This is a genomic window from Ruegeria sp. O6 (genome assembly GCF_056535045.1).
In genome coordinates this window covers 509,481-624,823 of the sequence record NZ_JBQERM010000001.1, presented here as the reverse complement: position 1 = coordinate 624,823, position 115,343 = coordinate 509,481, and the positions used below count along the sequence as shown (strand labels likewise).

At 56.8% G+C, this 115,343-nt stretch carries 104 protein-coding genes, 1 tRNA gene and 1 pseudogene (2 of these 106 cut by a window edge); 41 read left to right on the top strand and 65 right to left on the bottom strand.

Features of this window, described 5'->3' with window-relative positions; genetic code table 11:
- From ACR0DY_RS03085 to ACR0DY_RS03065, 5 genes are all read right to left on the bottom strand, one after another.
- On the bottom strand, positions 1-2,794 hold the 5' portion of the coding sequence (locus ACR0DY_RS03085; RefSeq protein WP_267365565.1) for a formate dehydrogenase subunit alpha. 101 nt of this gene lie to the left of the window's left edge; 2,794 of the gene's 2,895 nt are visible here — the first part of the coding sequence; it begins with the start codon at positions 2,792-2,794; its stop codon lies beyond the left edge, outside the window.
- A gap of 105 nt (positions 2,795-2,899) precedes the next feature.
- Complete coding sequence (locus tag ACR0DY_RS03080) at positions 2,900-3,085, bottom strand: ubiquinol-cytochrome c reductase iron-sulfur subunit N-terminal domain-containing protein (protein WP_480476672.1); 186 nt, start codon at positions 3,083-3,085, stop codon at positions 2,900-2,902.
- A 57-nt stretch (positions 3,086-3,142) separates the two neighbouring features.
- Positions 3,143-3,754: a TorD/DmsD family molecular chaperone gene (locus ACR0DY_RS03075; protein ID WP_480476674.1), complete on the bottom strand. Its 612-nt coding sequence runs from the start codon at positions 3,752-3,754 to the stop codon at positions 3,143-3,145.
- A gap of 4 nt (positions 3,755-3,758) precedes the next feature.
- Positions 3,759-4,334 carry a DUF3306 domain-containing protein gene (locus ACR0DY_RS03070; RefSeq protein WP_480545649.1) on the bottom strand — a complete coding sequence of 192 codons (576 nt, stop codon included), beginning with the start codon at positions 4,332-4,334 and terminating at the stop codon, positions 3,759-3,761.
- Positions 4,331-4,885 carry a DUF3305 domain-containing protein gene (locus ACR0DY_RS03065; RefSeq protein WP_267365561.1) on the bottom strand — a complete coding sequence of 185 codons (555 nt, stop codon included), beginning with the start codon at positions 4,883-4,885 and terminating at the stop codon, positions 4,331-4,333. Before ACR0DY_RS03065 ends, ACR0DY_RS03070 begins: the two co-directional genes overlap by 4 nt.
- A 289-nt stretch (positions 4,886-5,174) precedes the next feature.
- Here ACR0DY_RS03065 and ACR0DY_RS03060 point away from each other — a divergent pair, with 289 nt between their 5' ends.
- A complete protein-coding gene (locus ACR0DY_RS03060; protein WP_480545648.1) occupies positions 5,175-7,127 on the top strand; it encodes a 4Fe-4S binding protein in 1,953 nt (650 codons plus the stop codon).
- On the opposite strand, the gene ACR0DY_RS03055 is transcribed toward ACR0DY_RS03060, so the two are convergent.
- Entirely contained in the window at positions 7,121-7,849 is a 729-nt protein-coding gene (locus tag ACR0DY_RS03055; RefSeq protein WP_480485895.1) for a hypothetical protein, read from the bottom strand. The two genes, ACR0DY_RS03060 and ACR0DY_RS03055, sit on opposite strands and share 7 nt — an antisense overlap.
- A 132-nt stretch (positions 7,850-7,981) precedes the next feature.
- Between ACR0DY_RS03055 and ACR0DY_RS03050 the strand changes: the two genes are divergently transcribed.
- The 3 genes from ACR0DY_RS03050 to ACR0DY_RS03040 are packed head-to-tail and all read left to right on the top strand — an operon-like array spanning position 7,982 to position 10,214.
- On the top strand, positions 7,982-9,043 hold the full coding sequence (locus ACR0DY_RS03050) for an Mrp/NBP35 family ATP-binding protein (protein WP_480897787.1): 1,062 nt from the start codon (positions 7,982-7,984) through the stop codon (positions 9,041-9,043).
- Positions 9,040-9,738, top strand: a complete 699-nt coding sequence (locus ACR0DY_RS03045; protein ID WP_480485891.1) for a biotin/lipoate--protein ligase family protein — start codon at positions 9,040-9,042, stop codon at positions 9,736-9,738. Before ACR0DY_RS03050 ends, ACR0DY_RS03045 begins: the two co-directional genes overlap by 4 nt.
- Positions 9,735-10,214 carry a DUF6505 family protein gene (locus tag ACR0DY_RS03040; protein ID WP_480897786.1) on the top strand — a complete coding sequence of 160 codons (480 nt, stop codon included), beginning with the start codon at positions 9,735-9,737 and terminating at the stop codon, positions 10,212-10,214. The genes ACR0DY_RS03045 and ACR0DY_RS03040 overlap by 4 nt, the downstream gene beginning before the upstream one ends.
- On the opposite strand, the gene ACR0DY_RS03035 is transcribed toward ACR0DY_RS03040, so the two are convergent.
- The 8 genes from ACR0DY_RS03035 to acs all read right to left on the bottom strand — a co-directional run bounded on the left by ACR0DY_RS03035 (position 10,211) and on the right by acs (position 19,615).
- On the bottom strand, positions 10,211-10,711 hold the full coding sequence (locus tag ACR0DY_RS03035; RefSeq protein WP_480537662.1) for a flavin reductase family protein: 501 nt from the start codon (positions 10,709-10,711) through the stop codon (positions 10,211-10,213). The two genes, ACR0DY_RS03040 and ACR0DY_RS03035, sit on opposite strands and share 4 nt — an antisense overlap.
- 90 nt (positions 10,712-10,801) lie before the next feature.
- Positions 10,802-12,214: a 3'-5' exonuclease gene (locus ACR0DY_RS03030; RefSeq protein WP_480537664.1), complete on the bottom strand. Its 1,413-nt coding sequence runs from the start codon at positions 12,212-12,214 to the stop codon at positions 10,802-10,804.
- Positions 12,215-12,216: 2 nt separating this feature from the next.
- Positions 12,217-12,735: a hypothetical protein gene (locus ACR0DY_RS03025; protein WP_480537666.1), complete on the bottom strand. Its 519-nt coding sequence runs from the start codon at positions 12,733-12,735 to the stop codon at positions 12,217-12,219.
- A gap of 27 nt (positions 12,736-12,762) precedes the next feature.
- Complete coding sequence (locus ACR0DY_RS03020) at positions 12,763-14,586, bottom strand: DUF294 nucleotidyltransferase-like domain-containing protein (protein ID WP_480481303.1); 1,824 nt, start codon at positions 14,584-14,586, stop codon at positions 12,763-12,765.
- 108 nt (positions 14,587-14,694) lie between these two features.
- Positions 14,695-16,479 carry a sodium:solute symporter family protein gene (locus ACR0DY_RS03015; RefSeq protein ID WP_480481301.1) on the bottom strand — a complete coding sequence of 595 codons (1,785 nt, stop codon included), beginning with the start codon at positions 16,477-16,479 and terminating at the stop codon, positions 14,695-14,697.
- A 15-nt stretch (positions 16,480-16,494) separates the two neighbouring features.
- The gene (locus ACR0DY_RS03010; protein WP_209504901.1) at positions 16,495-16,779 is read right to left on the bottom strand and encodes a DUF4212 domain-containing protein; all 285 of its coding nucleotides are present in this window, start codon (positions 16,777-16,779) and stop codon (positions 16,495-16,497) included.
- A 180-nt stretch (positions 16,780-16,959) separates the two neighbouring features.
- Positions 16,960-17,643, bottom strand: coding sequence for an adenylate kinase (locus ACR0DY_RS03005; protein WP_267364040.1), 684 nt, complete (start codon positions 17,641-17,643; stop codon positions 16,960-16,962).
- Positions 17,644-17,650: 7 nt separating this feature from the next.
- Positions 17,651-19,615 (bottom strand): acetate--CoA ligase, encoded by a 1,965-nt coding sequence (gene acs, locus ACR0DY_RS03000; RefSeq protein ID WP_480481299.1) that lies wholly within the window; start codon positions 19,613-19,615, stop codon positions 17,651-17,653.
- Between the two features lie 430 nt (positions 19,616-20,045).
- Between acs and ACR0DY_RS02995 the strand changes: the two genes are divergently transcribed.
- Genes ACR0DY_RS02995 through ACR0DY_RS02985 form a run of 3 tightly spaced genes read left to right on the top strand, consistent with a single transcriptional unit; the run spans position 20,046 to position 23,155 of the window.
- On the top strand, positions 20,046-21,062 hold the full coding sequence (locus ACR0DY_RS02995; protein WP_480481684.1) for a C4-dicarboxylate TRAP transporter substrate-binding protein: 1,017 nt from the start codon (positions 20,046-20,048) through the stop codon (positions 21,060-21,062).
- 56 nt (positions 21,063-21,118) lie between these two features.
- Positions 21,119-21,748 (top strand): TRAP transporter small permease, encoded by a 630-nt coding sequence (locus tag ACR0DY_RS02990; protein WP_480481297.1) that lies wholly within the window; start codon positions 21,119-21,121, stop codon positions 21,746-21,748.
- Positions 21,749-21,751: 3 nt separating this feature from the next.
- Positions 21,752-23,155, top strand: coding sequence for a TRAP transporter large permease (locus ACR0DY_RS02985; RefSeq protein ID WP_267364043.1), 1,404 nt, complete (start codon positions 21,752-21,754; stop codon positions 23,153-23,155).
- A gap of 139 nt (positions 23,156-23,294) precedes the next feature.
- Here ACR0DY_RS02985 and ACR0DY_RS02980 read toward each other — a convergent pair whose 3' ends face one another.
- Together ACR0DY_RS02980 and rocF are read right to left on the bottom strand one after the other, a co-directional pair.
- Positions 23,295-24,338, bottom strand: coding sequence for an ornithine cyclodeaminase (locus ACR0DY_RS02980; protein ID WP_480481295.1), 1,044 nt, complete (start codon positions 24,336-24,338; stop codon positions 23,295-23,297).
- Positions 24,338-25,258 carry an arginase gene (gene rocF, locus ACR0DY_RS02975; protein ID WP_480481293.1) on the bottom strand — a complete coding sequence of 307 codons (921 nt, stop codon included), beginning with the start codon at positions 25,256-25,258 and terminating at the stop codon, positions 24,338-24,340. Before rocF ends, ACR0DY_RS02980 begins: the two co-directional genes overlap by 1 nt.
- A gap of 87 nt (positions 25,259-25,345) precedes the next feature.
- On the opposite strand from rocF, the gene ACR0DY_RS02970 reads away from it, so the two are divergent.
- Together ACR0DY_RS02970 and mprF are read left to right on the top strand one after the other, a co-directional pair.
- Positions 25,346-25,774 (top strand): Lrp/AsnC family transcriptional regulator, encoded by a 429-nt coding sequence (locus ACR0DY_RS02970; RefSeq protein ID WP_209504154.1) that lies wholly within the window; start codon positions 25,346-25,348, stop codon positions 25,772-25,774.
- 113 nt (positions 25,775-25,887) lie between these two features.
- The gene (gene mprF, locus ACR0DY_RS02965) at positions 25,888-28,497 is read left to right on the top strand and encodes a bifunctional lysylphosphatidylglycerol flippase/synthetase MprF (RefSeq protein ID WP_480545645.1); all 2,610 of its coding nucleotides are present in this window, start codon (positions 25,888-25,890) and stop codon (positions 28,495-28,497) included.
- Positions 28,498-28,500: 3 nt separating this feature from the next.
- Here mprF and ACR0DY_RS02960 read toward each other — a convergent pair whose 3' ends face one another.
- From ACR0DY_RS02960 to ACR0DY_RS02935, 6 genes are all read right to left on the bottom strand, one after another.
- Positions 28,501-30,051 (bottom strand): efflux transporter outer membrane subunit, encoded by a 1,551-nt coding sequence (locus tag ACR0DY_RS02960; RefSeq protein ID WP_480545644.1) that lies wholly within the window; start codon positions 30,049-30,051, stop codon positions 28,501-28,503.
- Between the two features lie 11 nt (positions 30,052-30,062).
- Positions 30,063-31,208 (bottom strand): HlyD family secretion protein, encoded by a 1,146-nt coding sequence (locus ACR0DY_RS02955; protein ID WP_267366155.1) that lies wholly within the window; start codon positions 31,206-31,208, stop codon positions 30,063-30,065.
- A 21-nt stretch (positions 31,209-31,229) separates the two neighbouring features.
- Positions 31,230-31,592 (bottom strand): DUF3302 domain-containing protein, encoded by a 363-nt coding sequence (locus ACR0DY_RS02950; protein WP_267366156.1) that lies wholly within the window; start codon positions 31,590-31,592, stop codon positions 31,230-31,232.
- A 35-nt stretch (positions 31,593-31,627) separates the two neighbouring features.
- Positions 31,628-32,197 carry a disulfide bond formation protein B gene (locus ACR0DY_RS02945; protein ID WP_480545643.1) on the bottom strand — a complete coding sequence of 190 codons (570 nt, stop codon included), beginning with the start codon at positions 32,195-32,197 and terminating at the stop codon, positions 31,628-31,630.
- A gap of 10 nt (positions 32,198-32,207) precedes the next feature.
- The gene (locus tag ACR0DY_RS02940; RefSeq protein WP_209595994.1) at positions 32,208-32,363 is read right to left on the bottom strand and encodes a DUF5993 family protein; all 156 of its coding nucleotides are present in this window, start codon (positions 32,361-32,363) and stop codon (positions 32,208-32,210) included.
- Between the two features lie 107 nt (positions 32,364-32,470).
- The gene (locus tag ACR0DY_RS02935; RefSeq protein WP_480897783.1) at positions 32,471-33,232 is read right to left on the bottom strand and encodes a DeoR/GlpR family DNA-binding transcription regulator; all 762 of its coding nucleotides are present in this window, start codon (positions 33,230-33,232) and stop codon (positions 32,471-32,473) included.
- Between the two features lie 180 nt (positions 33,233-33,412).
- Between ACR0DY_RS02935 and glpD the strand changes: the two genes are divergently transcribed.
- Both glpD and ACR0DY_RS02925 read left to right on the top strand, forming a co-directional pair.
- A complete protein-coding gene (glpD, locus tag ACR0DY_RS02930) occupies positions 33,413-34,999 on the top strand; it encodes a glycerol-3-phosphate dehydrogenase (RefSeq protein WP_480537676.1) in 1,587 nt (528 codons plus the stop codon).
- Positions 35,000-35,194: 195 nt separating this feature from the next.
- Positions 35,195-35,740 (top strand): DUF2087 domain-containing protein, encoded by a 546-nt coding sequence (locus ACR0DY_RS02925; protein WP_480545640.1) that lies wholly within the window; start codon positions 35,195-35,197, stop codon positions 35,738-35,740.
- A gap of 42 nt (positions 35,741-35,782) precedes the next feature.
- Here ACR0DY_RS02925 and ACR0DY_RS02920 read toward each other — a convergent pair whose 3' ends face one another.
- The 11 genes from ACR0DY_RS02920 to ACR0DY_RS02870 all read right to left on the bottom strand — a co-directional run bounded on the left by ACR0DY_RS02920 (position 35,783) and on the right by ACR0DY_RS02870 (position 49,575).
- Positions 35,783-38,920: an efflux RND transporter permease subunit gene (locus tag ACR0DY_RS02920; protein WP_480545639.1), complete on the bottom strand. Its 3,138-nt coding sequence runs from the start codon at positions 38,918-38,920 to the stop codon at positions 35,783-35,785.
- A 3-nt stretch (positions 38,921-38,923) separates the two neighbouring features.
- Positions 38,924-40,081, bottom strand: coding sequence for an efflux RND transporter periplasmic adaptor subunit (locus ACR0DY_RS02915; protein WP_480481277.1), 1,158 nt, complete (start codon positions 40,079-40,081; stop codon positions 38,924-38,926).
- A 249-nt stretch (positions 40,082-40,330) separates the two neighbouring features.
- Positions 40,331-42,049, bottom strand: a complete 1,719-nt coding sequence (gene metG / locus ACR0DY_RS02910; RefSeq protein WP_480481275.1) for a methionine--tRNA ligase — start codon at positions 42,047-42,049, stop codon at positions 40,331-40,333.
- 206 nt (positions 42,050-42,255) lie between these two features.
- Entirely contained in the window at positions 42,256-43,476 is a 1,221-nt protein-coding gene (locus ACR0DY_RS02905) for an MFS transporter (protein WP_480481273.1), read from the bottom strand.
- 80 nt (positions 43,477-43,556) lie between these two features.
- Complete coding sequence (locus ACR0DY_RS02900; protein WP_480537682.1) at positions 43,557-44,153, bottom strand: YceI family protein; 597 nt, start codon at positions 44,151-44,153, stop codon at positions 43,557-43,559.
- Positions 44,150-45,364 (bottom strand): MFS transporter, encoded by a 1,215-nt coding sequence (locus ACR0DY_RS02895; protein ID WP_480481269.1) that lies wholly within the window; start codon positions 45,362-45,364, stop codon positions 44,150-44,152. Before ACR0DY_RS02895 ends, ACR0DY_RS02900 begins: the two co-directional genes overlap by 4 nt.
- A gap of 62 nt (positions 45,365-45,426) precedes the next feature.
- On the bottom strand, positions 45,427-46,047 hold the full coding sequence (locus ACR0DY_RS02890) for an ImuA family protein (RefSeq protein WP_480481267.1): 621 nt from the start codon (positions 46,045-46,047) through the stop codon (positions 45,427-45,429).
- Positions 46,048-46,095: 48 nt separating this feature from the next.
- The gene (locus ACR0DY_RS02885; protein WP_480481265.1) at positions 46,096-46,677 is read right to left on the bottom strand and encodes a retropepsin-like aspartic protease family protein; all 582 of its coding nucleotides are present in this window, start codon (positions 46,675-46,677) and stop codon (positions 46,096-46,098) included.
- Positions 46,678-46,718: 41 nt separating this feature from the next.
- Positions 46,719-47,339 carry a MarC family protein gene (locus tag ACR0DY_RS02880; RefSeq protein WP_480545638.1) on the bottom strand — a complete coding sequence of 207 codons (621 nt, stop codon included), beginning with the start codon at positions 47,337-47,339 and terminating at the stop codon, positions 46,719-46,721.
- Positions 47,336-47,728 carry an ACT domain-containing protein gene (locus tag ACR0DY_RS02875; protein ID WP_480545637.1) on the bottom strand — a complete coding sequence of 131 codons (393 nt, stop codon included), beginning with the start codon at positions 47,726-47,728 and terminating at the stop codon, positions 47,336-47,338. The genes ACR0DY_RS02880 and ACR0DY_RS02875 overlap by 4 nt, the downstream gene beginning before the upstream one ends.
- On the bottom strand, positions 47,725-49,575 hold the full coding sequence (locus ACR0DY_RS02870) for an ABC-F family ATP-binding cassette domain-containing protein (RefSeq protein WP_480545636.1): 1,851 nt from the start codon (positions 49,573-49,575) through the stop codon (positions 47,725-47,727). The genes ACR0DY_RS02875 and ACR0DY_RS02870 overlap by 4 nt, the downstream gene beginning before the upstream one ends.
- Before the next feature lie 107 nt (positions 49,576-49,682).
- On the opposite strand from ACR0DY_RS02870, the gene ACR0DY_RS02865 reads away from it, so the two are divergent.
- Both ACR0DY_RS02865 and ndk read left to right on the top strand, forming a co-directional pair.
- Positions 49,683-50,885: a multidrug effflux MFS transporter gene (locus ACR0DY_RS02865; protein WP_480545635.1), complete on the top strand. Its 1,203-nt coding sequence runs from the start codon at positions 49,683-49,685 to the stop codon at positions 50,883-50,885.
- 115 nt (positions 50,886-51,000) lie between these two features.
- Positions 51,001-51,423, top strand: coding sequence for a nucleoside-diphosphate kinase (gene ndk, locus ACR0DY_RS02860; RefSeq protein WP_480481255.1), 423 nt, complete (start codon positions 51,001-51,003; stop codon positions 51,421-51,423).
- A gap of 59 nt (positions 51,424-51,482) precedes the next feature.
- Here ndk and ACR0DY_RS02855 read toward each other — a convergent pair whose 3' ends face one another.
- Positions 51,483-51,830 carry a TfoX/Sxy family protein gene (locus tag ACR0DY_RS02855; protein WP_480481253.1) on the bottom strand — a complete coding sequence of 116 codons (348 nt, stop codon included), beginning with the start codon at positions 51,828-51,830 and terminating at the stop codon, positions 51,483-51,485.
- Positions 51,831-52,304: 474 nt separating this feature from the next.
- On the opposite strand from ACR0DY_RS02855, the gene ACR0DY_RS02850 reads away from it, so the two are divergent.
- From ACR0DY_RS02850 to ACR0DY_RS02840, 3 genes and pseudogenes are all read left to right on the top strand, one after another.
- Positions 52,305-53,564 (top strand): CHAD domain-containing protein, encoded by a 1,260-nt coding sequence (locus ACR0DY_RS02850; RefSeq protein WP_480481251.1) that lies wholly within the window; start codon positions 52,305-52,307, stop codon positions 53,562-53,564.
- A gap of 3 nt (positions 53,565-53,567) precedes the next feature.
- Positions 53,568-53,702, top strand: a pseudogene (locus ACR0DY_RS02845) (AAA family ATPase); the annotation flags it as partial.
- Between the two features lie 241 nt (positions 53,703-53,943).
- Entirely contained in the window at positions 53,944-54,411 is a 468-nt protein-coding gene (locus ACR0DY_RS02840; RefSeq protein ID WP_480481247.1) for a CYTH domain-containing protein, read from the top strand.
- Here ACR0DY_RS02840 and ACR0DY_RS02835 read toward each other — a convergent pair.
- The 9 genes from ACR0DY_RS02835 to ACR0DY_RS02795 form a co-directional block, all read right to left on the bottom strand.
- The gene (locus ACR0DY_RS02835) at positions 54,408-55,778 is read right to left on the bottom strand and encodes a sensor histidine kinase (protein WP_480481245.1); all 1,371 of its coding nucleotides are present in this window, start codon (positions 55,776-55,778) and stop codon (positions 54,408-54,410) included. The genes ACR0DY_RS02840 and ACR0DY_RS02835 overlap by 4 nt on opposite strands.
- A complete protein-coding gene (locus tag ACR0DY_RS02830) occupies positions 55,771-56,451 on the bottom strand; it encodes a response regulator transcription factor (RefSeq protein WP_480481243.1) in 681 nt (226 codons plus the stop codon). The genes ACR0DY_RS02835 and ACR0DY_RS02830 overlap by 8 nt, the downstream gene beginning before the upstream one ends.
- Positions 56,452-56,632: 181 nt before the next feature.
- The gene (locus ACR0DY_RS02825) at positions 56,633-58,069 is read right to left on the bottom strand and encodes a Do family serine endopeptidase (RefSeq protein ID WP_480897779.1); all 1,437 of its coding nucleotides are present in this window, start codon (positions 58,067-58,069) and stop codon (positions 56,633-56,635) included.
- 749 nt (positions 58,070-58,818) lie between these two features.
- Positions 58,819-59,418 carry a nucleotidyltransferase family protein gene (locus tag ACR0DY_RS02820; RefSeq protein ID WP_480485846.1) on the bottom strand — a complete coding sequence of 200 codons (600 nt, stop codon included), beginning with the start codon at positions 59,416-59,418 and terminating at the stop codon, positions 58,819-58,821.
- 31 nt (positions 59,419-59,449) lie between these two features.
- Positions 59,450-61,867 carry a GcvT family protein gene (locus ACR0DY_RS02815; RefSeq protein WP_480897778.1) on the bottom strand — a complete coding sequence of 806 codons (2,418 nt, stop codon included), beginning with the start codon at positions 61,865-61,867 and terminating at the stop codon, positions 59,450-59,452.
- A 96-nt stretch (positions 61,868-61,963) separates the two neighbouring features.
- On the bottom strand, positions 61,964-63,271 hold the full coding sequence (locus tag ACR0DY_RS02810) for an HlyC/CorC family transporter (protein WP_480481235.1): 1,308 nt from the start codon (positions 63,269-63,271) through the stop codon (positions 61,964-61,966).
- A 63-nt stretch (positions 63,272-63,334) separates the two neighbouring features.
- Positions 63,335-64,291: a site-specific tyrosine recombinase XerD gene (locus tag ACR0DY_RS02805; RefSeq protein WP_480545631.1), complete on the bottom strand. Its 957-nt coding sequence runs from the start codon at positions 64,289-64,291 to the stop codon at positions 63,335-63,337.
- Positions 64,292-64,293: 2 nt separating this feature from the next.
- On the bottom strand, positions 64,294-65,814 hold the full coding sequence (locus ACR0DY_RS02800) for a hypothetical protein (RefSeq protein ID WP_480481231.1): 1,521 nt from the start codon (positions 65,812-65,814) through the stop codon (positions 64,294-64,296).
- Positions 65,804-65,953 (bottom strand): hypothetical protein, encoded by a 150-nt coding sequence (locus ACR0DY_RS02795; protein ID WP_209504123.1) that lies wholly within the window; start codon positions 65,951-65,953, stop codon positions 65,804-65,806. Before ACR0DY_RS02795 ends, ACR0DY_RS02800 begins: the two co-directional genes overlap by 11 nt.
- Positions 65,954-66,032: 79 nt before the next feature.
- Here ACR0DY_RS02795 and ACR0DY_RS02790 point away from each other — a divergent pair, with 79 nt between their 5' ends.
- Both ACR0DY_RS02790 and aroB read left to right on the top strand, forming a co-directional pair.
- Positions 66,033-66,620: a shikimate kinase gene (locus tag ACR0DY_RS02790; protein ID WP_480545630.1), complete on the top strand. Its 588-nt coding sequence runs from the start codon at positions 66,033-66,035 to the stop codon at positions 66,618-66,620.
- Positions 66,620-67,732 (top strand): 3-dehydroquinate synthase, encoded by a 1,113-nt coding sequence (gene aroB, locus ACR0DY_RS02785; protein ID WP_480545629.1) that lies wholly within the window; start codon positions 66,620-66,622, stop codon positions 67,730-67,732. The genes ACR0DY_RS02790 and aroB overlap by 1 nt, the downstream gene beginning before the upstream one ends.
- Before the next feature lie 9 nt (positions 67,733-67,741).
- On the opposite strand, the gene ACR0DY_RS02780 is transcribed toward aroB, so the two are convergent.
- Positions 67,742-68,812 carry a site-2 protease family protein gene (locus ACR0DY_RS02780; RefSeq protein ID WP_480897775.1) on the bottom strand — a complete coding sequence of 357 codons (1,071 nt, stop codon included), beginning with the start codon at positions 68,810-68,812 and terminating at the stop codon, positions 67,742-67,744.
- 18 nt (positions 68,813-68,830) lie between these two features.
- Positions 68,831-69,319, bottom strand: a complete 489-nt coding sequence (gene ssb / locus ACR0DY_RS02775; RefSeq protein WP_209504119.1) for a single-stranded DNA-binding protein — start codon at positions 69,317-69,319, stop codon at positions 68,831-68,833.
- 201 nt (positions 69,320-69,520) lie between these two features.
- On the opposite strand from ssb, the gene ACR0DY_RS02770 reads away from it, so the two are divergent.
- The 3 genes from ACR0DY_RS02770 (at position 69,521) to ACR0DY_RS02760 (ending at position 72,275) form a co-directional block, all read left to right on the top strand.
- Positions 69,521-70,099 (top strand): lytic transglycosylase domain-containing protein, encoded by a 579-nt coding sequence (locus ACR0DY_RS02770; RefSeq protein ID WP_480481225.1) that lies wholly within the window; start codon positions 69,521-69,523, stop codon positions 70,097-70,099.
- Between the two features lie 96 nt (positions 70,100-70,195).
- On the top strand, positions 70,196-71,158 hold the full coding sequence (locus ACR0DY_RS02765) for a LuxR C-terminal-related transcriptional regulator (RefSeq protein ID WP_267363905.1): 963 nt from the start codon (positions 70,196-70,198) through the stop codon (positions 71,156-71,158).
- A 130-nt stretch (positions 71,159-71,288) separates the two neighbouring features.
- Complete coding sequence (locus tag ACR0DY_RS02760) at positions 71,289-72,275, top strand: MBL fold metallo-hydrolase (RefSeq protein ID WP_480481221.1); 987 nt, start codon at positions 71,289-71,291, stop codon at positions 72,273-72,275.
- A gap of 111 nt (positions 72,276-72,386) precedes the next feature.
- On the opposite strand, the gene ACR0DY_RS02755 is transcribed toward ACR0DY_RS02760, so the two are convergent.
- The 5 genes from ACR0DY_RS02755 to miaA form a co-directional block, all read right to left on the bottom strand.
- Complete coding sequence (locus ACR0DY_RS02755; protein ID WP_267363907.1) at positions 72,387-74,474, bottom strand: ABC transporter ATP-binding protein; 2,088 nt, start codon at positions 74,472-74,474, stop codon at positions 72,387-72,389.
- A 92-nt stretch (positions 74,475-74,566) separates the two neighbouring features.
- Positions 74,567-76,030, bottom strand: coding sequence for an ABC transporter permease (locus ACR0DY_RS02750; protein ID WP_480481219.1), 1,464 nt, complete (start codon positions 76,028-76,030; stop codon positions 74,567-74,569).
- A 13-nt stretch (positions 76,031-76,043) separates the two neighbouring features.
- Positions 76,044-77,090, bottom strand: coding sequence for an ABC transporter permease (locus tag ACR0DY_RS02745; RefSeq protein WP_209504113.1), 1,047 nt, complete (start codon positions 77,088-77,090; stop codon positions 76,044-76,046).
- 123 nt (positions 77,091-77,213) lie between these two features.
- Positions 77,214-78,884, bottom strand: coding sequence for an ABC transporter substrate-binding protein (locus tag ACR0DY_RS02740; protein ID WP_480481217.1), 1,671 nt, complete (start codon positions 78,882-78,884; stop codon positions 77,214-77,216).
- A 353-nt stretch (positions 78,885-79,237) separates the two neighbouring features.
- Entirely contained in the window at positions 79,238-80,131 is an 894-nt protein-coding gene (gene miaA / locus ACR0DY_RS02735) for a tRNA (adenosine(37)-N6)-dimethylallyltransferase MiaA (protein WP_480481215.1), read from the bottom strand.
- A gap of 97 nt (positions 80,132-80,228) precedes the next feature.
- On the opposite strand from miaA, the gene pyrH reads away from it, so the two are divergent.
- The 11 genes from pyrH (at position 80,229) to ACR0DY_RS02680 (ending at position 92,241) form a co-directional block, all read left to right on the top strand.
- Positions 80,229-80,981: a UMP kinase gene (gene pyrH, locus ACR0DY_RS02730; RefSeq protein ID WP_209504110.1), complete on the top strand. Its 753-nt coding sequence runs from the start codon at positions 80,229-80,231 to the stop codon at positions 80,979-80,981.
- A 262-nt stretch (positions 80,982-81,243) separates the two neighbouring features.
- Positions 81,244-82,470, top strand: coding sequence for an aminotransferase class V-fold PLP-dependent enzyme (locus ACR0DY_RS02725; protein ID WP_480481213.1), 1,227 nt, complete (start codon positions 81,244-81,246; stop codon positions 82,468-82,470).
- Positions 82,471-82,518: 48 nt separating this feature from the next.
- The gene (locus ACR0DY_RS02720) at positions 82,519-83,943 is read left to right on the top strand and encodes a cryptochrome/photolyase family protein (protein ID WP_480897773.1); all 1,425 of its coding nucleotides are present in this window, start codon (positions 82,519-82,521) and stop codon (positions 83,941-83,943) included.
- A 69-nt stretch (positions 83,944-84,012) separates the two neighbouring features.
- Positions 84,013-85,224, top strand: a complete 1,212-nt coding sequence (locus ACR0DY_RS02715) for a class I SAM-dependent methyltransferase (RefSeq protein ID WP_480897771.1) — start codon at positions 84,013-84,015, stop codon at positions 85,222-85,224.
- Between the two features lie 11 nt (positions 85,225-85,235).
- On the top strand, positions 85,236-85,676 hold the full coding sequence (locus tag ACR0DY_RS02710; protein WP_480485825.1) for a TrgA family protein: 441 nt from the start codon (positions 85,236-85,238) through the stop codon (positions 85,674-85,676).
- A 27-nt stretch (positions 85,677-85,703) separates the two neighbouring features.
- Positions 85,704-86,819: an NUDIX domain-containing protein gene (locus tag ACR0DY_RS02705; RefSeq protein WP_480485824.1), complete on the top strand. Its 1,116-nt coding sequence runs from the start codon at positions 85,704-85,706 to the stop codon at positions 86,817-86,819.
- 68 nt (positions 86,820-86,887) lie between these two features.
- A complete protein-coding gene (locus ACR0DY_RS02700) occupies positions 86,888-87,922 on the top strand; it encodes a cysteine synthase A (protein ID WP_480485822.1) in 1,035 nt (344 codons plus the stop codon).
- Positions 87,922-90,348, top strand: a complete 2,427-nt coding sequence (locus ACR0DY_RS02695; RefSeq protein ID WP_480481201.1) for a DUF3772 domain-containing protein — start codon at positions 87,922-87,924, stop codon at positions 90,346-90,348. The genes ACR0DY_RS02700 and ACR0DY_RS02695 overlap by 1 nt, the downstream gene beginning before the upstream one ends.
- A gap of 143 nt (positions 90,349-90,491) precedes the next feature.
- Positions 90,492-90,581: transfer RNA gene (locus tag ACR0DY_RS02690), tRNA-Ser, on the top strand.
- A 236-nt stretch (positions 90,582-90,817) separates the two neighbouring features.
- A complete protein-coding gene (locus ACR0DY_RS02685; protein ID WP_209596705.1) occupies positions 90,818-91,186 on the top strand; it encodes a group I truncated hemoglobin in 369 nt (122 codons plus the stop codon).
- Positions 91,183-92,241, top strand: coding sequence for an adenylate/guanylate cyclase domain-containing protein (locus tag ACR0DY_RS02680; protein WP_209504102.1), 1,059 nt, complete (start codon positions 91,183-91,185; stop codon positions 92,239-92,241). The genes ACR0DY_RS02685 and ACR0DY_RS02680 overlap by 4 nt, the downstream gene beginning before the upstream one ends.
- A gap of 6 nt (positions 92,242-92,247) precedes the next feature.
- On the opposite strand, the gene ACR0DY_RS02675 is transcribed toward ACR0DY_RS02680, so the two are convergent.
- The 9 genes from ACR0DY_RS02675 to guaA form a co-directional block, all read right to left on the bottom strand.
- Complete coding sequence (locus ACR0DY_RS02675) at positions 92,248-92,862, bottom strand: TetR/AcrR family transcriptional regulator (protein WP_209504101.1); 615 nt, start codon at positions 92,860-92,862, stop codon at positions 92,248-92,250.
- Positions 92,863-92,975: 113 nt separating this feature from the next.
- Entirely contained in the window at positions 92,976-93,845 is an 870-nt protein-coding gene (gene ppk2, locus ACR0DY_RS02670) for a polyphosphate kinase 2 (RefSeq protein WP_480545626.1), read from the bottom strand.
- A gap of 49 nt (positions 93,846-93,894) precedes the next feature.
- Positions 93,895-94,848 (bottom strand): alpha/beta fold hydrolase, encoded by a 954-nt coding sequence (locus tag ACR0DY_RS02665; protein ID WP_480472445.1) that lies wholly within the window; start codon positions 94,846-94,848, stop codon positions 93,895-93,897.
- A complete protein-coding gene (gene metA / locus ACR0DY_RS02660) occupies positions 94,838-95,755 on the bottom strand; it encodes a homoserine O-acetyltransferase MetA (RefSeq protein WP_480472447.1) in 918 nt (305 codons plus the stop codon). Before metA ends, ACR0DY_RS02665 begins: the two co-directional genes overlap by 11 nt.
- A 36-nt stretch (positions 95,756-95,791) precedes the next feature.
- Entirely contained in the window at positions 95,792-96,664 is an 873-nt protein-coding gene (locus tag ACR0DY_RS02655) for an ATPase (protein WP_480472449.1), read from the bottom strand.
- 46 nt (positions 96,665-96,710) lie between these two features.
- On the bottom strand, positions 96,711-97,607 hold the full coding sequence (locus tag ACR0DY_RS02650; protein WP_480545625.1) for a DMT family transporter: 897 nt from the start codon (positions 97,605-97,607) through the stop codon (positions 96,711-96,713).
- Between the two features lie 99 nt (positions 97,608-97,706).
- Positions 97,707-98,870 carry an OmpP1/FadL family transporter gene (locus ACR0DY_RS02645; protein ID WP_480481189.1) on the bottom strand — a complete coding sequence of 388 codons (1,164 nt, stop codon included), beginning with the start codon at positions 98,868-98,870 and terminating at the stop codon, positions 97,707-97,709.
- 123 nt (positions 98,871-98,993) lie between these two features.
- The gene (locus ACR0DY_RS02640; RefSeq protein WP_480481187.1) at positions 98,994-99,899 is read right to left on the bottom strand and encodes a DMT family transporter; all 906 of its coding nucleotides are present in this window, start codon (positions 99,897-99,899) and stop codon (positions 98,994-98,996) included.
- Between the two features lie 211 nt (positions 99,900-100,110).
- Complete coding sequence (guaA, locus tag ACR0DY_RS02635) at positions 100,111-101,670, bottom strand: glutamine-hydrolyzing GMP synthase (protein ID WP_480481185.1); 1,560 nt, start codon at positions 101,668-101,670, stop codon at positions 100,111-100,113.
- A gap of 306 nt (positions 101,671-101,976) precedes the next feature.
- On the opposite strand from guaA, the gene ACR0DY_RS02630 reads away from it, so the two are divergent.
- Complete coding sequence (locus ACR0DY_RS02630; protein WP_480481183.1) at positions 101,977-103,521, top strand: trimethylamine methyltransferase family protein; 1,545 nt, start codon at positions 101,977-101,979, stop codon at positions 103,519-103,521.
- Here the strand turns inward: ACR0DY_RS02630 and ACR0DY_RS02625 are convergent, their stop codons facing one another.
- Positions 103,522-103,821: a DUF6477 family protein gene (locus ACR0DY_RS02625; protein ID WP_480481181.1), complete on the bottom strand. Its 300-nt coding sequence runs from the start codon at positions 103,819-103,821 to the stop codon at positions 103,522-103,524.
- A gap of 241 nt (positions 103,822-104,062) precedes the next feature.
- Between ACR0DY_RS02625 and ACR0DY_RS02620 the strand changes: the two genes are divergently transcribed.
- Entirely contained in the window at positions 104,063-105,145 is a 1,083-nt protein-coding gene (locus tag ACR0DY_RS02620; RefSeq protein ID WP_480481179.1) for a DUF6456 domain-containing protein, read from the top strand.
- A 51-nt stretch (positions 105,146-105,196) separates the two neighbouring features.
- Here ACR0DY_RS02620 and ACR0DY_RS02615 read toward each other — a convergent pair whose 3' ends face one another.
- Positions 105,197-105,745, bottom strand: a complete 549-nt coding sequence (locus ACR0DY_RS02615; protein WP_480481177.1) for a redoxin family protein — start codon at positions 105,743-105,745, stop codon at positions 105,197-105,199.
- Positions 105,746-106,006: 261 nt separating this feature from the next.
- Between ACR0DY_RS02615 and lipA the strand changes: the two genes are divergently transcribed.
- Both lipA and ACR0DY_RS02605 read left to right on the top strand, forming a co-directional pair.
- Positions 106,007-106,957: a lipoyl synthase gene (gene lipA / locus ACR0DY_RS02610; protein ID WP_480481175.1), complete on the top strand. Its 951-nt coding sequence runs from the start codon at positions 106,007-106,009 to the stop codon at positions 106,955-106,957.
- The gene (locus ACR0DY_RS02605; RefSeq protein WP_480545623.1) at positions 106,954-108,105 is read left to right on the top strand and encodes an amidohydrolase; all 1,152 of its coding nucleotides are present in this window, start codon (positions 106,954-106,956) and stop codon (positions 108,103-108,105) included. The genes lipA and ACR0DY_RS02605 overlap by 4 nt, the downstream gene beginning before the upstream one ends.
- Before the next feature lie 11 nt (positions 108,106-108,116).
- Here the strand turns inward: ACR0DY_RS02605 and ACR0DY_RS02600 are convergent, their stop codons facing one another.
- Both ACR0DY_RS02600 and hpt read right to left on the bottom strand, forming a co-directional pair.
- Complete coding sequence (locus ACR0DY_RS02600; protein WP_480485807.1) at positions 108,117-108,473, bottom strand: hypothetical protein; 357 nt, start codon at positions 108,471-108,473, stop codon at positions 108,117-108,119.
- 119 nt (positions 108,474-108,592) lie between these two features.
- Positions 108,593-109,135 (bottom strand): hypoxanthine phosphoribosyltransferase, encoded by a 543-nt coding sequence (hpt, locus tag ACR0DY_RS02595; protein ID WP_480472475.1) that lies wholly within the window; start codon positions 109,133-109,135, stop codon positions 108,593-108,595.
- Between the two features lie 72 nt (positions 109,136-109,207).
- Here hpt and ACR0DY_RS02590 point away from each other — a divergent pair, with 72 nt between their 5' ends.
- Entirely contained in the window at positions 109,208-109,654 is a 447-nt protein-coding gene (locus tag ACR0DY_RS02590; RefSeq protein ID WP_480545622.1) for a type II toxin-antitoxin system RatA family toxin, read from the top strand.
- A 37-nt stretch (positions 109,655-109,691) separates the two neighbouring features.
- Positions 109,692-110,984 carry an MmgE/PrpD family protein gene (locus ACR0DY_RS02585; protein WP_480545621.1) on the top strand — a complete coding sequence of 431 codons (1,293 nt, stop codon included), beginning with the start codon at positions 109,692-109,694 and terminating at the stop codon, positions 110,982-110,984.
- On the opposite strand, the gene pyrC is transcribed toward ACR0DY_RS02585, so the two are convergent.
- Positions 110,981-112,018 (bottom strand): dihydroorotase, encoded by a 1,038-nt coding sequence (gene pyrC / locus ACR0DY_RS02580; protein ID WP_480545620.1) that lies wholly within the window; start codon positions 112,016-112,018, stop codon positions 110,981-110,983. The two genes, ACR0DY_RS02585 and pyrC, sit on opposite strands and share 4 nt — an antisense overlap.
- Before the next feature lie 163 nt (positions 112,019-112,181).
- Between pyrC and ACR0DY_RS02575 the strand changes: the two genes are divergently transcribed.
- Positions 112,182-113,090, top strand: a complete 909-nt coding sequence (locus ACR0DY_RS02575; protein ID WP_480481163.1) for an AAA family ATPase — start codon at positions 112,182-112,184, stop codon at positions 113,088-113,090.
- Positions 113,091-113,148: 58 nt separating this feature from the next.
- Positions 113,149-114,408, top strand: a complete 1,260-nt coding sequence (locus ACR0DY_RS02570) for a vWA domain-containing protein (RefSeq protein ID WP_480537740.1) — start codon at positions 113,149-113,151, stop codon at positions 114,406-114,408.
- Positions 114,409-114,412: 4 nt separating this feature from the next.
- Here ACR0DY_RS02570 and ACR0DY_RS02565 read toward each other — a convergent pair whose 3' ends face one another.
- On the bottom strand, positions 114,413-114,913 hold the full coding sequence (locus ACR0DY_RS02565; RefSeq protein WP_267365861.1) for a hypothetical protein: 501 nt from the start codon (positions 114,911-114,913) through the stop codon (positions 114,413-114,415).
- A 230-nt stretch (positions 114,914-115,143) separates the two neighbouring features.
- On the opposite strand from ACR0DY_RS02565, the gene ACR0DY_RS02560 reads away from it, so the two are divergent.
- A protein-coding gene (locus ACR0DY_RS02560; RefSeq protein WP_480545619.1) for an XdhC family protein crosses the window boundary here: on the top strand, positions 115,144-115,343 show its beginning. Its footprint extends 769 nt past the window's final position; the window shows 200 of its 969 coding nt (coding positions 1-200); its start codon is at positions 115,144-115,146; the stop codon falls past the right edge of the window.

Below are 115,343 nucleotides of genomic sequence, written 5' to 3'. Positions count from 1 at the left end.
CATAGGGGTCAGCACCGGCGGGGTATTTGTGCCGCAAGTCCTCGCCCTGGAAATGGCCGCCAAAGTGGAAAGGCATGAAGGCGACACCGGCACCGACCCGATTGGTCAGCATCGCCATCACCTTGACCTTACCGCCTTCCGGACCTTCGACCCAGACCTGTTGCCCGTCCCGAATGCCAAGGTTGTTGGCATCGCGCGGATTGATCTCGACGAACATGTCCTGCTGAAGTTCAGCAAGCCATGGGTTAGACCGGCTTTCCTCGCCGCCGCCTTCATATTCAACCAGACGACCTGACGTCAGGATTATCGGGTAATCCTTTGAAAAGTCGTTCTTTTGGATCGAAGCATAAAGGGTGGGCAGGCGATAGGCGTGCCGGTCTTCGTAGGTTGGATAGTCCACCACCAGATCACGCCGGTTCGTATAAAGCGGCTCGCGATGCAGTGGGATCGGATCCGGGAAGGTCCAGACGACCGCGCGGGCCTTGGCGTTCCCGAAGGGCGCACAGCCATGCTTGATCGCCACCCGCTGGATACCACCTGAAAGGTCGGTTTTCCAGTTGGTCTCGGGGCCTGCAACGGCATCGATTGCAGCGCGTTCTTCAGCCGTCAGGTCGCCGTCCCAGCCAAGGTCCATCAGCATCTGCATCGTGAATTCAGGGTATCCGTCCTGAATTTCTGATCCAACGCTATAGACCCCTTCGGCCAGCAGGTTGTCGCCATCGCGTTCCACTCCGAACCTGGCGCGGAAGGTCAAGCCGCCTTCGGCCACCGGTTTGGACATGTCATAGAGGTTCGGAGTCCCCGTATGACCCATCTCAGCGGTTCCCCAGCACGGCCAGGGCAGACCATAATATTCGCCGTCGTTTGGTCCACCAATGGCTTGCAGCGTGGTTCGGTCGAACGTGTGCTGGTTGGCCATATGGCTTTTCAAGCGTTCTGGCGACTGCCCGGTATATCCGATGGTCCAGAGGCCCGAGTTGAATTCACGCGTGATGCTTTCAACATTCGGGGTCTCGGGGTCTTCCATCTCGATATTGCGGAACAGGCGATCCGCCCAGCCGAACTTGTTGGCGAACTTGGCCATGATGACCTCGTCCGGCAGGCTTTCGAACAGCGGATCAACGACCTTGTCACGCCACTGCAACGAGCGGTTTGACGCGGTGACCGAGCCACGGGTTTCGAACTGCGTACAGGCAGGCAAAAGGTAGACGCCATCGGTGCGGTCATGCAGAACGGCCGAGACAGTGGGATACGGGTCGATCACGACCAGCATGTCCAGCTTTTCCATTGCCGTTTTCATTTCCGGACCCCGCGTTTGCGAGTTCGGCGCGTGACCCCACAGAACCATGGCACGGACATTGTTGTCCTGATCCATGTTCGCAGGGTCTTCCAGAACACCGTCGATCCAGCGGGATACCGGGATACCGCTTTCATTCATCAGCGGTTTGTCCTTGCCGTCTTTGCCCTTGATCGTGGCGAACTGGCCCTTCAGCCAATCCAGGTCTTCACCCCAGACGCGGCTCCAGTGGCCCCATGCGCCCGCAGACAGGCCGTAATAGCCGGGCAGGGTGTGGGACAAAACACCAAGGTCTGTCGCGCCCTGCACGTTGTCGTGGCCGCGGAAGATATTGGTACCGCCACCCGAGGTACCCATGTTGCCCAGCGCAAGCTGAAGCACGCAATAGGCGCGGGTGTTGTTGTTGCCGTTGGTGTGCTGTGTGCCGCCCATGCACCAGATGACCGTGCCGGGGCGGTTGTTCGCCATAGTTCGGGCAACGCGTTTCAGTTGCGAGCCAGGCACGCCGGTGACGCGTTCTGTTTCTTCAGGCGTCCATTTGGCCACCTCATCCTGAATCTGGTCCATGCCCCAGACCCGGGTGCGGATGAATTCTTTATCCTCCCAACCGTTGTCGAAGATGTGCCACAGGATGCCCCAGATCAGCGCAACGTCTGTGCCCGGGCGGAAACGGACATATTCATCCGCATGGGCCGCGGTGCGCGTAAATCGCGGGTCGCAGACGATCAGCGGTGCGTTATTCTGCTCTTTTGCGCGCAGAACGTGCAGCAGAGAGACAGGGTGCGCTTCAGCCGGGTTGCCGCCGATGATGAAGATGGCGCGCGAGTTGTGGATGTCGTTATACGAATTGGTCATGGCGCCGTAGCCCCATGTATTCGCAACACCCGCAACCGTGGTCGAGTGGCAGATACGGGCCTGATGGTCCACGTTGTTCGTGCCCCAGTAGGCGGCGAATTTGCGGAACAGATAGGCCTGTTCGTTATTGTGCTTTGCAGAGCCCAGCCAATACACGCTGTCGGGCCCGGATTCTTCGCGGATCGACATCATGCCATCGCCGATCTCGTTGATCGCCTCTTCCCAGCTGATGCGCTTCCACTCGCCGCCTTCCTTTTTCATCGGATATTTCAGGCGGCGCTCGCCGTGGGCGTGCTCGCGAACCGAAGCCCCCTTGGCACAATGTGCACCCAGGTTGAACGGGCTGTCCCAGCCGGGTTCCTGCCCGACCCAGACACCGTTCTGTACTTCGGCGACGACAGTACAGCCGACCGAACAGTGGGTGCATACGGATTTGATGTTTTCGACGGCCTGATTGGCCGCTGTCTGGGCACTGGCTGGCGTCACGGTTCCACCTGTGGCGCTGATCGCGGCAAGGCCGCCGATCGTCAGGCCCGAGCCACGCAGGAATGCGCGGCGATCGACGGTTTTCTCGCCGACCTGGGACAGGATACTTGTCCGCTGGGGGCGTCTCGCAACCCCGTTGGTCTTTTTCCTAAGCATGTCTTTCCTCCCTTGCGCGCCGTGTAAGCCACGGCTGGCTTGGTACTGCTGAAGCCGACGTCAGGGCCAATCGCAACCGTCTGTCGGGTGTGAAAGCGTCCAGTCCTAGAACCGGGTGCTCTCGATGTATGCGCGTGTATGCGCAGTATCCTGAATGCGGGTTTCGTCGGTCGGCAGCGCGGCGGCTTCGGCCTTCCCGGTCAGGCTGGCGGCAACGGCAGCTGGTGCTGCGGTTCCGGCCAGTTTGAGGAAGTCACGGCGGGTGGCGCCTTCTTCCTTGGTCTTGCTCATGGGAACCTCCTTTCCCAATTGCGGTTTGGCGCCCATGGGACACCGGCGATGTGCGGGTTACCCCGCCGTCATCCGGAACGCTTCGCGCTCGATCTCCATGAACACCCGACCGGCAGTGCCGACGGATGCATAAAGAACCGAGTTCTCGGCTGCTTCCAAATCCGAATAGAAATGCGTGGCCCAGGGGCCGATATGCTTGCTCCAGAATGCCTTTTGGTCATCCAGGGATGCCGGGCTGCCAAAACGCCCGACGATCATTCCGGCCATCATCTCCATCAATGAGGCGATGTTATCTTCGGGCTCGAACACGTTTTGGGCACGTGTGATCCCGCGAACCGCCATGTCATTGCGCAGCTGAGCCAAGGGTTTCTCGTTCAAAAAGCCCGTCAGGTAGAAACTGGCGTAAGGCAGCAACTCACCCCGGCCCAATCCGATGAATAACGCATTGAATTCCCGTTCGGCAGCGGCTGGCTTGGTGACCTTGGCAACCCGCGCCATGGATTGAATGGCCTTGCCGAGATCCGTGTCATCTCCGACCAGACCAGCCATTTGGTTCAGCAACATCTGGTCCGGAGGACCTGCCAGTAACAGACCCAGAAAGTTATAGAAATCCGCGCGCAGGCGATCCTCGGCTGAAACATCCAGAGTGTGCGCGTCACTTGCGGTCATTCGGTCATCCTTCAAATTCAAATGTCATTCGACGTGGCGACGGGGGACGTTCGAGTTCTTCCGGCTCTTCTACCTGAGCAACTGAAACCGGCTGTGGCACGGGATCGGGGTCAACCGGCACGACCTCAGGTTCAGAGAGCGTATCAGCCTCGATTTCGTTTTCTTCCGTTTCTTGCGCGTCGGCGGCCAGTGCCTCGACATGCGCCAGCATGCCTTTTCCAACCTGATAGGCGGTTTGGATGTTTTCGATCACGCAGGCGGCATCGGTGTAGTCCTCGCCGTAATCAACCAGCCCGTCGACATTTGCCAGAACAGGGTTCAGCCGCCACAACCGCCGCAGGGCGCGGCGCCGAAGGCGATCAGGCACTGCCTTGGACATAAAGCCCGAAACATCATCGCAGGGTCCGAGGGTATCGGGATCGGGAAGGTTGAATTCGGCCAAAATCTCAACGTCACTCTTTTCTTCAAGTTCAGCGTGATGGGCTGCGATCACTTGTTCTTCAAGGGCCAGCGCCTCGGCTTCAGCTTCGGCCTGAACGGCAGCCTTTCGGCGCGACCAGAAATCACGCCGCTCTGTCATTGCAGCACCCGTCTCGGGGCGCGGAAAACATCCGATGCCTGCCGGATACGCGCGTCGCCCTTACCATCCTCCACCAAATCGGTTCGCTTTCTGTCGCGACGGCGCTTGACGAACACTTCGTGCTGGTGATGTTTCAGGGTGAAATCCCGTACCCAGGCGATCAACCCTTCGGTCATTGGGATTTTCTCGACAATCTCTTCGCCGGTGTCCGCGTAATCCTGCCCCTGGAACGGAGAAGCGGTGATCAGAACTGCATTCAGGGGCGTGTCGCCCTTCAGCTCATTCCGCAGTACAAGATAGATCGAGGGTTGCCCGTCCGACAGGTTGACCAGGTAGGCTTCAGTCTCGTCCGCCCAGAGGGTCAGGGGAAGGGTGGCAGCGTGGTATTCGACCGCCTCGCCTTCGCGGCGCAGTTCCTGCCAATCGGCTGGCCCTGCACCGGGCAACACGGCGACCGCGCGCCAGTTCCAGCGGGCCCAACGTGTGACCCCGGGTGTTTTGCGCACAATGACGCCAACCGGCATGTCGATCTGGCTTGCGGCCTTGGCCACTGGATCCTCCCCGAAAGGCTCTCCCCTGCCTTTCCATGTCCACTATGGTACACAAAATAGCCACGTGCCAAGCCTGCGCTTTAATACTTTGGTCGTATTCCCGGTAGCGTCTTCGTGATCAAAGCCTGAGAAGGCTTTTGTTTTATGGGATTTTGCCGCGAAACTCTGCCGGGCGCGCTGTGCACTTCGCAGGGTTGAAGTTGCTTCATCGGGAATGCAGCCTAAAGTGCAAAGGCGGGAATGCAGCCTAAAGTGCAATGGATCGGGACTGCTTCCCGAGGGAGGGGACATGGGCACGAAACTTTTGCTCTGCGATTGCGCGGGAACTCAGGCGCTGGATCCGGACAGGATCGAAAGCGCCTGCGGGATTACCTGTTCAAAGGTGCATACCGCGCTTTGCACAAAAGAACTGCAATCTGCTGCATCCTTGATGCAAGAGGGCGATACCGTCATCGCCTGTCTGCAGGAACAAGAGGTGTTCCGGTCGCTTGCCGAAGATATGAATGTCGAAATTCCCGGCTTTGTCGACCTGCGGGATCGCGCCGGTTGGTCCGATCAGGGCGCGGATGCGACGGCCAAAATGGCTGCCTTAGCTGCCGAAGCGTTCCTGCCGCAACCGGTGACGCCCAGCGTTGATGTTATCAGCGAAGGCACGTGTTTTATCATTGGTCCTGGTACCGTTGCCTTTGGACTGGCGGAAAGGTTGGCCCGAACACTGGCGGTAACCGTTCTGGTCACGGATCAGGCTGAGCCAGACTCTCGGGCCTTCGATGTCATTCGGGGACAATTGCGGTCTGTTTCGGGTGCTCTGGGTGGGTTTTCCTTGCGTCTGGACAATGTGCAGCAAGTGGTTCCCGCAGGCAGAGGTGCTTTCAATTGGACGGAACCAAGAGATGGGGCGCAATCGGCCTGCGATATCATTGTTGACCTGACGGGGGGCACGCCCTTTGTGCAGGCTCCGGCCAAGCGCGAAGGGTATTTGCGGGCTGATCCCAAGGATGCGGTTTCTGTAGAACGTCTGGCTTTTGACGCCGCCCAACTGGTCGGAACATTCGAAAAACCTCTGTACGTGCGACTGGAGGAAACACTTTGCGCCCATTCGCGGGCGGAACAGGTCGGATGCTCAAACTGTCTGGATATCTGCCCAACCGGTGCAATCACACCCTCGGGCGAGCATGTGGCGATTGATCCGATGGTCTGCGCCGGGTGTGGCGAATGCGCGGCGGTCTGCCCGTCATCGGCGATAACCTATGAAGATCCACCTGTTTCGGCCTTGATGTCACGGATGCATATTCTGGAACGCACGTACCGAAGGGCAGGCGGAATCGCACCCCGGTTGCTTGTGCACGACGCCTACGGTGCCGAAATGATAAGGCTTACAGCAAGGTTCGGCCGGGGATTGCCTGCGGATGTTATCCCGCTGGAATTGAAAGTGATATCCGGGTTCGGCCATTCGGAAATGCTGGCCGCGCTGGCACATGGATTTGCGCGTGTGGATGTGTTGCTGGCCCCGAAGACCGAACGGGATGCGCTGGATCGCGAAATTGAACTGGCACGTGCCATAACCAGTTCGGATGCGATCGGGCTGATCGAGGAGGTGGACCCTGATGCGATGGCAGACTTGCTGTATGCGCAAAATGTCCCCGAACCGTTGGCAAATCCGGTCTTGCCACTTGGCAACCGCCGACAAATCGCGCGGCTGGCAGCACAGGCCCTGAACCCGCAGGCCAAAGCCCCGCTGCCATTGCCTGAAGGTGCGCCTTACGGTGCCGTTGCTGTGAATACAGACAGTTGCACGCTCTGTCTTAGTTGCGTGTCGCTGTGCCCGTCCGGAGCTTTGATGGATAACCCTGACAAGCCCCAGTTGAACTTTCAGCAGGATGCGTGCCTGCAATGCGGAATGTGCAAGACGATCTGCCCCGAAGACGCGATCACCTTGGTGCCGCAACTGGATCTGAGCGACGCTGCCCTGTCTCAGCAGGTCCTGAACGAGGAGGAACCGTTTGCCTGCATCGAATGCGGGGCTCTGTTCGGGGTGAAATCAACCGTTGAACGGATCATGGAAAAGCTATCGGGCACGCACCCGATGTTTGCCACATCGGATCAGGCACGGATGATCCAGATGTGCGACAATTGCCGGGTGAATGCTCATTTCCAGCAGCAGGACAATCCGTTCCAGTCAAAACCCAAGCCTCGGGTCGTTACCACCGAGGATTACTATTCGGATAGAAAGGATCACTGAAGCTTTAGCGGCGCGCCCAGATCAGCGGCGTCTATACGCGAAACAAACGCCAGGATGGCTTCAAGATCGTCCAACGTCATCTTGACCGGGTGAATTGGGGATGGGCGCTCGGGATCAAAGGGCGGTGTCAACCCGTCGATCTGCGTGAATGCGGGGTGGGGATTGAGGGCAAAGAACGCTTCGAACCGTTCCGACCAATCCGGCATCGCGCGCAGGACGGCGAAAGAGGGGGTCGAGCCAAGCCCGTTCATCCGATTGCGGGGGCCAATCACATGACATCGACCACAATGGGTCATCGACAGTTCTTCGCCCAACACGGTGTTGCCGTCCAAGGTATCGTCCGACTGGGTGACCTTGGGATCAAAGCTGGCGCTGAACGGTTCACCAACCACAGGAGGAAAGCTTTCGACAGTGCGCTTGCCGATCTCTGATTGCAGCCAGTCGCGAAACCGGATTTGACGATCATCGCCTTCGATCCGCAGGTGATAAACCACGCCACCACGGGCAAAGACAGGATCGCCGGGTGGTTCGGTTACCAGCACCATGGCACCGGCATCATCTGCGACAACGCGTATCCCGGTCTTGAGAGAGAAGCGAGGAAGGATATGTTGCAACAGACCGGAGTCGTTAACCTCTGCTGGAGCCGCAAGGCCAATCGCCTCCTGCGACAAGGAGGGGGTGGCGGTGAGCGTCAGGCTCAGGCACAACAAGACAAGGCGCATGGTTTAGCCTAACTATGAAGGCTGCGATGCGTCAAATGAACAGAAAGAGACGGAGACACATGCAATGAGCGGCGACCAATACATGTCGACACGCACGCCCCTGTCGGCGGGGCACACCAAGGAGAGAACAGCATGAGTGTTCGTGACGCGGTTCTGGCGAACCTGAAAAAGATCACCGATCCGGTTTCGGGTCAGGACATTGTCAGCGCGGGCATCGTGCGCGCGCTGAATGTTGAGGGCGACACGGTTCGCTTTGTTCTTGAGATTGATCCGAAGCATGCCGACAAGATGGAACCTGTGCGCGCAACAGCTGAGAAGGCTGCGCAGATGGTTGAGGGCGTTGCAAATGTATCGGCCCTGATGACTGCGCATTCCGATAAGGCGCCGCCGGATTTGAAGCCGAAACCCAAACCATCCCAAACTGGACCGCAGGCCGTTCCCGGTGTTGACCGGATCCTCGCGGTTGCTTCTGGCAAGGGGGGGGTGGGCAAATCAACCGTGTCGGCCAATCTGGCCTGTGCACTGGCCGCAGAAGGGCGGCGCGTGGGTCTGCTGGACGCGGATGTTTACGGGCCGTCGCAGCCTCGGATGTTAGGCGTCTCGGGCCGCCCGGCCAGCCCCGATGGCAAGACGATCCTACCGCTGCGCAACCACGGCGTCACCATGATGTCGATGGGGTTGATGACCAATGAAGGGCAGGCCGTTGTCTGGCGCGGGCCGATGCTGATGGGGGCGCTGCAACAGATGATGAGCCAGGTGCAATGGGGTGCCCTGGACGTGCTGATCGTCGACCTGCCGCCCGGTACCGGCGACGTGCAACTGACGCTGAGCCAGAAATTCAAGGTGGACGGCGCTATTGTCGTCTCGACGCCGCAGGACGTGGCGCTGATTGATGCCCGCAAGGGAATCGACATGTTCAATCAGCTCAAGACGCCTATCGTTGGGATGATCGAAAACATGTCCACGCATATCTGTTCGAACTGTGGGCATGAAGAACACGTCTTTGGTCATGGTGGTGTCAAGTCCGAGGCCGAGGCGATGGGCGTGCCGCTGCTGGGTGAAATCCCGTTGCATCTGGACATTCGTATCGCCGCAGACGGGGGTGCGCCTATTGTGGTCAGCAAACCAGACAGCCCTCAGGCCGAGGCTTTCCGCAAGATCGCCCGCCACATGATCGCCAAAGGCACCGCATGAGCCAACCGGTCTTTCCCCCTTTGTTGACGGGTCACCCGGTTCAGGGTGGGGAAGACCCGTTTGAACGCGCCCAGGCTATGGCGGCTTTGGGCTGCGATGCGGGGGCGGTTGTTTATAACATTCAGGCCGATTACCTGCGTGTCGCGATCGTTTTCGCGCCCGAGGTGCCGCTTCGGGACGCGATGGCGATGCTGCCGCTTTGTGCCGTTGGGTTTCAGAATGCGCTGGGCGCTCTGGCCCCACCCGAAGTGGCGGTGCATCTGGGGTGGGATGGTCTGATTTGTGTGAATGGTGCGAAATGCGGTGTGTTCCGCGTTTCGGCCTCCGGGGAAAACGCGGAAGAAGAACCGGATTGGCTGATTGTCGGCTGGGAGCTCGCATTGATGCAAACCAGCACCGCGCCCGGCGAAACGCCGGATGTCACAGCCCTTTATGATGAAGGTTGTGCCGAGGTTTCGGCCACGCAACTGGTCGAAAGCTGGTCACGCCATATGCTGACCTGGCTCAACCGCTGGCAGGAGGATGGCAACGCGCCCCTGCATGCCGAATGGATGGGCCTGCTGCGTGGCGTAGGTGAGCCACTGGTTGATGGCGGTGTATTCCTTGGCACGGATGAGAGGTTTGGAATGCTGATCCGCGACGGGGTCAACACCCGCCTGCGCCCGCTGACGGAACTATTGGAGAACGGACGATGAAACTGGCCCGCGCGATCCATTTCGATGATAGCGACATGAACGTGTTCCATTCTCCGGCACGTACGGGCGAATGGTGCGTTTCGGGCGGGTTCGAGTTTTCGAACTGGAGCGGCGCGGATCTGGAAGGTAAGGCGCGTCAGGCTTTTGCGAATGGCTGGCTGGGGTTGGAAACCTTTGGCCGGGTGACATTTGTGGCGGTAACCCAGATCGAAGCGGCTGAAAGGGATCAGATCACCCGCAATCTGGCAGAACATTTCGTGCAGTATTACGGAGCGCCCTCGGTCGAAGCGGCATTGAGCGTGGCACAGAACGAAATCGATCACATGTCAGAGCTGTGTGAAGACCATGCGGCCAACACGCTGCTGACCGTCGCCAGAGAATTGTCTGAGACAGGAGTGCACGAAGCCTTTCGTGTGATCACTCCGCAAGACGCACAGCTAGAGGTTCTGGCGGTGCATGGGTCGCTGGACGACTAGAAAGGGTCGACAAACCCGCCGAACTGACCGCGCTTGAAGATCAGACCCTTGCCGGTGCGGTACATGACCTGATCCACATGACCCACAATGATCAGATGATCTCCAGCCTCGTGCCGGGCATGCAACCGGCAGTCAAACCGTGCCAGACAATTGGCCAGCTGCGGGCGATCAGCCTCGTCCGTCGTCCACTCGGCATGGGTGAAATCCACACCGTCGCGGGCAAATCTCAGCGCCTGGTCCTGTTGATCCTGAGCCATCACATGGATCGAGTAATGCGTGCAGGTGCTGAAAGTGTCGAAGCGGTTTGACTCTTTGGCCAGGCACCACAACACCAGCGGCGGATTTAGGGACACTGACGCGAACGAGTTTACAGTGATTGCACGCGGGCCGTCTTCGGTTTGCGCAGTGATCACGGTGACGCCTGTTCCGAAACATCCCAGCGCCTCACGAAAGGCGTGGCTTTGATCCGGGGTCGGTGTGAAATTCTTTTCCGTCATATCGCGCGCGTGTTCCTTGGCCGCGCATCAGGTGCCATGCGTGGCCCGGATTGTCCACGAAAAGCTGAACGGTATTTGCAAATTTCGGTGTTAATTCAGGTCTTCCAGAAGACGTCCGTGTTTGCGGGTCTGGACGATGACTTCGCCAAAGGTGTTCAGCCCGCGCGCTTGCAGAATGGGCAGCATCTTGACCAGCGCCTCGGCCGTTGCCACCGCGTCGCCCAATGCCGTATGGCGCAGCGCCTCGGGGATAGTGATGTCCAGCCGTTCGCACACTGCGTCCAGTGTGTGTGTATCGCTTGCGCCGAACAAAACAGCCGACAGCAGCACAGTGTCGAGTATCGGATGATCCCATTCGACTTCCATACGCTTGGCATGGCGGCGCAGGAACGCCATGTCGAACGGGGCGTTATGGGCTACGATCACCGCATCGCGTGAGAATTGGTGAAACACACGCCCGGCTTTGACGATATCCGGCGCGCCCTGAACCATGCGATCACTGATCTTGTGCACGCGGGTCGAGGCAGCAGGGATCGGAATGCCCGGATCAACAAGCATGTCCAGATGCTCGCCCGCAACGATCTTGCCTTTCACAACGCGGACCGCGCCGATTTGAACGATCTCATCCTTGTGCGGCAGCAAACCGGTTGTTTCCGTGTCAAAGACCACAAAACACAGATCCAGCAAAGAGCGGTTTTCGAACGCACCGTCACCCGGCGTGTCCAGCAACTCGAAGTCATAGACCAGCGGGCGGGCCTCATCTGGCGACATACGGGCAACGCTGTCTTCGAACACCAGCATGTAACCGGGTGCGTCCCCCAGTGGCTTCATTCGGGCCGAATAGGTTTGTCGGCCGTCCACGCTGGTCAGGGTGCAGAAAACATCCTTACCTGATTTGCACAACTTTCCATACGCGTCCGTCAGCCCCGTCGATTCGATGTATTCGAAGAGCGAGGCGTTCAGGCGGGGATGCGCGATCTGGGCCAGCACCTCGGCTGCCTGACCATCATACAAAACGATCTGGTGTTTCGGACTGGCCAGCAACATGGCGACCGGGATTTCGGTCAGAAGGGCAGTAAGGCGCTGTTTTTCCGCCGCCAGATGAGCGGTTTCGGCGGCCACCGCCTCGGCCGTGTGCATGGCATTTGCGGCAAGTTGCTCGGCCAGGCCGGCCGCTGCTGGGGCCAGATCGCCCAGGTATCGCGCGGCCTGCATGTCCAGATCGGTGCTGACACCGGCATGAGCGCGGGCCCGCAGTTGCGCTGAAAGCCGTTCGATCGGCTTGGCGACATTGTCGTCAAACAACAGCCAGACACCTGCGATCAAAGCCAGCAATCCAAACCCGATCAGAACCTCGGCAAAGATGAAGTCATCAAACAGGTCAGGTTGTGCGGCCCGGGCATAGGTGATCCACAGGGCGGCGGAACTGATTGATATCCCGCCGAGCGCGAGCAGACAGAAAAACAGAAATATCCTGAGCCTGAGGCTTAACCCTGTGAGCATGGTCAAACCCCGCAGGTGGCGTCGATGATGGGGTCGGCAGGCCCGGCAGATATCCAGTCTGCATTCAGCAGACGCCCGTCATCGGAAAACTCAGCACCGTCCGCAAGGTTGGCGCGACGATTCTCGGCACAGTTTACGACCACGGGCAGTTTTGAAACCGGGGCCCAGCGGCCGAAGAAGTAAAGATCGACAAGCCGTTGATCTGGCACGTTTTCGTTTGTTCGCACCGACACGGTATCGATGGCGGCAAAGCGGTCGACGAAGGGCATGGCGTAGGTCCACGGGCGGTAGAGGGCGCGGCTTTCAACCTCTTGCACGATTGCCATCTCCTTGGGAAGCTGTTCGCGCGTACGGTCATACCAGGAATATTCGCTGGAGATGGTCACAGCGATCATCCCCAAACCCGCCGCGACCGGAGTAACCCATTTCGGCAACCGCCCTCCGGTCAGCTTGTTCAGCACAAGAACGATACCCGCAAAAGCGAAGCCCGCAAAAACAGTGCCGATCAATTCCAGAAACATCGTGTCACTCCGTTCTTCAGATGCATGTCAGCCCAGCATTCCCTTGCCGTGGCCGACCGCCGATTGCATCGTTTTTACCACAACGAAGGCATCACGAAGATGACTTCGCTCAAAGTCCGAAAGATCGGAAGGTGGCAGATAATTGTCTGGTTTCTTGCCCAATTTGACCAGTTGGACCTGATGTTCAAGCCGGGTTTCGGCGATCAGATCATAGGCGTCCAGTAAGTCGTGTGCGCCCGACGCGCTGAGAACGCCATTGGCCTCAGCCGCTTTCAGGCGGGCGCGGGTATTGGCCTCGGGCAGTTCGCCTTGCAAGGCGTAGATCCGCGCCAGATCCACGACCGGAACAACACCATTGTGTTTCAGATCCAGCGTATTGCGATGTTCGCCCGACCGGATGGTCGCAAAACCACGCAGCAAACCCAGCGGCGGCGTGTGTTTCAACGAGTTCGAGATCATATGTGCGACGAAGATCGAATTGGCCCGAGCTGCGGCCAATGTGTCGGCCTGCAGGTCGGCGAACAGGTCGAACGCGCCGCCAATCGGGCGCAAGTCAAACATGACCGAGGCTAGCATCTGCGCTTCGGGGTTCGGTTTGGCGATCCATCCCTTGAAATAGTCGCGCCAGACACGCACCGGCTGACACCAGCGCGGATTGGTCGCCATCATGTCGCCGGGACAATAGAAATAGCCACAGGTATCCAGCCCGTCCGACACGAACCTGGCCAGCTTTGTAAAGTATTCCATATCCGCATCGGTCACGCCGTCATCCAACATCAGGCAGTTGTCCTGATCCGACACGCCTGTCTGCTCCTGCCGCCCTTGCGAGCCGCAGGCCAGCCACAGATACGGCACAGGGGGCGGGCCCAGTTTCTGTTCGGCAAGGGCCAGAAGGCGCCGGGTAACCGTGTCAGCAATGTCGGTGATCAGGCGCGTGACGATTTCGTGCCGGTTCCCGCCTGCAACCAGTTGCACCAGCAGCTGTGGGATTTCCGCCGTTACCCGCGCCATATCTTTGGCGGTATTTGCCTGCGCGATGCGTCGCACCAGTTCGGCCGAGTTCACGGCCTGATAATGTGTCAGGTCGGTTTGTGTGACAATACCGACCAGCCGACCGCCCTCGGAAATCGGGACGTGGCCGATGCCGCGTTCCATCATGATGTGCAACACGTCTGAACCAATGTCGCCGGGTGACAGGGTGACGGGGTTCGCGGTCATGATCTCGGAAATTGGCGTGGAAGGAGGTAGTCCGTCCGCAACGTATTTGCCCGAGATATCCCGCAGCGTTGCGATGCCCTGCAACGTGTCGCCGTCCGTGATGCACAGCGACGAGATGTGCTTGTCGCGCATGATCTGCGCCGCTTTCTGAACAGGCGTGTCTGCGGGGCAGGTGGCCGGGTTAGGTGCCATAAGAATATCAATGGAGCTGGTCGCAAGGCTTTGCGGGCTGCTGCGGTCGCCGCGTGTCCGGTCGAAGAATTTGGCGACCACATCGTGACCATCGATCAACTCGCGCACCAGATCCGGTGGCAATACTATCAGGACCGACGGAGTGTGCGCACGCGCCTTGGTGGCTGCCTTGCCGTCTTTCAGCAGCCCGCGCTCTCCAAAAGAATTGCGCAAGCCCAGTTGAGAGACAACAGCACCATTTTCATCGGTGATTTCAACCTGTCCTTCATAGATCACGAACACGCCGGGAAGTGCATGGCCAAGTTCATAGACCGAGGTGTCTTCCTCGACTTCCCAGACCTCGATCTGTTTTACGATCTGATCCAGCGCATCAGCCGGTAACGCGTCATAGGGATGAACGGACTTCAGAAACCGGGCGATTTCATCATGGGACAGGGGCATCTGATGTCTCCGATGTTCTGGTGAAAAAATCCCGCCCAGTGGTATGCCGGGCGGGAGTAGTGGATCGAAAGACGCGGTCGAAGGCAAGAGCCAACGACCGCATCATGCTCACTTGTTCTGAGCTGCACCCGCACCACGGGGAATGCGAACGCTTTCGACCAGTTCCTTGATCTCCTGCGGAGTTTCCTTGGTCATGCCAGCCACAACATAGGCGACAGCGAAGTTGACCATGGCACCGACAGCGCCGAACGAGGTCGACTGGATCGGACCCAGCAACGGATCAGCATCGGTGAACGAGTTGGTGTCCGGAATGAACAGCCATCCCTTGTGCAGGAAGATGTAGACCAGTGTAACGACCAGACCTGCCAGCATACCGGCAACAGCACCGGTGTTGTTGATGCGGGTCGAGAAGATCCCCATCATCAGTGCCGGGAAGATCGAGGCTGCCGCCAGACCAAAGGCCAGAGCAACAGTCTGTGCTGCAAAGCCCGGAGGATTCAGACCCAGCCAGGTCGCTACAGCAATCGCCACAGCCATCGCAATCCGTGCCGACAGAAGCTCGCCTTTTTCCGAGATCTGCGGGTTGATTGCGCCCTTGATCAGGTCGTGAGACACGGCCGACGAAATCGCCAGCAGCAGGCCCGCAGCAGTCGACAGAGCAGCCGCAAGACCACCAGCAGCGACCAGACCGATCACCCAACCGGGCAGGTTGGCAATCTCGGGGTTGGCCAGAACCAGGATATCGCGGTTGAACTTGGTCAGTTCGTTACCGACCCAGCCTTTTTGTTCCGCAATCGCCTGCATCGATTCAGACTTGTCATTGTAGTACTGAATCTTGCCGTCGCCGTTCTTGTCTTCCCAATCCAGCAGACCGGTTTTCTGCCATGTGGCCATCCAGTCGTACCGAGCATCATTGTCGATCTGTTCGACTGTAACGGCACCACCTTCGATGCCACCATTGGGCCACATCATGTCGGTGATATTCAGGCGGGCCATTGCGCCAACAGCCGGAGCGGTCAGATACAGCAGCGCGATGAAAACCAACGCCCAGCCAGCCGACCAGCGTGCATCAGCAACTTTGGGAACGGTGAAGAAGCGCATGATAACGTGCGGCAGACCGGCGGTACCGATCATCAGCGACAGGGTGAACAGCACCATGTTCAGCGTGTTCGAGTGATGGGCCGTGTATTCGTTGAAGCCCAGCTCTGTCACGATGCCGTCCAGCTTGGTCAGCAGCGGTACACCGCTTGCAGTGTCGCCAAACAGACCCAGTGCCGGAATCGGAGTGCCGGTCAGCTGTAGCGAGATAAAGATGGCAGGGATGGTGTAGGCGGTGATCAGCACGCAGTACTGAGCGACCTGTGTATAGGTCACGCCCTTCATCCCTCCGAACACCGCGTAGGCAAACACAACGCCTGCACCGATCAACAGCCCGGTGGTGTTCGACACTTCCAAGAAGCGGCCAAAGGCAACCCCAACACCGGTCATCTGACCGATAACGTAGGTCACCGATGCAACAATCAGACAGATCACCGCAACGATGCGTGCTGTCTGGCTGTAGAAGCGGTCGCCGATGAACTCCGATACGGTGAACTTGCCGAACTTCCGCAGGTAAGGCGCAAGCAGCAGGGCCAACAGCACGTAGCCACCCGTCCATCCCATCAGGAAGGTCGAGTTGTCATAGCCGGTAAAGGCAATCAGGCCCGCCATCGAGATGAACGAGGCCGCAGACATCCAGTCTGCCGCTGTCGCCATACCGTTGGTGACCGGGTGCACGCCGCGACCGGCGGCGTAGAACTCTGATGTGGAACCCGCGCGGGCCCAAATCGCAATGCCGATGTACAGCGCGAAGGATGCGCCGACAAACAGCAGGTTGATGGTAAACTGATCCATTATCCCCGCTCTCCCTTACTCTTCATCCACGCCGTGTTCGGCGTCCAGCTTGTTCATGCGCCAGGCGTAGTTGAAGATCAGCACCAGAAAGACCAGGATCGATCCTTGCTGAGCGAACCAAAAGCCCAGATCAGTACCACCGACGGCGATGCCCGACAGCAGCGGACGCAGCAGGATGCCGAATCCAAATGACACCAGCGCCCAGATCACGAGGCTGATGTAGATGAGGCGCAGGTTGGCCTGCCAATAGCCCTTATCGGCTTCGGCTGCCTGCGCGGAGTTTGTAGATTGATCCGCCATTGCGGGTTCCTCCTTCGCTTCCTCGTTTGGCGGCCCGGTGCCCAACTCCTCCAGTGCGTCGGTCCGCTTCTCGACAATGCCCGACACCGTGTGGTGTCAGGCAAAACTCCACCAGTCCGCCAAAGCGGTCTTTTGAAGTATTCTTTTTAGGATCAAAGCCTTGCGGCTTATCTCCTCCCCTTAACTCATCACGTCGCTGACGATCCCTTCGAGATCGCCCGCGATATCCTCGATCCTGCCCATGGCATTGATGCGTTTCAGAACACCGTGACCGTCGTAATAGGTGATCAGCGGCGCGGTCTGCGCATGATAAGCTGCCAGACGCGAAGCCACGGTTTCAGCGTTGTCATCCGCGCGGCGCTTGAATTCGGTGCTGCCGCACTTGTCGCACTTACCGTCTTCGGCAGGCTTCTTAAACTGGTCGTGGTACCCTTCACCGCAGCCCGCGCAGGTGTAGCGGCCCGAGATGCGGATCACCATTTCGGCATCTTCCACTTCCAGGCTGATTGCTGCGTTGATCTTTTGGTCATTGGACGCAAGCAAACCATCAAGCGCCTCGGCCTGAACCGTTGTGCGTGGGAACCCATCCAGAATGACACCCTTGGCGCAATCTGGTTGCGCCATACGGTCGCGCAGGATCGCAATGACGATCTCGTCACTGACCAGATCACCGGCTTCCATCACGGCTTTGGCGGCTTTGCCTGCGTCGGTGCCTGCGGCAACGGCTTCGCGCAGCAGGTCACCCGTGCTGAGTTGAACAAGTCCGAATTTCTCTTCCAGCATCCGGGCCTGCGTGCCCTTCCCGGCGCCCGGAGGGCCGAGAAGGATAAGTACTGCGGGTGTGGTGATCGTAGCAGCGTCCATCACATCCTCACTTGCCCGCGCGGTTTTCGATCAGGTCTTCGACCACCGACGGGTCGGCCAGTGTCGAAGTGTCACCCAGCGAACCGAAATCGTTTTCGGCAATCTTGCGCAGGATGCGACGCATGATCTTGCCCGAGCGTGTTTTGGGCAGGCCCGGGGCCCACTGGATCACATCGGGGCTGGCGATCGGTCCGATCTCGGTCCGGACCCAGGTGCGCAACTCCTTGCGGAGCTCTTCGCTTGGTTCACGGTCATTCATCAAAGTGACATAGCAATAGATGCCTTGCCCCTTGATTTCATGAGGATATCCGACAACAGCGGCTTCTGCGACGGCGGCGTGTGCTACCAGTGCGCTTTCCACCTCGGCCGTTCCCATGCGGTGGCCGGACACGTTGATCACATCGTCCACGCGCCCGGTAATCCAGTAGTCGCCATCCTCATCGCGACGGCAACCATCACCAGTGAAGTAGTAGCCTTTGTAATCCGAGAAATAGGTCTTTTCGAACCGCTCATGATCGCCCCAGACGGTGCGCATCTGGCCGGGCCAGCTGTCTTTGATGCAGAGCACACCCTCGACACCATTGCCTTCGATCTCGACGCCGGACTGCGGATCCAACACCACTGGTTCGATGCCAAAGAACGGCTTCATTGCCGATCCGGGCTTCATTGCATGGGCGCCGGGCAGGGGGGTCATCAGGTGACCGCCGGTTTCCGTCTGCCACCATGTATCCACGATGGGACATTTGCCCTTGCCGACCACTTCGTTGTACCAGTTCCAGGCTTCGGGGTTGATCGGTTCACCCACGGTTCCCAGAGTGCGCAGATCGCTGAGGTCGCATTTCTCGACAAACTCTTTGCCCTGACCCATCAGGGCGCGGATCGCTGTGGGCGCGGTGTAGAACTGGTTCACCTTGTGTTTTTCGCAAACCTGCCAGAAGCGCGACGCGTCGGGGAAAGTTGGAACGCCTTCAAACATCAGCGTGGTCGCACCATTGGCCAGGGGGCCATAGACGATATAGCTGTGGCCGGTCACCCAGCCCACATCCGCAGTACACCAATACACGTCGCCTTCGTGATAATCGAAGGTGATCTCGTGCGTCATTGCGGCGTAAACCAGATAACCGCCGGTTGTGTGAACAACGCCTTTTGGCTGACCTGTCGAGCCGGAGGTGTATAGGATGAACAACGGATCTTCGGCGCTCATTTCGGCAGGCGCGCAGTAGTCGTCCGCCTCAAGGGCCATTTCGTTGTAGTCAAAGTCACGACCGTCGATCCAGGTGGTCTGGCCACCGGTCCGTTTGACGACAAGGCACTTGACCGTATCCTTGCAGTGCAGCAGCGCCGCGTCGGCATTGGATTTCAGCGGCGTTTTCCGACCACCGCGCGGAGCCTCGTCCGCTGTGATCACAACCTTGGCGTCACAGCCATTGATCCGGGCAGCCAGTGCGTCCGGCGAGAAGCCCGCAAAAACAATAGAGTGAATTGCGCCGATCCGCGCACAGGCCAGCATGGCATAAGCGGCCTCGGGGATCATAGGCAGATAAATGACGACGCGATCGCCTTTGCGCACACCCATAGATTCAAGGATGTTGGCCATGCGGCAGGTGCGGCGGTGCAGTTCTGCGTAAGAGATATGCTGAGCCGGGTCATTTGGATCGTCCGGTTCCCAGATGATTGCCGTTTGATCACCGCGGGTTTTCAGGTGGCGATCCAGACAGTTGGCCGAGACATTCAAGGTGCCATCAGCATACCAGTTTATTTTAACCGAACCGAAATCGTAGTTAACGTCTTTGACCTGGGCGAAGGGTTTGATCCAGTCAACGCGCTTGCCTTGCTCGCCCCAGAATGCGTCGGGGTCACTGATCGAAGCGGCGTACATGTCGGCATATTTTTCGGCATCAACATGCGCACGGGCGACGGTTTCTGCGGATGGCGGATAGGTCTTGGCATCTGCCTGGGCAGCGGTGGTCATTTTTGAGGCTCCTCCCTCTGGACTGGATTGCGTTGGGACATTTTTTGCCACTTGGTCCGGCAATGTCGATCCCGTTCCTCCCCAAGGTCGAATATTACCGAGTTCTGAAAATAAATAAATAAATTGCCGGAATCCCTGAATTTATTTGTAAAAAAATTTCTAACTGCGGCCACATCTAGTAAAGAAAAAGCGCAAATTTCGTAAAAATCTTTTTAAAGTAAATGGATAGGTGTAACACATGCCCTGTTTGCAGTACTTGACACATGCGGGGGTCAGTTCACGAACACCTGGTTTTCCTGCATGCGCAATCCAATCGGGAACTTCTTCTGATACCAGCGGAAAACCAAGGCAGGGTTGGCACAGTAGAATGTTGGCGCTAGCTTGATCCTCAAGCGCCTCGGGAGGAGGCGCATCAATGGGAGATCAAATGATGAAAAAGATGTTGAGCGGCGCCGCTGTCGCCGCCCTGAGCTTTGCCTTTGTCGGTGAAGCTTTTGCTACTGAGTGGAACGCATCGGTCTGGGGTAAGCGTCGTGCCTTCACTGAACATGTTGAAAAACTGGCCGAACTTGTTAGCGAAAAAACCGGTGGTGAATTCACCATCAATGTCAGCTATGGCGGGTTGTCCAAGCCGCGCGAAAATCTGGACGGCATTGAAATCGGCGCCTTCGAGATGGCTCAGTTCTGTGCAGGTTACCACCGCGACAAAAACCGCGCGATTACTGTTCTGGAGCTGCCCTTCCTTGGCGTGAACAACCTGCAGGAGGAGGTGGCGGTCAGTCATGCGGTTTATGACCACCCCGCAGTCAAGAATGAGATGGCGCAATGGAACGCCCGCATCATCATGACCTCACCGATGCCGCAATATAATCTGGTCGGCACTGGCGAGCCGCGCGATGAACTGGCTGATTTTGACGGAATGCGGGTCCGTGCAACTGGCGGTTTGGGGCAAGCCTTCGAGGCGGTCGGAGGTGTTCCGACATCAGTTCCCGCAACCGAGGCGTTCAATGCCATGGAATCCGGTGTCGTCGACACCGTGGCCTTTGCCCAGCACGCACACCTGTCTTTCGGAACAATCAACGAAGCCGACTGGTGGACGGCAAACCTGAACCCGGGAACGGTAAACTGCCCGGTCGTGGTCAACATTGACGCCTATGAGGCCCTGCCAGCCGCGCATCGCGAGGCGCTGGATAGCTCGATTGATGAGGCGATTGACCACTACCTGACAAATTACGACGGATTGCTCGAGCAATGGGACAGCGTTCTGCAAGAAAAGGGTGTCCAGAAAGTCATGATTGATGATGCCGTGATTGCAGAATTCCGCACCAAAGCAGCCGACCCGATCCGTGAAAAGTGGATCGCGGAAATGACGGAACAGGGGCTGCCAGCGCAGGATCTTTATGATCTCGTGCAGATGACGCTGACGCAACAGCGCGGCGGCAACTGATCCTGAGCCCGGGTGCCTGCCAGGCACCCGGTACACGAATATTGGGGAACACTAGAATGGCAGGACAGGCCACAGTGCTGGTGGACGGAAGCCGTCTGAGCCAGCTGGATCAGCAGTTGTTGAAACTGGAGCGTTTTCTGGCGCTCATCAGCGGTTTGGCAGTATTTGGCTTGATGGTCCTGGCCGTTATCTCGGTCAGTGGGCGCAATGCTCTGAATGCCCCATTGCCGGGATATGTTGACTGGATCGAACAGGCGATGCCACTGATCGCATTTCTGGGCATTTCTTATGTTCAGCGCGATGGCGGCCACATCCGCATGGACATCGTTCTGTCGCGCCTTCACGGCAGAGGGTTGTGGCTGTTCGAACTTGTCTCGGTGGTTTTGATCCTGCTTCTGATGCTTGCACTGGTTTGGGGCAGTTGGTCTCACTTCGACCGCTCCTTTGACTTGGGCGCACCATTGTGGAGCCGCGACAGTTCCATTGATATCGGAATTCCATTGTGGCCGGCGAAACTACTGGCCCCCATCGCGTTTTCCGTACTGTGCCTGCGGCTTGCTTTGCAGGCTTGGGGCTATGGCCGCGCATTATGGCTGGGACTGGAAGCTCCGGTGGCCGTTCCGTTGATACAGGACGCGGCAGCACAAGCAGCGGCTGAGGCCGAACAGTTCGAAGGGCAGGACTGATTTATGGACACGATAGAAATTGGCCTCTGGGTCACGGGCGGGCTTCTGGTCTTTGTCGTGGTCGGCATGCGCGTGGCCTTCGCTGCGGGCTTGGCCGGGCTAATTGGACTTGTTTGGATTTTTTGGGCCAAGTTTGGGTATGATCCGGCGCGGTTCGGTAAAGCGCTGACTGTTGCGGTCAAAACCGCCGGGCAAGTGCCGCATTCCAAAGTTGCCTCTCATACTCTTAGCCTGATCCCGACCTTTATCCTGATCGGGTATCTGGCTTATTATGCAGGTCTCACGCGGGCGTTGTTTGAAGCTGCCAAACGCTGGGTCGCCTGGGTTCCCGGAGGGTTGGCGGTTTCAACCGTATTCGCCACCGCCGGTTTCGCCGCGGTTTCGGGTGCCTCGGTTGCCACCTCTGCCGTCTTCGCCCGCATCGCGATCCCGGAAATGCTGAAGGTCGGCTACAACAAACGCTTTGCTGCCGGTGTGGTGGCCGCCGGAGGAACGCTGGCCTCGTTGATCCCACCATCGGCCATTCTGGTGATCTACGCGATCATCGTCGAGCAGGATGTCGGTAAGCTGCTTTTGGCGGGGTTCATTCCGGGTGCGTTTTCCGCGATCATCTATGCCGTGCTGATTGTCGGGATCGCCGTGATTTTCAAATCCGTCGGTCCCCCGGTCACAGGCTTTACATGGAAACAGCGCTTTTCGGCCCTTCCCGGAGCCATTCCTATTGTCGCCGTCATCCTGATCATCATCTGCTTTGTCTATAACCCATTTGGTGAAAAAGCGTGGGGCACGCCGACGGAAGGCGGCGCAATCGGCGCTTTCATTGTCTTCTGCTTCGCCCTGTTTCACGGGATGCGTTGGAGCGAGTTTAAATCCGCGCTGCTGGAGACGGCCAAGCTTACCGCAATGATCTTTTCGATCATCTGGGGCGTTCTGATCTATGTGCGGTTTCTAGGGTTTGCAGATCTTCCCGGCGCCTTTTCAGACTGGATAACCAGCCTTGAAATGTCACCCATGATGATCCTGATCTGCATTCTGCTGGCTTACGCGGTGCTTGGCATGTTCATGGATGCGATAGGAATGCTTCTTTTGACCTTGCCTGTTGTTTATCCGGCGGTCATGGCGCTGAACGGTGGTGAAACGGTCAGTGCTGCAGACAGTGCGTTTGGCATGTCCGGGCCGATGTGCGCGATTTGGTTTGGAATTCTGGTCGTCAAAATGGCCGAATTCTGCCTGATCACACCGCCCATCGGACTCAACTGCTTTGTCGTCGCCGGGGTGCGACCGGATTTGAGTGTTCAGGATGTTTTCAGGGGTGTGACACCCTTTTTCGTGGCCGACGCGCTGACCATAGCAATGCTCGTGGCTTTCCCTGGTATTGTACTCTACCTGCCATCGCTTGCGGGGTAGGTAGGATGCGAGGCTCTGCCTCGCGCTCCGGGATATTTAAAGCCAGATGAAGAACGGATCCCCTGCTTCATCTGGCCAATAAATATCCCGGGGGAGGCGTCCGGCACGGGCGGCGGGGGCAGAGCCCCCTTAGGCGCGCCTAACCGGCCCGCATCAGCATTCCGAACAGGTCGCGCGGATCGTCCGGGTCGGCCAACATGTCCAGAGGCTCAAAGAACGCAGTGCCTTCGATCACCTGCTTGACATAGCGCAGGGCTGAGAAATCTTCGATCGCGAAGCCAACACTGTCGAACAGGGTGATTTGGCGGTCGTCTGTGCGCCCTTTGACAGCTCCGGTCATAACCTGCCACATCTCGGTCACGGGATGATCAGCATCCAGCGCTTGAATCTCGCCCTCGATCCGGGTTTGCTCGGGGTATTCGACAAAGATGTCCGAGCGCAGCAGGATATCCCGATGCAATTCAGTCTTGCCGGGACAATCGCCACCGATGGCGTTGATGTGGACGCCGGGGCCGACCATGTTGTCGGTGAGGATGGTGGCGTATTTCTTGTCGGCCGTGCAAGTGGTGATGATCTGAGCACCTTCAATAGCGTCTTCCGGCGTCTTGCATGGGATGACCGTCAGGCCTTTGCCTTGCAGGTTTGCGGTGCATTTCGCTGTTGCACCGGGATCGGTATCGTAAAGCCGGACAGTGTCGATCCCGCACATTGCCTTGAAAGCGAGGCATTGGAATTCGGACTGCGCCCCATTGCCGATCATGGCCATGGTCGTGGCATTCTTTGGGGCAAGATAGCGCCCGACCAGAGCGGACGTCGCCGCCGTGCGCAATGCAGTCAGCATCGTCATTTCGGTCAGCAGAGTGGGATACCCGGTGTAAACATCCGCCAGCAATCCGAATGCGGTCACAGTTTGCAGACCCTCGGAGGTGTTTTTGGGATGTCCGTTCACGTATTTGAACCCATATGCCTCCCCATCCGAGGTGGGCATCAGTTCAATCACTCCGTGGGGTGAATGCGCCGGAATGCGCGGGGTCTTGTCAAAGCTTTCCCACCGTTTGAAATCGGATTCGATCTGATCGGCGATCTGTACGATCATCTGTTCGACACCTATGTGGTGAATCAGCCGCATCATGTTGTCGACGGACACGAAAGGCACGAGCGCCTTTTCAGAAGGTTGGGTCATCAGAAACTCCGGGTGGGGCGGTCAAAGATGCGACGGCCCATAAGTGAGGCGGCCAGATCGACCATCAGTTTTGCGGTGCGGCCACGTTCATCCAGGAACGGGTTCAGTTCGACAAGATCCAGAGAACTGACCAGTCCGCTTTCATGCAGCAGTTCCATGACCAGATGAGCCTCGCGTTCGGTCGCACCGCCGGGAACAGTGGTGCCGACGGCAGGGGCAATGGCCGGATCCAGGAAATCAACATCCAACGAGACGTGGAGAAGAGCGTTTTCGGCTTTCACGCGATCCAGGAACGCCAGCAACGGCGCCTTGATCCCATGTTCGTCAATGCTGCGCATGTCGGCCAGCATGGCGCGGTCCTGTTCCAGCGCCAAACGTTCCGCCGGGTCGACAGAGCGCAGGCCAATCATGCCGACTCGGTCCGTTGGCACGACAGCGGGTAAGGGCGGAAGCGCCTCGAATCCCGACCTTCCTGTGAAATAGGCGACGGGTGTGCCATGCAGGTTGCCGCTGTCTGAGCTGTCGGGGGTGTGAAAGTCACTATGGGCATCCAGCCACAGAACGAACAGTGGGCGGTCGACCTTAGCAGCATAGGCGGCCATCCCGGTCACGGTTCCCATGGACAATGCGTGATCGCCGCCCATGAAGATTGGAATGCCCTGTTCAGCCGCTGTTAATGCGGCCTTGCTCAGCGCTTGTGTCCAACCGATGCATTCGGGCAGCGCGAACAGGTGCGGATGCTCAGGCAAGCCGGTTTCTTCAGGTTGTACGTTGCCCCAATCGCAAACGGAGTGACCAAGATCGGTCAAGGCCTGATCCAGCCCGGCCACGCGATATGCGTCGGGACCCATTCGGCAACCCTGACGCCGTTTTCCGGCGTCCATCGGCGCGCCGACTAAAATGATGTTTTTGCGTTCCATGTGGTTCATTTAGGCCGTCACTGTGTCTTGCGTGAAGAGCACAAAATGCTCAAAATGGTTCAGGAAGTTCCTTAATGGGAAAGTGATATGGACGAATTGGATAGTCGTCTGCTGGGCGCATTGCAGCGCGACGCGCGCGCCAGCCTGTCAGAGCTGTCGGAAACGCTTGGTGTGACCCGCACGACGGTGCGCAGCCGTTTGCAACGGCTCAAGCAATCCGGTGAGATCGTCGGTTTTACCGTGTTGACGCGTCGGGATCTGGCACAAAGCCCGGTACGTGGGCTGATGATGCTGGAAATCGAGGGGCGCGGCACCGAGCGCGTGATGTCCCGGATCGGAGCCATGCGGCAGGTCACGGCGGTCCATTCGACCAACGGCAGTTGGGATTTGATTGCGGAAATCAGTACGGAAACTCTGGCCGAACTGGACGAGGTTTTGTTTCAAATTCGCAAGATCGACGGCGTTACACGTTCGGAAACGAACCTGCTGCTGTCAACGCGCAAGGGGCGGCTCTAGTGCTTTGAGATGAATGCGACTTGTGCCAGAGTTTGTGAGCAGACAGGGTGCGGCTTACCCTAAGGTAGGCCGCTTGCTGTCTAAGGGTTCAGTATATCCGGAAGGCTTACGGCATGACGACATCTGAAAAAGGCGACGGGCCTTTAGCCGGACAATGGGCCGAACGACTTGTTGCCCTGCTGGAAAAACCTTGGCTGCGCATCGCGTTACCGGTCGTTATTACCGGGATTGCCCTTTCGGTTTTGCACGATCTGTCGGCCCATGTGAAATGGTCGGATGTCCAGACCGATATTTCGGCGACATCATGGAAACTGATGTTTTTTGCGATATGCTGGACAGCGTTCAGCTTTTTGTCGCTGTCGCTTTATGATGTGTTCGCGGTACAGAGCGTGGCAGATGGCAAGGTGCCGTTACCTGTGGCGGGGATGGCCGGAGCCAGCGGATACGCGGTGTCGAACTGCCTTGGGTTTTCCTACATCACGGGAACCGCGATCCGGTATCGGATATACGCGTCGCTTGGCTTGGACCTTGGCCGGGTGGCTGGTGTAATCGCGACCTCGTGGGTGGCGTTCTGGATGGGTCTGATCCTGATTTTGGGCTTATTGCTGACCCTGCACCCGGATGGAATATCCAAGGTGATGCCCGTCAGCGAAACGGCCGAAACCATCATAGGATTGTGCTTGCTGGCTGCATTTGTCGCGATGTTTATTTGGCTGTCCAGCGGTGGCCGGCGGTTGGCTGTTGCAGGCGTCGGTTTCGATCTGCCCGGCGGGAAACTGGCGGGCCTGCTGACGTTGGCTGCCATTGGCGACCTGTTTGGCGCATCCATGGTGCTTTACGTTTTAATGCCGGATGATCTGGGTGTCGGGTACCCGTATTTCTTCACGATCTATATCGCCGCCATTGCCGTTGGGATCCTAAGCCATGCGCCGGGTGGGATCGGCGTGTTTGAGGCGACATTGATTGCCGGTCTGGGGGCGTCAGGCCGTTCGGATGTGATTGCTGCGTTGCTGCTTTACCGGGTGGTTTACACTTTTCTGCCATTTGCAGTCGCCAGCCTTTCCATTGCTGTTGCATCTGCCTTGACCCAAAGACACATGATCGGCGGTGCCGCGATCTGGGTTTATCGCGTGATCCGTCCCATGGTTCCGATGGTCGCGGCCGGAGTAGCCGCAGTGGCCGGAGTGATCTTGCTCGTGTCGGGCGCTTTGCCAGCTGGGGCGCAAAAGCTCGGCACGCTGAAAGATCTGCTGCCGCTTTCGTTTGTCGAGGCTTCGCATCTTGCAGGCAGCGTCGTTGGCGTGTTGCTGTTGCTGGTCTCGCGCGGGTTGTTCCGCAAGCTCTACCGGGCATGGGTTGTTGCGATGGTGTTGATGGGGGCAGGGTTCTTTGCGTCGCTTGCAAAAGGGCTCGACATCCACGAAGCGCTTTCGATGCTGGGAACGATTGGTTTGCTGGCCATGTTTCGTGGCGCGTTCTACCGGGTCAGTGGTGCGTCGATTTTTCGGCTGAACATCCCATGGCTGATCAGTGTCGTGGTTCTGCTGGCGGTGATTTTCTGGATCGGGCTGTTTGCATATTCGCATGTCGAATACCAAAACGATCTGTGGTGGCAGTTTGCCTGGAACGGTGACGCTTCGCGCTTTCTGCGGTCCAGCCTTGTTGTGGCCGTGATCGTGGGCATTGTTGCCGTGAACTCTCTGTTCGGGCGTGAGATACCGACACCACAGCGGGTTGAAATCCCAAAAGTTGTCGAGCGGCTGGTGATGGAGAGTGAGGATACGGAATCCCAGATCTCGCTTACCGGCGACAAGCAATTCCTGATCTCACCGGATGAGACCGCGTTTATCGCCTACGCCGACACGGGCAATGCGCTGATTTCAAAAGGAGAACCTGTTGGTGACGAGAGGGCCGGGCAGCAACTGATCTGGCAACTTCGGGAAATGGCGGATCGCGAAGGTAAACTCTGCGCGTTCTACAGTGTCTCGACCAAATATCTGCCGACTTTTCTGGATCTTGGACTGTCGATCCTGAAGATTGGTGAGGTTGCGCGGGTGTCATTGCACGACTTCTCGCTGGACGGAAAGTCGCGCAAGCGGTTCCGACAGGCCAAGAACCGTGCTCAGCGCGAAGGATATGTGTTCGAGATCATTCCGAAAGAAGAACTGGCGCCTCTGTTGCCAGACTTGCGTGGGATTTCAGACCGCTGGCTTGCGCAAAAGGCCGGTGCAGAAAAGGGCTTTGCGCTGGGTGGATTTGATGATCAATACCTGTCCTATTTCGATCATGCGATCCTGCGTGATGGCAACACCGGCAAGATCATGGCCTTTGCCAACCTGTTCCAAGGGGGAAATAAATCCGAGTTATCACTGGACCTTATGCGCTATGAACCCGATAGCCCAAGTTTCGTCATGGACGCTCTTTTCGCCGACATGATGGATTGGGGTGCGCAGCAGGGTTTTCACTGGTTTTCACTGGGTGCCGCACCGTTCTCAGGGATTGAGAACCGTCAGCTTGCCTCGCTTTGGAACCGGATTGGAGGGTTCGTTTACGAACATGGCGAACAGTTCTACCATTTTGAGGGTCTTCGTGCGTTCAAGCAGAAGTTCGATCCGGAATGGAGCCCGAATTATCTGGCCAGCCCCGGCGGGCTGGCCGCGCCCCGCATCCTCTATGAGGTCAATATCCTGATCTCGGGCGGGTTGCGCGGGTTAACCAAATAGCACCTAATTCAGGCTCGCGCGGGTTGGGGTTTTCTGCAGCAGATCGCCCCAATCCGTGCGATAGGCCATCTCGGCCAGAACGGTTTCAGGCAGGAATTCCTGATTTTGACGGATTTGCCATCCGCCGCCCAGGCCCTTGTAAACCGCCACCAGGTTGCTGGATACTTGCTGCCGCGCCTCGATCAGGTTGGCCTGTGATCGCAATAGCGCGGTCTGGGTGTTCAGAACACGCGAATAATCGGCAATGCCGTCTGTATACTGGTTGACGGCGATTTCGGCAGCTTTGCGTGAGGCCTCGACACTTTGCTGATAGAACCCGACCTGCTTGCGTGCCTGCGCATAAGCGACCATGGCACTTTCAACCTCGGAATAAGCGGTCAGCACAGTGTTCTGATAATTCGCAATCAGCGCCTGGTAAGCGGCGTCCTGCGCGCGAACATTGTTCTTGATGCGGCCATAGTTCAGCACATTCCAGACCACACCGGCACTGGCCAGACCGGTGGTGCTGCCACCGCTGAACAGATCGCGCCCACCGGATGCCTGCAGACCGATTGCGCCTGACAGGATGAATTGGGGATACAGGTCCGCCATCGCGATGCCCACTTGTGCCGATTGCGTGGCTGCCGCCAGTTCAGCCGCGCGTACATCCGGGCGGCGGCGCAGCAATTCAGCGGGAACGCCCACTGCCACATTTGCCCGGGCCGATGGAATGCGGCCGGTATTGCCCAGCAGACCGGTCATGCGTGAAGGTGTCGTGCCCAACAACACCGCAAGCGCGTTCTTGGTCTGTTGCAGGTCGCTTTCCAGTTCGGGTACCAGCGCCTTAGTGTTGTTCAACAGGGCGGTGGATTCCTGCACGTCCAGTTCCGTGGTGACGCCATTGTTGAACCGCAGCTGAGTCAGGTCTGCCGAGTCCTGCTGCAATTTGATGTTCTCGCGCGCAATTGCCAGCGTCTCTTGCAGCGCCCGGATATTGACGTAAAGCGCGGCGACGTCCCCGGTCAGCGTAACCAACGCGTCGTCGTAGTTTGCCACTTGCAGGGCCAGGTTGGATCGCGCCGCCTGAACACCGCGCCGCTGGGCGCCCCAGACGTCCAACTCCCACTGGGCATCGAAGCCGACTTGCGAGGTCGAGAACTCGGTATCCAGCGGGATGACGCGATTGACATCCGAAATTGGCCCCAGATTGTCGCTGATCTGGCGCCGTTCAAGCGAGCCGCCAATGGCCTGCGACTGCGGGTAAAGCTCGCCAAAGGCGATACCCAGTTGCGCGCGCGCCTGCAAAACCCGCGCACCAGCGACCTGAAGTGTCAGGTTCTGGGCGTAGGCCTCGGCAATCAGTTTGTTAAGGGTCGGATCATTGAATGTCTGCCACCATTTCACGACAGGCGCACTGCGCGAGGTCAGCCCGCTTTGACCGGCGCTGGGGTTGTTGACCTCAATCCATTGTTTTACGACAGGTGAATTGGGGCGCACAAAATCCGGTCCAACGGGTGTGCAAGCCGCGAGAGTGGCGGCGCAAATGGCGGTTCCCAACAACCTGCGGAGTGTCATGGCGCGCATCCTCAGATATCCAGGGGTCGGATGAAGTTGGCGAAGGAATAAAGGCGGATGTTGATGCGCCTCAGAAACTCAAAACTTTTGCCCTGGCCTGTATAGATTGCCACAGCGGCATGGCCGCCCGCTGGGAAGATGTGGTCTTCCGGCACATCGACGGTGATCTGAACCGCAATCCGACCGGGCAGTTTGGGCAGCTCGAAACCGGGCAGGCGGCCCGACGGGATGAGTTGCCCTTGACGGGTGGCCCACCAGATCGCTTCGACCTTGCCCGTCAGGATTTCACCGGGATAAAGATCAAGCGCGACTTCGACCTCTTGTCCCGGTTCGACAAATTTCAGGTTCTGCTGGCGGAATGTGGCAAGGATATAAGGGCTTTCATCAGTCACGAAGCTGGCAATCGCACCCAACCGGACGTCACCGACTACCAATCCGGGGCGGGCCTGCTGTGAGACGATCATGCCATTTTCAGGCGCATAGATTGTTGTGTTTTCCAGAAAATACTCGGCTTCGGCCAATTGCGCCTGCGCCTGAAGGATGCCCGTGTTCACGCCGTCAATCTGCGATTCCAGCGCCAGTTGAGCCTTGGTCAGGTTGGCCCCAGCCTGTTTGACGGCGGCCTGATCTTCCGTCACCTGTTCGTTCCATCGATCCAGATCGTCCTGACGGGCGCCTCCGGCCGGAACAAGATTCTCATACCGCGCCTGTTGGGTTTGCGCATAGGCCAATTGCGCATTGGCCCGTTCGACAGCTTCGGTCGACGCAATGACATCCTGTTCAAGGATTTTGGCATTCTGCTGTGCCGCCACCAACTGGGCCTGCGCATTATCGACCGCCAGCGAAAACACCGTATCATCGAACCGATACAGCGGATCGCCCTTTGCGACCGGTGTATTCGGTTCAACAAGAACCTCGGACAGAATCGTCGGCTGTGTCAGCTTGGGGATGATCTGTATGGTCGAACGTACCACGTGGCTGTCTGCTGAAAACGGCTGAAAGAAGCGCAATGCCACAAGGAAGATCAACAGCAGGTGTGCACCCACCCAGAACGAAACAATGCCCCAGGCAATGTTGAACTTCAGCCATTCCAGCTTGAAAAAAATGAGCCAGACGAAAATGATGTAGAACAGCGTGATGCCGAGGGCGACGAACATAGGAATTAGGGTCCTTCGGTCTTAACTGGGTTGTGTGTCATCTGTGTCCAGACGATCCTGGTATTCGGGTTTGACCCTACCGCCCAGGCGTTTGATTTCATCGCGGATGGCATCTTTTTCCTCGTCCGGGCCGCGGCGAATATCGACCGTGACGCCATCGTGGAAAGCCCACATGAAGGCGTGAACCCAAGGCACGACAGCCAAAAACCCCATCCATCCCATGATCTTTACGGCTTCGGCATGGGGATGATTACGTTTGATCGCGATCCGCCCCGGAAGGCCCATAATGAACAGGAACAGCGCCATAACTGCTGCAAGCAGCAGGATCAGCGCGACCAATGTCAGATAGTCATAATAGCCCAGCGGCTGGCCCAATAGTCCCATTTGTGTGCCTCCATCAGGGGAAGGTTAGGGTATCCTCAATCATTCGTTTTCAGTTCGTCAATCAACTTGTAATCCGTGGGCGGGTCATCACAAACGCCCGGTCCGCATTCCAGCAGAGTTGAACCGGCGTTCAGTACGGCAAGTGCCAGCATGACAAAGAAGGCGGTTTTGGCCAGCTTGTTTCCCCCAAATCGCCCCTCGCTGGTCGCGCCCGAGTCGTATTGGCGATCAAAAAGCAGCATGAACGACGTACCCAGCAGGACAAGGAAAAAGGCGATGCCCGCCCAAGTGTAATAGTGCAGCCCCAGAACGGGCGAACCGTAGTGGCCGGTTCCCGGCACAATGTGCAACAGGATTTGCCGGATCGAAACGCTGCCGCCATACAAAGCGGCAATCAGCATGATGGCATAGTGCTGCGGTCGCGCGCCATACAGCAGGTTCAAGCCCAGCCCGACGCCGACAGCAACAAAGCCGACACGCTGCAACAGGCAAAGCGGGCAGGGTAGTTCGTAAAGGACAAGTTGATAGAAGAACGCCAGCGCCAGAACAAGACAGACAGCCAGCATTCCGATCGCGTTCAGTGTACGGGACAGTTCAGGTGTCATGACGAGGCCCTCAAAGCTGAATTGTCAACTGACTGGTGGCGTGGAATTTCAACCAGTAGATACTCAGGGCAATCGTAAGGAAGAACAGCGCATTGCCTGCCTTCGTCATGTTGAAATAGTTGAGCCCCATCGTGGCAGTAAGTAATGCAAATAAAAGCGCAATCATGGCCCGGTGCTCCCCTCCCGTGCACATATCCTTATGCAGACGATAGTGTCAGGCCGGGTGGCATCTGGCAAGCGACGCGGTAATTTGGGGACTATTCTTAATGTCCGCTAGCTACATAGGACGATGTCCGTTTGCCATTCCTGACTGCGCAGGTGCAGATCGCCAGGTAACGGCGCATCCGTGTAGATCGCGTCGATTTCAGCCAAAGAAGAGATGCGCGCCGGGGCAGAGCGGTGAAACTTTGAATGGTCGGCAACCAGAAATGTGCGGCGTGCCTGCGCAATGATGGTCTGGCTGACTTGTACCTCCTGAAAATCGAAGTCCAGAAGATCTCCGTCAATGTCCAAAGCTGAACAGCCGATAACGGCAAGATCAAATTTGAATTGCCGAATGGTCGAAACGGTCAGATTTCCGATCAACCCGCCGTCTGTGCGCCGCAGGACGCCTCCGGCCATGACGACCTCACAATCCAGATTCTCAATCAGAATGTTTGCGACGTTCATGTTGTTGGTCACAACCATCAGGTTCTTGTGGTTCAGCAATTGCCGCGCCACGGCCTCGGTCGAGGTTCCGATGTTCATGAAGATCGATGCGCCGTCGGGGATATCGATGGCGCAAGCCTGTGCAATACGGGTCTTGGCGTCGGCGTTCAGGGCACGGCGGTCTTCATATCCTATGTTGGAAACGCCCGAGCGCAGAACCGCGCCGCCATGCACCCGATCCAGTTTACCTGCCTCGGCCAACTCGGTCAGGTCGCGCCGGATCGTCTGGACCGTGACACCAAATCTTTCGGCCAACCCGTCAACGGTGACGCGGCCTTCGGCCCCGGCAATGTCCAGAATGTCAGATTGGCGGAAAGACAGCGACATGGGTGTTTCCAGACTTGAAGTGTTTCTTTCGTTTTTGTTCTTTCTAGCCGGTTTTGCAAGAACGGCATGCGAAAATATAAGGACAGCGTTGCAAAACGAAGAAATTCGAACATAAACATTGACCATACGAAGAATGTTCTGGCAAATGCCTATCATCCATCCTGACAAGGAATCATTGGCATGCAGTCAGCGGACGTTCAGACAACGGACCTTTTTATCATCGGTGGCGGGATCAATGGTTGCGGCATCGCACGGGATGCTGCTGGCCGCGGGCTGTCAGTTGCTTTGGCAGAGATGAATGATCTGGCCTCGGCCACGTCATCAGCCTCGACAAAATTGTTTCATGGCGGGTTACGGTATCTGGAGTATTTCGAGATCCGTCTGGTGCGCGAGGCCCTGATCGAGCGTGAAACCCTGTTGCGTGCGATGCCGCATATCAGCTGGCCGATGCGCTTTGTGCTGCCCTACCACAAGGACATGCGGTTTGACTCGGAAACGCCGACCTCACGGCTGCTCAGCACGGTCATGCCGTGGATGCGGGGGCGGCGTCCGGCCTGGCTGATCCGGTTGGGTTTGTTCATGTATGACAATCTGGGTGGCCGCAAAATTCTGCCGGGCACCACATCACTGAACCTGCGATCGGCTCCGGAAGGCGTCCCGTTACAGGACAAGTTCGAAACGGCTTATGAATACTCTGATTGCTGGATCGAAGATTCACGGTTGGTGGTCCTGAATGCCCGCGACGCCGAGGCGCGCGGTGCGCAGATCATGGTGCGAACCGAGGTGATTTCGGCCGAGCGGGTGGACGACCTTTGGCAGATATCCATTCGTAATCGCAACAGCGGCGAAACCCGTCTTGTCCGGGCCAGAATGCTGATCAACGCGGGTGGCCCTTGGGTCGGTGACATCATCCAGACCAAGATCCGTGTCAACTCACGCGAGGGTGTTCGGCTTGTTCGGGGCAGCCATATTGTGACGCCCCGGCTGTATGACCATGACAAGTGCTATTTTTTTCAAGGCGAAGACGGCCGCATCATTTTCGCCATACCATACGAGCAGGATTTTACCCTGATCGGCACAACGGATCAGGATCACCCAGACCCTGACACGAAACCCGTCTGTACCGAGGCCGAGCAGGAGTATCTGTGCGCTTTCGCATCGAAGTATTTCAAGCGCGCTGTGACCCGCGAAGATGTTGTGTGGACCTATTCCGGTGTGCGGCCGCTTTATGATGACGGCGCCAGCAGTGCCACCGCCGCAACGCGGGATTACACGCTGAAGGTCGATGCGCAGGGTGGGGCGCCTGTATTGAACGTGTTTGGCGGCAAGATCACCACCTATCGACGGCTTGCGGAAAGTGCTCTGGAGAAGGTTGGTGAATTTTTTCCGAATATGCCGGGCCCCTGGACCGCCGGTGTGACGCTTCCGGGCGGTGACTTTCCGGTTGATGCTGTTGAAGCCCTGACTGATCGGCTTTTGGCCAGGTATCCGTTTCTGGGTGCCGCCTGGGCTGCACGCTTGATCAGGGCCTATGGAACCGAAGCAACAGAGGTCCTTGGCGATGCGCAGCAGCCGTCTGATCTGGGCGAGGATTTTGGCGCAACCCTGACCGCGCGGGAAGTCGCGTGGCTGATCGACAAGGAATATGCACGGACCGCCGAAGATGTCGTCTGGCGGCGCAACAAGCTGGGCTTGCGACTGAATGCCGAGCAGATCGCGCGGATCGACGGCTGGATGGCTGAACGGCTGGCCCCCGGCTCGACCTGATCCATCTTTCTATCCTCTTGGCGGGTGATGAGCGTTGTGCTAGCCGTTGGATACGGTCGGCAGACACCGAGGCGTCGCTGCTCTTACCCAGAGTGCTAAACCTGCCAGTGTATGTGAAACTATCGCAACCATCAGGGCGTTGTTTCGTCAAGTCAGCGACCAACGATCGCGCAAAACGCCCGATATGGATTTGTGATGAGCAAAACTCCTGTACCCTTGCACGCCGATGATCTGACCGGATTCGTGCGTATCCTGTCCCAACAACTTGGCGACTCCAGCCCGTCGCACCTGACCCTGATGAATATGGTCGCTCGTGCCGCCGGGTTTCAGAACGTGCAACATATGCGCGCCACCAGTGCCGCTGCCAGGCGGATCGAGGCCCGCCCGAAACAACCGGCTGCTGACATGCGCACGGTTGAGCGCACATTGCACCTGTTCGACGCACAAGGCAGACTTCGGCAATGGCCGTCAAAACGATTGGTGCAGACTTTGTCCTTGTGGGGGCTCTGGTCTGCGGTACCGGCAGCCGCGGTGCTGCAAGAGGGTGAGGTCAACACGTGCCTCAATGCCGAACATTGTTTTGATGACCCTGCAACCCTGCGCCGGACCATGATTTCATGTGGGCTGCTGACACGGAACCGGGATGGATCGGATTATCGCCGGGTCGAGCAGGCACCGACACCAGAGGCAAAGGTGGTGATCCGCGAACTCTCTGAACGGCGGCGGGAAAGATCAGACTGACACCAGAAAAAAGCCCCGCTGATGGGCGGGGCTTTGATCGGATCAGGCCGCTTCTTCTGAAGGGCCGGGATCGTTTTTACTGCCTTTCAGCCACTCGCGCATGCTTTGCATCAGAGCGTAGAGGACAGGCACCACGATTACGCCAACCAGCGTCGCGGCCAACATGCCACCGAACACGGCGACACCGATGGCTTTTTGGCTGGCCGCACCCGCACCATTGGCAGCCAGCAGCGGTACGACGCCTAGCAGGAAAGACAGGGCGGTCATCATGACAGCGCGGAACCGCTGATGAGCTGCCTCGACGGCAGCGTCCTTGATCGAAAGACCCTTGGCGCGCTGTTCCATTGCAAACTCGACGATCAGAATGCCGTTCTTCGAAGCAAGGCCCACCAGCATGATCATACCGATCTGCGTATAGAGGTTTATGTCACTGCCAACGATGGCAACCGCGGCCACCGCCCCGAACAGGGCCACGACCACAGACAGCAGGATCGAGACCGGCATAGTCCAGCTTTCATACTGTCCAACCAGAAACAGGTAACCGAATAGGATAGCCAGCCCCAGAATGACGATCACCAAGCTGCCGGACGCCAACTGTTGTTGTGCCGTTCCCGTCCATTCGAACGAGTATCCCGGCGGCAGAGCCGAAGCAGAGACCTCTGTCATCGCTGTGATCGCATCGCCGCTGGACAGGCCCGGCGCTGGCACCGCTGTCACCGTTGCCGACCGGAACAGGTTATGCCGCTTCAGCAGAACCGGCCCCAAAACGTTTTCCACGTCAATCAGGGTACCCAATGGCACCATGTCGCCCTTCTGTGAACGCACATAGAGGCTGGCAATGTCATCGACATTGTCGCGATAGCTGCCTTCCGCCTGGATCATTACGCGATAGACGCGACCAAACAGGTTGAAGTCGTTGACATAATACGACCCCAGCTGGGCCTGCATGGTCTGGAAGATTTCAGCCACCGAGACGTCCAGTGTCTTGGCTTTCTCGCGGTCCAGATCCACGAACAGCTGCGGAACGTTGGCACGGAATGTCGTATAGGCTTGCCCGATCTCGGGTCGTTGGTTGGCCGAATAGACAAACGACCCCACAGCCGATGCCAGATCCTGCGGTGAACCGCCACCGGTTTGCTGCACCTCCATCTCGACCCCGGCCGACATGCCGAGACCCTGAATTGGTGGCGGGTTGAAGGCAACGGTCGAGGCTGCGGTCTCATTATTCGCGATGGCCAGCACCTTAGCCAAAATGGCTTCGGCGCTCAGGTTTTCCTCCTGCCGTTCGCTCCAGTTGTCGAGGTTCACGAAGATCGCAGCGCCGTTGGTGATTGTGCCGTTCAGCAATGAGAAGCCATTGATCAGAACGGTGCTGGACACACCCGGGATCTCGCGTATCTGGTCATCAAGGCGCTTTGTCACGGCCTCGGTCCGTTCCAGCGTCGCGGCGTCAGGCAGTTGCACGTCGACAAAGAGATAGCCATTGTCTTCCAGCGGGATGAACCCGGCGGACGTGTTCGACATGATTGCCCCTGTTCCCATGCCGAGCCCAACCACGATGGCCAGCGCGATAGCCGGAAAGACAAGCAGTTTGCGAACAATGGCGACATAGCCGTTGCGAACGCCACCAATGAAGTTTTCGAACAGTGCAAGCAGCCCTTTGGGCGGCCCTGAGCGGGCCTTAAGGACCAGCCCACACAGCGCGGGCGACAGTGTCAGCGCGTTGATCGACGAGATCACAACAGCGGTCGAGATCGTGACAGCGAACTGAGAGTACAGCCGCCCTGAGATGCCCGGCATGAAGGTCACGGGCACGAATACCGCCAGCAATACCAGCGTGGTCGCGATGACCGGGCCTGTGATCTGCCCCATCGCCTTACGGGTGGCTTCGGCTGGGGGCAGCCCCTCATCAGCGATGATGCGCTCGACGTTTTCGACCACGACGATGGCGTCATCAACCACGATCCCAATGGCCAATACCAGCGCGAACAGCGAGATCGTGTTCAACGACATGCCGAAGGCCAGCAAGAAAGCAAACGTGCCAATCAGTGAGACCGGGATGGCAACCGCCGGAATGATCGTGGCACGCCAACTGCCGAGGAACACAAAAACGACCGAGATCACAAGTGTGAAGGTCAGGATCAGTGTGGAAACAACGTCATTCAACGAGGCTTCGACAAAGTCGGTCGTGTTGAAGGGGACATCATATTCGACATCCGACGGGAATGCGCGGGACAGCCGCTCCAGTTCCGCCTGCACGCGCTCTGAAACGGCGAGGGCGTTTGCGCCGGGGGCCTGATAGATGCCGATCACGGTGGCCGGCACGGACTGAAAATAACCGGACGCCGAGTAGAACTGTGCGCCAAGCTCAACCCGGGCGATGTCCCTTACGCGGACAATTGCGCCGGCATCTCCGGTACGGATCACGATATCGCCAAATTCTTCGGCGGATGTCAGTCGCCCTTTGGACTTGATCGTGTATTGAAAGGTCTGGCCTTCGGGAACAGGTGGCGCACCGATCGAACCGGCGGACACTTCGATATTCTGTTCGCGGATCGCGTTGATTACATCGCCTGGTGTGATGGACAGGGCTGCCATCTTGTCAGGGTCCATCCAGACCCGCATGGCGTATTCAAGGTTGGTCAGAACATCAGCCTTACCCACGCCTTGCACACGCGCCAGCGCATCGCGCAGGTTGATTGAGGCATAGTTGGAAAGAAACACGCTGTCATAGGTGCCATTGGGCGAGGTCAGCGTGACCAGCATCAGCATATTGGTCGACGATTTTTGTGTGACAACGCCCGAAGATGTCACTTCGGCGGGCAACGACGACATTGCCTGCGCCACCCGGTTCTGCACGTTGACCGAGGCGATATCGGGGTCGGTGCCAACTTCGAAGGTTACGTCCAACGAATACGAGCCGTTGTCAGACGATCTGGACGTCATGTAGATCATGTCGTCCACACCGTTGACCTGCGCCTCGATCGGTGCGGCAACGGTGTTTTCCACTGTCTCCGCATTTGCGCCGGTGTATTTGGTGGAGACGTTGACCACGGGCGGGGTAATGTCCGGGAACTGCGCGACCGGCAGCACCAGATAACCGATGCCACCCATGATGGTCAGCACCAGCGAGATGACAAACGCCAGCTTTGGCCGGCTGATGAACAGGGCTGAGAACATCGATTACTCTCCCGGCTGTTCAGAGGCGACGACCGCGTCAACAGCCACGCCGGGGCGGACCCGTTGCAGGCCCTCGACAATCACGCTTTCGCCTTCACGCAAACCTTCGGTAACGATGATGGCGGTACCTTCCGTGTTGCCTGTGGTGATGTATCGCTGCTCCACCATCTGTTTGTCGTTTACTACAAGCACAAAGTCACCGCGCTGGTCGCGTTGCAGCGCAGCTTGCGGCACCAGAACTTGCAAGGTCGGTTGCAACGCTTCGATCTGCACATTCACGAATGCACCGTCCAGGATCAAACGGTCGGCATTTTCGAACTGGGCGCGCATTGTGATCGCGCCGGTCAACGGGTCGATACGATTGTCAACAAATACGATCCTGCCCGTTTCATCCAGCTTTGTTCCATTTGGCAGCGTGATATGCACATTGGGGCTTTGCGGGCTGTCCGCAAGAGAAGCGGAATTTGCGCCAACGGTCTGAAGAACCGAAGTAAAGAGTTTTTCGTTGAGCGAGAAATTCACATAGATCGGCGTCTCGCTTACAATGTTCACCAGCGGCGGGTTGGTCGGGCCGACCACATCACCGACACTGGTGGTGATGCTGCCTATACGTCCATCAAAAGGCGCGTGGATCTGTGTATAGCTGAGGTCCAGTTCGGCCTGCTGGATCGCTGCATTTGCGGCCTTGACCTGAGCCTCGGCGACCAGTTCGTTGGCCCGCGCGATGTCGCGTTCGGATTCAGGTGTCGCGTCGCGCTTGTAAAGCTCTTCCTTACGCGCCAGGTCCACCTTGGCCAACTCAAGATTTGCCTCGGCCCGGTTCAGATCGGCTTTTCGGGCCTCCAATGTCGCCTCGTAAAGGTCAGGTTCGATGGTGAACAACAGGTCGCCTTCCTTGACCGTAGCCCCATCCTCGACATTCCGGCTGTTGAGAAAACCGTTCACGCGGGCCACGATATCGACCTTATTGATCGCCTGAGCGCGCCCTATGAAGGAAGCCTCGTCGGTGATTTCCTCGGTGTAGGCGGCCGCAATCGTAACTTTCGGTGCCGCCCCTTCGTCCTGTGCAGTTGCAGGTTGGGCCAGTCCCAGGGATATCAGCAATAATGCGGTGGCGATTGGATTGCGGACCTGAGTTAGAAAAGGGAAAACTTGGGACATGGCGAAAGCCTCGTGCATTTCAGAAACAATTGGTGTCCATCCCGGCGGTCACAAACGCGCGAGTCGACAAAACTTGTTTGCAGGATGGCTTGTTTGCCACGAATTCTCAAGCGCGATGAATCCCGAGGTGGTTTGCGATGACGCCAAAAATTACAGCAACTAAGCTGGTTTAGGTGTCGGCCCGTTCCGAGGTGCCGAACGAAAACAGGGGCCAACGGCCCCCGTTCGAGCTTTCGAATATCAGGGCGGTCAGCCGCGTTTACCGGCGAATTTTGCCTGCCATTCTTCGCGCTGTTCGTCTGTGATCTTGGCGAACAGAACGTCTGGCACGGTAAAGTCGTGACCCGCGGGTAGCGCGTTCAACGCTGCGGCCACGTCTTCCGGCCAGCTGGTGTCGAGCGTGTTCATGGCGCTTAGCATCTTGGCCGAGGTATCAGGGATGAACGGCGCGCTGAGCACGGCATAGAACCGGATCAGGTTCAGGCCCAGGCGTACTTGTGCAGCGGCCTGTTTGGGGTCTTCCTTGAAGGTTGACCACGGTGCCGCTGCTTGCAGGTATTCGTTGCCAGCCACCCAGATGGCACGCAGTTCCTGAGCCGACTTGCGGACATCCATTGCTTCCATATGCGCCTCGTAAGCGCGGACGCGTTTGGTGAGTTCGTCGATCAGAGCGTTCTCACGCTCGCCAAAGTCACCGCCTTCGGGCACCACCTCACCGAATTTCGAGCGGCAGAACTTGGTGATGCGGCTGACGAAGTTGCCTAGAACATCGGCCAGATCCTTGTTCACCGATTGTTGGAAGTTCTCCCACGTGAACTCGCTGTCGCTGCTTTCCGGCGCATGGCTCAGCAGCCACCACCGCCAGTAGTCGGCTGGCAGAATCTCGAGCGCCTGATCCATAAAAACGCCACGCCCCTGCGAGGTCGAGAACTGGCCGCCGTCGTAATTCAGGTAGTTGAAGGATTTCAGGTGGTCGACCATTTTCCACGGCTCGCCCGACCCCAGAATAGTGGCGGGGAAAGAAAGCGTGTGAAACGGCACGTTGTCCTTGCCCATGAACTGGACATATCGCACATCGTCCGCACCCTTATCGGTACGCCACCAGCGTTCCCACTCGGAATCGGGTTTCCCGGTCGAATCCGCCCATTCCTTGGCACAGGCGATGTATTCAATCGGCGCATCGAACCAGACATAGAACACCTTGCCTTCCATACCGGGCCAGTCCTGTTCGCCTTTCTTGACCGGAACGCCCCAGTCCAGATCGCGGGTGATCCCCCGGTCTTGCAGCCCGTCGCCATCATGCAGCCATTTCTTGGCAATGGATGTGGTCAGGATCGGCCAGTCAGTTTTGCTGTCAATCCAGGCATCCAGCTGATGCTTCATCGCCGATTGGCGCAGATAGAGGTGCTTGGTCTCACGCACTTCCAGATCGGTGGAGCCCGAAATGGCCGAGCGCGGTTCAATCAGGTCGGTCGGATCCAACTGCTTGGTGCAGTTTTCACACTGGTCGCCACGTGCGTTCTCATACCCGCAATTGGGGCAGGTGCCCTCGATATAGCGGTCGGGAAGAAAGCGACCATCTGCGTTGGAATAGATTTGCTTTTCCGTGACCTCGCGGATCAACCCGGCCGCATCCAGTTTCCCGGCGAAATGTTGGGTCAGCTTTTTGTTCTGCTCGCTGGATGAGCGGCCAAAGTGGTCAAAGCTCATCCCAAAACGCTTGGCGATGTCGGCCTGAATTTCGTACATGCCCGCGCAATACTCGGCCACCGGCTTTCCAGCTTTGGCAGCGGCCAGTTCGGCCGGGGTGCCGTGTTCGTCGGTGGCACACAGGAACATGACCTCGTTCCCCCGGCCACGCTGGTAGCGTGCATACAAGTCGGCAGGCAGTTGCGAGCCGATCAGATTGCCGAGATGCTTGATCCCATTGATGTAAGGGATCGCCGAGGTGATGAGAATCCGAGCCATATTCCGTTTCCGCGTATCTAACTGCGCGTTCGTCTAACCTAAGTCACCGCTCAGCAAAAGCCCGGTTTCGTAGATGACTGGAATAACTCTGATTTGTAACGCGCGCCTGATAGGGCGACCCAGCCGCCGATGGCCGTTGTCAACCGGTCAGATTGTGGTCAGCCAATACGCAGACTCTGCGCAATGCAGGGCTGCGGGTCCGCTTTTCATTCCTCGCGGGCGCGTTTCAGCAACCTTCCGACCGTAAAGGATGTACGCGGTGCGTAGACGTAATTGGTTCTCTCCGCGGGTGTTGGACGCGACCGCATCCGGGCCAGGCCGAAGCCGATCAGGAATATGTGGCCGACCGCGACAAATGCAAACAGCGCGCTGGGTCCAAAATCCTGGATCAGTGTTGACGTGATATAGGGTGACGCAATAGCCCCCAGCGCGTACCAGAACATCAAGGCGGCAGACAACTCGACCCTTTGTTCGGTTGTCGCAAAATCGTTGGCATGTGCGGATGACACCGAAAAGATTGGGAATGTCGTGAACCCAAAAAGCGCCGCTGCAAGCATGACACCGACGGTTCCCGTGTCGCTTGCCGCCATTGTGACCCCGCAGCTTAGTACCGCCGCGACCGAAAGCCAGATCAAGACCCAGCGCCGGTCGTATTTGTCCGCGAGCCATCCCATCGGATACTGCGCCAGCGCCCCGCCCAGAACGAAAGAGGCGAGGAAGAAGGCGATTTGATCCACTCCCAACCCGACTTCCTGACCGTAGACGGGCCCGACCATTCGGAAAGATGCTGAACTGAGTGCCGAAACAATGACGCCCGCAACGGCCAACGGCGAACTGTGCCATGCCAGTTTCGGGCGCAGGCGCGGGGCGTCGGGCGTCTTCGGCTGACTTGCGCGTGTCAGTGTCAGCGGCAGCAATGAGGCGCAGCAAAGGATCGCCAAGAGGTTATAGGAAACATACGAGGCGGGTGGCAGGACGGCGATGATCAACTGAGCACTCAGCGAGGCACCCATATCGACGATGCGATAGGTGCCCATGGCTCGTCCACGTGTCTCATTGGTCACTTTTGCATTCAGCCAGGCTTCGATGACGGTGTAACTACCTGCCACACATGTGCCCGAGGCGATGCGCAACGCCGCCCATACATAAGGATTGTCTGTCAGGGTGTGCCCGATCAACCCCATCGCGCCCAGCGCTGTGCATACGGCAAATGCGCGGGAATGCCCGACACTGCCCATCAGACGCGGCGCCCACCAGCAACCTATGAAAAAGCCAAGGAAATGCGCTGAACCCAGCATACCGATCTGTTCGGTCGAAAAGCTTAAGGTGATCCCGGAAATGGCATCAAGTGGCCCGACGCCGCCCGTTGAAAGCTGAAGCAGAATGACCGAAAGAAACAGGGCGGCAAATGAAATGATCGTGCGCATGGTTTTCTCAGATAGGCGGCGTCACCGGACAATGCGCGCAACTATTCGACTTTATCCAGTCGTTTTTTGCTTTTTGTCGATTAGGTTGCACGAATGATCTCGGCACGTATGTCCAGTCCGACGTTTTGTCCTACCAGATCGGGATAACCCGAGGCACCGAAATCGTGCCGGTTCAATGTCCCGGTCAAACCTATGGACAGGCGGTTGAGGTCGTTCGCGGCTGTTCCGGGCTGGCGGTATAGGTTGGCATCCAAAGTTATGGGGTGCGTCACATCTCGGATACTCAGTTCCCCCGTGACACGAGCACCATTCGACATGCGCCCATCGGCCCCCAATTGAATGTCAGTCGATACGAATTGAATTGTCGGGTAGGTTTCGGCGCCCAAAACACCGGGGCCGAGCATCGGCATGCGGGCAAAGGGCAAGCGTGTTCTGGCCTTGTTGACATCCAGCACCACCGTGACCCGGCTGTTTTGCAGGCGGTGCATGTCAATCTGTACGTCCGCCTGCCGAATCGGCATTGATCCGGTCTGAGGGATACCTGACAGATCAAAGGTAAAACCAACCACGGTGGCTTTCGTTGACAAAATGTATGGCTGCAACGCGGCTTGCACCGTACGGGCCAAAGGCAGAGCCACCATCCCTGCAAGCACCAAGCGGCGGGTCAGGTGTGTCACGCCATGACCGTGTCCCGTCTGGGGCGGGATCTTTTGATCAACATCAGAACGATGGCAATGTTCAAACCGTTCCAAAGAATTCCGTTGACGAAGGCCAGTTGGTAACTTCCGGTGACATCGTAAATCCAGCCTGACATCCATCCGCCAAGCGCCATGCCAAGGATGGTCATCATCAGGACGAATCCGACCCGCGCCCCGGCGTCCTGCGGCGGCATGTATTCACGGACAACCAAAGCGTAGCTGGGCACGATGCCACCCTGTGCCAGACCGAACAGCAAGCTGATCACATAAAGTGAGACCATCCCGTCATATGGCAGGAACAGGAACAGGGCGATGCACTGCAAGACTGAGCCGATCAAGAGCGTCATGACGCCGCCCAGACGGTCGGCCAACAGGCCCGAGAGAATACGGCTGGCGACGCCACCTAGCAGCATCAGCGATAGCATTTCGGCCCCCACTGCGGGGCCGTATCCCAGCCCGACGCAATACGACACGATATGGACCTGTGGCATGGACATCGCTACGCAGCATCCAATACCAGCCAGGCCAAGGATGTACTGTAACACGCGTGGTGAAACGCCGACAGTGCGCGCGTTGATCCGGGCTGTGGCCGCGGCTGTGCTGTGTGCTTCGACCGGGACCTGACGACGCAACAGCAAGGACAGGGGGATGACAACCAGCAGCGTCAATAGCGCCAATGTCAGGTAGACCTGTTGCCAGCCATCCCGTAACAGAATGCCGGACAGCAGGGTGGGCCAGATTGCGCCAGAGATATAGTTTCCGCTGGCCACCAATGCGACGGCGAACCCACGCCGCTTCATGAACCAGTGCGAGATATCGGCGATCAAGGGGCCAAACCCGATCGACGTTCCCAGCCCGACCAGCAGATGCGCCGCAGATAGTAGTGTTATATTCGGGGCCAGCGTTGCCAATAGATAGCTGAAGGCGCTTAATACAGCGGCGCCGATCAGGGCGCGTGTCACGCCCAGCCGGTCCACCAGTTGTCCTAGCCACATATTGCCCAGCGCAAATCCGATCATCGTAAGCGTATATGGCATCGAGGCTTCGGCGCGACTGGCGCCGAATTCTGCTTCGACAGTAGGCATGACCACGATGACCGCCCACATCCCTACATTCGCCACAGTTGCGATGGCGAGCGTGATCAGAAGGCGAATCCAGGAATAGCGGCTGTCATGGATCGGATGGCGCATGCGGCGACGCTAGGGTGCGATCCGGAGTTTGGCGAGTCACATCTTGCGTGATCCTTGCGGCTTCACGTCAGAATGTCCTCTGTTTCAATGCGTTTCAGGTGCAGACCGGTGCGGGCAGCAGTCTGAGTGGCCTGCCAGCTGACCGGGGGCAGGGCGCGGGCGCGGCGGCGGGTCAGGGTCCAGTGCCTGGCATCCCCCTGATGGGCGGCGGCCATGTGCCAGCGTGTCTCAACCCCTTGTGCGCCGCCATCACCGGGCGTCAGCAGCAAGCCAAGCGGGGCTTGGCCCATCGTACCGCCTTGTTCTGCGGCCAGATGCATCCGCCGCACCGGCGTCAGCCCCGGCGCGCCGGGCAGGTCGCCTATGATCAGCGGGATGGCCCCGCTGCGCAGCGCCTCTTCAATACACCATAGCAGATCTTCGGCGCGGGTGGGGTGGACGAACAGAAAACGCGCCGGATCAGCAAAGGCCATCATTCCGTCGGGGTTCAGTTGGGCGGGCTCCCACGCGGGGGAAATCCACAGCACGGGACCCTGTGTCTGACCGGCCAGCCAGATGGCAAAGCTGCGTCGGGCGGGGCCGCAAGCCTCGTGCACGCGACCCGGTTGCAGGGTGATCTGCGAATGGAGATTTATCCCCGGGATCTGACGTGCAGGTTTGGGACCAAGAAGCTGAGCAGACATGCCCGCAAGCTATCATGTTCCACTTTTGTTCTCAAGAGGTGAGGAGCATCAACGGGACAGGATCAGCTTGCCATCCGCAAACTGAATGCTTGAAAAACGGTGCAGATATTCCATCCCCAAAAGAGACTTATCCAGTTCGCCCTCGTTGACCCAGGCCGAAACGTTCTGATCCGTAATGGGTCCTATCGTCAGGGTCTCAAGCCGCACCGGCGCGGTACGCACCTCACCGTTTGCAGTCAAGGCGCGCCCGAAATAGTTCAGCTGATCGGGATCAATGCCTGCCCGTTTGGCATCCCGCGCGTTCAACACGATCTGGCTGGCACCGGTGTCGACAAGAAAGGTGATCAGCTCACCATTCACCAGAACCGGAAGGTAATAATGGCCATCATAAGCGCGGGGAACCTCAACCGAGTTACCGGTGACACTCATCTGCGGCGCGGGAGCGACCGAGGAACGAATATCCTCCCACAGACCGACCAGTGCAATGACCCCGACAAAAATGAACACCCATGCCATGACCTGCTGAAACGTCTTGCCAAGCGACTGCCGATTATGCGTGACAAACCACATCAGCAGCGCCGCCCCCAGCAGGGCCAGATAGATCAGGCGTCCAATATCGAAACTGTCCATGCGGTTCCCGGAAATCCCCTTAACCTTGTTAATATGGGGGCTTAAGATGCGAATCCAAAGGCCTTGAGGCCATCAAGAATAAACTGAACAGATAATGCAGCCAGCAGCATCCCAAGAAGCCGGGTCAACACGTTCAGCCCGGTTTTCCCCAAAAGCCGTGCCACGGCCCCGGATGTAAGATACATCACAAAAACCATTGCCAGAACGACCAGCATAACGCCGATGACCACGGCCAGGCCCTGAATGCCGGGATGTTGACCGGCCAGCAGGATCATAGTGGCAATCGCACCGGGCCCTGCAATCAGTGGGATACCCAGTGGAAACACAGACGGGTCCGGATGTTCTTCCTCTTCGGCGCTGTTTTCACGACGTTTGGTCCGGCGTTCAAACAGCATGTCGAGCGCGGTCAGAAACAGCAAAACACCCCCCGCAACACGAAACGCCTCCATCGAGATGCCGACAAATCCCAGCAGCGCTTCGCCGAAGGCCGCGAACATCGCCAGAATGCCGCCAGCAGTCAGGCACGCGCGAACAGCGACAGAGCGGCGCGTGTGCCAATCCATGTTCTGGGTCAGGGCCACAAAAATCGGCGTTTGCGCCGGTGGATCAAGAACCACGAAAAGCGTTGTGAACGCGGTGATCAGAAATGCGGTGTCAATCACTCTTTGCTACTCTGTTGCAGATGTTTCAAAATTTTTAGGGCGTCTTCGGCCCGTCCGGAGGGAACATAAACATGATCGTGGTGATAGCCCGCAACCATGTTCGCCGGAATTCCGGCCTGTGCCAACACCCCTGAGACCGCAGCGGTCAGACCCACGCCTTCGAGCGAGGAGTGCACTTGAAGCGTGATACAACGCATAGCAACCGCCTCTTTTGGTGCGCAATGGAACGGAACGATTAAAGACAGACCTTCGGCCTCGACATAACTGGCGCGTGTCCCGTCGGGCCAGTCCATATCTTCGGGCCAGACCACAAATGCGAATTCGTAGGGTTGAATTTCGGGGTGCATTCCCGCGATCATCGCTTTGGTTTCAACAACGGGATCGCTCATACCGTTTCTGCCTGTTCCAGTCGCTCGGCAGCGGCGATCCAAAGCGCTTCTGCTTTTTGCATGGCCTCGACCACCTCGGCGAATTTGCGGTTCCAGGTTTCCAGATCGTTGATCTTGTCGTCCTCGTATAAAGCCGGGTCGGCCAGTTTTGCCGCGAGCTTGTCGTGCATCTCTGTCAGTTTCTCGACCCGGTCCTCGCATTTGCGCAGGTCCGCCCGCAATGCCAGCATGGTATCGCGCGAGGCGCGTTTGGGCTTCTCTGTTTGCGGCTTTTCTTTCACCGGCTTGTCACGCGCCAGCAAAAGGGCCCGGTAGGATTCAAGGTCACCGTCATAAGATTTGACCGTACCGTCCGAGACCAGCCACAACCGATCGGCAACAAGCGACAGAAGGTGCATGTCGTGGCTGACCAGCACGACAGCGCCGGAATAGGCGGTCAGTGCTTCGACCAGCGCCTCACGGCTTTCGATATCCAGATGGTTCGTCGGTTCATCGAGGATCAGCATATGCGGTGCGTCGATGGTGGCCAGCAGCAGTGACAGGCGTGCTTTTTGCCCACCCGACAGGCGGCCAACCTCGGTTTCCGCCTGAGCTGCGTTCAGGCCGAACCCCGCCAAACGCGAGCGCCACTTGCCTGGTGCCTCGTCCGGGCGCAGGCGGCGCAGGTGGTCCAGTGGCGTTTCGTTCACATAAAGCTCGTCCACCTGATGCTGAGCGAAATACCCGATGCGCAGCTTGTTGCTGCGGGTCATCTTGCCAGCCATCAGGGGCAGGCGGTCTGACAGAAGTTTGGACAGGGTAGATTTGCCCTGACCGTTCTTACCCAGCAGCGCGATGCGGTCATCCTGATCAATGCGCAGATTCAGGCGGCGCAGTACTTCGATCTCGCCATAGCCGGTGACACCACCTTCGATCTGGATGATCGGCGGCGACAGTTCCTCGGGTTCGGGGAAGGAAAACGCGCGCAGCGCGGCCTCTTGCGGGGTTGAGACCAACTGGATGCGTTCGATCATTTTCAGGCGCGATTGGGCCTGAACGGCCTTGGATGCCTTATATCGAAACCGATCCACGAAGCTCTGCAAATGAGCGATGCGGGCCTTTGCCTTTGCATTCTCTGATTCCGCCTGCGCTAGACGTTCCGCCCGCCGTTCGGCGAATTTGTCATAAGGCACGGCGTAATAGGTGAGTTTGCGATCCTCCAGATGCAGGATCGACCCTACGGCACGGTTCAGCAAGCCCCGGTCATGGCTGATGATAATGACCGTGTGGGGGTATTTTGCCAGATAGCTTTCCAGCCATAGCGCGCCTTCAAGATCCAGATAGTTGGTCGGTTCGTCCAACAGCAACAAATCCGGTTGCGAGAACAAAACTGCCGCCAAGGCCACGCGCATCCGCCAACCGCCCGAGAAATCCGAGCAGGGGCGCAACTGGTCTGCGTCGTCAAACCCCAACCCCTTGAGGATCGAGGCCGCGCGGGCCTCGGCCGACCAGGCGTCGATATCGGCCAGCCGCGTCTGGATTTCGGCAATTCGCGTGGGATCTGTTGCGTTGCCAGCCTCGGCCATCAGGGCGCTGCGCTCGGTATCAGCGGCCAGAACAGTGTCGATCAGCGAAACGTTGGACGAGGGGACCTCTTGCGCGACCCCGCCAATGCGGGCGCGCTTGGGGACCGAAATATTGCCCGATTCCAGCGCCAGTTCCCCGCGGATCAGGCGAAAAAGCGTGGTCTTTCCCGTGCCATTCCGGCCCACAAGGCCAACCTTGTGACCGTCTGGTATGGTTGCACTGGCGCCATCAAACAATGGGCGGCCTTCAACGGCATAGGTGATGTCTTCGATCCGTAACATGGAGCGCTCTTAGCAGAGGTGTGATGCCGCCGCCAGCGGCTTGGCATTTTCAAGTGTCAAGCAATGTGTTAGCGCTGTCTCGTTTGCTTTTTGAAACGGTTTTCCACATGCGCGCGGCCCGGACTCCTCCATCCCTGATCACGTTGATCTTTGCCACGGCGCTGTCTGTACTGACGCTCAACATGTTCCTGCCGTCGTTGGCACACATGAGTGAAGATTTCGCTGTGGATTACGGTCTGATGAACCTGTCGGTCGCGGGGTATCTGGCGGTTTCGGCAGTATTGCAACTGATTATGGGCCCTTTATCGGATCGCTTTGGTCGCAGGCCTATCCTTTTGATTTGTATATCAATATTTGCCCTTGCGTCGATCGGATGCACGCTGGCTGGATCGATCTGGGTTTTTCTTGGCTTCCGTCTGCTTCAGGCTGCTGTTGTCGCGGGCTCGGTCCTGTCCAGCGCGTCGATCAGAGACCGTTACGCACCGAATGAGGCGGCAAGCAAACTCGGTTACGTCGCGATGGCCATGGCTTTGGCCCCGATGCTTGGGCCGATGTTGGGTGGGGCGCTGGATATGCTTTTCGGTTGGCGCTCGGGGTTTGTCCTGTACTCGTTGCTTGGGGCAGGGTTGCTGGTGCTGCTTTGGTTCGACATGGGCGAGACCAACACCAACCGCTCGTCCACATTTGGTGCCCAACTGCGCGAGTATCCCCATCTGTTCCGTGCCCGCAGGTTCTGGGGCTATGCCTTATGCGCAGCGTTTTCGATTGGAGGGTTCTACAGCTTTATCACCGGTGCGCCGCTGGTTGCTGCAGCGTGGTTCGACCTGAGCCCTGCAATGCTGGGGCTGGGGATTGGCATCATCACCGGCGGGTTCATGGTTGGCAATTTTGTCACCGGTCAGATTGCGGCCCGGACGCGCCTGACGACAATGATCTTGTCAGGGCGGATCGTGGCCTCGACCGGGCCGTTTTGTGGATTGATGCTGTTTCTCGCTGATCTGGGATCGGTTTGGGTCTTCTTCGGCTCGGCAATCTGTGTCGGCTTTGGCAACGGTTTGACCAATGCCAATGCCGCGGCTGGCGTCATGTCAGTACGCCCCGGACTGGCAGGAAGCGCGGCAGGGCTGTCGGGGGCAATGATCGTGGCTTTGGGCGCTGTTCTGACCTCAATGACCGGCGCGTTCGTTAGCCCCGAAAATGGGCCGTATCTGGTACTGGGCATGATGTGGGCGTGTAGCTTTGCTGGCTTACTGGCGGTGCTTTACGTCCGTCGACTGGACCGCGTCGACCCTTTGCCGGACACAATCTGAATTGCAAAGCCACGGGCAAGGCATCATTACACTTTTCATGGGCCAAAGTCCGTGATACCCGGCGCGCGATGGATTTCGGCGCGGGTCCCGCGTCACATTATAAGGAGAGGCCGACATGGCACTGGAACGCACATTCTCGATCATCAAACCCGATGCAACCCGCCGCAACCTGACCGGCAAGATCAACGCCAAGTTCGAAGAAGCTGGCCTGCGCATTGTGGCGCAAAAGCGCATTCACATGACCAAAGCTCAGGCTGGCAAGTTCTATGACGTTCATGCCGAACGTCCGTTCTATGACGAACTGTGCGAATTCATGTCGTCGGCTCCGGTTGTTGTTCAGGTTCTGGAAGGCGAAGGTGCCATTGCAAAGAACCGTGAAGTCATGGGCGCAACCAACCCTGCAGACGCAGCCCCCGGCACCATTCGCGCCGAATTCGCGGAATCGGTCGGTGAAAACTCGGTCCACGGTTCGGACGCTCCGGAAACCGCAGCGGTTGAAATCTCATATTTCTTCTCGGGCATTGAGCTGGTCGGCTAAGCCACAGCCATTGCCGACAGATTGGGGCCGCATCCTTGGTTGGGTGCGGCCTTAATCGTTCAGACCTGCTTTAGGTCCTTTGGTGCAACACGAACCCCGATGGCGTCCAGATCTGCAATCATCTGGTTTTCCGGAGCCGCCCCGTTACCGGCTTTGATTGTGTCGAACCTTTCGCGCAGGGCTTTTTTCTCGTCACCCTTGCAGTCGTTCCACGGCCGGCCCTGCAATCCCATCACCAGAACGTAATATCCGATGAAATGCGCCCTGGTGCCGGCGCGCAACAGGCGAGCATAGGCTTCGTCCGGCCCCAGTTCACGCAGCGCCTCAGCCGAATGAATACCAGCGCGGGCGCAGGCCTGTTCAAAGGCGGGGCCAAGGTTTCGGATTGAAGATACTGGTTCGCTCATAGCGGTGTCTTACTTCGGCGCCCGGGGCCTGTCACCCCGTGAATACACTCGGTCGCAGTCATAATGCCTTGATGTCCTTTCGGGTTCCGCCGAGACTGAACAAGAAAACCCAGAATGGCGTTGGGGCAGCCCACTAAACAAAGGGGCGGGCGCGCAAATGACCGTTGAGAAACCTGTAAAGGGGTTTCTGAATTTGAACTGGAAAGGCCTATCATGACCAGATCGTCAGGCGATCAGTTCATTTTCCCAGCGAAGATTGACGAAACGGCTCTGGCACATGCCATTGCCGGGTTTTCCCGAAAAGCTTCACCCGATAGCTCCGTCGCAGCTTTCGCATTGCTCGATTGTCACGATCAGTCATTGCGCGCCTCCGGTCGTGCTTTAATCCATACTGGCGGGATGTTGCACCTGCTGCGGAAGGATCACGGCCCTTTGTCTCAGCAATACTCGGGGCATCTGCGGTTTGCGCGGGACTTGCCAGAAGGGCCGGTTCAGAAGGCGCTGAGCGACTTTCCTGAACTGCGGGCGCTGACGCAGATCGGTGTTGGGGAGATCAAGGCAAAGACCATTACCGTGCTTGATGATCAGCAAAAGATTCAAGTCAGGGGAACTTTAACGTACATGTCAACGCAATCAGGGCAGGCGACCATTGTACGAATTCAGCAGTTGCGTGGGTACAAGAAGGCTTATCAGTTGGTCTGCTCTGCTCTCGCCAGCATTACGGGCGGTGTTCATGATATTGAAACGCTCTATTCCAGCCTGGTTCCAGACATGGTTCCCTATCAGGCCAAGCCTGAATTGAAGATTGGTCAAGCAGAACCTTCCATCGAAGTCGCTGCAAAAATCATTCAAACATATCTGCGAGTTGCGCGGCAAAACGAAGAGGGTGTGATCGCTGATATCGACACTGAGTTTTTGCACGATTACCGGGTATCGTTGCGCAAGATCAGGTCAGTGATCAGCCTGTTCAAGGGTGTGTTGTCCGAGGCCCAGACGGCCGAGCTGAAGCGGGTCTTTTCCGACCTCATGACCCGTACCGGACCTCTGCGTGATTTGGATGTCTACCTTCTGGAAAAAGACAAGTATTTCAATCTTATCCCGCCGAACCTTCACTCAGGACTGTCCGAGATGTTTGATCAGTTTCAAACGGATCGTACACAAGAGCAACTGCGCCTGTCACGCTGGTTGCGCAGCGCCGACTACACGACGTCCATGACCGACCTGACCGCAATGTTCGCAGGTTCAGATCACTTGGACCTTGGGCCAAACGCGCATCTCGGTGCGTATGACTATGCCTGCGCGCTGATCTGGAAGCGCTATCGCAAGGTGTGCAAACTGGCGCGCGGCATAAGCGACGATAAACCAGACAGGACGGTGCATGACCTTCGTATCGAATGCAAAAAACTAAGATATCTGATGGAATTGTTTGCCCCATTATTCGATTGGAATGGTTTGAAAATGATCCTTAAGCCATTGAAAAAACTTCAGGATAGTCTTGGTTTGTTCAACGACTATTCTGTTCAGCAAGATGCGTTGATGACCTTTGTTGCGTCTCGCGCCGATACGCAAGGCCGCGTGGACGCGCAGATCGGTTTGTCCGTGGGCGGCCTAATCGCTGTGCTTGATCAACACCAAAAGACGGAAAGAAAGCGCGTTGTCGCAAGTTTCCATCAGTTTGACGGGCAAGAAATCCGGCACATGTTCCGCAGTCTGTTTCACCACAAAAAGGAGTAAGGAATGAAAATCATTGCCTTTTACTGCAATAAGGGCGGTGTTGGACAAACCGAGACTTCCGTGAACCTTGCCTATGTCTGTGTGCAAACCGGTCGGCAGGTTTTGCTGTGCAATCGCGATTCTGGGGGTGCGTCTGGGGTCTGTTTTCGAGCCGCCGATGAGATCGTTGTTCCCGTCAGTCGCACAACCTTGACCGAGCGGTTATTTGGTCAACCGGTTAGCATTTTCGACAAACACAATATGCATCAGATAAGCTGCGGGCGTTCTTTTCAATGGCGCAGCATCGGGCCTTTGCCAATACTTACGCAGATCGCGGCGCGGCTGGTACGGCATATCGGGTGCTGTTTGATAAGCTGGAAGATTGAGTGGGGGCGCTCCGATGAGCACAGAAATAGAGCGCAAGTTTCTGGTGGCAAATTTACCGGACTTGAGCCGTGCAGAAAAAGCAGTGGTGCGTCAGGGGTACCTCACCGCGCCGGAGGACTCGACCGAATTGCGTCTGCGGCAAAAGAACGATGTGTTTTTCCTGACCTTAAAAGGAGGCGGTGATCTTGTACGTGTTGAGCGTGAGACAGAGATAACCCGGGACCAGTTTGAAACCTTCTGGCCGGAAACTCGAGGACGCCGGGTCGAGAAGGTACGTTACACGGATCAAATGCCGGACGGCCACCAGTTCGAGCTGGATGTTTTCTCAGGCGGCCTGGAACCCCTGTGTTTGGTTGAAGTTGAATTCCATACCAGTGAAGCCGCAAATGCCTATGTCCCACCGGATTGGTTCGGTGCGGATGTCACCGAGGATAAACGTTATAAAAACATGATATTGGCGGTAAACGGACTGCCGGGTTAACTCTGAATTGCCAGATTGATCGTGGTTTCCAAACCTGGGTTGCAGTTTCGGGCTGCGAATGTCCCGCCATGCATATGAGAAATCGCGGCAACCAGCGCGAGCCCCAATCCCGCATTGCGTTCCGTGCGCGCCGGATCAAGCGTGACGAACGGAAGCTGAAGGCGATCCAACTCTCCGGGCGGAACACCCGGACCACGGTCCCGAACCTGCAATTGGGCAAATCCGTCCTCGGTACCGATTGAGATCGTGATTGTGGTATTTGCCGGTGCGTAGCGCATAGCGTTTTCCAGCAGATTGGAAAGAGCCTGCGAGAGGAGGGGCCGGTGCCCCTGAATTGCGGGGGCAGAGCCTATAACCTCAAGACGGATGTCCTGATCCGCGGCCACCGGATCGTAAAGCTCTACGACATCGCCAACCAGTTGCTGCAAATCAATGTCTTCGAATTGTTCGCGACCCAGACCAGCCTCGGCCCGCGAAATTTCGGTAAGCTGTCCCAAGACCCGCAAAACATGGTCGATTTCTCCCGTTGCCCGCGCAATGTCGATTTCGCGGTCCAGATCGCTTTTGCCGGGCTCGGAAAGGGATTCGACCCGTTGACGAAGACGGGACAAAGGAGAGCGCAAATCATGTGCGATAGAGTTTGAGGTGGTGCGCAGATTACTGACCAGCTCTTCGGTCCTGTCGAGCATGTTGTTCAGCGTTCCAGAGACCTGATCAAATTCATCTCCGGTTCCGCGCAGGGGCATCCTTTTGGAAAGATCGCCGGAAACGATGTTTTCGGCTGTGCTTGCAATGTCCGACAGGCGTGAAAACACCAGGCGTGTGAATAGCCAGCCGGTGATCACGCTCAGAACAAATGCTATCCCTAGCGCCAGTGCCAGAGATCGGAACAACACTCGGTCGAATTGTTGACGGGCCGCCGCATCCCGTCCCACCAAAAGGCGTTCGCCACCGGGCAGGCGGATCGATGCCGCCGAGATAGGCACCAGTTGGTCATTGTCAGCCCTGCGCAACTCAAGGTCGACCCAACCGCTTCCGGCGGTCACATTGACCGGCCAGGTTTTCAGGTTACCCACAAGCTTGACGCCTTGCCGATCCGCCAGAAGATACAGCGCGTCTCGGTCGGGTGCGCTTGGAAGACGGCGTTCGATCGCTGTGATCAGCCCGATCAGCCCGCGCCGTTCATATTCATCTGCAAGCCCGGTCAGTTCGGCGGACACGACTGATCGGGTCTCGGATTCGATGCTTCTGTTGGCCGTCACATAGACCAATGCCAGCACGGACGCGGTCAGGAACGTGCTTAGCACCATGCTGGTGGCGACAAGTCTTGTTCGTGAATTATTAAGGGAAAGCCGAAGGTTATCCATCGGACATCATGTAACCTGCTCCGCGAACAGTTTCAATCAAAGGTGTGTCTCCGCCTTCATCCAACTGGCGGCGCAGCTTTGAGATGTGAACATCCACAACGTTGGTGTTCGGGTCGAAATGATAATCCCAGACGCCCTCAAGCAGCATGGTACGCGACACGACACGGTTCTTGCGGCGCAGGAAGAATTCAAGAATCTGGAATTCACGGGGCGTCAGCGTGATCTCATGGCCGTCCCGCGTAACCTTGCGGGTCAGAAGATCCATTTCAAGATCCTTGCAGGTCAGAGTCGGCGTTTCCTCGGATTCTTGCGGACGTCGTAACAGGGCTTCGATCCGTGCATGAAGTTCCTGAAACGAGAAGGGCTTGACCAGATAATCGTCGGCGCCTGATCGCAATCCTTTGACGCGCTCGTCCACTGCGCTCATGGCCGTCAACATCAAGACCGGTGTTTTCAGCCCTGCTGCACGCAGGGATTTGATCAGGGACAGCCCGTCCAGACCGGGAAGCATCCTGTCCAGCACAATGGCGTCAAACCCGCCATCCGTTGCGTGGTACAATCCCTCGCGGCCATCAGCAGCCGTTTCGACCACATAGCCTTCTTCGCCAAACCCTTTGGCAATGAAATCCCTGGTGTCAGTGTCATCTTCGACGATCAACAGACGGCGGCTCATGATCTGGCTCCTTTTCCCTTGGGATTTAAACACATTATCCAAACAAAGCCCATGGAATGCAGAATATCTTGCCGGGTGCTGGGCACGCACCCGGCAAGCCCGACGGACAGCGGACAACTCAGGTCCGCCGGGTGAGGCGCGCGCCGGATCTCCCCATCAAGCGGCGCGCGCATAGTGTTGGTCAGACCAGTTCGACGGCAACGAAGATCTGGCTGCCGGCCCGATTGATCAATACCAGTGCCGGGTCCGTCTTTTCGCTGTCCAGTGCCGCCTTCAGCGCTTCGGGTGTGAACGTGTCTTGGTTGCCCAGTTTCACGATCACGTCACCACGTTGCAGACCCGCCCGAGCCGCAGGGCTGTCCGGTTGCAGGTCTGTGACGACCACACCTTCGACGGCTTTAGCGATACCTGCCTCGGCCCGCACCGTTTCGGTCAGGGGGGCCACGGTGACACCAAGCGACGAGCCTGCCGCCTCGGATTCGACAGGGGTGTCGGACTGAGCCGCCGCTGCCTGATGCTGGCCAACGGTCAAAGTGACCGTTTCCTGTTTGCCATCGCGCAGAATGGTCAAATTACTGGCGGTGCCGACCTTGGTTGTGCCCACCAGAATGGGCAGGTCACCACTGGTGTCTACGGCTTCGCCGTTGAAGGACAGGATAACATCGCCTTGCTCCAGAACGCCATCTGCAGGGCTGTCGGCGACAACATCTGCCACCAGTGCGCCCGAGGAGGCATCAATTCCCAGTGCCGCCGCAAGCTGCGGGCTGATATTCTGGATAGATACACCCAGCCACCCACGGCTGACCTGCCCGTCATCCTGCAGATCGGCCGCAATATGCTCAACGATGTTCGAGGTTACGGCAAATCCCAGCCCGACAGATCCGCCACTGGGGGAATATATGGCCGAGTTTACACCAATCACGTCGCCGTCCATGTTGAAAAGCGGGCCACCAGAGTTGCCCTTGTTGATGGCGGCGTCCGTTTGAATGAACTCGGCATAAGGCCCGTCCGAGATATTGCGACCTTTAGCCGACACAATGCCGGTAGTGACCGTCGAGCTCAAACCAAACGGGTTGCCGATCGCTACGACATCTTCGCCTACGCGGATTGCATCGCTGTCACCCAGTTCGACAGCTTGCAGACCCGGGCCTGCATCGATCTTCAAGACTGCGATGTCTGTCAGCGGGTCGGTGCCAACTACCTCGGCCTCAAATGTCCGGTCATCACTTAGGCGAACGATTACAGTCGCGGCATTGTCCACCACATGGTGATTGGTGACGATATAACCGGCTTCATCCAGTACAAACCCTGACCCGAGCCCTTGTGCCGGCCCGCGTTGAGGCATGTTGAACCCTTCAGGCCCACCAAAGCGCTTGAAGAATTCCCCAAACGGATGACCGTCGAAATCAAAATTCTGCCCCTGTGCGGGGCTTGGGGCGGCCTTTTGTTCGGCAATGATGGTTACAACCGAAGGGGAAACGGATTCGACAAGATCGGCAAGCGCCTCATCCGCCATCGAAGGTAAAGCGGTTGTGGCCAGCATGGCTGCGCCCAATGCGCTGACCCCGATCCAGTTGGATGTGCGGGGAAGTAAAAGCGAAGATTTTCGGATGCTCATTTCTGTCTCCTGGTTTGATCACGCAATTTCCGTTGCGCGTTGAGACATGAGATGCACTGGCAGGATTGGGGTTTCCTGACTGATCAATTAATAAATCTTAATTTTGCCACAAAGCGGGTGTTTTGTGGCGAAGGACGTTGATCAGGATTCGCTTATTTAACCGGGTAGGTCGAAGGCGAATCGGAGGATTGTTGCCAAAACAGACGTCAAACTTTCAAAAAAGTTGAATTTTCATTGTTTTGTTGACAATGCTTTCACTGAACAGTGGGGAAAAATGCTGCTCTTCCAATGGTTGTGGGCGAGTCCGGGAGTCATCGGACTTGACGCTGTAACTTTGCTGACAGGCAGCTGAATGGGTGCATAAGTTTGCGCTTAATCCCGAATCGTTGATATGCGCACCGGACTTGGATCGCCTATAGGTTGAACAAGCCCTGGGGCTATGTTGCCTAAAAGCCAAATCGAGGTGCGCGAAATTAACCTATTCTTCCAATTTTACGTTGTTTCTAAGGATCGGATAAGTGAGGATGAAATTGCCCAAGTGAGGGGAAGCCAAAAGCGCTAGGGGGCGCTGGCGGCTAACTCAGTTACCGGAAGTTTTAGCGGCGTGTTAACGAGGGGGTCTTGTTTAGGTTTAGCTGCTAGGGAACCAGAGTGTCTTTAAGACCTATTGGTCAAACTTTTGGAGTTGTGGAAAGTGGTAGTCCTGTATTGGGCACCGGCCCGGTCGATATCGACCGGGCCGTGTTTATTCAAGAAGTGCGCTTCTTGCACCAAGCATCCCAATCTTCCGGCGTATCCAAATCCATAACCGCGTTTTGACCGGGAAGGGGTTGCAGGAATACGCCACCCTGTTGTGACCGAACCACCGTCTGCGCGCCGTGATCGCCGTGCAATGCCAAGAGCTGACTGAAAAGCGTCCGATCGAAGATCACCGGGTGCCCGGGCTTTCCATCTGCGGTTGTTCCGCGCCAGATTACATTGTCGGGATGTAATTGACGTGCATTCAAGATCGTTCTCAGATCAGCCTGGGTCAGGTCAGGTAAGTCGGCCAGCAAAACCATGACTGCGGGTGCGTCTACAGGAAGGTATTCTATGGCGGTGCGCAAACTGGCGTTCATTCCCTCTGCCGCGTCCGGAACCGGAACGGTCTGAACATCCAGTCCCGCAAGTGCATCATATCTTGGGTGTGGACGCGGTGGCAGGGCGACAAGGACAGGCGCCACACCACGCGCAAGGATCGCCGTACGGGTCAGCAGTGGAATGCCGTCGATTTGCTGCAAAAGCTTGTCCAACCCGCCCATACGACTGGATTGACCGGCGGCAAGCAGGATGATTGGGATTTCGGTCACTGAGCCACACTGCCGTCAGTCATGTGTGCTGTCATCCCCTCATGCGTGTGCCATCTGGGTCAAACAAAGGTGTCGAGATAACCTTCGCTTTGCGCATCTGCCCCAGAATCTCGATTTCAACCTCCAGACCATCTTCTATACGCCCGGACGGCAGAAAACCCATGGCGACGGATTTTTGCGCAAAATGAGAGTAGCCGCCCGAGGTACAGAACCCAACAACCGCGCCATCCAACCAGATCGGTTCATAGGCGTTGACGTCTGCATCGTCCGTATCAACCTCGAAGGCTGCCAACTGGCGGGTGGTTCCATTGGCCCGTTCTAATTCCGCTGTATCGTGGCCGATGAAACGGGTGTTTTTGCTGAAAGCAATGAACCGGTCCAACCCCGTTTCTGCGGCGGTGTAATCTGGCGAATATTCCCGCATCCAAGAGCCAAAGAACTTGTCCAGCCGCAGGCTCATCATTGCGCGCATTCCGAACGGAACAATGCCGTGGGGTTGTCCAGCCTCCCACAGCGTCCACCAAATCTGACGCTGCGCTAAGGGGTCGCAATAGATTTCATAACCAAGATCACCCGTATAGCTGACACGCTGAACGATACAGTCGGTCATGCCGACAGTCATCCGGCGCACGTTCAGGAAGTTGAAATCGGCCAAGTCGTCTCGGGTGCAGGCCGCCAGAACCTGCGTTGCCTTCGGGCCGGCAATCTGGAAGCCGTTCAACCGGTCGCTGACGTTTTCAATCCTCACGCCGTCCTGAGCGTTTTGCTGGAACCACCGCATGTGGAAGGCCTGACTGCCATAAGACGCTGTAAGCTGGAACTCAGTGTCAGTCAGGCAGGAAACGGTGAAATCACCGATTAGCTTGCCCTTGTGCGACAGCATCGGGGCCAAAGACAGCCGACCGGGTTTCGGAACGCGGCCAGCCATGATCCGGTCCAGCCAGTTCCGAGCATCGGGTCCGGTGATGCGGTATTTGCCGAAATTGTGGACTTCGTTGATACCCACAGCTTCACGCACTGCCCGCACTTCGCGCCCAGTCGCCGCGAACGCGTTCGAGCGGCGGAAGGATGGAGTTTCAAATCCCGGCTCATCTTCCTGCGCAAAATAGTTTGGCACCTCAAGGCCGTATTGCTGCCCCCAGACCGCGCCAAGATCGCTGAAGATGTCATACATTGGTGTCGTGCGGTTGGGGCGTGCAGCGGGCAGTTCTTCGTTCGGATAGGCTACGCTGAAGCGTTTCTGATAATTCTCGATGACTTTGGGGCGGGTATAACCTGGGCTGATCCAGTCGCCGAAGCGGGCAACATCCATGGCAAACACATCGCGCTCGGGCTCGCCTTCGATCATCCACTGCGCCAGCGTCAGGCCAACGCCGCCACCCTGACTGAACCCGGCCATAACACCGCAGGCCGACCAGTAGTTGCGCAGTCCGGGTACAGGGCCGACCAGCGGGTTGCCATCAGGGGCAAAGGTAAACGGCCCATGGATCACCGATTTTATTCCAGCCTCAGCCAGCACAGGAAAGCGGCGATACGCGAATTCGATACTGTCGGTGATCTTGTCATAGTCATCGGGCAGCAACTCGTGCCCGAAATCCCACGGGGTGCCGTCTACTGCCCAGGGCTTGCAGTTCTGTTCGTAGAACCCGATGCACAGGCCACGCCCTTCCTGCCTTAAATAGCTTTCACCTGCCGGATCCATGACATGCGGATGCTCGCCACCCGCATCGATAATTGCTTCGATCTGTGGGATCGCGTCGGTGACAAGATATTGATGCTCCATCGGGTGCAGGGGAAAATAGACACCGGCCATGGCGCCAACTTCACGTGCCCAAAGCCCGCCTGCATTAACAATGTGTTCGGCATGGATTGTGCCCTTGTCGGTGACGACATCCCAGCTTCCATCGGGGCGCTGGTTGGTTTCACGCACCATACAATGGGTTTCAATTGTGGCACCGCCCATTCGCGCGGCCTTGGCATAGGCATGGGTGGTGCCTGAGGGGTCCAAATGTCCATCCAGCGGATCATAAAGAGCACCGATAATTCCGTCGATATTTGTAATGGGCGCGATCTTTTTGATTTCTTCCGGGCCGACGATTTCTGTTTCAAGCCCCATGAACCGATGCTTGGCGCGTTCCGCCAGCAGCATATCAAACCGGTCCTGATTGTCGGCAAGTGTCACACCGCCCACGTGGTGCAGGCCACAGGACATGCCGGTGATCTGTTCCAGTTCTTTATACAGCCTGATCGTGTATCCCTGTAGCGCCGCCATGTTGGTGTCGCCGTTGAGGGTGTGAAACCCGCCTGCCGCATGCCAGGTCGATCCGCTGGTCAGTTCGGACCGTTCCAGCAACATGACGTCCGACCACCCGAGCTTGGTCAGGTGATAAAGAACCGAACATCCGACCACACCGCCACCAATGACGACCACCTGGCATGTGTTTTTCATCCGCTCCTCCTTTTCTGGTAGGACGGTGCAGATCAATGGCAAAGCATTCTGTCAAACGAGCGACAGAGCGCGTCGTTTTTGTCTAGCGTCCAAACCCTATAAGGGCCGCACTTTCAGGGCTGTGATACGATTGCCTTCGCGTGCTGTAACCTCGAACCGGAAGCCATGGAACGAGAACACTTGCCCAACAACCGGGATCATCTGGGCTTCGTGGATGACCAGACCAGCAAGAGTGTTGGCTTCTTCATCCGGTAGCGACCAGTCCAGCGCACGATTGACATCGCGAATGGTCATAGCACCTTCGACAAGGAATTGGCCATCATCCGTCCGCACGACCGGCACCTCTTCGGCGATATCGAACTCATCGGCGATTTCGCCCACGATTTCTTCCAGAATATCCTCAAGCGTGATCAGTCCACGCAATGAGCCGTATTCGTCCACCACCAGCGCAAAGTGACCGTGCATTCGCAGAAACTCGCGCATCTGGTCATCCAGAGTTGTGGTCTCCGGAACGAAATAGGGGGCATTTGCGACCTTGCCGATGTCGAAGCTGGCCAGCCGGTCGGTGCCGCCATCGCTGCTGCCAGCCTGTGCATACATCGCGCGGAACAAGTCCTTGGCGTGAACAACGCCAACTATGTTCTCCTGCTCGTCCCTGAAAACAGGCAGACGAGTGTGAGGGCTTTCAAGGCATTGCCTTAGGATAGCTTCGGGTGGGGCGTTCGCATCGATCATTTCGATGTTGGAACGGTGGAGCATGATCTCTTCCACCGTGCGGTCGCCCAGATCCAGTGCGCCGAGGATGCGGTCGCGATCTTCTTTTTCGACAACCCCTTCCGAATGGCCCAGTTGCAGGGCGCCTGCGATTTCTTCGCGCACGGCCAGAATGTTGCTGTCAGGATCGATCTGAACTCCGAACAGGCGCAATACGCCACGCACTAACAAACGTACGGCCGCGACAACAGGCGAAAACACTGTCACGACCACGCTAATGATCGGCGCAACGGCCGCAGCGGCCTTTTCGGAATTGGTGATGGCGTATGTCTTGGGCAGCACTTCGGCAAAGATCAACACCAGAAAGGTCATGACCAGCGTTGCCAATGCCACGCCGCTTTCACCGAAAAGACGTGTGAACAACGCCGTCGCCAGTGACGCGGCCAGAATGTTGACGAGGTTGTTGCCCAGCAGAACCGACCCGATCAGACGTTCGTTGTCGTCGGTTATTTCCAGCGCCTTTTTAGCCCCGCGCGATCCCTTGTCGGCCTGAACGCGTAGTTTCCCCCTTGACGAGGCGGTCAGCGCCGTTTCCGAGCCCGAGAAAAATCCGGACAGGATAAGCAGGAACAGGATAGCGCCGGTCGTAACCCAGAATGCGCCGTCGAACATAGAAGGTGAGGGTTCCATTGGTCCTTGATAGATTTGTGTACTGCATCCGTTATGGGGACGTCGCCCCGCTGAATCAAGGTCTTAGCCCTTGTCCTCATTGCGGTCCTTGCTCAGCGGGTGATGTTGCAACACCAGTTCCGCCAGACGTTCATCCAGAACATGCGTATAGATTTCGGTCGTCGCCACGTCTGCATGGCCCAATAACGTCTGGATCGATCTCAGATCAGCGCCGTTGGCCAGCAGATGCGTTGCGAATGCATGGCGCAGCGTGTGTGGTGTGACTTTTTCAGAAGAAACACCGCCGCGCACAGCCAGCTCTTTCACCAGCAAAAAGAACCTGTGCCGTGTCAGATGACCGGACTTTCCGCGTGATGGGAACAGAAAGCGCGAGCGCTGAGCGCCTTTTTCCGCGGCCAGGTCCTCGGCCTCGTCCCGAGCGGTCAGCCACGCGGCCAAAGCATCCCGGGCCGGCGGCGACAGGGGGACCATTCGCTCCTTACCCCCTTTTCCCAGCACCAGTAGCATCCGGGGGTCGCCACGGGCCGAGGAGACGGGCAGGGAGACAAGTTCAGTCACCCGCATTCCGGTGGCGTACAAAACCTCCATCAGGCAGGTGTTTCTTAGCCTGTCAGATTCGGTTCTCCCGGTTTTTCGGGCAGCCTCCAGCAAACGATCAACTTCGGGCACATCCAGCGTCTTGGGCAGCCGTTTCTGCCGGCCGGGACCTTTGATCTGAATGGCAGGATTGGTCGCGCGCCAGCCTTCCTCGAAGGCAAACCGGTACAGCTGTTTGATAGCAGACAAACGCCGCGCGCGGGTCGAACGTGACAAGCCCTGTGCATCGCAGTCGATCAGGTAGGCTTCGATCAGGTCGCGATCTGCCTGATCAAATCCGGATTTCTTGCGGTCCAGCCATTCGGTAAAATCTTTCAGGTCGCGCCCATAGGCCAGCAGCGTATTGGTCGCAGCGCCAAGCTCTGCCGCCTGCGCCTGCAAGAACGTTGAAATCCACAGTGCATCTGACGCCGGAGAGCCCATGATCAACGCTCTTGCAGGATCAAAAGGGACAGGGCCGCACGTCGCGCGGTGTCCTCCAGCCCAACGCGCCGGAATGTTGCAATTGCCGCTGTCATATCCACCAGATTGCCCCGCGCGCCATGTGCAAACAATTGCATGGCTTCAATAATGGCTTCGCCCAATTGACCGTTGGCCAGCAACGCATCAATGTCGCCTGGCACAGGCGCTGCCCATTCAAACCCCTGAGCGACGGCATCAGCCAAAGGGGACGGGGACACCGCGCGCCCGGGGTCGCCTTGTGCCAAAGCGGCAAGAAACTGGGTGTCGTTGGATGTGTCAGGTGTTGACAAGGCGGCCTGTTCGTAAAGCCCGGACAGCATCAGAATACGCCAGCGCAGGCTTTCGGTGGTGGCAACCGGCAATGTGACAGATGACAAGCGCTCGGCGAACAGTTCGGCAAACGGAACCTCAAGCCCGACACCACGCATCTGTTGCCAGACCGGCTGCAAAGTCTTTCCTATCGCTTCCGCGTTCCCGGTGTCCAACGCGCTTTCAAATCGCTGAACGGCAGCAACCCGGTCCCAGACAGCACCTGAGGCTGCCGGATCACGCTCAGTATAAAGACCCAGCAGCTGATTGGGGGTTAATGCGCCAATTCGGGTCAGCCGCTCCGCTGCTTCAATCTGTGCCTTCCAACCTGCGACATCGCGCAGATCCGCATTGGCAAACGCCCGTGGCAGCGGAGCGGAGGGAAGCCGTTCGCCAATTGCCTCAAACAAACGGAACGTCAGGGGATCAGGGTTTTCCGGCTGCGGCAGGTAAGCTGCGCCTTCATACAGTTCCGGGCTGAGGAAACGGTCCAGAACCGCCAGATCCTCTGGTGGAAGGATTTCAAGCGCATGCGCTGCCTCAAGTGTCAGCGCGGCTGAAACCCAATCCCCGCGGCGGGCCTTGCAGAAGATCTGAGCCGCATAGTCCCGCGAAAGATGCGGTTCAGCAATAAGGGCGGTACAGCTACGATCCTCATCCCCGGTCAAGAGCGTCGCATCGAACCAGCGCTTGAAACGGTCCTGCGTGTCAGTGGGCCCGGCCAATTGAACAAGCGACTGCGCCGGATCAGCAGCGCCCAGTTGCATCAATCGGTCCAGCCGTGCAAGCAAAAGGATTTCTTCGGCCAGAGGCCCTGACGGCGCGCGGGTTTCAGACAAGAGCAGCGTGAACAACAATCGCTGCATGGCCGGGTTGTCACGCACGTGGACGTCGGCGATCAGTTCGGCCAGGCGATCCGCATCGCTGCCCTGCCAAAGGTCGACGGGCAGACCGGTGACAGAGGACGAAACAAGGCCCAGCGGCTGCGACAGTGCCTCAAGCGAAGTCACCTCAATTTCCGGCAATGCGCCATCTTGCGTAACCGGTGGTTCCAGCAGAACGGTTCCCGGCAGGTTTTCCGGCGGGTCTGTCAGCCATTCGATGGCGGATAAAGGTTCCTGCGCATGTGCCGACCCGGCCAGTGTGATTGCCAAAAGCAGTTGCTTAGTTGACATCCAGTGCAACCGGCTCGCGAATTTCACTTTGAGGCGCAGAGAAATCCGCACCAAAGAATGGACCGACATAGGCATAGGCGACCAGCCCGATGAATGCCAGGCACAGAACATATATCAGGAATTTGATCAGACGGCTCATGGCGTCACGCTGCCTCAATTTTTGATTTTGACCAAGTTATAACTGGCATTTTTCCCAAGATCACGTCATTCACGGTGAAATGAGCGAAATTAAGCATAACACGCACTCAGCGGACGCGCAGACCCGGTTTGATCTGCACAAAACCGTGGTTCTGGTCGGTATGATGGGGGCCGGAAAGTCAGCCGTGGGTCGTGCTTTGGCCGCTCGACTGGGTGTTCCCTTTCTGGACAGCGATGCCGAAATCGAATCAGCTGCGAACATGACCATCCCCGAAATCTTTGAGCGGGACGGGGAACCTTTTTTTCGCACCAAAGAATCACAGGTTATCAGCCGCCTGCTGGATGACAAAAAAGGCGTACTTTCAACGGGTGGCGGGGCGTTTCTTCAGCCTGACAACCGGCGTATGATCACCATGCGGGGTGCGTCGGTCTGGCTGCGGGCAGACCTGAAAGTTCTGTGGAGCCGAGTTCGCCACAAGGACACGCGCCCACTGCTGCGCACCGTTGATCCGTATGCGACATTGAAAGCCCTCTACGAGGCGCGTGTTCCGGTTTACGCCGAGGCAGATTTGATCGTGGATTCGGATGGCGAAACGTCGATCGAGAATATGGTGGACCGGGTTGTCGACGCCTTGTTGGCGCGCCCTGATGTTTTGGAAATCAGATAATGCATCAAACAGTACACGTTGAACTTGGGGACCGGTCGTATGACGTTGAGATCGGTCCGGATCTTCTGGCGCGCGCGGGCAATTGGATTGCACCGCTATTGGCGCGCCCCAAGGTGGCCGTCCTGACAGATGAAAATGTCGCTGATCTGCATCTGGACTCGCTACGTGCGGGTTTGAAAGTCGCCGGGATCGAAATGTCCGCGCTGGCCTTGCCCGCCGGCGAAGCGACCAAAAGCTGGCCTCATTTCGAACGCGCGGTTGAGTGGCTGTTGGCAGAAAAGGTTGAACGCAGGGACGTTGTTGTGGCCCTTGGTGGCGGGGTAATTGGTGATCTTGCAGGCTTTGCCGCGGCCGTCCTGCGCCGAGGCGTTCGGTTCGTGCAAATCCCCACGTCTTTGCTGGCGCAGGTCGACAGCTCTGTCGGGGGGAAAACAGGGATCAACGCCCCTCAGGGGAAGAACCTGATCGGCGCTTTTCATCAGCCATCGCTGGTTCTGGCAGATACATCTGTGTTGCAGTCCATGACCCAGAGGGACTTTCTTTCAGGGTATGGCGAGGTGGTGAAATACGGCTTGCTTGGGGATGCGGAATTCTTTGAATGGCTTGAGGTGAACGGGCAAAGCGTCTCCTCGGGCGACATGGCCGCACGTGTGCGTGCGGTAACCCGCTCGGTTCAGATGAAAGCCGATATTGTGGCTCGGGATGAAACCGAACAAGGTGACCGCGCCCTGCTGAATCTGGGGCACACCTTCTGCCATGCCTTGGAGGCCGCCACAGGTTATTCCGACCGTCTTTTGCATGGCGAGGGCGTGGCCATCGGCTGTGCACTTGCGTTCGAGCTTTCGTCCCGCCTTGGCCTGTGTTCGCAAGAAGACCCAAGCCGGGTACGCGCGCATCTGCGGGCGATGGGCATGAAAACGGACCTGGCTGATATTCCCGGTGACTTGCCAAGTGCCGAGGCGCTGGTGGATCTGATGGGGCAGGACAAAAAGGTTGTGGACGGCCAGCTGCGGTTTATCCTGGCCCGCGGAATTGGTCAGGCTTTTGTGACCTCGGATGTGCCGAAGGATGCGGTCTTGTCGGTTCTGTCGGACGCGCTGGCCCCGGTGTGACGCAGGGAATTAACGGCCCTGAATAACCATCAGCTCGCCAATGTTTTCGCGGGTTATGTAACCGATCATGTGACCGCCATGGGTCAGAACTGCAATGGCTGGCGCCCCATTGTGCAGGTGTTCCAGCACGTCCTCAAGGCCGGTTGTCAGCAAGACTGCGGGAACGTTGGCATCCATGATCGAGGTCGCGGGCGCAGTTCTGGGCTGGTCGCTTGCCAGGGCAGTGAACAGGTGATCGCGTGTCACAAAACCCAGCAAAGTATGATTTGAGTCCAGTACCGGAAACTCGTGCTGAGTGGTGTGAATGACGGCTTGTGCCGCTGTGCTCAGCGTATCACTGGGAGAAAGTGCGTGAAACTCAGTGATCATCGCGTCACGGGCCAGAACACGACGAACCGCAGATCGCAAAGCGACTTCCTGGCTTTCTGCATTGGCTGCAAAGAACACAAATACGGCGATCAATACCAGAATTGGATTGCCGGAGCTCAGCCCTAGAAATCCAAACCCGATGGCGACAACCTGGCCACCAACGGCTGCAATTCGGGTGGCTTTGACACGATTCATGCGTAAACACAGTAGGGCGCGAAAGACGCGGCCTCCGTCCATTGGGAATGCCGGGATCAAGTTGAAGATGGCCAAGAGCAGATTGATATAGGCCAGCTTGTCCACAATCCTCACATTTGGTGACTCCAATTGCGCGAGGGTCTCAAGCGGCATCCCTGCGCCAAGCACGGCAAGGCCAATGAAGATAGCGATATTCACTGCCGGGCCCGCAAGCGCCACCAGAACCTCTTGCATCGGTTTTTCCGGCATTCTCTCAAGCCGGGCCAGGCCGCCGATGGGCAGAAGGGTGATGTCGGGGGTTTTGATGCCATAGCTCCGCGCCATAAGGGCGTGACCGAACTCATGCGCGACAACGCAGGCAAACAGCGCCAGAACAAAGAGAAGGTTCTCAATCGCGGCTGGCATTCCACCGGCTGAGAAAGCGGCAAAACCGACCCAAGCGAGCAGCAGAAAAAAGGTGACATGGACCCTCAGTTCGGACCCGAGCAATCGGCCGAGAGAGAAGGACCATGTCATGTTGTTTCTCCGTTTTACTTAGAACGGAATCTCGTCGTCGTCGATTCCGCCCGATGCGGGCGCCGGAGAGCTGGATGGACCGCCATAGGGGTCACCGTAACCGCCACCGGCCTGGCCGCCACCATAACCGCCGCCGCTGCCGCCACCGCCTTCACTACGACCGTCCAACAGGGTCAGTTCCCCGCGATAGGGGCGCAAGACAACCTCGGTCGTATAACGATCCTGACCGGACTGATCCTGCCATTTGCGGGTTTCCAGCTGGCCTTCGATATAAACCTTGCTGCCCTTGCGCAGATATTGCTCGGCGATGCGGGCCAGCGGTTCCGAGAAGATGGCAACCGAATGCCACTCTGTCCGTTCACGACGTTCACCCGTGTTGCGGTCTTTCCAGTTTTCCGAGGTGGCAATGCGCAGGTTGCACACTTTGCCACCGTTCTGGAACGACCGGACTTCGGGGTCGCGGCCAAGATTTCCCACCAGAATGACCTTGTTGACTGAACCCGCCATGTAAATCCTCGTTCTGTTCTGCGTAAATGCGCCGAATCTGGCGCAATGAGTTTCGTGAGACCCTATACGGCCTGCATCATGGTTGAAAACAGTTGATACAACACTGTCGAACAAGAGTCTTACTGTACTATTTACCAAGCTTTCATTTTTTGCGGGAATACCTATACTCCCACTGGTTTTGATCGAGCAGGATAAGCAAAGATGCGTTCTTGGGTTGCTGGGTTTTCCGTTGCCTGCCTTGTATTGGCCGTTGCGCCGGTGCAGGCACAAACATTGTCCAGCAAAAGCCGCAAGGATATTTTCCTGAAACAGGCGAAGGTTCTGGATTCTCGTGCGGCAACCCAGTACCGCGACTCGGCCCGGCTGAAACCCAAAACAACGCGCGATCAGGTCAGCAAACGATATTCAGGAAAATATCGCGGAGAGTATCTGGAAATCGCGCGGCGTGTTGCCCGCCTTCACAACATCCCTGAAGATCTGTTCTTGCGTCTCGTGCAGCAGGAAAGTGGATGGAACCCTCAGGCGAAGTCACATAAAGGTGCGTTGGGATTGGCGCAACTTATGCCACAAACGGCTGAGCTTTTGGGCGTAAACCCGCATGATCCCAAGCAGAACCTCGAAGGCGGTGCTAGATATCTGTCCTGGCAGTACCGCAAGTTCAAATCGTGGCCTTTAGCGCTGGCGGCCTATAACGCGGGGCCTGATGCAGTTGAAAAGCATGGTGGTATCCCGCCGTACAAGGAAACCCAGAACTACGTAAAGATTATCTGGGGCGGCTGAAACCGATGCTGCGCCGCAGAGTGTCGTATTCTTGATTCAGTGTAACGCCTCCAACTAACCTGACAGGGTATCGCCCAATAACTGGTGAGGCCCCTTATGCCTGCTGATCACCCGCAGATTCCCAAAGAAACGCTGGCAAACTGGCAGCAACTTGTTGATCTGGTCGCAGAACTGGCCGACGTGCCCGCAAGCCTGATCATGAAAACCGACGCGCCGGATCATGCGGTTTTGATCACATCCGATCACCCCGAGAATCCATATCCGGTCGGTCTGAGTTTCCAGTTGAACCCCAAGCTATATTGCCAGGGTGTTCTGGAGCGTGACGGAGAATTGGTGGTCGAGGACGCCAAATGTGATCCGGTTTGGGCGGACAACGACGACCTGGAACACGGAATGACCTTTTACATCGGCTTACCGCTGAAATGGCCCGATGGCTCGGTGTTTGGCACAATCTGTGTTCTGGACCGTAAACAGAACCGGCGGGCCTTGTTGTTCCGAGAGGGGCTGGCGCAGTTCGCGCGCATGGTCGAGTCGGATTTGGCTTTGTTGCAAGAGGTTTATCTGAGACGCGCGTTGGAGGAGAAACTGAACGAAACACTTGCCCAGCTTGAAACGCGTGTTTCGGATCGAACCCGAGAGTTGCAGGAGACGAACACAGCGTTGCGCGTATTGCTCTCAAGTCTCGACGATGACCGCAAGAACCGGGATCACGAAATCGTCGAGCAGGTTCGAAGCAGAGTTTTGCCGTATCTTGAAAAGGTTCGGGCGCAGCTTTCCGGCGACGAGGCGCAATTTGTCTATCTTGAGCTGGCCGAAAAGAACCTGAACGAGATCACATCTTCGCTGTCTGACAAGTTGACGGATGCCTTCGCGGCAATGACCCCGACCGAAATGGAAATTGCACAGATGGTCATGTTTGGGAAAACCACAAAGGACATTGCCAAGGCCCTGTCCCGAGAGACGTCGACAATCGATTTTCACCGCAACAACATTCGTCGAAAACTAGGACTTGAGGGACGGGATCAAAACCTGCGCAGTCATTTGCTCTCGATTTCGTGAATGCCGAATATGGGGATTGCCCCCATATTTCACCCCCATTTTTTCGGTCTGAGCCGATGTGCTTTGGCTTGTTACCCTCTGGGTTGAGGTGCGGAAAAACGGCGCACGTCCAACAGAGAGGTACAAAGATATGGATCGCAAGGATCTGAAACCGACCATCCTGAAAGGGGACAGGGATCATCTGGCACCGGGGCTGTCTCGGCGGTCATTTTTCATGGCGGCAGGTGCTGCCGGTGTTGGCGCGACAGCTTCAGTGCTGGGGGCAAAACCGGCCGAGGCGCAATCGCAAGCCTGGTTGCAGCCAGGAAACAATAACCACGTGATCGACCTGCAGGGATCGACGGGTCAGGCCAGTGCCGGAGTTGTCGGTATCGACTATTATGGCCATTGCGCCATAAAGATCACCTCGCCCAACGGCGCAACGGTCCTGTTCGACCCCTGGCGTGATGACCCGTCGGGCGCGTGGGGGCTTTGGTTCCGCAATGAATTCCCCCAGATCCCGGTGGACATTACCTTGTCGACACATGCGCATTTCGATCACGACGCGATCGAACGACCAAGCTCGACCATGGTGCTGGACAGGATGGTGGGCAATTTCGAGTTCGCCGATATCAAGATCACCGGTTTTGCAGATAAACATGCCTGCGTGGCGCCGGGGTGGTACAACTGGACCAATGCACTGGCCGAGTTTGGGGTCGAAGCCTGCCCACCGAACAATGTGGGTCATATGGATATGGTGGTCTATCTGGTGGAAACAGGCGGCATTCGTACGCTGATCTGGGGTGATAATCGCCACAATCCGCCTCAGGAGTTTTGGGACGCCGTCGGACAGGTCGATGTTCTGACCCTTCCGGTAGACGGGTCGCAACATATCCTGAGTTTCGATCAGGGTAATGACATCGTGGCCAAGCTAAAGCCCAAGATCATTATCCCAACTCATTACCTGAACGAAGTCACGTCTTATACGCTGACCACGCTGCAATCAGCAGACGAGTGGGTAAAGGGACAGCAAAGCTATCAGATGCTTGACAGTTCCAGCCTGAAACTGGAGGCCGGAGAGATTGCTGGTATGAACCAGGAGTTCATGCATTTCGGCAACAATGTCATGACCGGCTGAGAGTCTTACAGGGAACCACCACTCACAGGCGCCGCCAGTTTCCTCGTGAAACGCGGCGCTCACAGAAAGGGCCGGTCAACGACCGGCCCTTTCCAGTGAAGATCCGCAAACCTACTCGGCCGCGACTTTGATCACGGGTTGCATCCGTGCCAGCACCTCTTCGGACAAGTGGCACTTCACCTGATGACCCTCGGCCAATGTCTGCACCGGTGGCACATGTGACTCGCAGCGGCCGTCAGGCACTTCGGATTTCCAGCGACACCGTGTCTGGAACGGGCATCCCGGTGGCGGGTTCATGGCTGAAGGAATATCACCTTCCAGTACGATGTGCTGCTTTTCGACCGATGTATCGGCGATGGGAACAGCACTCAGAAGCGCTTCGGTATAAGGGTGGTAGGGGGGGGCAAAAACCTGATCAGTTGTGCCCAGCTCGACCACGTGGCCCAGATACATCACCATCACTCGGTCGCTGAGGTATCGCACGATGGAAAGGTCATGGCTGATGAACAGCAACGTGGTTTTGTGCTCGCGCTGAATTTCCATCAGCAGGTCGGTCACCGCAGCTTGCACCGAAACGTCCAGTGCCGATACGGGCTCGTCGGCTACCACAATGCGCGCATCGCCGGCAAAGGCGCGCGCGATACCTACGCGCTGCTTCTGGCCACCCGACAGCTGACGCGGCATTCTGTCGGCAAAGGCGCGCGGCAGTTTTACCAGATCCAGCAGCTCCAGCATCCGCTTCTTGCGCTCGGCCTCGGAATTGCCAACACCGAAGATTTCCAATGCCCGGATGATCTGGCGCCCAACGGTCATCGACGGGTTCAGCGTGTCGAACGGGTTCTGAAACACCATCTGAACTTCACCAACGGTCTTTGCGTCGCGCTCTTCTATGGGCACCTGTTCGATATTGCGGTTGTCCAGAAGAATCTGCCCGTCCGTGGCCGTCTCAAGACCCATGAGAACTTTGGCAAAGGTGGACTTGCCGCAACCGGATTCGCCCACAATGGCCAATGTCTCGGATTCATGCGCCTCGAAACTGAGCGTTTCGTTTGCCTTCACAACCTTCTTTTCGCCACCGCCGAACAGGGCATTTGCTGCAACCTCATAGTATTTCTTGAGGTTGTCCATCTTCAGAACGACCCTGCCGATCTCACCTTTCTCTTTCTGTTCACCCACCGTGATTGGTGCGTTCCAGTCAATCTCTTTGAATTTAAGGCAACGGGTATGGTGCCGGTCATTTCCGGGCACCGCCTCCATCAGGATGTCCTTGGCGTCACAGCGACCTTCTTCGAAATAGTCGCAGCGCGGACCGAAGTTACAACCAGGGGGCCGCTCATGGGGTAGGGGAAAGTTCCCCGGTATAGCCACCAGCGGACGCGAATTCTTGTCGGCCCCCGGCAGCGGGATCGACCGGAACAGGGCCTGCGTGTAAGGATGCTGCATCTCGTCAAACACATCCTTGATCGAGCCGCGCTCGACCGCCTCACCCGAATACATCACGCAAAGCCGGTCACAGGTTTCCAGAACCAGCCCGAGGTTGTGCGAAATGAACAGCATCGAGGTGCCGTATTTCTTGCCCAGATCCTTCACCAGCTCGACCACGGCAGCCTCAACCGTCACGTCAAGTGCCGTTGTTGGTTCGTCAAGGATCAGCAGCGCCGGTTTCGACATCAAGGCCATCGCGATCACGATGCGCTGCTGTTGACCGCCTGACAGCTGGTGCGGGAACGAGTTGAGCATTCGCTCGGGGTCCGGCAAGCGCACATCGGTGACAACTTCCAGCGCGCGCGAATACGCTTCTTCCGCGCTGACGCCCTCGTGAATCATGGGCACTTCCATCAGCTGCTTACCGATCTTCATTGCCGGGTTCAGTGAGGCCATCGGCTCCTGATAGATCATCGCGATCTCATTGCCGCGTATGTCGCGCAATTCGTCTGAACTCATTTCCGCCAGATCACGACCCTTGAACTTGATCGTACCACCAACGATGCGACCGTTTTTGCCAAGGTCCTGCATGACACCCAGCGCCACCGTGGATTTGCCGCAACCGGATTCACCGACCAGACCAACAGCTTCACCGGGTTGCACACTGACAGAGAAATCCATCACGGCCGGAATTTCCCGCAGGCGGGTAAAGAAGGAAATCGACAGCTTGTCGATCTCAAGGATCGGGCCGTCATAATCCGCCATCTTGCTCATCTTGTATCTCCTCGCCAGATCGAGGGGATCCTCTTCATCTGGCTAAAAATATCTCGGGGGGTCCGGGGGGCTGGCCCCCGGTCGCTTTCACATCAGTCTTTCAGACTTTCTTCGCGCAACCCGTCGGCCAGCAGGTTCAGACCCAGAACCAGCGTCAACAAGGCCAGCGCGGGTGGCAGAGCAGGGTGCAGGTAGATCGACAAAAGCTTGCGCCCCTCGTTGATCGTCGAACCCCAGTCAGGGCTTTCAGGTGGCAGGCCCAGACCAAAGAAACCTAAGGTTCCCAGTAGGATGGTGGTATAGCCAATACGCAGACAGAAATCGACGATCAGCGGGCCGCGCGCGTTGGGTAGGATTTCCCACAACATGATGTACCACGGACCTTCGCCACGGGTTTGTGCTGCCGCCACGTAGTCCCGTGTTTTGATGTCCAGCGCCAGTCCGCGCACGATGCGGAACACGGTCGGCGAATTCACAAAGACCACCGAGACAAAGACCACCAGAATACCGCCTGGAATATCGAACAGATCCAGATAGGTCGGCAGCCCCCAGATACGATAGGCGTCGGTATTGATGATGTAGCCACCGGTCGAAATCAGAGACAGGTAGAACCAACCCGCTACCCCCAAAACTCCGATCAGCAGCGGTGTTCGGAAGTTCGGTCTGGTATAGTAGCGTGAGTTCAGCAGCACACCTAGGAAGATGATCGGGAATACGAACAAGACGGCCGCCATATAGTTCGGTACACCGGTCGCAACGATCTCGGGCGTGACCAGCAGATAGAACAGCAGGATCACCGGGAAGGCCAGGATCAGGTTCGCAAGGAACGACAGCAAAGTATCCAGCCGACCACCATAATAGCCTGCCGGAAGACCCAGCGTGATGCCAACCATGAAGGCAAACATCGTGGCAAGCGGGGCGATCTGAACAACAATCCATGCCCCTTTGACCATGCGGCTGAACACATCGCGGGCCAGATTGTCGCCACCCAGCAGATACCAGGCGTATTGACCGTCCTCCAGATTGGACAGTGGCGTACCTGGCACTTTGTTCTTCATGCCCGAAACCTGCGACAGCGGGTCATGCGTGACGATCAAATCCATCGCGCCGAATACCCCGGTGAAAACCCAGAACATCACAAGGCCAAAGCCAATCATGCCGATGGGACTGTCAAACAGTTTGCCGTAGAGGCCAAGCTTGCGTTTGAAAGCGATCGACATGGCATAAAGGATGATCAACGACACCCAGACGGGCAAAAACTGCTGGGACATGGCGCCAATAATCCCGGCGCTGGTGCCCATTAGTACGCCCAGTACGATATAGGCGAGTGCGATTCCGACACTGGCCAAGAAACTGTAGCGCAGTGCAAGTTGTATCAGTGTTCGCAGGCCCGAGCTTGAGCTTAACGTACCGTCCGGGTTCACCGTCATCTGGTCTTCGGGCAGCACGATGCTGGCCAGCATCCAGACGGCAATTGACAAGAGCATTAGCGCAAGGCCAAGGGCAAAAAGCGGGTTCAGGAAGGCGATAGAGCCGGTCCAGGTAAGTGGTTCCATGATCTAACCCTCCTTAAGAAATGCGGATGCGCGGGTTGAGGTAGACATAGCCGATATCCGAAATCAGCTGGGTCACCAGCACCACAAAGACCGACACGACCGAAATCGCCAGCAACAGCTGAATGTCGTTATTGCCCGCGGCCTGAACCAGCGCCCAGCCGAAGCCCTTGTAGTTGAACAGGGTCTCGACGATCACTACACCATTCAGCAGCCAGGGGAACTGCAGCATGATGACGGTGAACGGTGCGATCAGCGCGTTACGCAACGCATGCTTCATGACGATATTCGGGAACGAAACACCCTTCAGGCGCGCGGTGCGGATATATTGCGCCGTCATCACTTCGGTCATCGAGGCGCGGGTCATCCGTGCAATATAGCCCATCCCATAAAGCGCAATGGTCAGGACCGGCAGGAAGAAGTTTTCAAAGGTCGGGTTCTCCATCGCTTGCGTGGCCGTACCCTTGAACCACTTCAATCCAACTGCAGAAGAGGTGAAGATGGCGATAAAGATCACGCCCGAGACGTATTCCGGTGTCGCCGTCGTTGTGATGGCGAAGGTCGACAGCGTCCTGTCGGTGGCAGATCCTTCTTTCATTCCTGCCAAAACACCAAGGATCAACGCAGACGGAACCATCAGCAGCATGACCCAGAGCATCAGACGGCCAGTCAGAGCCAATCTGTTGCCAACAACGGTCGAAACCTCTTCTTTGAAGACAGTCGAATAGCCCCAATACCCTTGCAGGATTCCGCAAAAATTCGGAGATTCTTCGGCGGTTTTGCCCGGCAGGATGCATCTTCCCTGAACGGTTCCGTCTTCATTCGTGTACCGATAAGATGGTAGGACACCCAGCCATTCGCCGTATTTTATCGGAGTGGATTGGAGGTAACCATTTTTGCTCAGGTAGCTCTCAACCTGTTCATCCGACATCCGAAAGTTGCCCTGCGTTTTCGCCAGCTTCTCGAGATTCGGATAGAGGTTGGTCAAGAAGAAAACCAGGAATGTCAGACACAATGCCGTCAACAGCATGATGCCAACGCGCCTTAGAATGAAAAGTCCCATATTTGCCCCTGTGGGTCGGCTAGCGCGGGTTTCATGGAACGCCACGCTTAGCTGTTATTATTTGTTCGTCGCATTCAGGACGAAGAGGCCGCGCCAGGGTGGCGCGGCCTTTTGCGTTTTGGCTCAGGACGTAAAGCCGAACTTATAAAGCTGCGGCAGGTCTGCGATATGCTTTTCGACACCCACCAAATTGTCGCGGTGATGGCGCATCGCTGTCCGCCAATAAGGCTGGATCGTGACACCTTCGTCGATCATGATCCCCTGCAGTTTGGCCATCACTTCACGACGTTTGTCGACATCTGCGATCGAGTTCGCTTCGGACAGCAGGGCGTCGAACTCTGCATTGGCGAAACCTGATTCATTCCAGGCAACGCCTGACTTGTAGGCCAGCGCCAGAACCTGCGTACCCAATGGGCGGTGGTTCCAGTTCGTCGACGAGAAGGCGTATTTCGTCCAGTCGTTCCAGAAGGTCGATCCCGGCAGAACTGTATGCTTGGCCTTGATACCCGCGTCGTTCAGTTGCGCTACAACCGCTGCCGTAGTGTTACGGCGCCAGTCATCGTCGATCGATTGAACTTCGTGCTCAAAGTCACCCATACCCGCTTCATCCATCAGGGCTTTCGCCCCGGCAGGATCGTACGGGATGCGAGTCACGGCCGAGTCATGTTCGGGGTGCATCGGCCCGACATGGCAGTTGTCAGCCGGAATGCCGTAGCCTGACATGCCCAGCTCCAGGCACACTTCGTTGTCCACCGCCATGGCCAAAGCCTGACGAACGCGCTTGTCGCCGTAGATCTTGTTGCCGTTTTCGTCTTCGGCCAACTGGTTCGGGCGGATAACGATGGTGAAGCCCGACGGGATTTCCGAGCGCACAAGCCCAATTCCGTCGAAGATGTCGACGAATTCGCCAACAGATTCCCAGTTCATGTCGATCTCTTCGGCCTCATAAGCCGCAAGGAATGCAGCCGGGTCAGTGCCGTAGTCGATGAACTCGATGCGGTCGATATAGCCGCCTTTTCCGGCCTCATATCCCCACCAGTCGAAGCCTTCGTTGCGCACCAGCACGCCTTTAACGCCAACTTCGTGGCTGTCAGGCAGCATGAAACCTGTGCCGACCGGGTTTGAAAGCATGTCGTTCGCATCGAAGCTGCTATGAACGATTGCGGCGGGATAGTCCGCCATGCCCGGGATGATCGTGATGTCAGGCGCGTTGCACTTCAGTTTGACAGTATGGGAGTCGACAACGGTGATTGCGCCGTCCGCAGCTTTCTGAGTGCTTTCGTCGATAAGCGACGCCATACGCGATGCCATCGAGTTGCCTTCCAGACCAGCGTCACACCATCCTTCGATGTTGCGGGCCACGTCTTCGGCTGTGAAGTCATCGCCATTGTTCCACTTTACGCCCTTGCGAACGTTCAATGTGTATTCGGTGGCGTCGGCGTTGGCTTCCCAGCTTTCCAGCAGCATTGGCTTGAACGAGCCGTCGTTGTTGTATTCAACTAGGTACTCCAGCCAGCCTGCTGTGAAAGTGGCAATTTGCGTCCAGTCATAGGTTCGCGGATCTTTGAGCGCGCGCACTTCCATCTGGTAGCGGATGGTACCACCGCGCTGCGGCTCTTGTGCCGCCGCAGGCGATTGCAGACCGATCAAACCATAGGCCGTCGGTACAGCGACACCCAGCGCCGTCGCGCGGACCAGAAATTCCCGGCGGCTAAGCTTGCCGTCACGGTATTCCTGCGCGTGCATCTCGGCCGCCCAGTGCACCTTGTCGTTGGTGATTGCCGTATTGGTCATAAATGTCTCCCTGTGACATTGATTTTGTTGATTTGTTCTTGTTCTAAGCGACGCGGGCTTGTCCGGTCGAAAGAAAGAAGGATTCCGGTTTTTGGACTCTGTGCATCCCCATGCCGCCATTCGGCACCAGAAATCACTCAACGTCAACGTTCGGAATCGACATAAAATGCACAAAAACGACGTTACCGCATTGTTGATATTTCGATAGGGATATACCTATATGACACACCGCAGGGGGAGCCTCTTGCGGAATTTCGATGTCAAATTACTGATAAAAGACGAGAAACTTCTTCTTTATCTGTTGATCAAATTGCTTTCGCTATCAAATCCAGCGGAATGAACAACACCAGATATCACTTTGAGAAATCGACGTGATTCCATGTTTTCATTCTTGCCCGAAACCACGTGCGTTGACGTTTGGCAAATTGCCGGGTCGAGATTGTGGCCCGTTCACGGGCCTGATCCAAAGTCAGTGTTCCATCCAGATAGGCCATAAGCTCTGGCACACCAATGGCTTTGCAGGCGGGAAGAGCGGGGTCGAAACGATCCCGCATGGCGCGTACTTCGTCGATTGCGCCCAGCTCCAGCATCTGATCAAAACGGCGTTCAATCCGATCCAGAAGCCACGTTTTGTCGACGTCAAAAACGATAGGAACCGCATCATCCAGCCGTAAAATTGGCGGTGGCGTATCGACCTGCCAAGATAACAGGCTGCGACCAGTGGCGCGCTGCACTTCCCAAGCGCGCTGCACGCGCGCGCGGTTCTGCATATCCAGGCCAGACAGTGTCTGTTCGTCGACCCCGGCGACCAGCTCGGCAACGGTCAGCAAGTCTGCTTCGGCCCGCACCTGCGCTGGGGTCGCAGGAATTTCGGCCATGCCTTCGGTCAGGGCCGAGAAATACAATCCTGTCCCGCCGACAATGATTGGCCGCTGGCCCCCGGTTAGCAGTGGCACCACTTCTCGCAGCCAGTGACCGGCAGAATAGTCCTGATCATAGGCGATGTGACCATAGAGCAGATGCGGCACGCGTGTTTCTTCTTCGACAGATGGTCGGGCCGAGATCACTCGCCAGCAGTCATAGACCTGACTTGCGTCTGCATTGACGACGACCCCGCCATGCCGTTCGGCGATCTCCAGCGCCAGTGCTGATTTCCCGGATGCCGTCGGCCCTGCAATCAGGACAGGTTTGTCGTCGGGAATAGGGGGTAATTGCTGAAATATCGCGTCTGTTGATCGCCGGGTCATATGCGGTTGCCTCAATCCTCACCAACCGCATTGAACCTGCGGAGCTTTTGCTTCATTTTGCGCCGGAAATTAACCCCGTGCCAGCCCGGAGCGCAACATGAGCCTTTCCCCGTCTTCTGAAACTGCCGAAACCCCGAAAACCACATACAAACGTGTCATGTTGAAAATTTCAGGAGAGGCATTGATGGGGGATCAGGGCTTTGGCCTGCACCCGCCGACAGTTCAACGCATCGCGCAAGAGGTGAAATCGGTTCACGATCTGGGCGTTGAGATCTGCATGGTTATCGGTGGAGGAAACATTTTCCGGGGCCTGAGTGGATCTGCTCAGGGTATGGAGCGGACGACAGCAGACTATATGGGGATGTTGGCCACGGTGATGAACGCACTGGGTATGCAATCTGCCCTGGAAGAGATTGGGGTGTTCACCAGGGTCATTTCGGCCATTCGCATGGATGAAGTGTGCGAGCCGTATATCCGCCGCCGCGCCGTACGACACCTTGAAAAGAAAAGGGTTTGCATCTTTGCGGCCGGCACCGGCAACCCGTATTTCACCACCGACACCGCGGCGACCTTGCGCGCCAATGAAATGGCGTGTGAGGCGATTTTCATGGGCAAGAACGGTGTCGACGGCGTCTACGACAAGGATCCCAAACAACATGCCGACGCGGTGCGTTATGACACGGTCACCTATGACGACGTTCTAGCCAAGCGGTTGCGGGTCATGGATGCGTCAGCCATCGCGCTGGCGCGTGACAACAACCTGCCTCTGATCGTCTTTGGTCTGGATGAGCCCGGAGGTTTCCGTGGTATTCTTGCAGGCGAGGGGACATATACCAAAGTTCAGGGTTGAGGCCCGAACGAGACCTGCCCCAGAGTGTTAGAAATTCAGCCCCGGCAACCCCGCCGGGCTTTTTCTTTTGCTTCAGCTTGACGGTCGCGGATGGTGCTGTCTAAGTAGCGTTGTCCTTCCGAAGTGAAGGGCTGCCCGGTGTTTCGTCAGCTCATGGCGCAAGCACAGGCTGGGCTGGAAGACCTGCCATGATTTCTGAGATGTCCGGAAACATGAGCGGGCATCTTGTTGATATGACAGCACAACTAAGGAGCAATGAGGCATGAGCTCTCTGGATATCAATTTCGTTCGGGCACAGTTTCCGGCTTTTTCCGAACCCAGCCTGAAAGGACAGGCGTTTTTTGAGAATGCGGGCGGGTCATATACCTGCAAGCCGGTGATCGACCGGTTGACGCGGTTCTATACGCAGCGAAAGGTTCAGCCCTACGCCCCTTATGAGGCCAGCCGTCTTGCAGGTGCCGAGATGGATGAGGCACGCGTGCGCATGGCCGCCATCCTGGGTGTTGAAACCGATGAGCTGAGCTTTGGCCCTTCGACGACACAGAATACCTATGTTTTGGCACAGGCGTTCAGGCAATGGATGAAACCTGGCGAGGCGATTGTCGTGACCAATCAGGATCACGAGGCAAATTCGGGCCCATGGCGTCGTCTGGCCGAGGCAGGGATTGAAGTGCGGGAGTGGCAGATCGATCCTGAAACCGGATCACTGAACCCGCAGGATCTGGAAAATATGCTGGACGAAAAAGTGCGTCTGGTCTGTTTCCCGCATTGTTCCAATGTCGTTGGAGAGATTAACCCGGTCACCGAGATCACTGCGATTGCCCACGCGGCTGGTGCATTTGTCTGCGTGGACGGCGTATCTTACGCCCCGCATGGGTTTCCGAATGTTGGCGATTTGGGGCCGGATATCTATCTGTTTTCAGCCTATAAAACTTTTGGCCCGCATCAAGGCTGCATGGTCATTCGCCGAACACTGGGAGAGTTGCTGCCCAACCAAGCGCACTACTTCAACGCCGACGTTCTTTACAAGCGCTTTACCCCGGCAGGCCCGGATCATGCTCAGATTGCGGCAAGTGCAGGTATGGCCGATTACGTCGAGCTCCTGTGCACGCATCACGGTGGGCCTGACGCCGGTGCAGCAGAGCAGGGTGCCTTTGCCCATGACCTGATGCGCGCGCATGAGGTGTCCTTACTTCAACCGGTTCTGGATGCGGTAAAGGACCGCAACGCGGTACGTCTGATCGGCACTTCAGATGCCACCCGGCGTGCGCCGACGGTAGCGCTGTCGCTGAACCGTCCCGCTGAGTCAGTTGCAGCAGAACTGGCGCAATACGGTGTTATGGCGGGGGGAGGCGACTTTTATGCTGTGCGCCCATTGCAAGCGATGGGCGTGGATCTGGCACAGGGCGTTTTGCGGGTCAGCTTTACACATTATACCTCGCAGCAGGAGATTGATCAGCTTTTGGAGGCGCTTGAACACGTTTTGTGATCCACTCAGCTTGGGGCTTCGTAGAACGAAGAAAACCTCAGGGTGGATATGGAAAACGAGCGGTCTCCGATCATCTTATGGTACCGACGGGATCTGCGCCTGTCGGACCATCCGGCATTGACTGCTGCTGTTGCAAGCGGCCGTCCGATCATACCAGTCTTTGTTCATGACCTTCTTGTGCAACACCTTGGCGCGGCCCCAAAATGGCGGTTGGGGTTGGGTCTGGAGGTCTTTTGCGACGCTCTGACGAGGCTTGGTAGCCGTCTGATCCTGCGGCGTGGCGATGCGCTTGAGCAATTGCGGACACTTGTCAAAGAGACGGGCGCAAAGGCTGTCTATTGGTCGCGGGCCTATGATCCAGCGTCGATCAGACGCGATACACAGATCAAAACGGCGCTGACCGAACTGGGTGTAAGCGCAAAGTCCTTTCCTGGTCATTTGCTTTTTGAGCCCTGGACGGTCGCAACAAAGCAGGGCCAGCCGTTTCGTGTCTACACTCCTATGTGGCGCGCGGTTCAGCGGCGGGACGTGCCAGCGCCGGATGCGTTGGTGTCACGCTTGGCGGGGCCTGCAACCTGGCCTTCCAGTGATAAACTGAGTACCTGGCATATGGGTGCGGACATGTACCGAGGCGCTGCAATCGTGCGCCCCTATGTCCAACCCGGAGAGAAGGCCGCCCGCGATCGACTTGAGCACTTTCTCGACCAGGTCCCCCGTTATTCCAATGACCGTGACCGGTTGGATCTGGACGGAACATCAAACCTGTCAGAATACCTTTCATTGGGCGAGATCGGGCCACGTACTGTCTGGCACAGGGTTCAACAGGCTGCGATGACGGGAACCCCCGGCGCCGAGGCATTTCTGCGGCAGTTGGTCTGGCGTGAGTTTGCCTATCACCTGATGTATCACTCACCGCATCTGCTGACTGATAACTGGAAAGCGGAATGGGATGATTTCCCGTGGAATATCGATCCGCACCACCCTGAAGTTGCCGCCTGGAGGCAGGCCCGAACCGGAATTCCTGTCGTCGATGCTGGCCTGCGGCAGATGTATGTGACAGGCCGTATGCATAACCGGGCCCGGATGATTGTTGCCAGTTACCTGACCAAACATCTGATGACACACTGGAAAATCGGGATGAGTTGGTTCGAGGATTGCCTGATTGACTGGGACCCAGCCTGTAACGCCATGGGCTGGCAGTGGGTTGCGGGTTCAGGCCCCGACGCGTCGCCCTTCTTTCGTATATTCAATCCTGAAACGCAGGCCGAAAAGTTTGATCCGCAGGGGTCTTACCTGCGGCGCTGGATCGCCGAAGGCCAGACGAAACCCAGTGACGTTGCATTTTCCTATTTCGCTGCGGTTCCCCAGTCATGGAACCTGTGTCCGCAGGCGGATTATCCCGAACCTGTCGTGAAACTGACGGATGGACGAAACCGCGCCTTACGTGCGTATGAAAGCCGAAAATCTCACTAAGGAACTGAAAACTTGCCAGAAACAGAATCGCGGCCTAGCCTGATACCTGTGCCGCAGAGGGGAGAGCGGATGGTGCTGACGACGACAGAGGGGCAGTCGGATCTGCCCAGGTATTTCGCCCAGGTGTTCAAGATGCTGGCCCGAATGGAGTCGGGGCGACTAGACATAACATTGCCTGATGGCCGCATCTTTCGCGCAGAGGGGCCAAAGGCAGGGCCTGTTGCTCAGATCGATATCCACGACGGAGATGTTTTTGCCCGTCTGATCCGCGAAGGCGAGCTGGGGTTTTCTGATGCCTACCTTGAAGGACATTGGAGCACGCCTGATCTGCGCTCATTCATGGATCTTGTCCATTTGGGGTCCGAAACCGTCTATGACGGGTTTACTGGAAAGTTCCTTGTCCAGGCCTATGAACGGCTGCGGTTCTGGCTTCATCGCAATAGCCGGACGCAGGCGAAAAAGAATATCTCGTACCACTATGATCTGGGTAACGACTTCTACGGTTTGTGGCTGGATGACACGATGACTTATTCCAGCGCCATTTTTGAGACCGGGCAAGAAAGTCTTGAGAAGGCGCAAACTGCCAAATATGCCAGCCTTGTCGATGAAATGGGGGCCAAACCCGGTGACCACATTCTGGAAATCGGATGCGGTTGGGGCGGTTTTGCCGAATATGCCGCGAAAGAGCGGGGTTTGCATGTAACCGGCCTTACGATTAGTGAGGAACAGTTCAAGTTTGCTAATGAACGTATTGAAAAAGCAGGGCTTTCAGATCAAGTGACATTCAAGTTGCAGGACTATCGCGACGAGCGTGGACAATATGATGGCATAGCCTCAATCGAGATGTTCGAGGCGGTGGGTCAAAAATACTGGCCGGTTTATTTTGAAACCGTTCGTGAGAGGCTGAAGCCAGGGGCGCAAGCGACCTTGCAAATCATAACCGTAGGTGACCACCGCTGGGATTATTACAAGAACGGTGTTGATTTCATTCAGAAATACATATTTCCGGGTGGAATGCTTCCGTCGCCCACGATCCTACGGCAGCAGATCAATCAGGCGGGTTTGAATGTGGTGAAGTCGAAAGAATTCGGCAAAAGTTACGACCTGACGCTGCGGCGGTGGTATGAGACGTTCAATGCAAAATGGGAACAGATCGCAGACCTCGGCTTTGATGAGCGTTTTCGCCGCATGTGGAATTATTATTTGACTGCCTGTGGCGCAGCCTTTGACACGCGCAATTGCGATGTGACACAGATCACCGTATCAAAGCAAGTTAACTGACGGACCGTAACATGCCCACTGCCTCGCGTCTTGTAGCCGCCGTTTGTCTCATCGTGCTGGCATTCATTGTCTCTGGCATGATTATCGAAAACGGTGAAGAAGGTAAGGATTACGGGTACTTTACCCTGGTTAACATGGGCCTTGGCGCGGTATGCGGGTGGGGAATCATGGGCAAGCGTGCAGGGCGCGGCTGGACTGCTGGGATCAATAACGGTCTGACTGGTGTCGCCTCGCTGATTTTCTGGGCGTTGTTCGTGCAGGGCTGTTACGAAATGTTCCGGCTTGCCATGCGCAATCGTTACGGTGGCCCATTTGAGGCCATTCTGGCCATTTTCAAGATCGGGATTGAGTACGGTAAGCTGTTGATTTACCCGGAAATCCTGATTGCATTCCTGATTGGGGCTGTTGTATCGGGACTGGCCACAGAACAGGCCGCCCGATCATGGCGCTGATCCGTTTCCCGACAAGAGAGATCGACTTTGTCTGATTTGTTTTTTTATGGAACGCTGCGACACTTGCCGTTGTTGGAACGCGTTCTTGGTCATCCTCTGAGCAAAACCAAAGCGCGGCCCGCCCAACTTCGAGGCCATGCTGTCCATTCTGTTCAGGGGCAGGATTTCCCAATGATCCTGGAAATGGAAGGTGCCAGTGCCGAAGGTGTACTGGTGCAGGAATTGTCGTCTGTGGATCTGGCCAGGCTTGATTATTACGAAGGGTCATTCGACTATGATCTGAAGCCGTTGAAGGTCGAATTGGAAGACGGGACCGAGGCCGAAGCGCAGGTCTTTTTTCCTGCCCCTGATGCCTGGAGACCGGGTGATTTGTGGTCGCTTCAGGACTGGGCGGACAGATTGGGCGAACTTACAACGCTCGCCGCTGAGGAAGAGATGGCCTATTTCGGGAAGGTTGATCCCCGGATCTTGGCCCGCAGTATTCGCGCCACTCAAACGCGTGCCTGGTCAAAGATTATGGCCGGGCAGCGGAGAACCGGTGATCCGCGGGACATTGCAAAAGACGTGATCGTGCATCGCCATGACCGGGTGTATCTTGATTATTTCGGGATGGAGGAAATCGATCTGCAACATCGGCGGCATGACGGCAGCATGGGGCCGGTACTGCGCCGTGGAAGCTTGTTGCAGGGTAGTGCGGTCGGCGTTCTGCCCTATGATCCGGTCCGCGATACCGTTTTGATCGTGGAACAGTTCAGACCACCGGTTTTCCTGAACAACGATCCGGAACCCTGGCTTTGGGAAGCGGTGGCCGGGATGATTGATCCGGGTGAGACACCCGAACAGGCCGCGCATCGAGAGGCGATGGAGGAGGCGGGTATTCGTTTTGACAGGCTGGAATATGCTGGCGGTGCCTACACCTCGAGCGGATCTTCCACCGGGTTCATGTATCTTTATGTTGGTCTGGGTGAGTTGACGCACACCACAATCACCGGTGGCCTGGACACAGAAGGTGAAGACATCCGCAGTCAAATCCTGCCGTTCGACGAATTCATAGACATGACGGATCGCCATGTTTTTAAGGATCTACAATTGGTGTCTCTGGCTTATTGGCTGGCCCGCCACCGGGACAGATTGCGCGGGTGACTATCCCGCTTGTGGTCGCGGCGGTGCGGCTGTAAATCTTCGATGGTACAAAACGACAAGGGGCCATCATGCGCATTGCACGAGATCTTGCTGACGCAGTAGGAAAAACACCGCTGATCCGGCTGCGCCGCATCAGTGAAGAAACTGGTTGCGAAATTCTCGGCAAAGCCGAATTCATGAACCCCGGTCAATCCGTCAAGGACCGTGCTGCACTCTATATTATCCGTGATGCCATTGCGCGGGGCGATTTGAAGCCCGGTGGCACCATTGTGGAAGGCACCGCCGGCAATACCGGTATTGGTCTGGCGCTGGTGGGGGCGTCAATGGGGTTCAAGACCGTGATTGTGATCCCGGAAACCCAGTCGGAAGAAAAGAAAGACATGCTGCGGCTGGCCGGTGCACAACTGGTTCAAGTTCCGGCTGCACCTTATCGCAATCCCAACAATTTCGTGCATTATTCCCGGCGTTTGGCCGAGGAATTGGCGCAGACGGAACCCAATGGGGCAATCTGGGCCAACCAGTTTGACAACGTGGCGAACCGTCAGGCCCATGTTGAAACCACAGGGCCCGAAATCTGGGAACAAACAGACGGTAAGGTCGACGGGTTTATCTGTGCTGTCGGGTCGGGCGGTACGTTGGCCGGGGTTGCCGAAGCGTTGCAGCCCAAGGGTGTGAAAATCGGTCTGGTCGATCCTATGGGTGCGGGTCTCTACTCTTACTACACCACCGGTGAAATCGCGATGGAGGGAGGATCGATTGCCGAAGGTATCGGACAGGTTCGGATAACAAAGAACCTGGAAGGGTTCACGCCGGATCATTCCTATCAGATCACTGACACCGAGGCGTTGCCCTATATCTTTGACCTGCTCCGTGACGAGGGGCTGGTCATGGGCGGGTCAACCGCGATCAACATGGCGGGCGCCGTGCGTCTGGCCAAAGAAATGGGGCCGGGCCACACGATTGTGACTGTCCTTTGCGACTATGGCACGCGGTATCAGTCCAAGCTGTTCAACCCGGATTTCCTGCGCGAGAAAGAATTGCCGGTGCCGGATTGGATGACTGAAGCACCGCGCAGCATTCCCGGCGTTTTCGAGGACGTGTGATGCCGAGGCAGGTTCGCCTGTTTCTGACACTGGTATTCCTGTGTCTTGTCGGGCTCGCAGGCGGTGCTGTCGCGCAGCTGACCGACAGGCAAAGTGAGTATTACCGGGGCTGGATAAAAACGGCTGACCGTGCCGAGTCCGTGATTGAAGCGAACCGTGCGTCAAACGCTGCGTTTGAGAATTTACGTTCTGAAATAAACGGTTACCGAGAGGACTTTAACAAGGCACGCAGCGCCAACACAGACCGTATCGCAACGCTGGAAAGCCAGATCAAGGCGCTTGGTCCAAAACCCGAAGGGGACGCGGCCGAACCTGAAGACATCGCTAAATTGCGAACTCATCTTAATGAGCAGCTCAACAGTTTGCGGGTGCCGCGCATCATTTCCGAAGAAGCTTATACCCGCGCAAATGGATTGATCAGTGAAATCGATCGGATCATCCGGACGCGGCAGACAAAACAATTCTTTGAGCGCGGGCCGTCACCGATCAACCCCGTATATTGGGGACCTGCTTGGCAAGACGTAAAAGAGGCGCTTCAGAGCCTGACAAATGAAACAATTACCAACCTGCGTTCGGACGTAGTGAAAGAACGTATCCGTGATCGTGGCTTGGGAATCTTGTTTCTGGTGATCCTGGCCGCGGTTTTACTGATCTTCGGCAAACGTTGGTCCGAACGGGGCGGCGACTATCTGAGGTTGCTGGGCGGAGCGGGCACTGGTGTTTGGTCCTTCATCATTTCTCTGTTGCGGATTCTGTTGCCATGGATCGGTGTCGTTGCCGCCATCGCCGCAATCAGTCTTTCGGGTATTCCGGGTCTGCGAGGCAGTTTGTTGCTGGAAAAAATCCCCTACTGGGCGGCAATTGCCTTCTTCTACGACTGGATTGGCCGACAGATTTACGTGATTGGCGCTTCACAAGGATTCAAGCGCCTGTCTGCTGCTCGGATTACCGAATTGCGGATATACATTGATCTGTTGGCTTTGATGTTGATCCTGCACGAACTGGCGCTTCTGTTTCAGCAGATCGAAAACGTCTCGGATGCGACTCGTGCGGTGATCAGCTTTCCCGTGATTGTTGGAACGGCATTGCTTTTGCTCCGCGTGCGGCAGATCAGAACGAACGACCGCCTGCTGGACCAGACGGCGTCTACCCGGGCCGCCGGATTCAGCCAGTTGTTGGAATTCCTGCGCAAGGCCATGTTCCTGCTGGGGATCGCAACACCCGTACTGGCACTGGCCGGCTATACCAATGCGGCCGAAGCGATCGTGTTTCCGGCGGTAAAAACGCTGGTTCTGATTGCCGCTCTGGCGATTTTCCAACGGTTCGTCAGTCAGATATACGGATGGATCACAGGGCAGGGCGACGCTGCGCGCGACTCTCTTTTTTCGGTCCTGGTGGGCTTTGCACTCGCCATCGTCGCGCTGCCTGTTCTGGCGATATACTGGGGCGCGCGCGAAACGGACCTGCTTGAGGTGTGGTCACGTCTGCTGCTTGGCTTTGACATCGGCGGTGTCATGATCTCGCCCAGCAATTTCCTGACATTTATCGCTGTTTTCGCAATCGGATATACGCTGACACGGTTGTTGCAAAGCGGGTTGCGCAACTCGCTGTTGCCCAAAACCAGCATCGATCCGGGCGGGCAGAATGCGATTGTCGCTGGCTCTGGGTATATCGGGATCTTTCTGGCTGCGTTGGCAGCGATCATGGTCGCGGGGTTTGATCTGTCGTCGCTGGCAATTGTCGCTGGTGCACTGTCTGTCGGTATTGGCTTTGGCCTGCAAACGATTGTGTCTAATTTCGTGTCCGGCATCATCCTTCTGGTCGAACGGCCGATCTCCAAGGGTGACTGGATAGATGTGAACGGGATGATGGGCTACGTGCGTGACATCTCCGTCCGATCGACCCGGATCGAGACGTTCGACAGAACGGATGTGATCATTCCAAACTCGGACCTGATCAGCGGCGTCGTCACCAACTACACACGTGGCAATACCATCGGTAGGGTGATTGTACCGGTCGGTGTCGCCTACGGAACAGATACACGGCTGGTCGAGACCATTCTGGGCGAGGTCGCAAACAACCACCCGATGGTTCTGGCCAACCCGGCGCCCAGTGTAGTGTTTCAGGGATTTGGAGCGGATGCGTTGGATTTCGAGATCAGAGCGATCCTACGGGATGTGAACTGGGTTTTATCCGTCAAATCCGACATGAACCACGAGATCAATCGGCGCTTTCTGGAAGCGGGTATCGAGGTGCCGTTTGCACAGCGTGATATCTGGTTGCGCAATCCCGAAGCTTTGCAGACCTCGAACAAGGTTAAAGAGGCAGGCCTTGCGCCCAAACAGAACACAACCGATTCAACGGCAGGAAAGCCAGTTGAACTGACAGAATCTGATCTGGACCCTGACGCGGGCGATGAAATCTGACGACCAGTCCGACAGCTGAAAGGTCGCGTTTCTGGTCGCTTGACGCTCTGGGTAGACTACCGGATTTAATTGATCCTTTCCGGTGATTTCACCGATTTGGGGCCTTGCAAATCTCATGACATTGGTCCAAACATCGCCGGCACGGAGAGGTGGCCGAGTGGTCGAAGGCGCACGCCTGGAAAGTGTGTAGGCGGGGAACCGTCTCCAGGGTTCGAATCCCTGTCTCTCCGCCATTACCCCCTTAGACAGAAACCCAAACCAGCCCCGGCGTCTTGGCTGTGTACAACTTGGTTTCGTGTACCACGCCGGGTCTTCGAAAGCGCAGGATTTTAAATCCCGGACACTTTTGCTTTTCCTAAAATGAACGCGCGTTAAGCCGGAAAACGAAAAAAATACCATAAACATTAACAAAAATGTCCATTTGATATAGAATTACAGTGTTTTTGTTCGGTAACTCTTGGGTTTTCGTGTGGCGCAAACGCTTTATGATAAATACGGTGGCTTCAAAACAATCAGCCGTGTCGTGATGACCTTCTATGAAATGGCGTTGGATTCGGATGACATCGGCCATTATTTTGAAGATATTGATATGCCGCGGTTGATTGATCATCAGACGAAGTTTGTATCGTCCCTGATTGGCGGACCGGCGTCATTCAGTGATGACAGGATCGAAGCCGTACACAGGCATCTGAGTATTTCACACGACGAATTTGATGTGATGGCTGAGCTGTTTGGCGAAGCGCTGAGCGTGCATGGTATGTCCGATCAGGATATCAAAACCGCGCTGGCTGCAATTGAAGGGAAGCGTTCAATTATCGTCGCCCGAAACGCGGCATGAGCATTCATGCAATAAACGAACAGCTGTTACGCGCCATCGGTGTCGGCATTGCCGTGGTGCGCGCCTCGGATCTTCAGTTCGTTTTTCATAACGGGCCGTTTTCGGAGTGGTTTGGAACCCCCGAGAACGGCAGTACTCTTACGGACATTCTTCCCGCCCTTGATCCCAAAGAATTGGAAGACGTCAAGCAATCGGGCTTGAGATATTCGGTTGAATTGCAAATCAAGCCGAAGCGGCGGACCTTGATCTTTGCAGTCGCAGTTTCGTTGGCCAAAGGGCTGTCCGAGCAGGTTCTGATTGTCGAATGCCAGAACATCACGCGCATTCGCGAGCTGGAAAGCATGATCGACAGCTATTCCACCATGGTCGAACGCAACACGCGAGAGCTGGAGCGCGAGAAAGAGCGGGTTGAACGGCTGCTTCTGAACTTGATGCCACGGGCCGTTTATGAAGAGTTCAAAACCTTCGGTGTTGTCACTCCGCAGCTCTACAAGCAGGTGTCTGTTGTTATGCTGGACTTTGTGGGATTCACTGATTTCGCGGCCAAGACCGACCCGACAGTGACCCTGAGCGAGTTGAACGACATTTTCACAGCGTTTGACAGGATCGTTGAGCAATTCGGGTGTGAAAGGATCAAAACAATAGGTGACGCATATCTTGCGGTCTCAGGCATGCCTGACCCGACACCCGATCACGCGACGGCAGTGGCCCATTGCGCGGTACGTTTCCTGCGTTATCTCGAACGCCGGAACGAAAGCCACCCGCACAAATGGCAGGCCCGGATCGGTTTGGGCATGGGGGCCGCGGTCGGGTCTGTGGTGGGTATTCAGAAATACGTCTACGACGTTTTCGGTCCGGCGGTAAATATCGCGTCCCGACTGCAAATTTTCGCCAATCCTATGAAAATCGTTGCGCCGGAAGAGATGAAATACGCCCTGATTGACGAATTTCAGGTCTCGGACCTGGGACGTGTTGACATAAAGGGAATGGGCGAGATGAATCTGATCAACGTAACGTCCGGGCTGAGCTTACCGCAAAGCAGCCGAACTTTTTGACAGGTGTCAGTCGTCCTGCGGGATCAGACCCAGCCCTCGCAGGTAGATTCCAATGCCGCTTTCCAGCAGGTCTTCCGGGGGGAAGGGAGACGTCGCGCCGGTATTGCGCGCGTATAATTCAACCACACCATGGCTCATCGCCCAGATATGTGCGCTGAACATCGACGCGGGCGGGCGCTTTTCAGGTGGAATATGTTGTGACAGGTCGTCGGCGGCTTTTTCAAGAACCGATTTGGCCCGATTGGCGGCCATTGATAGTTCGGGGGTGCGATTCAACGAAATTCCACTTTCGAACATGGCGATGTAATGGCCGGGGTTCTTCCGCGCAAAAGCCAGATAGGCCCGCCCGGTTGCCTCGAAGGCGGCAAGGGCAGAGGGTTGGCCCTTGTCATAAGCGTATTGCATCAGGTCCGCGAACATCTCGAACCCTTGCCGTGCAGCTTCGGCGATAAGGTCTTCGCGCCCTTCAAAATGGCGATAGACAGCGGCGGGTGTTACGCCAGCGGTTTTGGCGGCTTCAGATAACGTAAAACCTGTCGGCCCCTTTTCTTCGATCAGGGACAAGGCTGCCTCGATCAGGGCTTGCTTTAGGTTTCCGTGATGATAACCGCGTTTCGACATCCCGGCCTCAGGTTCTTTGATTAGGTATTGGAAGACAAGGGGATAGACCAAATACACACGGTCGTCCAACGCTTGCCCTTGAAATCCTTGGCCGGGCAGGGTGAAAACGCAACCTAGGCGTCCCAGACATCCGGACCACCGCAGATCAGGGGATCAATGTCGCCAATGCTTTTTGCGTCCTTCTCATCATAGTCCAGCGTGTGCAGAACCGTTTGAATTGCTGCAAGACGGGCGCGTTTCTTGTCGTCCGACCGGACAATTGTCCAAGGAGATATGTCTGAATGTGACCGGGTCAGAGTTTCTGAAATCGATTGTGTGTATTCGTCCCACTTGTCCAACCCAGCCACGTCAATAGGGCTGAGTTTCCATTGCTTTAAGGGGTCGGTTTCACGGGCCAGAAAGCGGTTCAGCTGCTCAGCCCGCCCGACATTGAGCCAGAACTTGAAGAGTTTGATGCCATCATTGACCAGACCCGTTTCAAGCGGCAGAACCTGACGAAAGAACCGCTCGCGCTCTTCCTGGGTGCAGAAACCAAAGACGTTCTCGACCACGCCGCGATTGTACCAGCTGCGGTCAAAGAACACGATCTCGCCAGCGGCAGGCAGGTGAGGGATGTAGCGCTGGAAGTACCATTGACTGCGTTCAGTTTCTGAGGGTTTGCTGAGCGCCACATTGCGCGCGCCGCGTGGGTTCAGGTTTTCGCGAAACCGTTTGATCGTTCCGCCCTTGCCGGCGGCATCGCGGCCTTCGAAGATGATGGCGATCCGTTGCGCCGTGTCCTTGACCCAAGACTGCATTTTGACCAGCTCGATCTGGAGCAGTTCCATCTGCTCATCATAGTCCTTGGTCTTCATCTTCTCGCTATACGGGTAGGTCGGGTTCAGGATTTCGCCTTTCTTCGAATTCTCGATCTCATCCCGCACAGCTTTGGGCGCGCTTTCCTGAAAATACTTCTCTATAGAACCTTTTTCGGTCCGGGCCATATGTCACCTCACGATAAAACCCATATCCGACTATGGATTAGAGCTTGGATTAACGCAAACCTGCACGCCGCGCTGCACGATCAATTGCGGAGGCAACCTCGGGCGCTGCGACAACCTGCGGCATGTGACCGATCCCTGGTAACGCGACCAGTTCGGCCTGCGGGATTTGCTGGATCAGACGTCGGGAATGCCACTCGAGGCCGACAGTGTCGTCGGCGGTGCCGTGAACGATTTCGGTTGGCACTGAAATCTCACCGTATTTCGGCTGCAATTGGGTTATCTCATCCAATAGATTGGCCCGTTGCTTGGCATTTGCATGCATGGAACTGCGCCGGATGGTCAGGCCGGGTCCGAAATGTTCGGCGTATCCAGCGGGGGTCGATTGAGGCGCAAATACAGTGTCCAATGCCCGTGCCACGTACCAATCGGGCACGAAGGAAGAGATCAGGGGCAGGGCGAGCGCGTTGCCGACCGTGGTAGATGCCAATTGGTTAAACCCATCCAGCGGCGTTTCCCACGGAATGGCAGCAGGTGCGATCAAAACAAGCGCCGAGAGATCCTCGGGCCTTGTGACCGCCCATGCAAGTGCCACTGAACCACCATAGCTTTGGCCCGCAACGACAGGCTTTTCCGCCCCAAGTTGGGCAGCAGCTTTTTGCAGGATATCCGCTTGCTCCGTGATCGTTTCACCGTCTGGGTTGAAACTTTCTGAAAACCCCAGGCCGGGCCGGTCAAAAACGATGACGCGGTAGTTTTCCGCCAGAATGGGTGCCAGCGCAAAGGTCATGTCGCGGGTGTTGCCGCTTGAGCCGTGAAGAAGGACCACATCTGGCCCTTTCCCCATGACAACCGCATGAACGGCGATCCCGTCGACATCAAGAATCTGACCTTCGGGTGGGAAAGCCACTTCTGCCTGTGCTTCGTTCCGGGCGCTGCGCCACGCAGTCACAACGGCAAGGCCCAGAATGATGAGGCCAAAGGATATCAAGTTCTTAGCGGCCAATTTTGCTCATATCAAAAGGCGTAGTCTGATAGATTTCGTTTATCCAGTTTCCGTAAAGAAGATGCGCGTGGCTGCGCCAACGGTTTTGAGGTGTCTTGGATGGGTCATCATCCGGATAGTAGTTGATCGGCACGTTGATGGGCGTGTCATTGGCGACGTCGCGATCATACTCCTGTTTCAGCGTGTCGCTGTCATATTCAAAATGGTTGAAGATATACAGCGCGCGGTGGCTGGGATCCTCGACCAGACAAGGGCCTACATCGTCGCTGCCCAGCAGGGTCGTCAAACCCTGCGCGGCGTCGATCTCATCTTGTTTCATTTCCGTCCAGCGGCTGACTGGGATAACGCAATCGTCTGAGAACCCACGCAAAAAAGGTGATGCAGGGTTCAGGTTGCGGTGACGGAAACAGCCAAAGGCCTTGGCATCCAGCATGTGTTTTCGGACACCATGAAAATGGTTGATCATCGCCATCCCGCCCCAACAAACTCCAAAGGTTGAATGTACGTTTGTCTGAGTCCAGTCAAAGATTTCGCTGATTTCATCCCAATAGGTGACGTCACCAAATTCCAGATGCTCGATTGGCGCGCCAGTAATGATCAGGCCATCAAATTTATGGTCCTTGACCTCCTGAAAAGGCTGATAGAACTCGGACATATGCTCGGCGGCGGTGGTTTTTGTCTGGTGTTCCGTCATACGGATCAAAGACAGTTCGATCTGCAACGGGGTTGCGCCGATCAGGCGCGCAAACTGGTTTTCCGTCTGAATCTTCTTCGGCATCAGATTCAGCAACCCGATGCGCAGGGGGCGAATATCCTGACGCATTGCCTGATCCTCGGACATGACCATAACGCCCTCTTTGTTCAGGACGTCGAAAGCGGGCAGATCTGAGGGGATTTTGATGGGCATGTGTCTGACTTCGAAGAGATTAGGGAAAACTGGTAGTTAGGCGTTATTGCGTCTGGCCTCAAGGGTACGTTCGATCAACTCATCGAAATCGGCCGCATCGCGGATCTTGCCGATGTCATTGGCATCAATCGTCACGCCCCAGTTCTTTGCCATCGCCTCGTACCGGGGCTGACGATGGGCCAGGGCTTGTGCATAGGTCCAGCGGACAAAATCATCGGGGTTGACCTCGGTCTCTGCACAGCCGTGTTGATCCAGATACTCTGTCCAGGAACGGGTCAGGAAATCGGCCTGATAGGACATGGGTTTTGGGGCCTTGTCGAAACGGCGCACAAGATCGGCCGTATGACCCTCGTCACCCTTCAGCCAGATCATGAGGGTGTGCCGCGCGAGTTCGGACAAAACCTGATCCCTTGGGTCTTTGGGATCCACCCACTCGCAGATGGATCCGCCCGTATCGCAGATAAAGTGAGGATATTTGTACAGACGCTCGGCGCGGTCGATGAAGTATTCGGTGTCCAGCAGCGCATGAATTTCGGCCAAGCGAAACTGTTCCTGCCTGCGGCGGTATTCCGGCATGTCCAAGCCGCCCAGATCGGGGTTTCCCGGCTTGCCCAGATAAGCAGCAACAGGTGTCAGATTGGCGAATGAAATATTCGAACCGATATAGATCGAATCCGACAACAGCAGTTCACGCAAGAACGGAACTTTCATGGCCTCGGCCTTGGCATTGTCGGTGATGTACTCGCCCATATAGCGCGTTCCGATCCGGTAATCGATCGAGTAGTGGAACCAGTTCCCGGAATCTCTGAGGATGTTGGATACGTAGGTCTTGCCTAATCCTGACATGCCAAAGAACAGCACTTTCTTGCGGCTTGCGGTGCGCCAGTCATTGGCTGAGGTGTAGATCATTTTGCGCTGTCCTTTTTGCCCTAGCTAAATCGGGCAGCGCACGGCGTCAATTGGGCCGGGACGAACGATTCAGAACCAAAAGGCCAATCGCCAGAACGGCAAAGCCCAGAAAGGCGTTTGGGGACAGGGACTCTTCGCGCAGCAATGCGCCCAGAACAATAGCGACCGGGGGTATGACAAGCGTCACCAGCATCAGATTGCCACTGCCGGCCATTGCCAAAACCCGATAGTAAAGCAGATATGCGCCGGCCGTTGCGACTATCGCATAATACCCGATGGCCGCCCAGGTTATCGCGGGTAACGCCAAGCTGGGTATTCCATCAACTGCTAGTGTTATTGGTAATACCAGCACTGTCGAAGCCGTCAGCATACCGGCGGCGGCAATCACTGGGGAAAGGTGCGATAACGTTTGCCTCGCCCAAGCCGCGGCACATGCGTAGGAAACTGTTCCGGTCAACACTGCAATCTGAGCGGTGCTTTGCAGGCTGAAATTCAAGAAATTCTGCACTCCGATCGCGATTGAGACACCAAGAAAGCCCAAGCAGACACCCAGTAGCCGGGTCTTTGTCAATCGTTCGTCGCGAAAAAACAGTGCTGCAATCAGAACGCCGAAGATCGCAGTCGCCGCGTTCAGGATCGCCGTCAGACCCGTGTCAATGTACAGCTGCCCCCAAGCCATCAGGCTAAAGGGGATGACGTTGTTCAATAGCCCCATGACCAAAAAAGCGCCCCAGATACCGGGCGAGCGCGGCACCTTGATCCCCTTGATCCAAATCACCAGCCACAAGACAAGCATGGCCCAGAATGTGCGATGCAAAACCGACGTCATCACGGGAAGCGTGTCCAGAGCGACCCGGATGGAAACAAAGGAGGCGCCCCAGATCAGTCCAAGCAACAAAAGCTCGGCCCAGGCGCGAAGAGAGAGGTGTTTTTGTGCATCCATACGGGCACTGTTTCATTGAAGTTAACCAACGGCGACCCGGTTCATGCGAAAAAGCCCCGCAGAAACTGCGAGGCTTTGTAGGAACATATGATACTCAGATCAGTTCAGAGCGTATGTGATCTGGAAACCAACGCTCCAGGCGCTGTTGCCTGTGAATGTACCACGTGCCGCCGGACCGGCGCCATTCGCGGTGGCATCTCCGATATCCGTGTAACGTACACCACCGGAAATTTTGGCATTCTCAAGAGAATAGGTGCCACCCAGACCGATGCTCCAGAACCCATCTGTCGGGCCGAGGTTCGACACCGGCGTACCTTGGGAAGATTCGTAGCCCAGTGTCACAGCACCAGAAAACTCTTCCGAGAACTGATAGCCCAAACCCAGAGAGTAGGTGAAGGTGGCTTCGTCATAGTCAACCAGGTTCGTGGTCGGCGGATAGTTTGGCGGGTTATACACAAGCTGTGGCCAGTCGACCCAACGGATCGAGCCAAACAACAATGTCTTGGGCGCCACACCGGTCTGGAAATCCAAGTTGATTGACTGCGGTGTTTCAATCTCACTTGTGGTGTTGAACGTTGCCACAGTCCCCGGCGGAATTGGTGGGATAGGAGGCGGATTGAGCGATTCTGTCTGCGAAAGGTCGTGGCTGATCTTGGAGTTATAAGTCAGCGATACACGTGCTGCGATTTCGGGTTTTTCCCAGGCGACACCAACAACATACCCAAATGCGGTATCAGCGCTGGTATCCACCTGATAGCCTGCGGTAATGGGAACAGTTATCGAGGCCTTGACGCGCTGCGCGCGAATACCACCGATCGCACTGAACCCGCCATCGAATTTGTAGCGCAGCAGCGCTGTGATGGCATCTGTATCCGCTGTCGCCCTCAGGCTGTCGGTTCGACCGCCGGGAATTGGGTTGATAGACAAGGGATACGTGCTCGCGTACTGAATATCGGCACCGAAGGGCTGATCATACATGATGGCGAAATCAAGCTTTTCTGTAAGCGCCGTTTTGTACCCCAAGTGCGGTGTAAAAAAGTCGTTCGCAACTTCACCTGAATCAACGGGTTGGCCACCATTTGTGCCAAAAACGTCTGGCATCGTACCGGTCACGCTTGGGTCGGTATACCCCAACCGAAACTGAACTGCAGAGCCTTCTTCAAAGATCAGGTTGATACCCTGACCGCTGCGGTCCAGGCCGCCTGCAAAACCAGCCGTTGCTCCAACGCACAAAGCGCACGTTGCGAGTAGTGTTGTTTTCATTCTGTCCTCCCGAACTTTTTCGAGTATTTGCCTGGCGAAGAATTGAGTGAGTCCAGCGCCTACTCGTGTGTAATGCGCGATACTTTCTTTTCAGTTAGTTTAAGGTCAACTGGTGACGGTGCGTTACTTGTTGCCACTACAGTTCTGAACTGTTGCTAAACTGTTACGATTTTCGGACCAGATGTTCAGGAAAATGCCTGCAAAGATGATAGCGGCGCCGATCAGCACCCAATGGTCGATGGGCTCGTGATAGAGGATCATTCCGATCACCGCGATTGTCGGAAGGCGTGCAAAATCAAAGGGAATGACGACGGTTGCCGGGGCGATAGACAGGGCATTGGTAATGCAAAAATGCGCCAGCAAACCCGCCAACCCAACCAGAATCAAGTAGGGCGCGGTTTGCATTGTCGGAAGCACAATCTGACCGTCGATGCCAGCGGCTGTGGCCCCAAGGACCGTTTGCATTGCAGTCAGCCAGAAAACGATACACCCAATGCTGGCAAAACGCGTGAGCTTCTTAGTGGTAATCGTTGTAAAAGCAAAGAATACCGCGGATGCCGCCGCTGTTATTAAGCCGGGGCTCAACGGGGCAGCGCCTGGGCGCGTGACGATCAGAACCCCTGAAAACCCAATTAGCGCCGCTATCAACCGGAGCGGGGTCAACCGTTCGTTCAGAAACAGCGGCGAGAGCAGGATCACCCAAAGCGGCTGAGTGAACTCCAGCGCGAAAACCTGTGCCAAAGGAGCCACTGCAACGGCGTAGAACCAGAGATTTTGCCCTGTAAAATGTAAAGTGTTTCGTAGGGCGTGCAACCCCAGCCGTTCGGCTGAAACCTGATGCCAGTTGCGAGTTAAAGTCAGGACTGTTGCAACAACGACGAACCCCACGATGCTGCGATACATCATGATTTCAAAGGTATCATGCGCAGAACTCAGCTCACGCCCTGCAACCGCCATGGATGAAAATGAGGCGATCGCACCCGTCATCCAAAGACCGGCCTTCAACACGTCTTTCTGCGCATGGCTCATTTCGGGCGTCCCTCAGGTTCGTCGCGTAGCCGCGCGGCCAAAAGACCGCAAGGCCAAGAGCTTATGATAAGCAGGCTAGGTTTGCCCGGCCATTCAAACGTCGAAGGTGCACCAGATTCAAGGTCGTATAGATGACTGCCCTGAACAATAGCTTGAATGAGAAGGACGTTTTGCAGCTCAATCAGTTAAGTTTTACGCAGATACCCACCGGTTATTCCCACTCGATGGTGCCGGGTGGTTTCGATGTGATGTCATAGGTGCACCGGTTGATGCCTTTGACTTCGTTGATGATCCGCGTTGCCGTTTCGCCCAAGAAATCATGGCTGAACGGGTAGTAGTCCGCGGTCATGCCATCGACAGATGTTACGGCCCGCAGGGCACAGGCATAGTCATAGGTGCGTCCATCACCCATGACGCCTACGGTGCGCACTGGCAAGATGGCGACAAAAGCCTGCCAGATGTCATCATAGAGGCCGTGTTTACGGATCTGGTCGATATAAATTGCATCGGCTTCCCGCAAAATACCCAGCTTTTCACGTGTGATTTCACCAGGGCAGCGGATTGCCAGACCGGGGCCGGGGAAGGGGTGACGCCCGATGAAACTCTGCGGAAGGCCAAGTTCACGGCCAAGCGCGCGAACCTCATCCTTGAACAGCTCTCGCAGGGGTTCGACCAGTTTCAGGCCCATCTTTTCCGGCAAGCCACCGACATTGTGGTGCGATTTGATGGTTACAGAAGGACCGCCCGAAAATGACACCGATTCGATTACATCCGGATAAAGCGTTCCCTGGGCCAGGAACTCGGCCCCTTCAATGGTATCGGCGTGTTTCTGGAACACGTCGATGAACAGTTTGCCGATGATCTTGCGTTTGGTCTCCGGGTCGCTTTGCCCTTCAAGCTCGCCAAGGAACAGTTCGGATTCGTCCGCGTGGATCAGTTGGATATTGTAGTTGTCGCGGAACATGCCGACGACTTCTGTCGCCTCGTTCTTGCGCAACAGCCCGTGGTCAACGAAGACGCAGGTCAACTGGTCTCCAATCGCCTCGTGGATCAGGATCGCCGCGACCGAGCTGTCAACGCCGCCCGACAAACCGCAGATGACCTTCTTGTCACCAACCTGCTCGCGGATCTTGCGGATCATCTCCTCGCGATAGGCCCCCATGGTCCAGTCGCCCTTGAAACCGGCCAGCTTGACGAAGTTCTCGTACAGCTTCGCGCCCTTGGGCGTGTGGTGCACCTCGGGGTGGAACTGCACGGCATAGAAATGGCGCGCTGGATCGGCTGTGATCGCAAAGGGCGCGTTAGGCGATGTGCCAAAGACCTGAAATCCCGGCGCGATTTCACTGACGTGGTCACCGTGGCTCATCCAGACCTGTTCATCCCCGTCGTCAAACCAGCCCTTCAGAATTTCCAGTTCGTCTTTTGGCGTGACAAAAGCCCGACCGAACTCGGCGGTGCCATGGCCACTTTCGACCTTGCCGCCAAGCTGGTGCATCATCACTTGCTGGCCATAACAGATGCCCAGAATCGGCACGCCGTAGTCAAAAATCTCTTGCGGAGCACGGGGCGACCCTTCGCGCGTCACACTGTCCGGCCCGCCCGAGAAGATCACGGCGCGCGGGGCCATTTCCCGCACGAAATCCATCGTGACATTCTGGTAAGGGTGAATTTCGCAATAGACATTCAGTTCGCGCAGGCGGCGGGCAATAAGCTGCGTAACCTGGCTGCCGAAGTCGATGATCAGAAGGCGGTCGTGGGATGTCTGGGTCATGTCAGCGCCTTAGGGCAAGCCTGCACATTTCGCAAGAGCGAGGTCCGATTCCGGCGCGGGATTCGATGAAGATCGCCACACAGGCCTTCGGCACTCGTGTTTCCCGCCGTTCGTGATCCGAAGTAGACAGGTGCGGTAACAATTGGGCCGCACTTTCCAAAATCCGATTATCCCCAATGGCAGCCCGTTGGCGGGATTGCAGAACGGCAATGTCGCTTTTTCCCCCAACGTGCCGCAATCCCTATGCTTGCGTTCCGGCAAACCTGTATCAAACGCTCAATCTAACCAACAACACGGGATCTTCTCATGACCGAGGCAAACACCCGGCGCAGGGCGAGAGGTGGCGGTGGCGCTGCCCGCCGTGCCGAGCGGACTGCAGTTCGTATCGAGACCGCGAAATACATCGAACGCAACATTCCGAACTTCGAAATCCTCAATGAAGAGGCACTGGAGATCATCGAAAACAATGCGGAAACCGTGTTGGAAGAGATCGGTGTTAACTTTGTTGATAACCCTGCCGCTCTGGAACGCTGGCGCGACGCTGGCGCGGATATCGACGGTGAACGCGTGCGCATTCCGCGTGGCCTGGCTCGTGAGCTGATCAAAACTGCGCCCAGCGAGTTTACCCAACATGCCCGCAACCCCGAGAAATCGGTCGTAATCGGTGGTCGAAACATGGTTCTGGCCCCGGTTTACGGCCCTCCTTTCGTGCGCGATGCACAGGGCGGCCGTCGATACGCGACGATGGACGACTTCAACAAGTTCGTGAAACTCGCCTATATGTCCAAGTGGTTGCACCATTCGGGCGGTACTGTGTGTGAGCCGACCGACATTCCGGTGAACAAGCGCCATCTGGACATGTTGAAGGCGCACATGACCCTGTCGGACAAGCCTTTCATGGGTTCTGTGACCGATCCCAGCCGGGCGCAGGATTCGGTCGAAATGTGCGAAATCCTGTTCGGCAAGGAGTTCGTTCAGCAAAACACGGTGATGACGTCGCTGACCAACATCAACTCGCCGATGACATTCGACGATGTGATGATGGGCTCGCTGGAAGTCTATGCACGTAACAATCAGGCCTGCATCATCTCGCCCTTTATTGTGGGCGGCGCGATGGCGCCGGTCTCGGTAGCCGGTACTTTGACACAGGTTCTGGCCGAGGTTCTTGCCGGTGTGGCGTACAGCCAGATCGTCCGTCCCGGTGCACCCGCGATCTTTGGTGCATTCGTGACTTCGATCGACATGAATTCAGGTGCCCCGACCTTCGGAACACCAGAAGCTGCGCATATCACCTATGGCGCGGGTCAGCTGGCGCGGCGTCTGAACTTGCCCTATCGGTCCGCAGGATCGTTCTGTGGCTCGAAACTTCCGGATGCGCAGGCGGCTTATGAAACAGCGAACTCGCTGAATATGGGACTGTTGGCTGGCGTGAACTTCATGTTGCATGCCTGCGGCTGGCTGGAAGGCGGCCTGGTGGCCGACTTCGAGAAATTCGTTATGGATGCCGACCAGTTGGGTGTTTTGCATTCGCTGGCCAAGGGCGTGGCCTATGACGAAAACGCGCAGGCCATGGATGCGATCCGGGAAGTTGGCCCGGGCGGGCATTACCTAGGATGTGCCCACACGCAGGCGAACTTCAAGGAATCGTTCTGGAAGTCCGATCTGCTGGACTACAAGCCATATGAAACCTGGCAGGAAGAAGGCGCGCGTGATACGCGGGCTCTGGCCTCTGCGCGGGTTGAACACCTGCTGGCTAATTACCAGCAACCGCATATGGAACCGGATACAGCCGCAGCGCTGGAAGCCTATATCGCCGAGAAAAAGGCCTCCTTGCCGGATGCGTTCTCCTGATTACTGAAGGACCGGGGCGCGGCTGGCCTGATACAGCCGCGCCTCACCCAACAGCGCGATAAGAATGTCGAGATGCCGGACCAGAGAGTATGCGGCATCATCTTCTTTGCGCAGTTCATTTACCTCTTTTTCCATCTCCATCAGTCGCAGCAGGGCCTGACCTGAACCCGGCAATGATCCGTATCCCAGAATACGTTGCAGATGCCTGTCCCGGTTGTACTCTCTCGCTCCGAAATTGGCGGCTCTTGCCAACATGCGTGGGCGGTGAAGCGTTGAGATCATTGTCATCAGGTCCTGCATCTTATGTGTCCTGTGTCTGAGGGTTTACGGGACCATTAAATGCACAACCTAAGCGGGTGTTGCCTGCGTGACAGCCTCTCCGAACGATGGTTTCACGACTGTTTATCTTTTTGAATCAAATCTGGTTCGCGCCTTGTGAGGTTAACGAACGAGTAACGAATGGACCTCTAGTTAGATTTGGTTAACCCGCAATCCGAGGGCGAAAAGTGACATTTTGTTTTGTCGACGAGGGCAAATAATCATGGAAAACAACATGGCTTTCACCATTCCGGCATGGGTTCCAGAGGGGGCGCAAAGATACCTTGCTCATACCGAAACCGGACGCTCGATCCGCGATATCGCGAGATCGGCAGGCTGCCATGCGTCAACCATCCTCCGGCAAATCCGGCGTATCGAGATGCGCCGTGACGATCCATTGGTGGATGCTGCTTTGCAATCGCTGGCAGAAACACATTTTTCCATGTCCGATGACGCAGGCGACGCGGTCGTGATCGCGGATGAAGCTGCCCAGGAAGAAGCGTTCGAAAGAGAAGCATTGCGCATTTTGCGCCGCCTGAGTGAAACCGGTTCGGTTCTTGCCGTGGCTGAAGAAATGGACAAAGCGGTAGTCGTTCGCGACACCGGCAACGCCGGAGCGACCAGAACCGCGGTCGTCGATTGCGAGATCGCTCAGGCTCTGGCCTTAAAGGACTGGATTTCCTGCGATAACCCCGGTCGTATTTCACGGTATCGGATTTCTGCAGCTGGCCGAACGGCCCTGAGCCACCTGATTGCGAAAGCGGAAAACAAGGCGCGGGTGGGGACTGAATTTGGATTTGCCGAAGCCCAGTCGTTGTTTCAGTCTAAGACGTCGGCCGGGGCGGCTGACCGGATCAAGCGCATTCGCTATAGCGCCACGGAAAGCCCGTTGGTTGCCCTTGCACGCAGGCGTGACCGCGATGGCAAGCCTTTTCTGGATGAATCGCTTGTCAGCGCCGGAGAGCGTTTGCGCGAAGATTTCGAATTGGCGCAGATTGGCCCACAGGTTTCACAGAACTGGGACCGGTTTCTTACGGCTGGTGGCCGTGGCTGTTATGACAGTGAAAGCCACGGAGGAAAGGGGTCATCCGATGCGCGGGATCGCGTGGCGCGGGCCTTGTCTGATCTTGGCCCCGGACTAAGTGACGTTGCCCTGCGGTGTTGTTGCTATCTCGAAGGGTTGGAACTGGCGGAAAAGCGTATGGGCTGGTCTGCACGATCCGGCAAGATTGTTCTGCGGATCGCATTACAGCGGCTGAAACGCCACTATCAGGATCAGGCTGAACGCGACCGCATGATTGGCTGAAGGCACAAAAAAAGGCCCGTCATAACGGGCCTTTATTTGTCTTGTTGATACTCAGGCCAGTTCGGGCTCTGCCGTTGCCTGAAGATGTTTCATCAGGTTTTCGGGCGAAGACACGCCATAGGGATCTTCTGGGCAGTTATCCATCAGGCCAGGTTCTTCGAACCAAGCTTCGACAACGCCGTCGTTTACGATGGCCGCATAGCGCCATGACCGCATGCCAAAGCCCAGATTATCCTTGTCAACCAGCATACCCATTTTGCGGGTGAACTCGCCCGATCCATCCGGAATGACCTTTACGTTGGTCAGGCCCTGATCTTGCGCCCATTTGTTCATCACAAAGCTGTCGTTGACAGACATGCAGTAGATTTCATCGACGCCCCGGGCAATGAAATCGCTATACCCGTTTTCAAAGCCGGGCAGTTGATATGTCGAGCAGGTGGGCGTGAACGCACCGGGCAACGAGAACAGGATCACGCGTTTTCCTGCAAAATAGTCAGCGGTGGACTTGTCTTCCCAACGGAATGGGTTTGGTCCTTCGATTGAGTCATCACGGACACGGGTGTGAAAGGTCACGTTGGGCAGAATTGCGCCGGATTTCATGGTCAAGCTCCTGTGATTCACTTGTGATTTTGTTGTGACTTAAAACAGTTCCAAACTACCTTCAATCGACGAAACGCCGCATTTTGAACTAATAATCTCTTCTCATTAGGCATTGAAAACATGCGGTAAAACGGGAATTTGCAATCGTGCTCTTGCTTATGCACGGCGGCGTTGCATAGCGGCTATGCGCCGCTGGTGTAACACTGCGCATCTGTCTATGTTATGAGCGACAGGATTGACCCAAAGTCAGGAAAATTGCCCGTGCGAGATCTGAAGATCCCCGAACAGCGCCATCCGGAAAAAGCGCACCGCCCGGATAATGCGCAGCCCAAGAAACCGAACTGGATCAGGGTCAAGGCACCCGGCGGCAAAGGTTATGCAGATACGCGCCGGATCATGCGCGACAATAATCTGGTCACCGTCTGCGAGGAGGCAGGATGCCCCAATGTCGGCGAATGCTGGAGTCAGGGTCACGCCACCATGATGATCATGGGCGAGATTTGTACCCGTGGCTGCACATTCTGCAATATCGCTACTGGCCGCCCAGACGACCTTGACGCCTTTGAACCTGGGCGGGTGGCACATGCGGTCGAAAAACTTGGCCTGAACCATGTGGTTATCACCTCTGTCGACCGGGATGATCTGAGCGATGGTGGAGCCGAGCATTTTGCGCAGACCATCCGCGCGGTGCGGCACCGCTCTCCCAAAACCACGATCGAGATACTGACGCCCGATTTTCTGAAATGCGATGCGGATGTTCTGGAAATTGTGGTCCAGGCAAAGCCGGATGTCTTCAATCACAATCTGGAAACCGTACCGGGTCTGTACCCCGAGGTTCGCCCCGGCGCGCGGTACTTCCATTCCCTGCGTCTTTTGCAGCGGGTGAAAGAACTTGATCCGTCGATCTTTACCAAGTCCGGTATCATGGTTGGGCTTGGCGAAAACGAACAGCAGGTGCGCCAAGTCATGGATGATATGCGCGCGGCGGATATCGATTTTCTGACGATTGGCCAGTATCTGCAACCAACGCCGAAACACCATGGCGTTGATCGTTTCGTTACACCCGACGAGTTCGCGTCATACGAAAAGGCGGCATACGGCAAAGGCTTTCTGATGGTATCTGCGACACCTTTGACCCGGTCTTCTTATCACGCTGGTGACGATTTCACCCGACTGCGCGCGGCGCGTCTAGAAAAGCTACAAAAAGCGTGACACCGGATCAGATCGCGCGACTGACTCGTCTGCGCCACGAGCTGCATCAACACCCCGAACTTTCGGGACAAGAAAAGAAAACCGCGGCGCGGGTGGCTGAATTTCTGCGCGACGCTGGTGCTGACCATGTCATGACCGGAATAGGTGGGCACGGGATCGCTGCTGTTTTCGAAAGTGGCCAACCCGGTCCCACGCTGGGCATTCGCTGCGAACTGGATGGGCTGCCGATCCAGGAGTTGGCGAACCATTCCTATGTATCACAGGTCGTGGGCAAAGGGCATTTGTGCGGTCACGATGGACATATGACAATAGTTCTGGGCGTGGCAGACGGGTTGAAGCATCAACACCCCAAGAAGGGCCGCGTCGTATTGATCTTCCAGCCAGCCGAAGAGACCGGCAATGGTGCAATTGCTTTCCGAGCTGATCCCCAATACGCCGAAGTTGCGCCCGACCTGGTGTTGTCTTTGCACAACTTACCGGGATTGGAGTTGGGGGCGGTCGAAATTTGCAGCGGTTCTGCCAATTGCGCCTCACGCGGGATGCAGATCGTCCTGACCGGAAAGACGTCACATGCTGCCGCTCCGCAAGATGGGGTGTCACCTGCCGGTGCGCTGGCAAACCTGATGCCGGCTTTGACCGCGTTAGGCGGCGGCGGGGATCTGAATGACAACTACGCGTTGACGACCGTCACACATGCAGCGTTGGGTGAGCGCACGGTCGGAGTAGCACCGGGGCGGGGCGAGCTGTGGGTGACGCTTCGCACCGTCACGGACGCGAGAATGGCGCAACTGATCAGCGACGCTGAGTCGCTGGCCCGCGAAACGGCCAAAGCCGAAGGGCTGGCGGTCGAAATCAGTTATGACGAAGTGTTTGAGGCTTGTGCCAATCACCCGGAAGCAGTTTCGATCCTGTCCAAGGCCTGCACGGAGCAGGGCGTTTCTTGCAGGTTGACCGATCAGCCACAGCGTTTTTCAGAAGATTTCGGCCAGTTTGGAAAAAGCGCGAAAACCGCAATGTTCTGGTTGGGGTCGGGGAGCGACCATCCCCAGTTGCACAACCCGGACTATGATTTCCCGGATGCGCTTATTCCGATTGGGACCGGGATATTTTTGAAGGCCATCGACGCTGTGTTAGGCCGCGACTGCTAGGACCGAGGCTTTCAGTTCATCAGATCGCCAACGATTCCAACAGCTTCTATTACAGTCTTCGTATCATCCGATATCGAGATTATTTCGTCGTCGACCCGAATATACCGTTGCCCTGGCTTCAGCGGTTTGAGCTTCCAGTTGTCGAGCTCGTCAATATAATCAAAACGCAGGTCGTTCGGCAATTTCTGACCTCGGGTGTATCGTTTGATTTGACCGGGCGGAACAGCTTTGCCGTTTGACTTAATGGATTTCTCTACTTTGGTTTTGTTGGCACCTTGCCCTTTGCCCTTGTTGTCTTTTGCATAAGACGCACCTGCAAGGGACACGATCGCCAAAAAGACGCCCGCTATCGCGAAAAACCGCTTCATTATCAATACTCCTGCTATTTCCTGAAAGGTAAAGCGACGAGGCGATGATTGTCCAATGATGTTCTAAAAATAGAATTTTAAACGGGTCTGAGCACGAAATCTGTAAATTGCCCGCTCAGCTATTCGTCTGTAAAGCGGACTTTGCCAATATAGGGCAGGTTGCGATTGCGTTGGGCGTAGTCAATTCCATATCCCACGACAAATTCGTCTGGAATCTCAAACCCGATCCAGTCTGATCGGAAATCCACTTCGCGGCGGCTCGGCTTGTCCAGCAGGGCAATGGATTTCAGGCGCGCGGGGTTACGGCTTTGCAGCAACTTGGTGACATGGTTCAACGTATGGCCAGTGTCAACGATATCCTCGACAACCAGCACGTCGCGCCCTTCAATTGCGCCGCGTAAGTCTTTGAGAATACGAACTTCCCGGCTGCTCTCCATCGCGTCTCCGTAAGAAGAAGCTTCAAGGAAATCCACTTCGATCGGAAGGTCAAGTTCGCGCACAAGGTCGGCGATGAATACAAAGCTGCCGCGCAGCAGACCCACGACCACCAGCTTGTCGGTGTTTTTGAACTCTGCCGAAATGTCGCGACACAGCTCCTCGATTCGAGCAGCGATGGCCTTTGCCGAGATCATCTCATCTATCACATATGCGCGGTCAGTCATCGCAGCCCCCTTGATCTTTGGCGCGCAACATACGACATGACGCGCCATTGTCACCTGCAAATACCGGACGTCATGCCTATCCATTCGGAAACCCGCCACCTGCCGTATACAGCCCAGCAGATGTACGACCTGGTTGCCGACGTGGCCAAGTACCCCCAATTTCTGCCGTGGTGCGCTGCTGCCCGCATTCGCAAGACCTATGCGCTGGAAGAGGCTGAGGTGATGGAGGCTGATCTGGTCATCTCGTTCAAGGTTTTCCGGGAACGATTTGGCAGCAAGGTAACCCTGTTTGCGGATCAAAGGAAAATCGACACCGAATACCTGGACGGCCCCTTCAAATACATGAAATCCGACTGGCAGTTCGAGGACGCGCCTGATGGGGGCTGCAACGTCTCGTTCCATGTGGACTTCGAATTCAAGAATGCCATCCTGCAAGGGATTATCGGCGTGGTATTCAACGAAGCCATGCATCGGATCGTGCGCGCGTTCGAGGCGCGCGCGCAACAACTCTACAGCTAGGTCTTTACCCTTGTCAGGCGCACGCTAGACTACGCGCATGACGGAATTTACAGCATCATTGGCCGCATTTGCGGCAGGCCCGGTTTCGACGTCGTCTCAGGCAAGAATCGTCACGTCGCTATCTGTTCTTGACTGGGTCGCTGTGGGCCGGGCAGGCGCGCACGAACCCGTCTCAACCACGGTTCGCGAAATGATACTGTCCGAGGGCGGGAATCCTCAGGCACATCTCTTTGGCGGCGGCTCGGCACCGCTGCGTGGTGCTGCGTTGGTCAATGGCACGGTGTCCCACGCGCTGGATTACGATGACACGCATTTCGCCCATATCGGGCATCCTTCCGTCGCCATCCTGCCCGCAGCCCTTGCTGTGGCCGAATGGGATGACCTTATTCTAGTCGACATGCTCGAAGCCGCTTTGGTGGGCATGGAAACCTCAATCCGAATTGGCTTGTGGCTGGGGCGCGGCCACTATCAGGCAGGGTTTCACCAGACGGCAACATCCGGTGCCTTCGGGGCGGCAGTTGCTGTTGGTCGTTTGCTGGGGTTTAACGCAAACCAGATGCGAATGGTTCTGGGTCTGACGGCAACGCGTGCGGCGGGGCTGAAGGCGCAGTTCGGAACCATGGGCAAGCCGTATAACGCCGGACTTGCCGCCTCGGCAGGGGTCGAGACAGCATTGCTGGTGCAGCGCGGTTTTCATGCCAACGCCGACGCGCTGGAAGGTCCTTTTGGGTTTGGCGCAACGCATCAAGGCGCGGCAGACCAAACTGCTCTGGATGGGGTGGGTGATGAATGGCTGTTTGAAACGGTCAGCCACAAGTTTCACGCCTGTTGCCACGGTCTTCACGCCGCGCTGGAAGCCGCGCGGGAGTTGGACATAGCAGAACCCGAGGTCGCCGAGATCCAGATAAAAACGCATCCGCGCTGGATGAGTGTGTGCAATCAGCTGTCACCGACAACCGGACTGGGGGCCAAGTTTTCCTATCGGACAGTGATCGCGATGCAGGCGCTGGGATATGATACGGCTTTGCCAGGCAGTTTCACTGACAAGGTCTGCCTCGACCCGCGTATAAAGTCCTTGCGCGACCGCATCACGGTCGAGGCAGATGAAAGCCTTTCAGAAACGCAGTCGCATCTGTCCCTGCTGCGTCGCGATGGCATTCGCCGCGAAGCAACGCATGATCTGCTGAACCCAATATCGCTGTCTGACCGCGAGGATCGCGTGCGCGACAAAGCGACCAAGCTGATCGGCGCGGATGAGGCGGACACGATCTGGTCGATGCTGCGCACAGGGGGACGTGCACGCGATTTGGCCGAACGAATGGCGGGTTAAGCCACGCGCCAGTGCAACGGAAAGCCCGGGTCAAACACAGTGACCGGTCCATCGCCTGTGTCAATCTTTGAGGGATACGAAACGGGCTCACCCTTGGTCAGGGTGATCATCTCTTGGTTCACGGGCAAGCGATAGAAACCTGGCCCGTTGAGCGACACAAATCCTTCCAGCTTGTCCAAAGCACCTTCCCGGTCAAACATCTCGGCGACCAAAGACATAGTGTTGGTCGCCGTGAAACAACCGGCACAGCCGCAAGCCATTTCCTTGTTTGCATCCGTGTGCGGGGCGCTGTCTGTACCCAAAAAAAACCGCGCATCGCCCGACGTTGCGGCGGTTAGCAGGGCCAGACGGTGTTCCTCGCGCTTGGCAACGGGAAGGCAATAGTAATGCGGTTTGATGCCACCAACCAGGATATGGTTGCGGTTGATAATCAGGTGATGCGCCGTGATCGTTGCACCCAGATCAACCGCGTTGGCTTTGACATAATCCACACCATTTGACGTGGTGATATGTTCCATCACCACACGCAGGCCAGGTGTCGATCTGCGGATCGGATCCAGAACACGGTCGATGAACACGGCTTCGCGGTCAAATATGTCGATCTCGGGATCCGTCACCTCGCCATGTACGCACATGGGCAAGCCGATTTCGGCCATCTTCTCAAGCACCGGGCGCACTTTGTCGAAATCGCGCACACCCGAGGCAGAGTTGGTCGTAGCCCCGGCAGGGTACAGCTTGACGGCTTTGATCACACCGCTGGCATGGGCCGCTGCGACATCTGCGGCATCTGTATTTTCGGTCAGATACAGGGTCATCAGCGGCTCGAACGTCATACCGTCGGGAAGGGCCGCCAGAATGCGGTCTCGATAGGCGACAGCTTGGTCGCCACGCACAACCGGCGGCACTAGGTTCGGCATAATGATCGCACGGGCGAAATGGCGCGCGGTTTCGGGCAGAACGGCTTGTAGCATCGCGCCATCGCGCAGATGCAGGTGCCAGTCGTCGGGGCGGTGGAGCGTAAGGGTGTGGGTCATGGCCTTCCGCTAACATAGCTGTTGCGAAAGACCAACTGCGTCCGCGCAAGCCACAAAGAAAATCTTGTCAACCGACCTGAACGTCGTAGCTCTGAGAAAGGTTGAGGCCTTGACGGCCAGACGGTTGCATGACCTGTTTATCCCTAAAGCAGAAAGGGGTTCCATGACACAGCCAGTTTCCATCGATGCCGTGCAGCAGATGCTGGGTCGTCAGGGCTATGTCTGTGGTCGCGCCCTTGCGACGGTTGTGTTCCTGTCGCTGAAGCTTGGACGCCCGTTGTTTCTGGAAGGCGAGGCAGGGGTGGGAAAGACCGAGATCGCCAAGGCTCTGGCATCCGGGTTGAACCGGCGCCTGATCCGTCTGCAATGCTACGAAGGTCTGGATGCGTCTTCTGCCGTTTACGAATGGAACTTTCCGGCGCAGATGGTCGCGATCCGAACGGCCGAGGCCGCAGGTGGGGCCGACCGGGGCGCGTTGCAGGCGGAACTGTTTTCGGATGAATACCTGATCGAACGCCCCTTGTTGCAGGCAATGCGCCCGGACGAAAATGGAGCGCCGGTTCTTCTGATCGACGAACTGGACCGGACCGATGAACCGTTCGAAGCCTTTCTACTGGAAGCTCTGAGTGATTTTCAGGTCACGATTCCTGAACTGGGCACTGTTGTAGCACCCGAACCACCGATTGTAATTGTCACGTCGAACCGGACCCGCGAAGTGCACGATGCCCTCAAGCGTCGCTGCCTGTATCACTGGGTTGATTATCCTGATTTCGAACGTGAGATCGAAATTCTGCATGCGCGCGCGCCTGAAGCTGCGGAAGGGCTTAGTCGCGAGGTTGTAGCCTTCGTTCAACGTTTGCGCACCGAGGATTTGTTCAAGAAACCCGGTGTGGCCGAGACCATCGACTGGGCGAAATGCCTGTTGGCGCTGGATGTGTTGAACCTCAGCCCCGAGGTGATCGGCGACACGCTGGGTGCGATCCTGAAATATCAGGACGACATTCAAAAACTTCAGGGGTCCGAGGCCAAACGCATCCTCGACGAGGCCAAGGCCACGCTCGAACCGGTCTGATGTTTCATCTTTTTCCAAATACTCCGGGGGTATGGGGGCAGAGCCCCCATAACGTCTGATGGCCGAACAACTTCCGCTGGATATCCCAGACAACCCAAAGCTGGCGCACAACATCACCCATTTTGCCCGCGCACTCAGAAAGGCTGGGCTGCCAATCGGACCCGGTCGTGTGATCGACGCAATTCGTGCGGTGCAGGCGGCAGGTTTTTCCGAGAAACAGGATTTCTATTGGACCTTACACGCCTGTTTCGTGAACCGCCCGGAACACCGCGTGGTTTTTGCGCAAGTCTTCCGAATGTACTGGCGAGATCCGCGTTACATGGAACACATGATGGCTATGATGCTTCCTGCAATTCGCGGCGTTCAGGAAGAACGCAAGGCCGATGCCGGTGAAAAGCGCGCAGCTGAGGCGCTGCTGGACGGGGTTGAGCGTGATTTGCCGGACGCTGCAGGACAAGGGGAAGACGAAACCGAGATCGAAATCGACGCAACCCAGACTGCATCGTCCGAGGAGCGGCTGCGCAATCTGGACTTCGAGCAGATGAGCACGGCCGAAATCGCGCAGGCCAAGCGCGTATTGGCGCGGATGACACTGCCAGTAAAGCCAATTGAATCACGCCGCGGGCAGACCAGCCATCTGGGGCACCGCATCGACCGTGCCCGCACCTTGCGCGCGGCCATGCGGCAAGGGGGTGAGTTGCGCGATATTGCCAGACTACAACCCAAACCGCGCTGGCCAAATCTTGTCGCACTTTGCGATATTTCCGGCTCGATGAGCCAGTACAGTCGGATCATCCTGCATTTCCTGCACACGGTATCGAACACCAAGGGAGCGGGTTGGGCCAAGGTCCATGCCTTCACATTCGGCACACGCCTGACCAACATAACGCGCCACCTGCACCAACGAGATGTAGACGCGGCACTTGCCGCCGCAGGTGCCGAGGCACAGGATTGGGAGGGCGGCACTCGTATCGGCGAGTGCCTGCATCAATTCAATCGGGACTGGTCACGCCGGGTGATGGGGCAAGGGGTGGTTGTTCTGCTGATCACCGACGGGCTCGAGCGAGGTGATCCCGAGCTCCTTAGGAAAGAGATTGAGCGTCTGCACCTGTCCTCAAAACGCCTGATCTGGCTGAATCCCTTGTTGCGTTGGGACGGGTTCGCGCCCAGGGCGCAAGGGGTTGCCGCGATGCTGCCGCATGTTGACAGTTTTCGCGCAGGGCATTCGATTGCCTCACTCGAAGACTTGGCCACAGCGATTTCACAACCCGACGATCATGGGCAGAAAGCGCGGCTGATGGCCGCGCTTTCCGACTAGCAGCTTACGACAGCTGTTCTTCATTGCACTTGCGGGCCATCTCCATGGCTTTGTAAGTGCCTGTCAGATCGACTGTGAAGGCATATGTTGTCTCAGGGAAAACGATCATGACCTTTTTCTTGGCCAGATCATCCGCGAACTGAGGGCTGTCCGACAGGACATATCCACCGGAATAGCCTTTGGTGATGTTACCTTTCATGCCGGTTGCTTCACCCAGATAGATGTTGTCGCCCAGCAGGATAGCAACTTCTTGCGTCTCGCCACGTTTGATATCGGTTTCAGCCTTGGTGAACACGCCGACATATCCCACACCGCGATCTTCGGTCAGTCCCATCTGAACGACGTTTTCCGCATCATCAACGGCCTCGATCAGGCAGGATTTCTTTTCATTGTCGATGAAGACTTTCCAGCCTTCAACCTCTCCATAGCGTTGGAATGTGTCAGCCCACGCTGCGGTTGAAGTCAAAAGACCAACTGCCGCGCCCAGTGCAAGAAATCGTTTCAACTGCGTGTCTCCGATCTATGAATTGTTTGTTATGCAAGCCAGACCTGATGTCGGTTGCCCGCACAGGCTAGAACTCGGGTCACAAACAATCAATGCTATGATTTGTTGAATATTTCTCGGGCCGTGGCGTTACCCCATGGGGTTCAATATAGACCTTTTGGTAAGCCTGATGCGCTTTTCATCCCGCAAATCCCGCTTATGTTGGTGTCATAGGTCATCCGGAGGTTCCGATGGAGCGATTCGACAATAGTCCTGAAACGGCGCTTGACTGGCACCGCAGCGGGCGCGGCGCGGCGCTCGCTACAGTTGTCGAAACCTGGGGCAGTGCGCCGCGGCGGGTGGGATCCCAATTGGTGATTGGTGGCGATGGTCGGATCGAAGGTTCCGTTTCTGGCGGATGTGTCGAAGGTGCTGTTATCGTCGAGGCGCT

Excerpts from the sequence above, each read along its gene's own strand:
- ACR0DY_RS03080 (WP_480476672.1), bottom strand. The coding sequence starts at position 3,085 with ATGAGCAAGACCAAGGAAGAAGGCGCCACCCGCCGTGACTTCCTCAAA.
- ACR0DY_RS03075 (WP_480476674.1), bottom strand. The coding sequence starts at position 3,754 with ATGACCGCAAGTGACGCGCACACTCTGGATGTTTCAGCCGAGGATCGC.
- ACR0DY_RS03070 (WP_480545649.1), bottom strand. The coding sequence starts at position 4,334 with ATGACAGAGCGGCGTGATTTCTGGTCGCGCCGAAAGGCTGCCGTTCAG.
- ACR0DY_RS03060 (WP_480545648.1), top strand. The coding sequence starts at position 5,175 with ATGGGCACGAAACTTTTGCTCTGCGATTGCGCGGGAACTCAGGCGCTG.
- ACR0DY_RS03055 (WP_480485895.1), bottom strand. The coding sequence starts at position 7,849 with ATGCGCCTTGTCTTGTTGTGCCTGAGCCTGACGCTCACCGCCACCCCC.
- ACR0DY_RS03050 (WP_480897787.1), top strand. The coding sequence starts at position 7,982 with ATGAGTGTTCGTGACGCGGTTCTGGCGAACCTGAAAAAGATCACCGAT.
- ACR0DY_RS03045 (WP_480485891.1), top strand. The coding sequence starts at position 9,040 with ATGAGCCAACCGGTCTTTCCCCCTTTGTTGACGGGTCACCCGGTTCAG.
- ACR0DY_RS03040 (WP_480897786.1), top strand. The coding sequence starts at position 9,735 with ATGAAACTGGCCCGCGCGATCCATTTCGATGATAGCGACATGAACGTG.
- ACR0DY_RS03035 (WP_480537662.1), bottom strand. The coding sequence starts at position 10,711 with ATGACGGAAAAGAATTTCACACCGACCCCGGATCAAAGCCACGCCTTT.
- ACR0DY_RS03030 (WP_480537664.1), bottom strand. The coding sequence starts at position 12,214 with ATGCTCACAGGGTTAAGCCTCAGGCTCAGGATATTTCTGTTTTTCTGT.
- ACR0DY_RS03025 (WP_480537666.1), bottom strand. The coding sequence starts at position 12,735 with ATGTTTCTGGAATTGATCGGCACTGTTTTTGCGGGCTTCGCTTTTGCG.
- ACR0DY_RS03020 (WP_480481303.1), bottom strand. The coding sequence starts at position 14,586 with ATGCCCCTGTCCCATGATGAAATCGCCCGGTTTCTGAAGTCCGTTCAT.
- ACR0DY_RS03015 (WP_480481301.1), bottom strand. The coding sequence starts at position 16,479 with ATGGATCAGTTTACCATCAACCTGCTGTTTGTCGGCGCATCCTTCGCG.
- ACR0DY_RS03010 (WP_209504901.1), bottom strand. The coding sequence starts at position 16,779 with ATGGCGGATCAATCTACAAACTCCGCGCAGGCAGCCGAAGCCGATAAG.
- ACR0DY_RS03005 (WP_267364040.1), bottom strand. The coding sequence starts at position 17,643 with ATGGACGCTGCTACGATCACCACACCCGCAGTACTTATCCTTCTCGGC.
- acs (WP_480481299.1), bottom strand. The coding sequence starts at position 19,615 with ATGACCACCGCTGCCCAGGCAGATGCCAAGACCTATCCGCCATCCGCA.
- ACR0DY_RS02995 (WP_480481684.1), top strand. The coding sequence starts at position 20,046 with ATGAAAAAGATGTTGAGCGGCGCCGCTGTCGCCGCCCTGAGCTTTGCC.
- ACR0DY_RS02990 (WP_480481297.1), top strand. The coding sequence starts at position 21,119 with ATGGCAGGACAGGCCACAGTGCTGGTGGACGGAAGCCGTCTGAGCCAG.
- ACR0DY_RS02985 (WP_267364043.1), top strand. The coding sequence starts at position 21,752 with ATGGACACGATAGAAATTGGCCTCTGGGTCACGGGCGGGCTTCTGGTC.
- ACR0DY_RS02980 (WP_480481295.1), bottom strand. The coding sequence starts at position 24,338 with ATGACCCAACCTTCTGAAAAGGCGCTCGTGCCTTTCGTGTCCGTCGAC.
- rocF (WP_480481293.1), bottom strand. The coding sequence starts at position 25,258 with ATGGAACGCAAAAACATCATTTTAGTCGGCGCGCCGATGGACGCCGGA.
- ACR0DY_RS02970 (WP_209504154.1), top strand. The coding sequence starts at position 25,346 with ATGGACGAATTGGATAGTCGTCTGCTGGGCGCATTGCAGCGCGACGCG.
- mprF (WP_480545645.1), top strand. The coding sequence starts at position 25,888 with ATGACGACATCTGAAAAAGGCGACGGGCCTTTAGCCGGACAATGGGCC.
- ACR0DY_RS02960 (WP_480545644.1), bottom strand. The coding sequence starts at position 30,051 with ATGACACTCCGCAGGTTGTTGGGAACCGCCATTTGCGCCGCCACTCTC.
- ACR0DY_RS02955 (WP_267366155.1), bottom strand. The coding sequence starts at position 31,208 with ATGTTCGTCGCCCTCGGCATCACGCTGTTCTACATCATTTTCGTCTGG.
- ACR0DY_RS02950 (WP_267366156.1), bottom strand. The coding sequence starts at position 31,592 with ATGGGACTATTGGGCCAGCCGCTGGGCTATTATGACTATCTGACATTG.
- ACR0DY_RS02945 (WP_480545643.1), bottom strand. The coding sequence starts at position 32,197 with ATGACACCTGAACTGTCCCGTACACTGAACGCGATCGGAATGCTGGCT.
- ACR0DY_RS02940 (WP_209595994.1), bottom strand. The coding sequence starts at position 32,363 with ATGATTGCGCTTTTATTTGCATTACTTACTGCCACGATGGGGCTCAAC.
- ACR0DY_RS02935 (WP_480897783.1), bottom strand. The coding sequence starts at position 33,232 with ATGTCGCTGTCTTTCCGCCAATCTGACATTCTGGACATTGCCGGGGCC.
- glpD (WP_480537676.1), top strand. The coding sequence starts at position 33,413 with ATGCAGTCAGCGGACGTTCAGACAACGGACCTTTTTATCATCGGTGGC.
- ACR0DY_RS02925 (WP_480545640.1), top strand. The coding sequence starts at position 35,195 with ATGAGCAAAACTCCTGTACCCTTGCACGCCGATGATCTGACCGGATTC.
- ACR0DY_RS02920 (WP_480545639.1), bottom strand. The coding sequence starts at position 38,920 with ATGTTCTCAGCCCTGTTCATCAGCCGGCCAAAGCTGGCGTTTGTCATC.
- ACR0DY_RS02915 (WP_480481277.1), bottom strand. The coding sequence starts at position 40,081 with ATGTCCCAAGTTTTCCCTTTTCTAACTCAGGTCCGCAATCCAATCGCC.
- metG (WP_480481275.1), bottom strand. The coding sequence starts at position 42,049 with ATGGCTCGGATTCTCATCACCTCGGCGATCCCTTACATCAATGGGATC.
- ACR0DY_RS02905 (WP_480481273.1), bottom strand. The coding sequence starts at position 43,476 with ATGCGCACGATCATTTCATTTGCCGCCCTGTTTCTTTCGGTCATTCTG.
- ACR0DY_RS02895 (WP_480481269.1), bottom strand. The coding sequence starts at position 45,364 with ATGCGCCATCCGATCCATGACAGCCGCTATTCCTGGATTCGCCTTCTG.
- ACR0DY_RS02890 (WP_480481267.1), bottom strand. The coding sequence starts at position 46,047 with ATGTCTGCTCAGCTTCTTGGTCCCAAACCTGCACGTCAGATCCCGGGG.
- ACR0DY_RS02885 (WP_480481265.1), bottom strand. The coding sequence starts at position 46,677 with ATGGACAGTTTCGATATTGGACGCCTGATCTATCTGGCCCTGCTGGGG.
- ACR0DY_RS02875 (WP_480545637.1), bottom strand. The coding sequence starts at position 47,728 with ATGAGCGATCCCGTTGTTGAAACCAAAGCGATGATCGCGGGAATGCAC.
- ACR0DY_RS02870 (WP_480545636.1), bottom strand. The coding sequence starts at position 49,575 with ATGTTACGGATCGAAGACATCACCTATGCCGTTGAAGGCCGCCCATTG.
- ACR0DY_RS02865 (WP_480545635.1), top strand. The coding sequence starts at position 49,683 with ATGCGCGCGGCCCGGACTCCTCCATCCCTGATCACGTTGATCTTTGCC.
- ndk (WP_480481255.1), top strand. The coding sequence starts at position 51,001 with ATGGCACTGGAACGCACATTCTCGATCATCAAACCCGATGCAACCCGC.
- ACR0DY_RS02855 (WP_480481253.1), bottom strand. The coding sequence starts at position 51,830 with ATGAGCGAACCAGTATCTTCAATCCGAAACCTTGGCCCCGCCTTTGAA.
- ACR0DY_RS02840 (WP_480481247.1), top strand. The coding sequence starts at position 53,944 with ATGAGCACAGAAATAGAGCGCAAGTTTCTGGTGGCAAATTTACCGGAC.
- ACR0DY_RS02835 (WP_480481245.1), bottom strand. The coding sequence starts at position 55,778 with ATGGATAACCTTCGGCTTTCCCTTAATAATTCACGAACAAGACTTGTC.
- ACR0DY_RS02830 (WP_480481243.1), bottom strand. The coding sequence starts at position 56,451 with ATGAGCCGCCGTCTGTTGATCGTCGAAGATGACACTGACACCAGGGAT.
- ACR0DY_RS02825 (WP_480897779.1), bottom strand. The coding sequence starts at position 58,069 with ATGAGCATCCGAAAATCTTCGCTTTTACTTCCCCGCACATCCAACTGG.
- ACR0DY_RS02815 (WP_480897778.1), bottom strand. The coding sequence starts at position 61,867 with ATGAAAAACACATGCCAGGTGGTCGTCATTGGTGGCGGTGTGGTCGGA.
- ACR0DY_RS02810 (WP_480481235.1), bottom strand. The coding sequence starts at position 63,271 with ATGGAACCCTCACCTTCTATGTTCGACGGCGCATTCTGGGTTACGACC.
- ACR0DY_RS02805 (WP_480545631.1), bottom strand. The coding sequence starts at position 64,291 with ATGGGCTCTCCGGCGTCAGATGCACTGTGGATTTCAACGTTCTTGCAG.
- ACR0DY_RS02800 (WP_480481231.1), bottom strand. The coding sequence starts at position 65,814 with ATGTCAACTAAGCAACTGCTTTTGGCAATCACACTGGCCGGGTCGGCA.
- ACR0DY_RS02795 (WP_209504123.1), bottom strand. The coding sequence starts at position 65,953 with ATGAGCCGTCTGATCAAATTCCTGATATATGTTCTGTGCCTGGCATTC.
- ACR0DY_RS02790 (WP_480545630.1), top strand. The coding sequence starts at position 66,033 with ATGAGCGAAATTAAGCATAACACGCACTCAGCGGACGCGCAGACCCGG.
- aroB (WP_480545629.1), top strand. The coding sequence starts at position 66,620 with ATGCATCAAACAGTACACGTTGAACTTGGGGACCGGTCGTATGACGTT.
- ACR0DY_RS02780 (WP_480897775.1), bottom strand. The coding sequence starts at position 68,812 with ATGACATGGTCCTTCTCTCTCGGCCGATTGCTCGGGTCCGAACTGAGG.
- ssb (WP_209504119.1), bottom strand. The coding sequence starts at position 69,319 with ATGGCGGGTTCAGTCAACAAGGTCATTCTGGTGGGAAATCTTGGCCGC.
- ACR0DY_RS02770 (WP_480481225.1), top strand. The coding sequence starts at position 69,521 with ATGCGTTCTTGGGTTGCTGGGTTTTCCGTTGCCTGCCTTGTATTGGCC.
- ACR0DY_RS02765 (WP_267363905.1), top strand. The coding sequence starts at position 70,196 with ATGCCTGCTGATCACCCGCAGATTCCCAAAGAAACGCTGGCAAACTGG.
- ACR0DY_RS02760 (WP_480481221.1), top strand. The coding sequence starts at position 71,289 with ATGGATCGCAAGGATCTGAAACCGACCATCCTGAAAGGGGACAGGGAT.
- ACR0DY_RS02755 (WP_267363907.1), bottom strand. The coding sequence starts at position 74,474 with ATGAGCAAGATGGCGGATTATGACGGCCCGATCCTTGAGATCGACAAG.
- ACR0DY_RS02750 (WP_480481219.1), bottom strand. The coding sequence starts at position 76,030 with ATGGAACCACTTACCTGGACCGGCTCTATCGCCTTCCTGAACCCGCTT.
- ACR0DY_RS02745 (WP_209504113.1), bottom strand. The coding sequence starts at position 77,090 with ATGGGACTTTTCATTCTAAGGCGCGTTGGCATCATGCTGTTGACGGCA.
- ACR0DY_RS02740 (WP_480481217.1), bottom strand. The coding sequence starts at position 78,884 with ATGACCAATACGGCAATCACCAACGACAAGGTGCACTGGGCGGCCGAG.
- miaA (WP_480481215.1), bottom strand. The coding sequence starts at position 80,131 with ATGACCCGGCGATCAACAGACGCGATATTTCAGCAATTACCCCCTATT.
- pyrH (WP_209504110.1), top strand. The coding sequence starts at position 80,229 with ATGAGCCTTTCCCCGTCTTCTGAAACTGCCGAAACCCCGAAAACCACA.
- ACR0DY_RS02725 (WP_480481213.1), top strand. The coding sequence starts at position 81,244 with ATGAGCTCTCTGGATATCAATTTCGTTCGGGCACAGTTTCCGGCTTTT.
- ACR0DY_RS02720 (WP_480897773.1), top strand. The coding sequence starts at position 82,519 with ATGGAAAACGAGCGGTCTCCGATCATCTTATGGTACCGACGGGATCTG.
- ACR0DY_RS02715 (WP_480897771.1), top strand. The coding sequence starts at position 84,013 with ATGGTGCTGACGACGACAGAGGGGCAGTCGGATCTGCCCAGGTATTTC.
- ACR0DY_RS02710 (WP_480485825.1), top strand. The coding sequence starts at position 85,236 with ATGCCCACTGCCTCGCGTCTTGTAGCCGCCGTTTGTCTCATCGTGCTG.
- ACR0DY_RS02700 (WP_480485822.1), top strand. The coding sequence starts at position 86,888 with ATGCGCATTGCACGAGATCTTGCTGACGCAGTAGGAAAAACACCGCTG.
- ACR0DY_RS02695 (WP_480481201.1), top strand. The coding sequence starts at position 87,922 with ATGCCGAGGCAGGTTCGCCTGTTTCTGACACTGGTATTCCTGTGTCTT.
- ACR0DY_RS02680 (WP_209504102.1), top strand. The coding sequence starts at position 91,183 with ATGAGCATTCATGCAATAAACGAACAGCTGTTACGCGCCATCGGTGTC.
- ACR0DY_RS02675 (WP_209504101.1), bottom strand. The coding sequence starts at position 92,862 with ATGTCGAAACGCGGTTATCATCACGGAAACCTAAAGCAAGCCCTGATC.
- ppk2 (WP_480545626.1), bottom strand. The coding sequence starts at position 93,845 with ATGGCCCGGACCGAAAAAGGTTCTATAGAGAAGTATTTTCAGGAAAGC.
- metA (WP_480472447.1), bottom strand. The coding sequence starts at position 95,755 with ATGCCCATCAAAATCCCCTCAGATCTGCCCGCTTTCGACGTCCTGAAC.
- ACR0DY_RS02655 (WP_480472449.1), bottom strand. The coding sequence starts at position 96,664 with ATGATCTACACCTCAGCCAATGACTGGCGCACCGCAAGCCGCAAGAAA.
- ACR0DY_RS02650 (WP_480545625.1), bottom strand. The coding sequence starts at position 97,607 with ATGGATGCACAAAAACACCTCTCTCTTCGCGCCTGGGCCGAGCTTTTG.
- ACR0DY_RS02645 (WP_480481189.1), bottom strand. The coding sequence starts at position 98,870 with ATGAAAACAACACTACTCGCAACGTGCGCTTTGTGCGTTGGAGCAACG.
- ACR0DY_RS02640 (WP_480481187.1), bottom strand. The coding sequence starts at position 99,899 with ATGAGCCATGCGCAGAAAGACGTGTTGAAGGCCGGTCTTTGGATGACG.
- guaA (WP_480481185.1), bottom strand. The coding sequence starts at position 101,670 with ATGACCCAGACATCCCACGACCGCCTTCTGATCATCGACTTCGGCAGC.
- ACR0DY_RS02630 (WP_480481183.1), top strand. The coding sequence starts at position 101,977 with ATGACCGAGGCAAACACCCGGCGCAGGGCGAGAGGTGGCGGTGGCGCT.
- ACR0DY_RS02625 (WP_480481181.1), bottom strand. The coding sequence starts at position 103,821 with ATGCAGGACCTGATGACAATGATCTCAACGCTTCACCGCCCACGCATG.
- ACR0DY_RS02620 (WP_480481179.1), top strand. The coding sequence starts at position 104,063 with ATGGAAAACAACATGGCTTTCACCATTCCGGCATGGGTTCCAGAGGGG.
- ACR0DY_RS02615 (WP_480481177.1), bottom strand. The coding sequence starts at position 105,745 with ATGAAATCCGGCGCAATTCTGCCCAACGTGACCTTTCACACCCGTGTC.
- ACR0DY_RS02600 (WP_480485807.1), bottom strand. The coding sequence starts at position 108,473 with ATGAAGCGGTTTTTCGCGATAGCGGGCGTCTTTTTGGCGATCGTGTCC.
- hpt (WP_480472475.1), bottom strand. The coding sequence starts at position 109,135 with ATGACTGACCGCGCATATGTGATAGATGAGATGATCTCGGCAAAGGCC.
- ACR0DY_RS02590 (WP_480545622.1), top strand. The coding sequence starts at position 109,208 with ATGCCTATCCATTCGGAAACCCGCCACCTGCCGTATACAGCCCAGCAG.
- ACR0DY_RS02585 (WP_480545621.1), top strand. The coding sequence starts at position 109,692 with ATGACGGAATTTACAGCATCATTGGCCGCATTTGCGGCAGGCCCGGTT.
- pyrC (WP_480545620.1), bottom strand. The coding sequence starts at position 112,018 with ATGACCCACACCCTTACGCTCCACCGCCCCGACGACTGGCACCTGCAT.
- ACR0DY_RS02575 (WP_480481163.1), top strand. The coding sequence starts at position 112,182 with ATGACACAGCCAGTTTCCATCGATGCCGTGCAGCAGATGCTGGGTCGT.
- ACR0DY_RS02570 (WP_480537740.1), top strand. The coding sequence starts at position 113,149 with ATGGCCGAACAACTTCCGCTGGATATCCCAGACAACCCAAAGCTGGCG.